Source organism: Thermococcus barophilus MP, from assembly GCF_000151105.2.
Taxonomy (GTDB): domain Archaea; phylum Methanobacteriota_B; class Thermococci; order Thermococcales; family Thermococcaceae; genus Thermococcus_B; species Thermococcus_B barophilus.
In genome coordinates, this window is sequence record NC_014804.1 from 776,317 (window position 1) to 889,697 (window position 113,381).

Consider the following 113,381-nt stretch of genomic DNA (forward strand, 5'->3'; position numbering starts at 1 on the left):
GGAGCTTAGTTAGAAGAAGAACAACAAGAATTGATGGTATCTTTAATGTGACAACAAAGGACGGCTACAAGCTTAGAGTTATGGGAATGGTCATTGCAATAAGAAGAATTCAGACAAGCCAAGAGAGGGCAATTAGAGAAATCATGAGAAACATCATATACAAGAAGGCTGAAGAGCTGCCGTTTACACAGTTTGTTCTTGAGGCTGTCACAGGTAAGATGGCTTCTGAGATTGCCAAGGAAGCAAAGAAGATATATCCGCTTAAGAGAGCAGAAATCAGAAAGATTAAGGTTCTTGCTGAACCGGAGATTTGATTTTTCTCCGCTTCCATTTCTCCTCTAAAGCGCTTCTGCTAAAGCTTTTAAGTTTATTCTCCAATTCCTATCAGGTGATAGCGATGAAATTTTTAATAAAAACTCAGAGGGGAATGGAAGCAGTTGCTGGTAATTACATCAAGGAAGCTTTGGAAGATTCTAAGGTCTGGATTTCCCCTCAAGGGTATTCCGGACTGATTTTAGTTGAAACCGATGATAAAAATGCAAAAGAGAAGATTTTAGAAATCCCAGAAGTTGAGAGAGTTATTGAGGTCTTACATGAGGTTCCCGCTAAAATTGAAGATATTTTAAATGTCGCCGAAGATCTTGCCAAGTTTATCAATGAGGGAGAGACATTTGCCGTTAAGACTAAGAGGAGAGGAAAGCACGACTTCACAAGTGTTGATGTTAATGTTCAGCTTGGGGCTAAAATAAAAGAGCTCACAAATGCTGAAGTTGATTTGAGCTTTCCAGATAAAGCAATTCTGGTTGAAATAATCGGAGATAAAGCTTACATCTCAGTTGTTGGAAAAGAGGAGTGGAAGAAGTACACTCCAGAGAAGACAGATGCAAGGAAGCTTTTCAAAAAAGTCAGCATAGTCCAGATGCCGTACTGGGGTGATTACAAAGCCTGCAGAAACTTCGGTGAGAAAATTGGCAGAGCTGCTCAGGCATTTGAAGTTAAAGAACTAATAATAGCACCAAAAGAAAAAATTGACGGCTATGAGCTCATGGAATTTTTGAGAGGAGTGAAGATTGGACAGGAGTCAAGGTATCAGATACAAAGGGAAGCTTACCCCTGGAAAATCGAGAAAGTTCCCGTATATGTTTGGGATTTATACCAAGTGATAAGAGACAAGAGAAGAAACAAGCGTTTGCTCATAATTACAGACCCCAAAGGGCATACTCTGGCTGAGGTTAAAGATGAACTGGCGAAAGACATGTATTACGCAAAGGAAGTTGTTGTGTTCATCGGTTCGCGAGAGGGTATTCCGAGGGGACTTTTCAGATTTGCGGATTACGTTGTTGACTTAGCACCTTACATGACATTTGCAACTGAACATGGAATCCCTGGTGCATTAATAGCACTGTGGACAATTTATGAAGAAGAGCTTAGGAGAAGGGAATAATCAGCCCCTAAGGTCGTCATCATCTCTCAGCAATCCGCCTTTTCATCACATTTTAAACTTTACACAAGGGATAAAAAGATTATCCCTCCAATGATCCCACCAACAACTGTTGCAATGAAATTCGTGCCGTTATTATCAACAATGCCCCTGTTTTCTAAGGTTGCCCCTACAATGCTATCAATGTTGCACCCAATGAATCCTCCAAGCAGTGTCGCCAAGAGCATCTGCCATTTGTACTGAGTTATCTCTGCTGCAATGAAAGCAATCACCAATGCACCAATGAATGCAAAGAGTTCACCCTGAAAAGAAACGGCTCCATTAGATCCAGGCGTTGCAGGCTTTAAATTTGTGATGATCCTTGGCTTTTTCCCCAAGATTTTTCCAAGCTCACTCGCCAGTGTGTCTGCATTTGCCGTAGCTATTGAGGCAAATGTAGCTGCCCACAGAAAATCCTGTTGAAAGGCATGCTCAAACATCACAAATATCCCTGCTGCCAATCCGTTTCCCAGAACATTCCTCCAACTTCTTATGCCTTTCTTTCCCTCGGCAATTCCGATTTTCAGCTTATCTGAATATCTATATCTTGTAGAAAGAACACCCATAACAACAAAGACAACCAGTGCCAGAAAAGGATACATCCCCCCAAAATACAGGATGAGCATTCCAAGAAAAACAGCTGAAACACTGCCCATTTTATCCAGTGCTTTAAAGACATAAGCCGCGAATCCAAATACAACGAGCATGATGAACTGAATCACTGAAATCCCTGTCATTTGTGCCACCATTTCAAAGGTTATTTTAAATCAAAGAAGGATAAATAAGAAGCTTTATTACATTTTCTCTCGCTTATTGACGAAAGAGGAATAGGAAAAGAGCTAAAGTATCTCAAACTTAACGATTTCGGTGATAAATGTTATGTCCATCTTGTCAATCCCGTCTATTTTCTTAGATATCTCATGTATCTTTTTCTCAATATCCTTCATATCCTTGGGGGCGACCAAATGGATCACAAGGTTGTGAGAACCAATAGCCCTTTCAATGATCTTAATGTCCTGATCATCCTTCAGCCTCTCAATTATCTCATCAACTGGGGCTGCGGGTTTAAGAGTAATGCCCAGTATAACATAAACGTACCCCAACCTGTCAAAATCTGGTATTATGGTATACTTCTTGATGACTCCCATCTTTTCAAGTTTATCCAATCTTCTGGAGATTCTCTGTCGTGTTGTTTTTAATTGCTCCGCCAATTCTTTGTATGTAAGTCTTGAATTCTTCGCCAAGAGGTTGATAAGCTGTATGTCGACCTTATCTATTTTAGCCCTCATCAGCAAACACCTCAATGTTATACTATACACAATTTATTAAAAATGTTTCGAATCTTATCCAATATACTAAATGTCCTCCAGAACATTGTGAAACAAGTTGTTACGTCAAACCCTCGTTACTTTGGAATATACAGGGCAATATAGTTACCAAAAGTTACATGAAAGTATTAGTGGTAATGATGGGATTAGGGGAGTAGTTTGGAATACACAATTCAAAGTAGTTACGAATTGTCATTGCCATCCAATTTATCGCGATTCCGATATTTTGATATGGATGCAAGAAGAGCATTTTCGACATCTATACCATAATAATTTGCTATGCATAATAAAGCGAACAGCACGTCTCCAATTTCCTCTTTCAGGTTCTCCATTTTTCCATTTCCCTTTACGTTCTCAAACTTGAGCATTTCGTCAGAAAGTTCCCCCAGTTCTTCCACGAGTGCTGCAAGCATCTCAAATGGTGCCCAGTACCCACCAAGCTCTCGAATTAACTTATCAACCTCTCTTTGCAGCTTGTTCATGATAGATCACCAAGAAAATATTGAAAATCAGCTAAACTCTGCCTCTAAGAGCTTAATGTATTTTCTAACTTCTTCTAAATTCGTTCTGTAGAACTTTAATTTTCCTTCCCTTCTCTCATAAACGAGGTTCATATCCTTAAGAGAGCGGAGGTGGTGGCTTATAAGAGTTTGGTCCTCCTCAAGAGCCTGGGAGATCAAACAAACACACATCCATCTGTTTTTAACCATTTTGAGAATCTTATATCGAATTGGGTTTGAAATGAGCTTCAGGAATCTTAAAAGCTTCTCGTTGGTTTCAATGCCAACCTCCTCGTCAAGATCTATTATTTCACAGCTTTGAAGACATCTTTTCACTGTTCTTTTCTGCTTTTCATTCAACTTTTCGATGAGATCCCGAATCTTCACATTGCATCACCCACATACAGGTTATTCTCACAACTCCTTTATAAAATTTCATGTGAAATTCTTTTTGCTTAATTTGTTTAGTTACCAAAATTATTAAAAACTTTTTGTTAGTATACTAAAATTAGAGTGGTCGTAAAACATGGGGAGGTGATAATTTGGACCCATTAAGCGGATTTTTGGGATCACTTATCTGGTGGCTGTTTTTCCTGTATCTACTACTCTGGCCCCAGATGCAGTACAGACAACTTCAGCTTATGAGAGCGAGGCTTCTTCAAAAACTATCCAGAAAGAGGAACTCAACTGTAATAACAATGATCCACAGACAAGAGAGCATTGGTCTTTTTGGAATACCCTTCTACAAGTTTATCAGCATTGAGGACAGTGAGGAAATTTTAAGGGCTATACGAATGGCTCCGAAAGATAAACCAATTGACCTAATTATTCACACTCCCGGAGGGTTAGTTTTAGCGGCAACACAAATAGCAAAAGCACTAAAGGATCATCCTGCAGAGACGAGAGTCATAATCCCTCACTACGCAATGAGCGGTGGAACTTTAATAGCCCTTGCAGCAGACAAGATAATAATGGATCCCCACGCGGTTCTTGGACCTGTTGATCCACAGCTCGGACAGTATCCAGCTCCAAGCATAGTTAGGGCAGTTGAAAAGAAAGGTCCAGAAAAAGTCGATGATCAAACCCTAATTTTGGCTGATGTTGCGGAAAAGGCTATCAACCAAGTTAGGAACTTTGTTTACGAATTGCTTAAAGACAAATATGGTGAAGAAAAAGCCAAAGAGCTTGCCCAAATCCTCACAGAAGGCAGATGGACTCATGATTATCCAATAACTGTTGAAGAGGCACAAAAACTTGGTCTTCATGTAAGCACTGACGTCCCAGAGGAAGTTTATGAGCTAATGCAGCTTTATCCCCAGCCAATGAAGCAGAGAGGAACAGTTGAGTTTATGCCATACCCGGTTAGACAGGAAAAGAAGTAACTAATCGACAATTTCTATTTTTACTTCCTTTCCGTCACTTGTGTATGCTTTTACGCTCCATTTTTCAAAAGGATATGCGATTATTATATGAATCCCACCAAATTTAGAAAAGAAATGCAAATCCGCTTTTGAAGGTCTCCCATAGGGAGTGGGATGTGAATGCACAGTTCCTTTTATGTTTTCGTCATGGGGCAAAAGCCATGGATCAAAGAATATCGAGCGCTTTCCGAAGTGTCCTTTGGGTATAATTAACACTTCCTCAAATATGCCATCTATTTCCCTCAAAAAGCCTCCAAATTCATTTGGATAGAAGTCTCTTGCAAGTTGGAGGAGATATTCAAAGAGCTCTCTTCTAATCTTTACTTTCATTTTTCTCCCTCAGCATGTCAAGAGGAGTGTACAAGGTAATCCCCTCTTTTCCTTTAACCAAATCGCACGCCTTGTCAACTTCTTTTATAATTCCTTTCCAGAGCTCCTCGTTCTGCATTTTAAAGCTCTCAAAAATAGCTTTTAGTTCTTCTTTTTTCTTGATCACCTCTGGATCCTCTCTAAGCTTCAGTTCATCTTGATCTTTAAGCTCTTTTCGTAGAATATAAGTCCCAAGAAATGCCGCGGGGAACCTTGATACAGGGAACGACAGAAACAAAGCTGACCTTAGGGGGACTGCTTTATATGCCTGCATGCTGTTTATCCCTTCCACAACAACACCGTATTTTTTGGGAATTGACTTTATTCTGGTTAAGAGGACTTTCCTACCAAGCAATCCTTTTCTAAGCTCCAGTTGGATGTAGCCATCTTTTATAAGCTTGGCCAATGTTGCTCCAACTATGGAGTAGGCAACGTCATAGGCATTGTATCTTTTCTGCCATTCAAAATATTTAACCCCTTTTCTTATCGAGTTTGTCTCTCTTGCAAAATCTTCAAGAAACAGCAAGACCAGCACACTTGGACTCAGCTCCATTTTAACCACAAAATAGAGATAATTAAAGAGGATTATAAGAATTTCTGCTTCACTCAAATATGGCAATTGCTTCAATTTCTACCTTCACACCCTTTGGAAGATTTGACACCTCAACGACAGCTCTTGCAGGCTTTGAATGTCCAAAATATTCCTCATAAACCTTATTGAACTCTTCAAAATCTCCCATATCTCTTAGATACACTGTGACTTTGACTACATCTTCAACCGTAGCCCCTGCTGCTTCAAGTACTGCAATGAGATTCTCAATTGCTTGCCTTGCTTGTTCCCTTATGTCTCCTCTTACAATCTGACCACTTTCTGGATCAATAGGGATCTGTCCAGAAATCGCCAAGAATTTGCCGGGATTTTCAACAAGGATAGCCTGACTGTACGGACCTATTGGTTTAGGTGCATTTTCAGTAAAGATCATAACTTTCTTCATCTCTCTCACCTCAGATTAATATAATAGCATTTTACTGCCAAAAATTTTGTGGTGGATAAAATATGGAGTCAGCGAAGCGAAGAGTCCTCATTGCCTCTGCTCGGGTGTCCTCGGCATCATCATCCACAGCTTCAACCTTTTTTCTCCAAATACTTTTCAAGAGGTTTTGCTGGAACATCAAGGCTAAGCCCAACCTTTTCAAGCATTTTTCTCAAGGCATAGATCCGGGCATGCTTTTCAAATTCTGAAGGTGCATATCTGTGGGCAGGGAAGTGGAGGTACTTGTCAACGAGGGTTTTTATCTCCACATCACTTTTTGCCTTTTTGACTCCAGCAAACCATTCATCAATGCCTTTTAAATCTATTTCCGCATAGATTGGCAGCTTTGATGTAATGGTTTCATTTATGCTTGCCAGAAGCCTTGCTACATCAGCCAGTTCGGTTTTTTCGTCTATAATAAGCCTTTTTACAACTATCCAGCTCCCATGTTTGGCTGTAAAGTTTATGTGATCCTCTTTATATGGCAGCATTATTTTAAGTTCCATTATTGGATCTTCGGGGTAATAAACGCTCAACATTCTTGAAAGAGTTTCCCTGACAAGTAATGCCTTTGCAACATCTACTAACTGTTTTTTGAGCTTTTTATCACTTTCAAACACCATTTTTCCAATCTTTCTTGAAGTTTTTGGAGATTTCAGAACCTTAACAACCTCCCACAACTCTCCTTCAGCAAGGTCTTCAGCAAGACTCATAACTGCAGCCACATCAATTACATCAATTAGATACTCCGAAATCTTCATATTTACAGTGTTGGAGATGCTTGCCAGAAAGTGTGCAATGTTTTCGTCTCTCATTACCAGAAGCTTGTCCCCAACCTTCCAATTTTTATGTTTGGCTGTAAACATTACGTGCTCCTCAATCTTCATTTCCACCACCTTCACTTTTTTGTAGTACCCTATATTTTAGCTTTTCCTAACCTCATAAAAAAAGTTTATAAGATTAGCACAGTTTAACCATTCATGAAAGCGAGAATTAGGGGTATTAAGAATGGGCGAGGGGGAAAAGAAAGAAGATAGAATTGAACCGTCTCAGGGGTATGGGGAGAGACTTGATCTTGGAATTGAGTTTCAAACTACTGAGGAGATTAAAGTTCCAGATAAGCTTATTGATCAGGTTATTGGTCAAGAGCATGCTGTCGAGGTTATAAAAACCGCAGCGAGACAGAAAAGGCACGTTCTTTTAATAGGTGAACCGGGAACCGGAAAGTCAATGCTTGGACAGGCAATGGCTGAGCTTTTGCCAACAGAAGAACTGGAGGATATCCTTGTATTTCCAAATCCTGAAGATGAAAACATGCCTCGCATTAAGACAGTCCCAGCGTGTCAAGGAAAAAGGATAGTGGAGAGATATAGGGAAAAAGCTAAGAGTCAAGAGAGCATTAAGTCCTATCTCCTGCTCTTTGTACTGTTTGTGGTTATGATAGCAGTCTTGATGGATCCCAGCCCCCAAACCCTCTTAATGGGTCTCTTTGTGGTAATAATTTCAATAATGGCGATTTCCAACCTGAGACTTAAGAATCAAGTTCTTGTGCCGAAGCTCCTTGTTGATAACTGCGGAAAGAGAAAGGCACCATTTGTAGATGCCACCGGTGCACATGCTGGTGCATTGCTTGGGGATGTTAGGCATGACCCTTTCCAGAGTGGTGGATTAGGAACACCAGCCCATGAAAGGGTAGAGCCAGGAATGATACACCGCGCTCATAAAGGAGTTCTGTTTATAGATGAGATTGCGACTCTCAGCATAAAGATGCAGCAGAGCCTTTTGACTGCAATGCAGGAGAAGAAATTCCCAATAACTGGTCAGAGTGAGCTTTCAAGCGGTGCAATGGTTAGAACTGAGCCAGTGCCATGTGATTTTGTACTGGTTGCCGCAGGAAATCTTGACACAGTCGAAAAAATGCATCCTGCATTGAGATCGAGAATTAGGGGTTACGGTTATGAGATATATATGAGGACCACAATGCCCGACACCTTAGAAAACAGGAAAAAATTAGTCCAGTTTGTAGCCCAAGAAGTGAAGAAAGATGGGAAAATTCCCCACTTTACCAAAGATGCTGTTGAGGAGATAGTCAGAGAAGCCCAGAAGAGAGCTGGAAGAAAAGGACATTTAACATTAAGGCTGAGGGATCTTGGTGGTGTTGTTAGAGCCGCAGGAGATATAGCAATTAGGGAAGGAGCAAAATATGTAACAAGGGAACATGTACTTAGGGCTCTCCAGCTTGCAAAACCTCTCGAAAAACAGCTTGCAGACTGGTATATTGAAAGAAAGAAGGAGTATCAGGTTATCAAAGTAGAAGGCGGCGAGATTGGTAGAGTGAACGGCTTAGCCGTCATCGGAGAACAGAGCGGTATTGTGCTTCCAATTGAAGCTGTTGTTGCCCCCGCAGCGAGCAGGGAGGAGGGTAAGATAATAGTTACCGGTAAGCTTGGTGAAATTGCAAAGGAAGCTGTTCAAAATGTCTCTGCTATCATAAAACGCTACAAAGGTGAGGACATAAGCAACTATGATATCCACGTTCAGTTCCTGCAAACTTATGAGGGGGTTGAGGGTGACTCTGCAAGCATAAGCGTTGCAACAGCGGTTATATCAGCCTTAGAAGAGGTTCCAGTTAAGCAGAGTGTAGCAATGACAGGGTCTTTAAGTGTTAGGGGTGAAGTGTTACCCGTTGGTGGTGTAACTCCAAAGATTGAGGCAGCAATTGAAGCGGGGATAAAGAAAGTGATAATTCCAAAGGCGAATGAGAAGGATGTCTTCCTAAGTCCAGATAAGGCTGAAAAGATAGAGATAATCCCAGTTGAGACAATAGACCAAGTTCTTGAAATAGCACTTGAAGAATCAGAGAAGAAAGAGAAGCTCATAAAGAGGATTAAAGAAGCCCTTCCGCTTTATCCATCCACACAATCATAAACAGTTTTGGCAATCTCTTCCCCCTTCTTTGTATCTGTAAGTTCTTTGATTATCACTTTCCCTCCGGGATATATGCTTGTCTCAAATCCGTTCATGACAGCTATCAGAAGCATGTTTGGAATCAGCTTCTTTATCTCTATTCCCTTCTTCTTGAGGCACTCTGAAACTTTATCCAAGTCGAGTTTTATCTCTTTGTCCCAAGAATAAAGCTGAACCACTACTCCCTTCATGGTCACACAGGGCTTTGCTATTATCATCGCTTACCACCAACAGAAGCTCCAAATTAAAAGTTAAAAACCTTTAAGCACAGTGGATATCATGCTGCTTGAAATTACCCTATTAATTATAGTGCTGTGGGACGCCTATTTTTTCTTTAACTACATAATTAGCTTATTGTGGACTTACAGAATTAAAGAATGGACTCCACTTGTGAGCATAATCATTCCAGCATATAATGAGGAGGGAAACATTAAAGAGTCAATAAAATCTGCACTTTCTCAGGATTATCCAGCCTTAGAAGTTATTGTGGTCGATGATGGAAGCGAGGATAAAACGTTCAAAACTGCAAGTTCCATAAAGGATGAGCGCCTAAAAGTTTTCAGAAAAAAACATGAGGGAAAAGCCAAAGCTTTAAATTTCGGATTAACCAAAGCCCAAGGAGAAATAATAGTAACAACAGATGCAGATACAGTATTGGACAATTCTGCGGTTAAAGAATTGGTAAAGCGATTCTATGATGAAAGCGTTTTAGGTGTTGGTGGACAAGTTAGAGTTTTAGCCGACTCCCTTTTAGAAAGAGCTCAAGATGCTGAACATCTGAGAATAGCAATGTTCAGAAGAGCCAAAGAGCTTGAAGACTTAAGCGTGGCTCCTGGTCCTATAAGTGCTTTTAGGAAGGAAGCTCTGGAGAAGATAGGTGGCTTTGTCAAGAGTAGAGTTGAAGATTATGCAACCACAAGGAAAATTAAAAAATTTGGTAAGGTAGTTTATGCCCCAAAAGCCAAAGCATACACAAAGATGCCAAATTCATTAAAAACGCTTTGGATTCAAAGAAGAAGATGGTTTTTGGGAGATTTGATGCACTTGGGGGGAGGATTATCGAAGGAATGGACATTTCTAATTCTAAGCGACATTATAGCCCTTTTTGATGTGCTTGTGCCCCTTCTCCTGATGATCCATAGAAATTGGGCCCTGCTTGCGGCATTCATAGCTTTTGAAATTATAACAATGTTGATCCCAACATTAATAGAAGGAGGAAGTATGGTAAATGCTCTCATGTTCCCCGTATTCCTATGGTTCTGGGCACTGTTCTACTTGACATTGCATATCTACGGATATTTATGTCTTTTAAAATCGAGAATCACATAACTCTTCCTTCTTTTCTCAGCCGTAAAGCTTAAAAACTCAACAACTTGTCTATATAGTCTATATAGAGCACTATAGAATATAGAGGTGATTGCATGGAGTTGGCAATAATTGCAGCAGGGCTCTTTATGGCATGGAGCATAGGAGCTAACGACAGTGCAAAAGCTGTTGGAATTGCTGTAGGATCAGAGATTTTAAACTTTAAAAGGGCAGTTTTTTTGATTGGAGTGTTTTCCCTCTTGGGAGCATTTCTCGGCAGTTCAAATGTTGCCCACACAGTGGGTAGCAATATTGTACCAGACTTTAACAGAAATTATCTTTCTTTTGCACTTTTAGCATCTGCTTTAGCTGTAACTTTTGCTTCACTTAAGGGATTGCCGATTTCAACTACCCAGTCTATTATAGGAGCGATCGTTGGGATTGGGATTTACCAGAAGACTTACGTGAATTGGGGCATTGTTTTAAAGATAGCTTTAGCCTGGGTAGTCTCCCCAATAGTATCAGCTATACTGTCCATTTTGATTTTTGCTGTGTATGGATGGATCATAAACCACATTTCAAAAATTTATGAGATTGAAATTCTGTACAGATGGATGATAATTTTAAGCTCTGCTTATGCATCTTTTAATCTTGGAGCAAACGAACTCTCAAACGTAGTTGGCCTCTTAACCTACTCAACAAATATTGAAGTCGGCACATTAAAGCTAATCCTTGCGCTGGCGTTATTCATTGGAGCCCTAACTTTCAGCTATGAGGTGCTGATGACTATTGGCAAAAATCTGACCCAACTCGGCCCTTTAGCTGGGTTTTCTGCTCAGTTTGGTGCAGCCCTTGCTGTAACCTCAGCAAACATAATAGGACTCCCCGTAAGCTCTGGCCAGGCAATCATTGGAGGAATTATTGGATTGGGAGTATTGAAAGGACACAAAATCAACAAGAAGTTGGCTTTTAATATTGTAAAAGGCTGGATTTTGGCGCCTTTGGTTTCTTGTTTATTGACTTTGTTGTTTATCAAAATTTTTTAGTGTTTTGCTAATGCCATTTTAAACACTCAGGATTACCAAAAACCATTGCAAGAAACACTTCAAGAGAGTGCTTCGGAATACCTTTTAAACCACCTCCCCTATTAGCTTTTGGTGTTGAGAAATGTTCAAGTTTGAGATAAAAGCGAGAGATGCTGCTGGCAGGATTGGAAGGCTTGAAGTTAATGGAAAGAAAATTGAAACTCCAGCCATCATGCCCGTGGTCAATCCAAAACAGCTCATAGTGACCCCAAAAGAGCTGAGAAAGATGGGATTCCACATAATAATCACAAACTCGTACATCATTTACAAGGATGAAGAGCTGAGACAAAAAGCTCTTGAAATGGGAATTCATAAGCTTTTGGACTACGACGGCATAATTGAAGTTGATTCCGGCTCATTCCAGCTCATGCGCTATGGGGGAGTTGAAGTCACGAACAGAGAGATCATTGAATTTCAGCATAAAATCGGCGTAGACATTGGAACCTTTCTTGATATTCCCACAGTTCCAGACGCTCCAAGAGAAAAAGCTGAGGAAGACCTGAGGATAACCTTAGAGAGAGCTAAGGAAGCTGAGGAAATAAAGCAGGTTCCGATGAACGCAACGGTTCAAGGCTCAACATATCTCGACTTAAGGACTTATGCTGCCAAGAAGCTCAGCGAGATGAACTTTGAGATTCATCCAATCGGAGCAGTTGTCCCATTGATGGAGTCCTACCGTTACAGGGAATTAGTCGATGTCGTTGTCGCTTCAAAGCTCGGCTTGAGACCTGACAGACCTGTTCATCTCTTCGGCGCTGGACATCCAATGATATTTGCATTAGCCGTTGCTATGGGAATTGACCTCTTTGATTCAGCATCATATGCCTTGTATGCAAAAGATGACCGCTACTTAACTCCAGAAGGAACTAAGCATTTGAGCGAGCTCGAATACTTCCCATGCTCCTGTCCAGTCTGCTCCCGCTATACGCCCCAGGAACTTAAAGAAATGCCGAAAGAGAAAAGGGTCAAGATGCTTGCACTCCACAACCTCTGGGTGATTAGAGAAGAAATCAACAGAGTAAAGCAAGCAATAAAAGAAGGAGAACTTTGGAGGTTAGTTGATGAGCGCTCAAGGTCTCATCCAAAGCTTTTCTCTGCGTACAAGAGGCTGCTTGAGTACAGAGATTACCTTGAAGAAAATGAGCCAATAACAAAAAGCTCGGCTTTCTTTAAAGTTAGCGAAGAAATAATGGGGACGCCCATAGTCTGGAGAGCTAAGCAGAGGGCTGAGAGGGTTAAGCAGAAGTTCTCTGAAACTATAAACCATCCAATCTTCGGTGAGATTCCAAAGTATTTGAGTTTGAGCTATCCTTTTGCCCAGAGTGAAGGAGAAGAGGACTTCACAATTGAGAAGCCAAAGAAAAACGAGGCAAAGCTCTACATCCAAGCTGTGGCAGAATACCAATTTGGCGAAGGAGCTGCCGAAGCTTTCAAAGATGCATTTGTTGAGCTGTCAAGGAAGACAGGAATGCCGAGGCAGATAAAAGCTAAGGGCAAGCATTTAGCAACATTTAGAGCTGAAGATGGATTGTTGACACTTGGAATTGAAGGGGCGAAGAGAGTTCACCAGATTTTACCTTATCCAAGGATGAGAGTCGTTGTCAATGAGGATGCAGAGCCTTTTGCAAGAAAAGGAAAGAACGTCTTTGCGAAGTTCGTGATTGATGCCGATGAGAACATAAGACCATATGATGAGGTTTTGGTTGTCAACAAAAACGATGAGCTTTTAGCTACTGGACAGACTCTGCTCAGTGGAAAAGAGCTTAAGATATTCCAGCAAGGGTTAGCTGTAAAGGTGAGGAGGGGAATTGAAAAATAATCACTCCAAAGGCGACCTTCCATATTTTATGAAAACTCTCAGCTCTTTGTTTTTTCTCTTTAAGTAGTTCATGAGTGCCTCAAGCTCCGCCTTGAACATCCTCTGCTCAATCTTTACTCCTTCATGCGCCCTCTGAAGAGGCCTTATATACCCGCTGCTCTCATGCCAGAGGAGCTTTCCTATGAGCTCATCGTCGATTGTGCGGTTAGATTGAAGCAGATATATGACTCCACCCTTCATTGTCCTGATGTAAGCTGACGGAACTCCTTTTTCTATGAACTCCTGAACAGTTGGGAAGTATTTTCTTAAAACCCTTGGAAGACGATGAGCTATTCTCTTTTTCTCCTCGGTTTTCTCCGGGTCGTAAATTACGTAATAACCTGGAAGTTCTTCCCCATAAACCTTGAGCAGGTAAGCATCAAGGAACGGAACATCAACAGCGCTGATGCCAAACTTTGAAGTAATTTTTCTGTTGTAAAAGCTCTTTGCTATGTATATAAGCTCCTTCTGGAGAAGCTTTTCGAGAGAGTAAAGATATTCAAGGTAACCCAAAACGACGTGGATGGTATTCTTGGCATCTTCAAGGGTTAGAGTTTTTGGCTCAGTATATTCTTCCAGCCTCTCTGCAATTTTTATGATTTCATCTTGAGGCATGTTGGTTCTCAGGGCATCTCTCAACTTCTTTAATGCCCCATCATAGTTGACAACTTCTTTACCTTCCATTGCTTTGTAAAATTCCGAATAATCCCCTATGACATCATCCGCTAATATAACTCCACTGTAAAGCTCCCTCTTTTCCTTTAAGCGCCTGGATAGATCATAATAGTGATAATCAAGCCTATCAATGAAGTCCTTAATAAGGTCTTCGAGCATCTTATCTCCTAATGTCTCCATTACAGTAGTTATACCCCTCACGCTCTCCGGATAAACTGGAGGTCTCGTTAAAGAACCTGTAAGGGTTCCGTCCATCAAAATCATGTGCTCTTCAGTCCCAACCAGAGCACCAAGCTTGTTCTCAAGGGTTTCCATCTGCAACCTGATTATCTGGTCAGAGATTCCATGATTGTAAATCATGGCATTGGTGTAAACCAAACGTGCGCTTTTGCCATTACCAAAGGCAAAGGATGCAACGGTATAGATTATCGTTCCGCTTAGCCTTGCCTTACCTTGACTGCCATCAACAGCATAAACTTTGCTCTCTTTCTTTTCTGGCAGAGGTTTCCACTCAATCTTCCCACTTAAAGCATTTTCAGCCTCTCTAAGCTCACTGATGAGCATGTTGAGAATTTTATCCGCCTGATCCTTTGAAATTAGGCGATACATTCAGCTCACCTCGACCTCTTCCACTCTTGAAACCCCATTCTCAAGTCTAACCCTAATGACCCTGTCTGCAGCGTCTTTCAGCTCCTCATCGTGAGAAACTATGATCACCTGCGGGATTTTTCTAAGGTAGCGCTCCATTATATCAACAAGCCTCCTCCTTCTCTCGTCATCAAGATAGGGCGTCGGTTCGTCCATTATAAGTAAGGGGATTTCTCCAGCAAGATACAAAGACAGAGCCAGTCTAAACGCCAGTCCAAGGGCTATCCTTTCACCACCACTTAAGAATGACAAATCCCTTTCTTTTCCATCGTAAATAACGCCAAGAACAACCTTACTCTCCTTAGCCTTCACAGTTATCCCTGAATACTTCTCCTCTGTCAGCTCCTCAAAGATTTCACTTGCATATTCTCCAACTTTTGCCAAAGCATCTTCCTTGAGAATATTCTTGAACATTCTGACTTTTTCTCTCAGCTTTTGAACTCTCTCACGGGCTTTCTTTAAGTCTTCAAGCTCCTTTCTCTTGATTTTAACGTTTTCCTTCTCATTCTTTAAGTTTTCTAAGTTTTTAATCAGCTCCTCTTTTCTTTTTTCAAGATTTTCAAGCTCAGTTTCTGCCTTTACAAGTGCCTCCCTCTTTTTAATGTGCTCTTTTCTAACTCTTTCATGTTCATCTTTGCTGTAATCCTTTTCAAGCTCTCCTAACCTTTCTTTTATCTCAGAAAGAGCTTTTTCCAGCCCAGCTTTTTTCTCTTTAAGTATCTCTAATTCGTTCTTGTCCCTTTGAAGACGTTCTTTTTCAGCCTTGAGTTCTTTCTGCGAGTTCAAGAGCTTTAGATATTTTTCATAAATCGGTTTCAACATTCCAATCTCGGCTTTTAGAGTGTCGATGTCCTCAAATCCGAGATTCTTAAGTTTAACTTCATACTCATACAAATTGGCTTTGATTTCAGAAATCTTTCTCTCCAGATAGATTTTCTTCTTCTCCAAGGCAGCTTTTTTCTTCAGTTCCTCTTGAATGCTCCTCAATCTCCCCTCAAGCTTGTTCTTCTCAGCAGAGAGGTTCTCATGCTTCTTAACTTTCTCCTCAAGCTCCTTGAGGTTAAATTTAGAAAGCCTCTTTTCATGTTCCTGCATTTGATTGAAAATCTCCTCGTTAGCTATAACCTCCTTCTCCTTTTTCAGTATTTTCTCAATCTTTACAAGCTCAGCCCTGAGTTCTTTTTCCCTCCTCATAAGCTGCTCCATTTCTTTTGCATAGCTCTCGATTTCCAGAGTATATTTTTTAATCAAATCCTCCCTGTGCTTCTCCGTTAGTTCAGCTCCACAAACTGGACATTTGCCCTTAGCTTTTCTGAGCTCCAAAATGGCTTTGTTCTTCTCACTTGTGGCGTTTTTTAGCTCTCCCTTTTTCTCTCCAATTTCTTCAATTTCCCTAAGGATTTCCTCTTTCCTCTGCTTGGCGTTTTCAATTTCAGCTTTGAGCTTTTTGAGTTCCTCTCCGCTTAAGCTGAGCCTTTTCCTTAGGGATTCAATCGTCTTTTTAATTCTTAAGGCTTCATCATACTGCTTGACATATTCTTCCAGTTCTCCAAGCTGTTCGTCAAGTTTTGATATCTTCTCTTGTAATTCCTCAAGTTCCTCCGCCCTTCCTTCCAGCTCCTCGAGTCTTTCCTTGATCTGAGATATCTGACCTTCATATCTCTCAACCTCTTTTTCTGCTTTGGCTTTTATCTCGCTGTACTCTTTGTAAAATTCTTCAAGCTCTTTGTACCTTTCTGCCTTGGGCTTAATTTTCTCAAGCTCTTTGACCTTTTCATCAAGTTCTTTAACTTTTAACTCCCTCTCAGCTATGGAAGCAGCAAGGGAGTTTATCTTTGCGTTTATTCCTTCAAGGGATTTCTCAATCCCAGACTTGCTTTCTTTTAACTTCTCAAGCTCCCTGGCAAGTTTGTCAAGCTCGTCTAATTTTTTCTCAAGCTCCTCAACTTCCCTTCTAAGTCTTGGAATTTGAGGAGAAAGCTCATTTATCTGCCTAATAGCACTGCTTAGTTCTTTCTCAGCCTCTTTAATCATATCATCTATGTTCTTCATTGCGTTCAGGTATTCTTCAATTCCTTTAATTTTGGAGTCTATCACTTTTCTGACCTCAAGAAGGTTTTTGTATGCGTTTTCGTATTTATCAAGCCCCAACACTTTCCTCACAACTTTCTCTCTGCTTTCATCACTCTCAAGTATTGCATCAATCTCTCCCTGTCTTATGTAAATTGCATTAACAAAAATGTCATAAGGAATAAGCTTTTCCATCCAGTCTCTCACAGCTTTTTGATTGGCATCGGTTACATAGTGCCAAGTGCCGTCATAGTACTTAGCAAAGGCGATGCCCCTCGTTATGTTGCGGTGAACTTGATATCTCACTCCATCTTTTTCGAAGAATATCGTTATCTCTGTGCTTTTTCCATTAACACGGAGGAAGCTGTCTTTTTTGAGGTCTTTAGGTTTTGCAGGCCAGTATAAGCCAATGAGTATCGCATCAAGCAGGGAGCTTTTTCCAGAACCATTTTGACCTATTATCAGGTTTATTCCAGACGTAAAAGTTACTTTAGTAAATTCATGAGAGCGGAAGTCCCTCACAATGATTTTTTCAATTCTCATATTCTCACCCCTTCAACCAAGCCAAAATATCAGATTTCTTCTTTGGGGGAGCTTTTTTCACTTTTTTCTCAGCTTTTTGCACCTTTATCTCCCTTTCCGCCCGTGGCTCTGTCTTTTGGAGCTTTTCTTCTGTCTCTTCCTTCTCAACGACTTTCTTGTCAGCATTGGTGGAATCTTCTATGCCCTCCAAGATGAGCTTTATTATCTCATCGAACTCCTCAAAGTCCTTCTCTCCAACTCTCTCAATTACCTTAAGCTCCATAGGTGTGAAAAACTCGCTTGCAGTTGTCCCTTTCGCCTTCAGGAGGGAAGCTTTGCCGAACTTCGTTCTTATGTGGAGATACCTAACCTTGAAAACATCATGGAGGAAGGAAACGTCAAAAGGCTTTTCCCATTCAATATGGACTCTCAAAAATGCCTCATTCGGTATCTTTGCCACCAACCTCTTCAGCTCCCTTCTTGCAACACTTTCATTTGCCTTTATCCTGATATCATAGAAAGGTCTGACGTCTAATTTAATGAACCGGGGCTTAAAGTCTTCAACTATCAAAAAGCCCTTATCCTCTCCAGCTTGAAGTGAGAACTTATTTCCATCCCATCTGTATCTGATCTCATAATCCCCAAAGTCCCACCTCTGCAGTGAACCAGGATAAGCTACGATGCCAAGACCCTTGCTCGTCTGCCACCTCTTGTGTATATGCCCCATTGCATAATAGAGAAATCCATCTGGCAGATCCTCAAGGGTTATCTCAAAGTAATCTCTCTGAGTTTCAAGATAAAGCTTGTCCATCATCTCCTTTATTCCCTGATGGAGCATCAGTATGGCATCTCCATCTGGCTTGAAATAATCGCTGAGCTTATTTCTCTCAAACCATGCGGCACTCATGAACTTCATTCCGTAAATCTCAATGCTCTTATTCCCTTTCTCAAAAACTCCCTTGACAATTAATTTTCCATTGACTTTTTCCGTAGTTTGGTATTCATTCTCCTTTTTCTCCTCGCTGAATCCGAGAAGATGAATCAACCCCAAAGACTCAAGGAGATGATAGGCGGAGATCTTCTTCTGGGTTCTGTCATGATTTCCTTCAACGGCAAAAACTGGAATGTTATCTTCTTTCGGAATCGACAAGATGTCAATAGCATCTTTAATGGTTTGGGGGCTTGGATTGCTCCTGTGGAATAAATCTCCGGCTATCAAAATAAAATCGACTTTCTCCTCAACTGCTTTTTTTATTGCAGTCTCAAATGCCTCTCTGAACTCTTCAGCTCTATAGGGCAAGCGGTACTGCTCAAATCCAAGATGGACGTCAGCAATGTGGGCAAATTTAAAGGTCATACTCTATCCCCTCATCCTCATAAATCTGCTGAATTTCCCTCTCCCTTTCTTCTTCCTCAGCCCTCTTGAGCCATCTTGAAACGACCCCTATATCCTCACCACCGTAATCTCCGCCTTTAGATTTAAAGTTGTGTATTTTGACCAAAGCGGGTAGAGCAATTGCTTGGCCAACTATTACAGCCTCACCTTTACCGAGAGAGGCGATATCTGAGAGCAAATCAGAGCTCAGCTGTTCACTCGCTTTGAGAACATAATCTTGGTCTTTTGGATTCACAATCCTCAAAATTATCTTCGTGTTTGTTTGACTCAAGACATCCTCATTCAGCTTATTTGGTCTTTGGGAGACTATCCCCAACCCTACACCGAATTTTCTACCTTCCCTTGCAATCCTGCTTAAAATTCTCACAGCATCATTGTGCTCTCCTTGCGGAGCAAAGATGTGAGCCTCCTCCACAATCAGAAGGATTGGTTCAGCAAGGGCTTTGCTCTTAGCCTCAATATCCTTCATAGTTTTTTCAAGCTCTTTCATTTCTTCATCAAGCTTTGAAGTTCTGGCAACTCTGCTTTCTCTCAACTCTTCCTTTATGCGTTCAAGCTTCTTCCTTGCTTTTTCATAATCAACTCTCGCCTCAAAAATAGCATGCAAAAGCTTACCAACTACAACTTTCATCTGCCCCTCATCCAAAGGACCTAAATCAATGACATTTGCTTTACCCGGCTCAATTTGGGAAATCAAATCCTCACTCGTCAATAACGCTCCATAGTTTCTCAGGAATCTTCTGATTCTCAGGACAACTCCCCTTAAAGTATCAACTCTCTCCGACTTGAGCTCCTCAGTGAGATAACTCTGCTTTGCTCCATCCCAGTATTTTGCCTCCTTGTGTCTTATCCAGTCGTTTATCGTTTCCATAAGCTTTTCGATAATCTCTCTGCCGCCAAGATTAGGGTAGTCATGCTTAACTGTTTCCCAAGCCTTAGCCAAGAACTCTCTCTGAATTGTCGCATTCTTTGCAACCTCGATCAAATCAGCCAATTCCTCACTGTCCATCTCCTCCGGTCTTATTTTAGCTTCAATTATCTTGACATACTCTTTTCCAGTATTTGGAAGCTTTAGCTTAATATAATCTCCATGAGGATCAAGAACAACAACTGTACCTCTAAGCTTTTCAACAATCTGGCTAATCATCACAGCCACAGTATTTGATTTACCAGCACCCGTAACAGCCAAAACTGCAAAATGCCTTGAAACGAGCTCATCAGCATTCAGATAAATTGGAACACTTTCTCTCAAAAGAAGATTTCCAACCTCTATATACCCAACTCCGGGATTGTATATTGCCCTGAGAACTTCGTCGCTTAGACGATACACCTTCCTACCATTAGGAATGGGCACCCTATTTGGCAAAACCTCAACTTTTCCTCCGTTAACTTTGATTTTACCAAGGATTCTTACAGTAGCTATAAGTTCTTCATTAGCTTCAATACTATCCCCATATTGTTCTAAATCCAGTTGAAGAGCATGATATGTGCTTTTTCCTCCGCTGAGAAGCCAGTTTATATTTTCAAGCTTTCTAATGTTGCCAATGACCCACTCACCCTCCCTATTTTGAGCAACAACAAATTCTCCGAATCGTAATTCGGCATCAGGCTGAGCAGAGAATGTGTAGTTTGTGACAGTTGCCTCTCCTCTGACTATACCAACGACCTCTTCTGTTACTCTCATGCTATCACCATCTCATAATTACTCCTGACGTGGATATAAATCTTTGTCCGATAAAAAGAGGAATCAGCCAGGAATCCGCTCATCATCTTTTCATCAGGATCAAGGGCACTCATCACTGAGCATAGCTCTTCATGGAATCTTTTAAATCTTGCTCCCAAAATGTTAAAAGTTCTTGGGGAGTAAATTAAAACATGAGTGCATCTTCAAGAGACCTGCCACAGATGAAAAGAATTCCGCTGAGCTTAGTTGTAATCAGACCTGCAAAGCTCTTTGATTTACCCGAGATAGTTAGGATTGAGCATCAATCGTTCAGAGAGCAGTACCCAAGGGGACTCTTTATGATGTTCTTAGAAAACAACCCAGACACTTTTTTGGTCGCTGAGTACAATGGAAAAGTTGTGGGCTATGTTATGGCATATCTAAAGCCAGATTTGGAAGGACACGTAATGAGCATAGCCGTTGATCCCCTTTACCGGGGAAACGGGATAGGTAAGGCTTTGATGATTTCAGTTATCAATAAGCTCATAGAAAGAGGAGCAAAGTATATAGGATTAGAGGTTAGGGTAAGCAATGAAAGGGCTATAAAGCTTTACGAAAGGCTTGGATTTAGAAAGGTGAAAAGGATCATCGGCTATTACTCAGATGGAGAAGACGCATACTACATGGTTTTGCCAGCGAACGAATGGAGGGAAGGAAATTGAAGGAACCAATAGCCTTTTATCTCAGCGGAGAAAGGGTTTTTAGTGAAAGGGAGAAGGCGATAAATCAGTTTTACAACAAGCGGTATTTTGGAGAAGTTGTTAATGGGAAGCTCTTCTTATCCTTAATTGAAGCTGCATACCTGATGGACAGAGGAAAGATTAAAGTGTTCGACGGGAACAAAGAGCTAAGCCTAAAAGAGCTTTTTGATTTGGGAAGGAAGAAAGACGAGCAGTTCGATCTGAAGTTTTTAGTGTACAAAGATTTAAGAGATAGAGGGTATGTTGTAAAAACTGCCCTTAAATACGGCTCTCACTTTAGAGTTTACCGCAAAGGCATGGAGGAGCATTCAGACTGGCTTGTTTGGGTTGTGAGTGAAAACCAAAAGATGTTTCCGAACGATCTAACGGCGAGGGTTAGAGTCGCACATGGAGTGAGGAAGAAAATGATCATGGCGGTTGTTGATGAAGACAACGACATTGTGTACTATCAAATTGAAAGGGTGAAGTTTTAAATCAGATGTTAAGCTCTCCAAACTCCCTTTTTAGAAGGCTGAGCTCTTTTTCATCAAAGGCATCCATCTTTATTGGGACCACAATGATCGTGTTGTTCATGACGGCATGATCTTTCAAAGCGGTCAAGAATTTAAAAACTGGTGTAAAACCATTCTCTAATACAAGGTATTCCAACCCGTCAAGCAGTATAATCTTTGATGTGCTGTCTCGTTTCATGAAGTCCACCAAGGTATGGAGCAGAAACTCCAGACGGTGCGGATGGACAGTCTTCCCACCTTCCACCTTTGTAAGCCACAGAATTGGAGTTTTTTCTAAGTTAAGTCTTTTCCGTAGGATCTCTGGAGGAACTCTTGATATTATAACCCCTGCACGGCCCTTCAGCAGATTCAGAAACGCTGAATACCCCTTATCAATATTGCAGATATAAAGCCCGGGGGAGACTTTAACTTGAACCCTGCCATTTCCAAGCTCGACCACAGGTGTGAGAATGTATTTTGTAGTCAGCGTCTTTATTAGGTGTGCCCATCCCAGAACAATGAAGAAAATACCGATTATAAAGAAGAAGTTTCCCAAAAGGTTCAACATAGATCTTTCAGAAGATGTAATTACAATTAGTCCCATGTCACCCAAATCCAAGGGGAGGAATACCAATTTTGCAAAAGTTGACACCATGAAACCTAAAAGGATATAATCATAAAACTTCTTCAGTCTGGGGTGGTGCCTTATGAATACTGGCCTGTACTTGATGCTGAACGCCAAAATAATTAGGAGGGCTACTTCAATCGCCACAGCAATAAGTGCTCCAAGTATCGTCATTTTTCTCACCTCCTGTATATAAAATCTCCCAGACAAAATATAAGATTTTATGCGGAAAAATAGACACTGTTACTCAGAAAAGTTCAGAAAAGTAGGAAAATATAGAGATGAAAGGTGCAGGAATTACTTCAAAAAGCCAGTCTTCTTTCCAAGGTCTTCAAAGGCATCAATAACGTACTGCAGGTCTTCTTTGCTGTGAGCTGCTGAAGGCTCAAGTCTGATACGGGCAGTTCCCAATGGAACCGTTGGATAAACGATTGCTTGTGCAAAGATGTTGTATTCCTCATACAGTCTCCTTGAGAACTCCTGAGCCAATTTCTCATCATAGAGCATAACCGGGGTAATCGGGTGCTTGGTGTTTCCAAGATCATAGCCTAAGTCTCTTAAACCTTTCTGGAGGAAGTGGGTGTTGTCCCAGAGCTTTTTGACAAGCTCATCACTGTGCTGAAGGATCTCAACGGCAGCTATTGCAGCAGCAACATCTGGTGGATTTAATGCACTTGAGAACAAGAACGGTCTTCCCCTCTGCTTCAGATACTCAATAGCCTCCTCAGAACCCGCAACATAGCCACCGATGACACCGAATGCTTTACTCAGCGTACCCATTTCAAAGTCAACTCTGTCGTGGAGCTTGTAGTGGTCAACGATACCCCTTCCGTGGTCTCCTAAAACACCTTCACCGTGAGCATCGTCAACGTAAACCATTGCATCATACTGCTCAGCTAATTCAACGATCTCCGGCAATGGTGCAAGGTCACCATCCATGCTGAATACCCCATCGGTAACAATAAGCTTCTTCTTGTAGTTCTTTGTCTCCTCAAGCTTCTTCTTTAAATCCTCCATATCAAGGTGCTTGTAGATAACCTTTGGAGCACCGCTCAAGCGCATGCCATCGATTATGCTCGCATGGTTGAGTTCCTCACTGATAAAGACGCCGTTATCCTTCTTAGTTATTAAGGCACTTATTGCGCCTAAGTTGGCATTGTAGCCGCTCTGGAATAGGATCGCAGCCTCTCTCTTTTTAAACTTTGCAAGTTTCTCTTCAAGTTCAACGTGGAGCTCCATTGTTCCGGCAATTGTTCTTACTGCTCCAGCACCAACACCATAGTCGAGAATAGCTCTTATTGCTGCCTCCTTAATCTTTGGATGTGCAGCTAAGCCAAGGTAGTTGTTTGAACACATGTTCAAAACCTTCTTTCCGTCAACGACAACCCATGGGCCTTGGGCACTTTGAAGGACTCTAATCCTGACGTAGAGACCTTTTTCTTTAAGCTCGTTTAATTCTTCGGTAATCCAGTCAAGCTTCCCCATAGAAACCACCAAAAGAAATTAAGTTTCATGGGTATAAAAGTTTTGCACCGCTCAGAAGTTGTCACAATGATGAAAATTTCAACCGGAACAGCAGAGCAATTAGCGCAACCAACGCTATTGCCAAACTTTCATTTGAAAATCCGACATAGCTTCCCCTTGATCTGGCGGGATACCCAACGAGGATTTCATATTTAACATTTATCTTTGGCAGGCTTTCAAAGACTATAACTCCAGAAACCTTTATCCCAAACCCTTTCTTCCTTAGAGGGTACAGAAACGGTATAACACCTGATAAAAAATCCAAAAAGAAGTGCATCCCAAGCCCAAAGACAAACAGCCAAAGATAATGGTTTTGGATGTAAAACGAAAGCGTAAAAATCGGCATAATAAACAGAAGGGAGTGAAAATAACCCCTATGCTCCTCAAAAAGGACATCGAAATCTGGAAAAACAGCACCGAATAGGAGAACAGCAACCGAAACTAAGCTTGGACTTTTGCTGACAGCCAAAAATGCAAGTAAAGGAATTGATGCATGTTTTAAGGGATCCATCTTATCTCCCAAAGTTTTTAATATCTCAAGGCATAATAAACCTTTAGCTCACGATGATGGGTGATAGCTATGAGCGAAGAGGTCAAAGAAGTTAAAATTCTGGAAAAACCATGGGTTGAAAAATATAGACCACAGAGATTAGATGACATTGTTGGACAAGATCATATAGTTAAGAGACTCAAGCACTACGTTAAAACAGGCTCGATGCCCCACCTTCTATTCGCTGGCCCTCCCGGTGTTGGAAAAACGACTGCAGCTTTGTGTTTAACAAGAGAACTCTTTGGAGAACACTGGAGACACAACTTCCTCGAACTGAACGCGAGTGATGAGAGAGGAATTAACGTTATTAGAGAAAAAGTCAAAGAATTCGCAAGAACAAAGCCAATTGGTGGAGCAAGCTTTAAGATAATCTTCCTCGATGAGGCAGATGCTTTAACACAAGACGCCCAGCAGGCATTGAGAAGAATGATGGAGATGTTCTCGAATAACGTTCGCTTTATATTAAGCTGTAATTATTCGTCAAAGATCATTGAGCCGATTCAGTCAAGATGTGCAATATTCAGGTTCAGACCCCTTAAGGATGAAGACATTGCAAAGAGAATCAGGTTTATAGCAGAGAACGAAGGACTGGAGCTAACGGAAGAAGGGCTCCAAGCGCTCCTGTACATAGCTGAGGGGGACTTAAGAAGGGCAATTAACGTTCTGCAAGCGGCAGCAGCACTTGACACAAAGATTACAGACGAGAATGTGTTCCTTGTTGCAAGCAGAGCAAGACCAGAAGATATTAGGGAAATGATGCTCATGGCATTGGAGGGTAATTTCCTCAAGGCAAGGGAGAAGCTCAGAGAAATTCTCCTTAAGCAGGGCCTAAGTGGAGAAGACGTTCTTATCCAAATGCATAAAGAAGTGTTCAACCTGCCAATAAGCGAGCCCAAGAAAGTTGCTTTAGCCGATAAGATTGGAGAGTACAACTTTAGACTGGTTGAGGGAGCAAATGAAATGATTCAGCTTGAGGCTCTGCTTGCCCAGTTTACTCTGCTGGGCAAATGATTAGGTGAGCACGATGGATATACCCTGGGTTGAGAAGTACCGTCCAAAAAGACTGAGAGAAATAGTTAATCAAAGGCAGGCTCTTGAAAAAGTCGAGGCATGGATTAAGCAGTGGGTTCATGGAACTCCAAAGAAAAAGGCTCTCCTCCTTGCAGGCCCACCGGGAAGTGGAAAGACCACCACGGTTTATGCCCTGGCTAATGAGTATAAGTTTGAGGTTATTGAGCTCAACGCAAGCGATGAAAGAACCTTCGAGAAAATAAGGAGATACCTTGATGCTGCATACACAATGGACATTTTTGGAAGGAGGAGAAAGCTGATATTTCTTGATGAGGCCGATAACATTGAGCCAAGCGGTGCTCACGAGATAGCAAAGCTCATAGACAGGGCAAGAAACCCCATAATCATGGCTGCCAATAAATACTGGGAAGTGCCCGCTGAGATAAGAAATAAAGCCGAGGTCGTTGAATACAAGCGCTTAACTCAGCGAGACATTATGCAGGCACTTTTCAGAATTATTAAGGCAGAGGGCATATTTGTTCCAAAGGAGATAGTGGCAGAGATAGCAAAAAGGGCAAGCGGAGATTTAAGAGCTGCAATAAATGATCTGCAAACTGTAGTTGCCGGCGGAATAGAGGACGCAAGGGAAGTGCTTGCTTACAGAGATGTGGAAAAAACAATCTTTCAAGCACTGGGACTGATCTTTGGAAGCGATAATGCAAAGAGGGCAAAAATGGCAACATGGAACTTGGACATGACACCCGACGAGCTCCTTCTCTGGGTTGATGAGAACATCCCCTATATCTACTATAAGCCGGAAGATATTGCTGAAGCTTACAACGCCATAAGCAGAGCTGATATCTATTTAGGAAGGGCTAAAAGAAGCGGAAACTACGGGCTGTGGAAGTATGCAATAGACATGATGACAGCAGGAGTTGCAGTTTCAGGAGTGAAAAAGAAGGGCTTCCTCAAATTCTATCCTCCGAAGACTCTTAGAATGCTTAAGGATACAAAGGAAGAAAGGGGAATCAGGGACTCAATTATCAAGAAAATCATGAAGCAGATGCACATGAGCAAGCTTGAAGCTATTGAGACAATGCAGATATTCAAAACGATCTTCGAAAACAACTTAGACGTTGCTGCCCATATAGCTGTTTTTTTGGACTTGGGAGACAAAGAGATAGAGTTCTTAGCTGGAGACAAAGAAAAAGCAACGAAGATTAAGGGCAAAACACTCTCAATTCACAGAAAGCTCAAGAAAGCTGGAATTGAGATAAAAGTTGAGATAGAAGGGGAACCCTCCAAAGAGATCGAAGAGGAAGAAATTGGAGAAGAACCTGAGGAAGAAACTGCAGAAGCAGAGGGTGAAGAAGTTTCTGAGGAAGAAAAAGAAAGCAAAGAAATCGAAAAGGAAATAGAAGAGGCAGAATGGGAGAAAGAAGAAAAACCTAAGAAGGAGGAGAAGATCGACAAAGCAAAGAAGAAAGGCAAGCAGGCGACGCTGTTTGACTTTCTAAAGAAATAAGCCCTCTTTTATTTCTACTTGACGGTGGAATTCATGAACAAGCTCCAAAAGGTTTTTCTCATTTGTGGAATCATCGAGGTTCTTCTGGGAGCTGTAGCTATTTATAGTGCTTATATCAATACAAGAGTGAATCCAGAGGATTTTGATGAGGCTGGAGGCACTTGGGGACAGATGATAGTCTTTTTAGGAGCTTTAACGCTGTTTTCTATACCAGCTTATGATAGCAAATTTGTTGTTTTTGTAATTCTCGGCACTGCAAGGCTAATTGGGGGCATGTTCTTTTATCTTATCATTCAGGAGTTGTTAAAGGAAGGGATCCCATATACACCTTTTGTAGCCCATGCACTGCTGTTTTTCCTTGCCATGTATGGCATCTTATTGAGCTTTAAAAAAGCATAACATCAGCGCAAACCTTGTAAACATGCGGTTTATAGTCCGCTATTTTCTTTATCCTCACTTCGCACTGCTTTCCAAGCTTTTGACATTCCTTCTCAATCCGTTTCTTAAACTCATTAAATCTATCTTCATGAACAAAGTCATAATAGTGAACCCACTTCTCAGCTTTACTTAAAGCCAAACTCAGGGCATCAATGCCCTTCGGAGTTGGACTTATCACCCTCTCAAAAGTCCCAAGCTTGGGAACAACTTCAAAAACATCCCCATGAATTACCTCAATTTTACCCCTAAGTTTGTCTTTATTGAGTTCAATATTTTCCAACCCGAGTTTTACTGCATCTTCGTTAAGCTCTATCGCGGTAATTTCAACGTTCTTAAAGCGGGCAATAACGAGTGCATAGGGCAGAGCTCCAGCAAACATTAAAAGGATTCTCTCACCATCTTGAACAAGCTGAGCTAAGCGGTATCGTTCGCCTTTCATTCGTGGGTTGAAAAAAACCCTGCTTAAGTCAACCTTAATTTTAACACCGTTTTCTTTATGAACTGTGGTCAGCCTTTTCTCACCCCAAATTATCTCATATTTCCTTACTCTGAACTTTCCTTCATGGACTCCTCTTTTGGCAATCACCTTTACAAATGGGTGAACGATCAGAAGAGCTTCAATAATATCTCTTTGTCTATGTTCGAGCTCTTTTGGAATTTGAACAACAGCTATGTCTCCTATTATATCGTATCTCCTTAAATATGCAAGCTCCTCTTTTGTAAGCTTCTCAGCCAGAACACTCTCAAGGTTTTTGTATATCTGTCTCTCAGGTCTAAATGGTAATTCCACATCTATGACCTCAAACCCAAGCTCCATAAGCTTTGGGGAGCTGATAACGGGTAAAAGAACAAAGTTCTCTTCACGTTTGGGCCTTCTTTTTCCATCATATAACCCAAGTTTCTTCAGAAGATTCTTAACTTTCTCTGCTTCATGCTTTTGAACTCTCACTGCTGGCATGTTCTTCCCTATCCTCTTTCTCATTTAAAGGCTTTTCAGTTGTTATCTTTTCAAACTCCTCTTTGGCGACAGCTCCAAATAATGCAGTTCCCATGATCTCTTCTAAGAACTTTTCTGGATTCAATACTTCAAGCTCCCTTCTCAGGATGTTATAGTGGGACTTTTCCAATACGCCGGGGGATATAAAAATCAGCAGAACTGACTTCTCAACAGTCGCATAATCTTTTAACGTGAAGAGAAATTTTGCCACAGACTTAAAGTCATTATAAAGTACCAGATATTCGATCCCTTCGATGTAAATAACACTGTTCTTCCTAATTCTCATAAACCTAACTGCCTCTTCTAAGATCACATGCAAATTGCTGGGACTTACAGAGTGCTTTTCCTCCACTCTACTCAGCCAAAGATACTTAGTGGGTTTTATCCCAAATTCTTCTTCCCACTCATCTCGTGGACGTCGGCTAATTACAAATAAACCGCCTGATTTTGAGGAGAGATATTTAAGGAGCGTCTTGATTCCTTCCAAACTTTCAATGATGAATCCTCCAACTGGAATGTGTTTTCTCTCCTCTCTTGAATTAATTTTAGAGCCGAACTCTTCATATAGCAGTCTTAAGTAGTGAAGGGAAGAGAATGCCAAAATTAAAAAGCCAGACATTGTAAAAAGTGCAATAAACGGCCACCATGTCCCTTCAAAAAATGCTGATCCCACTACAGCACCTCCCCCAAGAACCCCAAAGAGGATAAAGGCAACCATAACCTGCAGTGCAAACTTATCAGCAGGAGAATCAAGAAGAATGTAGAACCTCCAAGCTATGACAGTCCCATATATCCCAATAATAAGCAGGACGCTCCCAAAAATTAGTGATAAAGTGACACTTTCCATGCACATCACTCTATGTTATATGGATCCATTTATTATTAAAATTTCCTAACCGTGATCATATCCAATATGGCCGTCTTAACATTATTGCTTGCTTAAAGATTTCAATGAGCTCTTCATCTGTGGCCCCATTTCTGATAGGGGTTAGAATATCAACTAAATCGTCCCTCCTCAAAAGGCATGTCTTTAGGTACCCATCAGAAGTAAGTCTTATTCTTGTGCAATTTGCACAAAACACTGTGTTATGCATTGAGCGAACAACTTCAACTTCAGCAATTCCATTTTCGGTCGGAATAAAGTACTTCTTCCTTCTGTGCATTCTCCTTTCCCTTATCTCAACAGCTTTTTTTGAGAATTCATCTTCAAGAGGCTTTAATGGATAAAAGTACCGTTTAAAGAACCAAGATTCAGTCATTTCACGAGGAACTTCAATCTCTATGAGTTGGAGAACTGCACCAATTTTAGCTGCATAGTTTATCATATCCCATATCTCTTCATGATTTAAGTCCCTCATGACTACCATGTTGAGTTTAACCAGCTTAAACAGTTTGACAGATTTTTCAATACCTTTTAAGACCCAAGGGAGGACATCAAATCCAGTTATTTTTTTGTATTTTTCTCTATCAAGGGTATCAAGGCTTATGTTTACTCTATCTAAACCTGCTGCTCTGAGCTCCTCAGCAAGCCTATGCATGACAGTTCCATTGGTTGTCATAGACAGATCAACAACGTATGGCCGTATCCGCTTAACAATTTCTACAATGTCACTCCTTATTGTAGGTTCTCCACCAGTTAGTTTTACCTTCTTTATACCCAGATTGGAGGCAACTTTAACTATCCTTTCAATTTCTTGGGGTGTCATCTGCCTCTTCCCTTTCATCTGACCTTCCCTATGACAGTAGAAACAACTTAAGTTGCATTCTTCAGTTACAGATATTCTGAGGTTTGTCACTGGTCTCCCGAATCTGTCAACTAAAACCATGATTTCACCTTCGTTATTTGATTAATTCATCCACTTAAAAAAAGATTATGGGAAAACACTTCTATTTAACAACGAAAAGTAAAAGTATGATATATGAGCATAGATTATTAGGGGGGCAAATGTGGATGTGGAAAAATTAAAAGAGCTAATTTTAAAGGCAGAAGACATTCATAAGAACTTTGAAAAACTGTTCCTGAGGCTTTATGAGTACGCAGGCCAAAACCATCCTGAAAGAGTTGAGGAGATTATTCTCAAGCTTCATGAGCTGAGTGAGGAAAAATTTGAGATTGCATCTCAGATTTATAGAAAAACAGCCTCAATAGGAGGAGAGATTGAAAGAGTCGGAAAAGAACTGCAGAAAAACGAGCATCAAATGAAATTTAGACTTGAGGAAATAATGAGTCTCATAGGGCATGCAAAAGAGAGCTTTAGCGAAAAACTCAAAACAAAAGCCTCTCTTCAGAGATTATTCCAATTTCACAGGATTTATGATTATTCGGTGACTCAATCATTACAACGACTCAGTGCGGAAATTGAGGGACTGGTTCTTATAAGCGAAAAAGAGAAAAAGCCACCGACAAGTATAATTGAAAGACTCAAAAAAATTGAAGAACTTGAAGAAAGATTAACAACCCTAACAAATTTAGTCTTTCATCTTTACTCTCATCCTTCCTGGGTTTACAAAATTGAAGAATCCTTAAAAGAATGGCATTCCAAAGGATTACTGTGGGTCGAATCAAGAAACGTTGAGCAAAATACTGGGATTGATAGAGAACATGTCGCTCAAATTTTAGACGGTTTAACGCTGATCGGAGTTGTGGAAAAAAGAAAAAGAGGTGGTGAAAGTGTCTACAAACTCAGGGGTTTCGGTGAGGATTAGAGGGATATACAGCACAGCATTGACAAAGCTTCTGTTAGATAAAGGGTTTAAAATCAGCCAGCCCAGTCAGAAGATCGCAGAAAGATTAAAAATTGAAAAGACATACAGCGAATTCGATGTTGATATCTACGACAGAAAAGACGGTAGAGGCGTTATTTTAGTTGGAACCAAAGTTGATGATGTTAAAGATGTTTTTGAGGAGGAATTTATAGACGTATTTTTTAGAAAAATGCCATACCAACTCTATGGCATCTACAAAGGAATAGTGGTCAAAAGGGATGAGCAGTATCTATACGTTGACATAGGAAGTGCCATTGGGACTGTGCTTATAGAAGAAATGCCCGATGCTGTAGAAGGAGATGAAGTTTTAGTCCAAGTTAAAAAGCACAACCTGCTTCCTCATCTCAGTACATTATTGACAATCCCCGGGGATTATGCTGTGCTGATACCCAAACCAATTGGTGCTCAGAGGCATGTAAAAATCTCAAGAAAGATAAGAGATCCAGAAGAAAGAGAAAGACTCAGAATTCTGGGGTTGAGTGTTGACCTGGGTGAATGGGGAATACTCTGGAGAACTGCTGCCGCATACAAAGACTGGAATACTCTAAGAGACGAGCTCGTAAATCTGTCAAAAATTGCGGATAAGTTAAAGGATGCGGACAAATATTCGGCACCTGCAAGAATAATTGAGGGAAGGGACATATATGAAGTAGAGTTCGGAGGAGGCACAAGGAAAAAACTTGACAACATTAGAAATGAGGTTCTGCCAACAATAGAAGGGCATCACCAGTTTAAGGCATATGATCCAGAGTTCAGCTTTGCCGTTGAAATCGCCGAAGGAATACTCTCAAAAATGCCATCTCAAAGGCTTAAGGTCAGGGAAGGCTTCATGGAGGCATTGATCGATAATAAAGGACCAAAAATAGGATGGCTATTTACCTTAGAACACATAAAACCAGATGGGCAGAAGGTGAGAATAGGGCCAGGAGAGATCTTAGAAGTGTCAATAAATCCCCTGCGGATAAAGATAAAGAGGAGCCTCAAACCAGGAAAAGTGTACGATGGACTGGAGCTGCCAATTGAATATGGGGACTACGCAATAACTGAAATAGAGGAAGGTAAATGGTGGTACAAACACAGCTACTATGACAAAGACGGCAATCTAAAGGGCGAGTATTACAACATAAATACGCCAATTGAAATATATCCCGACAGGGCAAGATACATAGATCTTGAAGTTGATATTGTAAAGTGGCCTGACGGAAAGAAAGAGATAATTGACAAGGATGACCTACGCAGGCATTACGAAGAAGGCATAATAAGTGAGAAGCTGTATAAAGCAACACTGCGCATAACCCAAGAGGTCTTTGAGAAAATTTAATTCTCTCACTTTTCTATTTTGTTGGATTTGCATTTAGGACTTAGACATCTTCAATGCCCTTATCCGTGATTTTAAAGTAAACTATTCCACCTTCAGGTCTAAAACGATGTCTTTCTAAAACAGCTATTCTTATGCCTGGCTTGCTGAGCTTTTCAAGTCTAAGTATGTCCTTGCATTTGTAGCCCAAGGTATGTTCTGCAATTGGCTTTAATGAGCCGGAATTTGAATCAAAATAGACCTGATTAATAACTATGGCTGCAATATTGTACTTCCTTGCAAGCCACAAGAGAACTTGAAGTTGTTTTCCCAGCTCCACATTTAAACTTTGCCGATCTTTTTCTATCCTATAATGAGATGTTACAGAATCAACAACAATAAGGGCAAAGCGGTTATTTACAATAGTCTTAAGTTTTGATATGACCCTCTTCTGCTCTCTAAAATCATGAGGTTCAAAAATTATGAACTTTTGAAGGGTCTCTTCGGGATCAATACCTCTTTTCTCTGCCATCAGCTTAAGCCTTTCTGGTGAAAAACCCCCTTCTGTATCTATATATATCACTTTGCCCTTGTTCAGCATGCCGATCTGCATTGCCAGCGTAGTTTTTCCAGTGGCAAATGCACCATATATCTGAGTTAGCACCCCTCTTTCAATACCCCCTCCTAAAAGCTCATCCAAGCTCTTGCTGCCTGTTGTTAACTTTTCCATAGAACCACCGGTCATACATGAAAAGCTTCCCCGATATTCAAAGGTTTTACCAACACCCAGACTCTCCTCTTCCTAAGTTCCTGCTGAAGCTTTTCGACACTTCCCGACCCATAAACTCCATAGTGCATCGGTATGACTATCCTTGGTCTCACGGCTTCAATTATATCAGCAGCTTCCCGCTCACTGGCTGTGGAGCGACCGCTTATCGGGACAAGGAGTATATCTACCATCCCTCTAAGTTTATTAAAAAGCGGTGTATAGTAGGTGTCTCCAGTATGCCAGACCCTCTTATCCCCAAATATCAAATACCCAAGAGGGTACTGACTTGAGGGATGTTCGGCATATGTCCCCTTAATCTTGATCTCGTTTTTAAGCTGAAGCTCCTCTCCCTCCTCAATAGCTTGAACATCGGTTATTCCATCACTGATTGCCATTAAGTAGACAGTTTTTGGCCCAATAACCTTTGCCTTTCTCAGTCTTGCCAAAAGAGGTGTTTTTCCATAGTGATCACTGTGCTCATGAGTTACGAGGATGTAATCAACTTCCCCAATTTTATCATCGTCAACATCCGGATAGGGGTCTATCAGAATTCTCACTCCACGTGTCTCAATGAGAAAACATGCATGACCATACCACACAATTTTCATTGGCTCTGCCTCCAAAACAAGACTTCGTTATCCTTAAACTTAAATCTTTCCATTTGTTGCTTATCTCCCTAAACAATCCAGTAACACTCGATAGTAAATAGTTGAGTTTATAAATGATGTCCAGAAGTAAAAGTAATGAGGGAAATGAAGGGATTGATAGTAAAAGAACCATTTGCTTCATGGATCGTTGAAGGTAAAAAAGTTTGGGAGATCAGAAAGAGCAGAACAAAAATTAGAGGAGAGATTTTTATAATAAGCAAAAAGAAGGCAATAGGGAAAGTTAAGTTGGTTGATGTCCTTGGGCCATTTACACCAGAAGAACTGGCAGATCACAAAGATAAGCATTTGGCAGACTATGAATTTTTAAAGAAATATGCAAAGGGAAAGAAGCTTTATGCCTGGGTATTATCAAATCCCCAAAAATTTGAAGAGCCCAAGGAAGTCATTATGGCAAACGGTGCCCAGATATGGGTCAACATCAGGGGGTTTAAAACATGAAAAAGTTCTTCTTCCTTCCCGTAAGCTTGCCCTTCCTCATACTCCTACTGCTGCTGATACCTATATTGTTTTTGCTTTTTGCAGGAACTATAACACTCGCATTTCAAAAGCTTGGACTTCCTCTCCCAGTTGCTTATACCCTATTCTGGGCATCACTAATTGGCAGCTTTATAAACATCCCCATAGCCGAGACCAAGACATATGCACCAATTTTAAAGGTTAAAGAAGTCAGCTTCTTTGGCATCAGATATCCAGTTCCCTACATTGACTGGGGAGAGCAAAAAATGGTTATTGCAATAAACGTGGGAGGAGCCCTTGTTCCTTTGAGCATAGTCACTTATGAACTTCTTAGATTCGCCATTGCTGGGAACATGGAGTTAATTATTAGGATCCTTGTAGCAATATTGATAGCCACAATATTCAGCAATTTTTTCTCCAAGCCTGTAAAAGGACTTGGAATAGCAATTCCAACATTTATCCCGCCTTTAATAGCTGCATCCTTAGCTTTCCTTCTTGGAGGCCCTAACAAGCCAGCTATAGCATATGCAAGCGGCACCATGGGAGTTTTAATTGGGGCAGATCTACTTAACTGGAATAGAATCAAAGAACTTGGTGCTCCGATGGTGAGTATTGGCGGTGCCGGAACATTTGATGGCATTTTCCTTGCCGGTATAATTGCGGTATTGCTGGTTTAGGAGGTGATAACAATGAAAGTTGTTCTTGGTAGCGGGGCCCAGCATTTAAAAGAGGAAATCAGAAGAAAAGTTCAAAACTATGGGAAAGAACTTCTCGAAGTAGAGATCAAGAAATTTCCGGACGGAGAGAAATACGTCAGGGTGCCTGGGGAGGGAAATAGAGTTATTGTTGTCCAGTCCACCCACTTCCCTCAAGATGAGCATATAATCGAGCTTCTGCTATTGGGGGATGCGCTCAAAGAAAAAGGGTTTGAAAAGCTGATAGCAGTTGTTCCTTATCTCGCATATTCACGACAGGACAGAGTTACAAAGGATGGGGAACCAATAAGTGTTAGAGCTGTTATGAAGACGATGGGCATTTATTATGATGAACTTTACGTTTTTGACTTGCACAATCCAAAAACACTCGAATTTTTCCCAGGGAAGGCAGTTAACCTTAGTCCAGCAAGAGCAATAGCTGATTATTTCAAAGACAAGCTTGGAGAAGGAATAGTCCTGGCACCAGATAAAGGGGCTTTGGAGAGGGCAAAAGCTGTTGCTGAGATTTTAAATGTCGAATTTAGCCATTTTGAAAAGAAGAGGATTTCTCCAACTGAAGTCCAAATGACCCCAGTTGACATAGATGTAACTGGAAAAAATGTACTCATAGTAGATGACATCATAAGTACGGGAGGCACAATGATAAGAGCAGCAAATATATTGAGGAGAATGGGGGCAAAGAAAATATATGTTGTAGCAACCCACGGAGTCTTTGCTGAGGGTGCCATAGAGAGAGTCAGCAGAGCTGTTGATGAACTGGCAGTAACAAATACCATTCCAACCCCAGTTTCAAAAATCAGCATTGTTAAAGATATTTTGACGATTTAAATTTTAACATTTTTATGTTTATTTTTATGCCATATGATGTTATTATTTGACATTAATTTGGAAATTTTCCAACTATATAAGTGTTTTGCAAAAATTTTTTATTGGTGGTGTTGCTAAGTATTGGGTGGAGCCCCCGAATAAGGGGGCGCAAGCCCAGGCACAAGACGGCGGCGTCGGGGGGACTGGGTGCAAAGCACCCAACATGAACCCCGCCCTCCAGCCATGGGCACAACCAATGCACTCCCGAGGAAAACCCGAAAGGGGACCCCTCGGGGGTAAGGCAGGCCCAACACCCCGACTAAACCCCGGATGGGATTTTGGTACTCCCCTTTATGGGGAGTCCCACCGGCCGTACTCCTATAGCAATTCCGGTTGATCCTGCCGGAGGCCACTGCTATGGGGGTCCGACTAAGCCATGCGAGTCATGGGGGTGTCCCTTCTGGGACACCACCGGCGGACGGCTCAGTAACACGTCGGTAACCTACCCTCGGGAGGGGGATAACCCCGGGAAACTGGGGCTAATCCCCCATAGGTGTGGGGTACTGGAAGGTCCCCACACCGAAAGGGGCCTCGTGCCCGCCCGAGGATGGGCCGGCGGCCGATTAGGTAGTTGGTGGGGTAACGGCCCACCAAGCCGAAGATCGGTACGGGCCATGAGAGTGGGAGCCCGGAGATGGACACTGAGACACGGGTCCAGGCCCTACGGGGCGCAGCAGGCGCGAAACCTCCGCAATGCGGGAAACCGCGACGGGGGGACCCCCAGTGCCGTGGCAACGCCACGGCTTTTCCGGAGTGTAAAAAGCTCCGGGAATAAGGGCTGGGCAAGGCCGGTGGCAGCCGCCGCGGTAATACCGGCGGCCCGAGTGGTGGCCGCTATTATTGGGCCTAAAGCGTCCGTAGCCGGGCCCGTAAGTCCCTGGCGAAATCCCACGGCTCAACCGTGGGGCTTGCTGGGGATACTGCGGGCCTTGGGACCGGGAGAGGCGGGGGGTACCCCTGGGGTAGGGGTGAAATCCTATAATCCCAGGGGGACCGCCAGTGGCGAAGGCGCCCCGCTGGAACGGGTCCGACGGTGAGGGACGAAGGCCAGGGGAGCGAACCGGATTAGATACCCGGGTAGTCCTGGCTGTAAAGGATGCGGGCTAGGTGTCGGGCGAGCTCCGAGCTCGCCCGGTGCCGTAGGGAAGCCGTTAAGCCCGCCGCCTGGGGAGTACGGCCGCAAGGCTGAAACTTAAAGGAATTGGCGGGGGAGCACTACAAGGGGTGGAGCGTGCGGTTTAATTGGATTCAACGCCGGGAACCTCACCGGGGGCGACGGCAGGATGAAGGCCAGGCTGAAGGTCTTGCCGGACACGCCGAGAGGAGGTGCATGGCCGCCGTCAGCTCGTACCGTGAGGCGTCCACTTAAGTGTGGTAACGAGCGAGACCCGCGCCCCCAGTTGCCAGTCCCTCCCGATGGGAGGGAGGCACTCTGGGGGGACCGCCGGCGATAAGCCGGAGGAAGGAGCGGGCGACGGTAGGTCAGTATGCCCCGAAACCCCCGGGCTACACGCGCGCTACAATGGGCGGGACAATGGGATCCGACCCCGAAAGGGGAAGGGAATCCCCTAAACCCGCCCTCAGTTCGGATCGCGGGCTGCAACTCGCCCGCGTGAAGCTGGAATCCCTAGTACCCGCGTGTCATCATCGCGCGGCGAATACGTCCCTGCTCCTTGCACACACCGCCCGTCACTCCACCCGAGCGGGGTCCGGATGAGGCCCCGTCGCCGGCTCTGACCGGATGGCGGGGTCGAGTCCGGGCTCCGTGAGGGGGGAGAAGTCGTAACAAGGTAGCCGTAGGGGAACCTACGGCTCGATCACCTCCTATCGCCGGAAACCCATCCGGGGGGTTTAAGGGGTGTTGGGCCTGCCTAATGTGGGCCGGTAGCTCAGCCTGGGAGAGCGCCGGCTTTGCAAGCCGGAGGCCCCGGGTTCAAATCCCGGCCGGTCCACCACGAAGAGGTGCACATCCCGAGCAACGCTCGGGGTGGAAGGGCCCTAGACCCCGAACAGGGGTCACGATGAGGGCCGTGCATAGGCGGATTGGCCCAAAAAATGCCCAGCCCCTTGAGTAAGGGGCAAGAAACCTAAGCCGCCTGGTGGATGGCTCGGCTCGGGGCGCTGACGAAGGGCGTGGCAAGCTGCGATAAGCCCCGGTGAGGCGCAGGCAGCCGTCGAGCCGGGGATTCCCGAATGGGACCTCCCGCGGCTTTTGCCGCACTCCCGTCAGGGAGGGGGAACGCGGGGAATTGAAACATCTTAGTACCCGCAGGAAAAGAAAGCAAAAGCGATGCCGTGAGTAGGGGCGACCGAAAGCGGCACAGGGCAAACTGAACCCTGGGTGGAAACACCCAGGGGATGTGGTGTTGTAGGGCCCTGCGTTGGAGCCTCGGGGGTGAAGCCGAAGTCCGCTGGAACGCGGCGCCGGAGAGGGTGATAGCCCCGTAGGCGTAAGCCCCCAGGCTCCTGCAGGGTTCCTGAGTACCGTCGGTCGGATATCCGGCGGGAAGCTGGGAGGCATCGGCTCCCAACCCTAAATACGTCCCGAGACCGATAGCGAACTAGTACCGTGAGGGAAAGCTGAAAAGCACCCCGGGAGGGGGGTGAAAAGAGCCTGAAACCAGGCGGCGATAGGTGGGTGCGGCCCGAAAGGAGTGAGCCTTCCCGAAGGAAACCCCGGCGACGGGGGAGTACGAGGGAAGGGGACCGGGGTTGCACCGTCCGTCTTGAAACACGGGGCAGGGAGTTCACGGCCGTGGCGAGGTTAAGGGGGTAAAACCCCGAAGCCGTAGGGAAACCGACAGGTCCGCAGCCCGTAAGGGCGAGGGACGGGGTGTGAAAGCGCCCGGAGTCACGGCCGTGAGACCCGAAACCGGTCGATCTAGCCCGGGGCAGGGCGAAGTCCCTCAACAGAGGGATGGAGGCCCGCTAGGGGTGCTGACGTGCAATTCGCTCCCGTGACCCCGGGCTAGGGGTGAAAGGCCAATCGAGGCCGGAGATAGCTGGTTCCCGCCGAATTATCCCGCAGGATAGCCTCCCCGGAGGTAGGCGGTGGGGTAGAGCACTGATTGGAGGTTTAGGGGGAGAAATCCCCCGGCCTCCTGTCAAACTCCGAACCCACCGCCGCCGTAGATGGGGGGAGTAGGGCGACGGCGTAAGTCGTCGGCCGAGAGGGGAACAACCCAGACCGGGGTTAAGGCCCCAAAGTGCCGGCTAAGTGTTACTCCAAAGGGTGTCCCTGGCCTTAGACAGCGGGGAGGTAGGCTTAGAAGCAGCCATCCTTTAAAGAGTGCGTAACAGCTCACCCGTCGAGGTCAGGGGCCCCGAAAATGGACGGGGCTTAAGCCGGCCGCCGAGACCCCGGCGCACGGACCGATTGGTCCGTGATCGGGTAGGCGGGCGTCCCGGTGGGGTAGAAGCCGGGCCGTAAGGTCCGGTGGACCCGTCGGGATTGCGGATCCTGCCGGGAGTAGCAGCATAGCCGGGTGAGAATCCCGGCCGCCGAAGGGGCCAGGGTTCCACGGCAATGTTCGTCAGCCGTGGGTTAGTCGGTCCTAACTCGGCCCGTAACTCGGTGCCGAGGAAAGGGAAACGGGTTTATATTCCCGTACCGCGGAGGTAGGTGCGGCAACGCAAGCCCGGAGGGTGACGCCTCGGGGTAGGCGGACCGGTCGATAAGGCCGGCTAAGCGTATAAGCCCGGGGAGTACCGTAATGGTGAGAACCGGGTGAAAGCGCGAATGGCCTCCCGTAAGGGGGGTTCCGCCGATCCCTGGGGCCCGTGAAAAGCCCTCCGGGAACGATCCTCCGCGACCGTACCGAGAACCGACACTGGTGCCCCTGGGTGAGAAGCCTAAGGCGTGTCGGGGGAAACCCAGCCGAGGGAACTCGGCAAATTGGCCCCGTAACTTCGGGAGAAGGGGTGCCTGCGGGTGTGTAACCCGCAGGTCGCAGTGACTAGGGGGGCCCGACTGTTTAATAAAAACACAGGTCCCAGCTAGCCCGAAAGGGTTTGTACTGGGGCCGACGCCTGCCCAGTGCCGGTATGTGAAGCCCGGGTACAACCGGGTGAAGCACCGGTAAACGGCGGGGGTAACTATAACCCTCTTAAGGTAGCGAAATTCCTTGTCGGTTAAATGCCGACCTGCATGAATGGCGTAACGAGGTCCCCACTGTCCCCGGCTGGGGCCCGGCGAAACCACTGCCTGGCGCATATGCCAGGGACCCCCGGTGGGAAGCGAAGACCCCATGGAGCTTTACTGCAGCCTGCCGTTGCCGTACGGCAGGGGGTGCGCAGCGTAGGCGGGAGGCGTCGAAGCCCGGTCTCCGGGCCGGGTGGAGCCGTCCATGAGACACCGCCCACCTCCTGCCGTACGGCTAACCCCCGAATGGGGGGACAGCGGTAGGTGGGCAGTTTGGCTGGGGCGGCACGCCCCTGAAAAGGTATCAGGGGCGCCCTAAGGTCGGCTCAGGCGGGTCAGGAATCCGCCGTAGAGTGCAAGGGCAAAAGCCGGCCTGACTGGACCCGTAACAGAGGCGGGTCCAGCCCCGAAAGGGTGGCCTAGCGAACCCCAGTGCCTCCCCGGTGGGGGCCTGGGATGACAGAAAAGCTACCCTGGGGATAACAGAGTCGTCTCGGGCGAGAGCCCATATCGACCCCGAGGCTTGCTACCTCGCTGTCGGCTCTTCCCATCCTGGCCCTGCAGCAGGGGCCAAGGGTGGGGGTGTTCACCCATTAAAGGGGAACGTGAGCTGGGTTTAGACCGTCGTGAGACAGGTCGGATGCTATCTACCGGGGGTGTTGGCCGCCTGAGGGGAAGGTGCCCCCAGTACGAGAGGAACAGGGTGCCGCGGCCTCTGGTCTACCGGTTGTCCTACAGGGCATAGCCGGGCAGCTACGCCGCGTCCGATAAGGCCTGAAGGCATCTAAGGCCGAAGCGGTCCCCGAAAATAGGCGGCCACTCCCTGGCGCAGGGCCTGGGTGACCGGCCCATGCCAGGGACGAGGGCGCCCGCAGAAGACGGGTTTGATGGGGCGGGGATGTAAGCGGGAAGGGAAACCGACCCGTTTAGTCTGCCGCTCCCAACAGCCCGAGTTTCTTGCCCCTGAAAGAGGGGCTGGGCATTTGATAGGCCAATCCGCCTATGCGCGGCCCTCAAAAGTTTGACCTTTTCTGGGAAATTTTCTAATGACATTGGATTGAAAAATCTAAGCACTTGGGGAATGTCTTATAACCCCAAAGTCCATAAATCTGTTAGGGTGGTTAAATGAGGTTGCTGATTTTAGATTTGGATGGCACTTTATGGGATCACGAAGATGCTTCTCAGCTTGTACCACCTTTTGAGGTTCATGATGATACTGTAATTGATGCTTATGGCAATAAGCTTTCACTGTTTCCAGGCGTTAGAGAATTTTTAGAGTGGGCAAAAGACAGGTTTATCCTGAGTATAGCAAGTTGGAATATGGAAGAACTCGTCAGACCAATCCTTGAAGCTCTTGGGCTCTGGGATTACTTCATCTTTCCTAAAATTGAGAATCATCCAGACAAAGCAAGCATGATTTTAAGAACAGTGGAACAGCTCAAGAGTATAGGATATGAAGTTGACGAAATAATTTATATCGACGACAGAACACTCCACCTTCAAGACATAAAAAGGGAAATTCCAAATGTTAAATTCATTCAAATGTGGATTGATGTAAAAAGTTTTGAAGAGCTGAAAAAAGTCTTGGAGGGTTTATGATGGAACTCTTAGTTATTAAAGACAAAAGAATTGATTACGATGGCTCGGCAATAAGAAGCCATTGGGCTTATAGAAATTTTGGGATTCTTGGAAACTCCATAGTTGTGTTTAGGGGTAAGTGCAACGTTAAAGTCGAAGAGATGATTGACATTGAAGATGCGAGAGCTCAAAAGGAAATCAAAAGCGACGATATGATTCACTACATAATTGAGATTTTTGCCTTTCCTAACGTTCTACTTGCATCGGCATTGCAAAAGCTGTTCATAGCAAAGATCTGCGAGTTCTTATCTGAGTATGGTGTTAAAACCAAACGAAAAGGAGACGACATATATGTTGAAGATAAAAAGCTTAGCATCTCAATAGCAACAGTTTCTCCAGTTAGCATTAAAATCCACATAGGAATAAATGTTGAAGCCAAGGGAACACCCAAAGATGTCAACGCTATTGGCTTAAGAGAAATCGGAATTGGTGACATCGAAACATTTATGGAGAAGAGCGGAAAAGCTTTACAAGAAGAGTTCAATAAGGTGAAAAAGGACAGCTTAAAGGTTAGATGGGCTGAATAATTACAAGACTCCCTTTATTAAAATCCCAACAAGAGGAACTGCTAAGTTATCATCGAGAAACCTCTGATACTCCGCCAATGTAAGTATCCCAGCCCAGATAACCTTTGATACAATCGAAGACTGTGGGAAAATAATCGCTACTATTATGAGTGCAGAAATTAAGTATCCCAAACTACCAATCCAATGCTTTCTGAGCCTAACATCGAATCCCTTTGCCTTGAAGTAGAAAAATCTCAGTATTCCAGTGACACCATCACTTATTGCCATCACAAGAAGAATTACAACGGCGTATTCCTTCTCGATGAACCAAGCAACAGCCGCGGCTGAAAATGCAAAGAAAACTTCGCCATAATTACTTCTTATTTGATACCACGACAGCTCATCCTTCTTTATATGTGTGAACAGCTGAAAAGCTCCAAACAAAAATGCTGCAGCTGCAAAGAGTTCTCGGGCAATTAGCCCAGCATTGTAAAACAACACAGCTGGAACAATGCTGAAATGAATTATCTTCCTGTTTACCCATGCATATTCCTCTCCAAGATACCTCGTTATCCATATTGCAAAGAGGATAAATGCTGCCGCAACTCCAGCATAGATCATGATTCCACCAAATGAAAAGATTGAAAATGGGGCTAATATATTTTTCGTCTGACGCCTAACATTGAGTAGCTAAAAGCCGAAAGCACTTTTAGCATTCAGAAGAGCCCAATAGAAGTCATTGGAATGGACTATAATGAAATGGTCTTTTTCATTACTGAGCTCTCCTCTTGACTTTCCTTCCAGCTCCCCATAAAGCCCGATAATCTTAATTTTTGGATATGTTGTTGAAAGCTTAAGTGTTATTCTCCCTGCCTTTCCTTCCCTCCACACTATGCCAACTTTTAAGCCAGCTTTTGTTTCTGTCCTCTTTTTCAAGCCCAGCTTAAGATATGGCAAAACTTCCTTGTTTACTCTATTTTGTTCTGTCTTTTCGTTTAGGTACTCTTTAACCAGTTCAAACGACTCTAAGCTCAGATTGTAGCCAAAAACAGGGATACCAAGATTTTTGGCCTTCCGCCCCCTATAGGAATAAACCTCAATCTCTTTTCCATTGCTTTTTGATGCAAAATACATGCCTTTCGGTCTTTCATTAGCAAATCCTCCGAGTTTTTCAGTTATATCTCCAAAAGCATCAATAGGTAACGAAAAGCTGGCCCAGGTGCTCCAGATTCTTGGAGGGACTTTCACAAAACCCAAATCCTCAAGATGATAATTTTTAACTTCAAACTCCAATTTCAAGAACCCTTTCTCATTTATTAGCAGTTTCAATAGTGCTCTTTCTGGGCCTATTTCAGCAAAATTACCGTTCTCTTTAATTTTTCTACCCTTTAGCAGCTTATCTTTTCTGAGTTTTCTACCAGTTTTAAAGGCTGCCACAACTGGTATTGGAGTTGCAAAGCCCTTTTCTTTGTCGTAAGGCACTTTAAATCCTGCTTTTAGAAGCTCTTCTTGAATTTCCAAAGATGCTGGAAAGAACACTTGAAAACTTTCAAGCTCATAACTTCCTAATTCGTTCCAACCCATTTTCATCAACACCTTTGTTTTTATTTTTACTTTTCTCATTAGTTATACATCAACAACTTTATAAAGTTTTCGAAGAAAGAGCCAAAGCTTAAAAACTATCTCTCATATTTACCAGCAGGTGGTGAGAATGGTTCATTGGGCAGATTACATGGCTGAAAAAATAATACGAGAGAGAGGTGACAAAGAGGAGTACGTCGTTGAAAGCGGCATAACTCCGAGTGGATACGTCCATATTGGCAATTTTAGGGAGCTTTTCACCGCTTACATTGTCGGTCATGCATTAAAAGACAAAGGGAAAAAAGTTAGGCACATTCATATGTGGGATGATTACGATAGGTTCAGAAAAGTTCCAAAAAATGTCCCAGGCGAATGGAAAGAATACTTGACAATGCCGGTCAGTGAAGTACCCGATCCTTGGGGTTGCCATAACAGCTATGCAGAACATTTCATGGAGCTCTTTGAAAGTGAAGTTGAAAAACTCGGCATAGAAGTCGATTTCCTGAGAGCAAGCAGGCTTTACAAGACTGGAGAATATGCCAAAGATATAAGAAAAGCTCTTGAGAATAGAGAAAAGATAGTTGCAATTCTTAACAAATTCCGCGACATGGCGAAACAGCCTCATTTGGAGGAGAGTTGGCAGCCAGTTCAAATTTACTGTCCAAAGTGCAGAAAAGAAGCAGATTTTATCCAGTGGGATGGTGGATGGAAGGTAGAATACAAGTGTCCACATTGTGGAAGTGAAGGAAAGACGGACATAAGGGAAGGAAATGTAAAGCTGAGGTGGCGTGTGGATTGGCCCATGAGATGGGCGCACTTTGGAGTTGATTTTGAACCTGCAGGAAAAGATCACCTGGCAGCTGGTTCGAGCTTTGATACTGGGAGAGAAATTATCAAAACGGTTTATGGCAAAGAGCCTCCACTGACACTCATGTACGAGTTTGTTGGAATAAAAGGACAAAAAGGTAAAATGAGCGGCTCAAAAGGCAACGTAATCCTGCTCAGTGACCTCTATGAAGTTCTTGAGCCCGGAGTAATAAGGTTCCTCTATGCCAGACACAGACCAAATAAGGAAATTAAGATTGACCTCGGTTTGGGTTTGCTGAACCTCTACGATGAGTTCGATAAAGTCGAGCGCATATACTTTGGTCTTGAAAATGCAAAAAATAAGGAGGAAGAAATTGAGCTCAAAAGAACATATGAACTCTCAATGCCAAAGATTCCAGAGCGGTTAGTTGCCCAGGCACCATTTAGATTCCTCGTCGTCCTTGTGCAGATGCCACACTTGGATGAGGGCAAAATTATTGAAATCCTCAAAAAGCAAGGCCACATTCCCCAGGATCTTGCCGAAGAAGATACTGAAAGAATCAAACTCAGGATTATGCTCGCAAAGAACTGGGTAAGCAAATACGCTCCAGACACAGTGAAATTCTCACTCCTCCAAGAGCCTCCAAGAATTGAGATAAGCGAAGAAATTAAAGAAGCACTTAATGAAGTTGCTAACTGGTTGGAGAGTAGGGAGGAGTTCAGCGTTGATGAGCTTAACAACATAATCTTTGATGCTGCGAAGAAGCGCAACATTCCAAGCAAACAGTGGTTCAAGATTCTCTATCAGCTGTTCATCGGCAAAGACAGAGGACCGAGATTGGCAAGCTTCTTGGCTTCTCTTGACAAGGACTTTGTAACCAGAAGGCTTAGGCTTAAAGCTTAATTCCCTTAATTCCCTATTTTCGATTATATTTTGCCCAAAGAGAACCAAAATCTCAAAATTTTCAGAAAACCCCACATTTAGCTCTGCATTATCTTTTTAACATTTCATTCTCCAAAGTTCTATGGTGATAATGGTGGAGTTTAATCTCATCATCGCTGGAGTTGGAGGTCAAGGGGGATTAACTCTTTCAAGGATAATTGGAAATGCTGCAATGCATGAAGGCTACAAGGTCAGAATAGGAGAAACACTTGGCATGAGCCAGCGATATGGTAGTGTTCTCTCATATCTGCGCTTTGGTGAAGAGGTTTATTCTCCACTCATTGAAGAAGGTGAGGCTGATTTAATGTTCGCTTTAGAACCAGCAGAAGCCCTAAGAAATGCACGCTTTTTAAGCAGAAAGAGCCATGCAATTGTAAATGCCTATCCAATACACACAGCAACAACACTGGTAGGAAAGGAAAGGTATCCCAATTTAGATGAAATAAAAGAAGCACTCCTGAAGATTTGTCCTACTGATATGCTCAACTTCCAAGAGGTGGCAGATAAAATAAATCCAAGAACTTTGGGTGTCGTAATGCTTGGCTATGCCTATGGAAGAGGTCTCATTCCCCTTAAAAAAGACAGTTTAAGAGAAGGAATAAAAGAGACTCTTAAAGAAAAACTCTGGGAAATTAACTTTAGGGCTCTTGAAGAGGGTATAAAATTAGTTCGTTAACTTTGCCCTTCTCATAATCTTTATATATTCTGCGTAATCTATATAGGCATTGACCGTTAGTAATTTCAACACTGGTGAGAATTATGATGATATATACTGGAATAGATAAGAGGGAATGACCTTTGGCATTCTTGAGGTGGTAAAAGATGGAATTCAGAAAAATTCAGTTTACTGGTAGGAGCTCCTATATAATCTCCCTTCCAAAAAAATGGATTAAGGAGAATAATTTAAAACAAGGGGATGTTGTGCCGCTGGTCATTAACCCAGATGGCTCAATAACAATCCTTCCAAAAGAACCCAAAGAAATTAGCGAAAAGAAAGAGTTAATGATTTCAGAAGAATATTCACCAGACATGGCCATCAGGCTTATTATCTCGGCGTACATCCAGGGCTATGATGTTCTTGAGATTAAGTTCACAAAGGAGCTGCCCCATTACAAAGTCAAAATTAGAAAAGTGATTCAAAGCCTGCCGGGAGTTGAGATAATACTTGATGAACCCACAAGAATAGTCGGTAAAAGCCTGCTTGCTGATGAGGAAATAAACCTTAGAGAGATTTTAGAAAGAATAAATTCAATAATAGTGTCCATGCTTGAGGATCTATACTTCATGAAAAAATCCCAGACAAAAGAACTAATTAGAGACATCAACGACCTCGAAAACGAGCTTGACAGATTTTATTTCCTCACAATTAGGGCTGTCAACAAAATACTTTCTAAGAGGAGTTTAATCGAAGAAAGCGGAATCGTCAGGAGAAGCTTTGATCTAATTGGAATCTTGTTCATAGTCCGCAACATTGAAAGAATTGGGGATCACATCATCAGGATTGCCGAAAACTTTGACGATGACATTGAGATTGAATATATAAGGAAGATGTACACCGAGATGCTCAGCCAAATAACCAAGAGAGACTTAAAGAAAATAGATACCCTTATGCTTGCTCTGAAAGAAAAAATCAGACAGATAGACTACAAAAAGTCCATCGCAATGGATAGCTATCGCAGAATTCTCGAATACTTGGAAAACATAGGTGAAACGATAATTAACATGGCACTAAGCTAATCATCTTCTCGATTCCACAACTTTTTTAACATTCTCAAATTCATTAAATAAAGGTGGTCTCAATGGTCGCGATTATCGTTCATGGAGGAGCTGGGACTATCAAGAATGAGGAAAAAATTCCAAAAGCCATTAAAGGTGTAAGAGAGGCTGTTTTAGCAGGATGGAAAGAACTTAAGAGAGGCTCCGCATTGGACGCTGTGGAAGAGGCAGTTAAAGCTTTAGAAGACAATCCTATCTTTAACGCTGGGACGGGGAGTGTGCTAACTTTAGATGGTAGAATTGAAATGGATGCTGCCATCATGAGGGGAAAAACTCTTGAAGCAGGAGCCGTTGCCAGCATATGGGGCATTAAAAATCCAATAAGCGTCGCAAGGAAAGTCATGGAGAAAACTGATCATGTTCTTTTAGTGGGAGAGGGAGCACTTAAATTTGCCCGTATAATGGGTTTTGATGAGTATGATCCAATAACCGAAGAGAGAAGGGAACAATGGAAAAAGCTTAGAGAAAAACTGCTAAAAGAGGGTACAATTCCATACTGGAAAAAGATCAGCGAGCTGATCAAAGAACATCCCGAAGTTCTGAGGAGCACAGTAGGCGCTGTTGCATTCGATGGAGAAGAAGTTGTTGCTGGCACTTCAACTGGAGGAGTTTTCTTGAAAATGTTTGGCAGGGTCGGCGATACTCCAATAATAGGCGCTGGCACTTATGCAAATGAACTTGCCGGAGCATCTTGCACTGGGCTTGGGGAAGTTGCAATAAAGCTTTCCTTAGCAAAGACCGCAGTTGACTTTGTTAGACTTGGATTGAGTGCACAGAAAGCAAGTGAAGCTGCAATCGAGATGGCAACCAAATACTTCGGAAAAGATACCATGGGAATAATCATGGTTGACCGAGAGGGAAACGTTGGATTTGCGAAGAACACAAAGCACATGAGTGTTGCATATCTGAAAGATGGTATGAATGAACCATTCGCAGGGATATAACTATGAGAACAAAAGACTTTCCGGGAGATATCTGGATACTTCACCTTTCAACATTTTTCTTCTTCCTTGGTATTGCATTAGTTTCACCCCTGATATCCCCATTAGCAATTCTGTTAGGAGCGACTCCCCTCATAGTGGGTTCAATTGCTTCAGTTTCTTCAATTGTCTCATTTTTCTTAAAACCCCTCGGAGGATTTCTTGGGGACCGGGGCTGGAAGTTTCAAGTTATGATGCTTGGAAGTGGTTTAGGTGCACTTGCCGGAGTTTTTTACATAGCATCTATCCCATTTGGAAATTTGGCACTGTTTGCAGTTGGTAGGGGCATTCACGGCTTTGCTATGGCACTGTTTTTCCCCTCCTCGCTTGCAACGGCAATTGAACTCGCTCCAAGGGGCAGGGTGGGTGAGACCTTAGGCTGGCGTGGGATGATGTTTTCCTTCAGCAACTTAATTGGACCAGCGATTGGAGGCTTTGTTGCTGAATATTTAGGTTTTCAGGCAGCTTTTGCTTTTACAGTTATTGTTTCATTAGTTGCACTGCTCTTTGTCTTCATTGCATATAAAAGAGATAAAAACAGAATTAAAACAAAAAGAGAACATAAACATGAGCATGTCTCATACCGTCTATTGTTAAATTCATTCTTTGTTGCAGCTTGTTTCTCACTGCTTTTCATGTCTCTGGCATACAGTGGAACATTCACTTTCTTACCCGCATTGTACAAAGTTCTGGGGTTGGGTACAAGCGCCTTTGGAATATATGCCAGCATAATGGGTGGATTCAGCTTACTCACAAGAGTCTTTGGGGGAAGAGAAGCCGATAGGAGGGGCCCAATTCCTGTTGCAACTTTTGGGTTCCTGCTGCTCTTACTCGCATATATCATGCTTTCTTTGCATCCAACTCCTCCTCTGGCATATTTAAGTGCAATCCCTCTTGGAATGGGTTTTGGCTTTGCTGTTCCTTCCCTCCAGATGATGGCATTGGCTAAACTCCCGCAAAAAATCAGGACTTTCGGTTCGAGTATTTATACAATGTTCTTTGATCTCGGCTACTTGGCAGGACCTCTGGTATTTGGGTACATTGCTCAACTGAAAAACAGCTATGAAGCAGTTTTTCCAATGTTCCCACTGGTTACAATTTTATCATTAATCATTCTCCAACTCCCAAGATTTTTAAAGAGAGATAGCCAAAGCAAAAAGGGTGTGAGCTAATGCTCATTAGAGTTTCATATGGAACGGCCATCGCAATGGGGCTAATAAAGGCAAAGATGCTTGCAAGGCCAACTACAGCCTACTTGATGATCTATCATAATGGAAGGTGCATAAACAATTGTGCTTTCTGTCCACAGGCAAGAGAGAGCAGGGCAGATTTAAAAAAGCTCTCGCGGGTAACGTGGCCCGTCTTTGACCTCAAGACTGTTCTTGAAAAGTTAAAGAACGGAAAGTTTGCAAGGATATGCCTACAAACTGTTGATTATGAAGGTCTGGAAGAGGATGTATTGACCCTCCTTGGAGCTTTTTACAGTCTAAATTTGCCAATATCAGTCTCCATAACCCCAGTTGATAGAAGGTATCTTCAGAAGTTTAGAGAGCTCGGCGTTGATTATATCGGTGTTGGATTAGATGTTGCAAGTGAGAGGCTCTACAACGAGATCAAGGAATCTTTATACTCTTGGGATGAAATGTGGAGATTCACAAAAGATGTCATTGAAATCTTTGGTGAAAAGAAAGCATTTGTCCATTTGATAATTGGACTCGGTGAAACAGATAAAGAGGCACTTGAAGCCATTCAAAAAGCTTATGATATCGGTGCGGAGGTGTCACTTTTTGCCTTTACACCAATCAAGGGAACAAAGCTCGAAAATCTTAAACCGCCTGGCTTAAATAGGTACAGGAAAATCCAGATTGGGCATTATCTCATTAAAAATGAAATAAAACGTGTTGAAGAGTTTAAATTTGATGACAAAGGAAATGTACTTAGCTTTGGAATAAGCAAGGAAGATCTCATGAAAGTTCTTCAAGAAATTGCAGTAATGACCCATGGATGTCCGGGATGCAACAGGCCATATTACAATGAAAGGCCGAGCAATGAACCATATAACTTCCCTGTTAAACCAAAAGAGGAATACTTAATAAAGCTCATAGAGAAAATCTTTAGTGAGATTTAATCAACACTCCAAGAGCTTTTTTTAGCTCTGGAGTGCTGATGGATTCTAAATATTTTGTTATGTCCTTTTCCCCCTCTGCTATTGCTATTAATCCTCTCACAAATGCATATAACTCCTCATTACTCTCAAGATATCTGCACATTGATTCCATGTTCTCTTTAAACACTTCCAAATTTCCCCGTTCTTTCAAGATAAAGAGCATATCTCGGATTCTCTCAATACCAACTAAGTATAAATCTCTGTTCGGAGCATTATAAAGAGCTCTTAATGCACACTTTATACTTCCCCTGTAGTTGTCTTCCTCAAAAAAGACTTCAGCCAGCTTAAAGCATGCTTCAAAGTAAATTTCAGGAAAATAGTCTTTTGAAAGCTCTAATACTTTATCAAGCTTTTTCTTCGCTGTTTCAAACTCTCCCTTATTTTCAGCTTCCAATGCCTCTCTAAAAAGCTCAGCTATCTTACGTCTCCTCTCCCACATTTCAAACTCTTTTAAAAACCTCGGCTTCTTCTCCATTCTATTTCGCCACATTATTGATACCTACTTAATCCTTATTATCTTTTTCTCCTCTACTTTCTAACCAAGCTTCATAGAATTCATTCCAAACCTCACTAAAGTCCTTTTTAACTCGCCATCTTCTGTGAAAAGCATTCAGTAAAACTGATATATCTCTTCTTAGGTACTCCAAACTCTCTGGATATGCAGTTGGCAGGTATTGAGGCCAGTCAATAATCAAGATATCATCATCTTCTGTTAGAACTATGTTAAACTCACTCATATCAGAATGAACAATTCCAAAGCGCACTATCTTAAGGTATTCGTCTAAAACCTTATTGAGAATATCCTCAGCCTCCTCCCTTGTCAAATCATCATCCCTAAGTTCGCTCAGCTCAACACCCTCAATGAACTCCATCACTATGGCATGTCTGTTCCATGCTATCGGCTTCGGAACTTTGGCTATAGGAGAAAGCAACTGCAGAGCCTCATGCTCTCTCTCAGCAACTAAACGTGAGATGTAGAGCCAGCTTATATGATGTTTGTCAATAAAATCCCTTCTGTAGAGTTTAATTCTGGTAAAACTTGTCCTCCCAATACGGTTGAACTTGACTGCGACTTTTTCTCCTTGAGGGGTTATTCCAACATAAACATCAGCTTCTTTTCCAACACCAATCTGAGTTTGACTTATTGCCTCGATAACACCTTTCCTTGCAAAGGCTCTAATCGCTAAAACATCATATCCATGAATAGTGAGCTGATAGCCAATATAACCAATATCACTTCTCCTCCTTACGAGCATCCAGTTATCAAGTTTCCCTAAGCGATAAGAAGCAGTCTCAACATCGGTTCTCGCAAACTTGGCAATATCCTCTAACGGCACCCATTGATGATGGCGCATATTCAATTCTACCCCTCTCAATATCCGGAAATCTATGTCTTTGAGATTGTGATAAACTTCAAGTGCTATTAGTTTGCTGACCATTTTTACCCCAGTAAGAGTTTGAAGGTTCATTTTTAAACCCTTACCTAATCTAAGATAAATTTTTAAACGCTTAACTCTTTATCTAAAAGCATGCGGAAGAAACTATTACTGCTCCTCTCCCTCGGATGGATATTTAACTATGCCCATAGAATGGCTATCCCACCTCTCATCCCTATAATAAAGACAGAGCTTGGAATCAATAACGCCCAAGCAGGTCTTTTGATGACTTCCCTTCTCTTACCCTATGCTCTAATTCAGGTTCCCGCAGGATATTTGGGGGATAAACTTGGAAGAAAAAAGCTTGTTGTGATCAGTATTCTTGGTTATTCCCTTGCAAGCGCACTCATAATCTTTGCAAAAGAGTATTGGGAATTGTTAAGCATAAGAGCTCTTTACGGCATTTTTGCAGGTCTTTACTATGCTCCAGCGACAGCTCTAATCAGCGACATCTATAAAGGAAGGAAAGGCTCAGCTCTTGGTGTTTTTATGGTTGGCCCGCCAATAGGAAGTGGGATAGCCCCTCTGATTGTTGTTCCTATTGCATTGGCTCTGGAGTGGAAATACGCATTTTTGGTTCTTTCTGCTATGAGTGCGATAATTGGCATTACATTGCTTCTATCCATAAAAGGAGAACTTCATGAAGTTGAACATGCAAAGCTTAGAATCCCAAAGCATGTCATTAGGCTGAGCATTATGAATTTCATAAGTATGCTGGCATTCTTTGGCATGCTGACATTTCTTCCAGATTTCTTTGTAAACAGGGGGAGAAGCTTAGAGGAGGCTTCATTATATTTCTCTATCCTCTCAATAGTTGGGATTGCAGGCTCTCTGGTAGGTGGCACAATTTACGACAGGCTTAAAAAGAAGAGCCTAATTCTGTCCCTTGGATTTAACGCCTTTCTTTCATTCCTGTTAGCAAAAACAGCAATGCCCATAATAATGCCAATTCTGGGTTTGTTTTTCTACTCAGTTGGCCCAATAGTTACAGCGTATACTGCAGAACAGGCAACAAATGAAAATAAAGGGTCAGTAATGGGTTTTGTCAATATGATGGGATTCTTTGGAGCAACTCTCGGCCCATATCTCCTTGGAGTCCTAATTGACACCTTGGGTTATGGGGAGGCATTTTATTTTATTCCACTGATGTATATGGTTGCATTGATAATAATAGGGACACAAAAGAAAAGGATCAGCCATACATAACCTCATGCATAGCTATCTGCTGTGCCAATCTCTGTTCTGACCCAAATACCTTCTCCACAGCCTTCAGAAAATCCTCCTGTGTTACATACTCCCTTCTGTCTCTGATGGCGAACATTCCAGCCTCCGTTGCTATGGCTTTGAGATCTGCACCGCTTGCTCCTTCTGTCATCTCTGCAATAACTCTAAGATCCACGTTCCTGAGGTTCATCTTCCTTGTGTGAACCTTGAGGATTTCAAGTCTACCTGCAAAGTCAGGTAAAGGAACTTCAATCAATCTGTCAAATCTTCCTGGCCTAAGAAGTGCTGGATCTAAGATATCAGGTCTGTTAGTTGCTGCTATTACCTTAACGTTACCTCTTGGATCAAATCCGTCAAGCTCTGCTAAAAGTTGCATTAAGGTTCTGTTAACTTCTCTTTCTCCTCCAGTGGTTTCCTCTAATCTTTTAGCCCCTATGGCATCAATTTCATCTATGAAGATTATGGTGGGGGCTTTTTCTTTTGCCAGCTCAAACAGCTCATGCACCAATCGAGCACCTTCTCCAATGTATTTTCTTACAAGCTCACTGCCAACAACCCTGATGAATGTTGCATTAACTTCCCTTGCAAGAGCTTTGGCCATCAATGTTTTTCCACATCCCGGTGGACCATAAAGGAGGACACCCTTAGGTGGTTCAATTCCAACCTTTTCAAACAGTTCTGGATGTTTAAGCGGAAGCTCAACTGCCTCTCTGAGTTCTTGCAGCTGCTTCTTTAATCCCCCAATATCGTCATATGTCACGTTTGGTCTATCAATAACTTCAAACCCAAGGACAGAAGGATCCTTCGGTGATGGCAGTATTTCAACAACGGCCATTGTCCTCTGGTCAAGTGCTACTCTGCTCCCCGGTTTCAGCTTTTCCTTTTCAATCCATGGTGCTATTCTGACCACAAATCTTGGACCGTTGTAATTCTGAACTATCGCCCTGTCATCGTCGAGTATCTCAAGCAAAGTTCCAGCAAAAGCTGGTGGCTGTCTTAACCTTGACATCTCCATTCTTAAGCGTGAAAGCTCCCTTTCAAGTCTCTCCTTGTCTGCCTCAAGTGTTCTCACTTGAAGTTCAAGCTGTCTAATTCTTCTTTTTAGATAAATGATGTAATCATCATACTCATCATGAGATTTGACGACATCATTAATGTCACTCATAACCCATCCCTCCATAACTAATTTTGTGAGAAGAACTTTTAACTCTATTCCCGATTACCATTAGATTCGCCTAACCTTCACTTCTTAAGCTTCTTTATAAAGTTTTGGTACGATTTTTGATATGTACTAACTCAACTCGAAATTCTTATTAACGATGAATGCGTATATTTTAATGCTTAATCAGGAGGGTGGGTTTAATGAGAATAGAAATCAGGCTCAAACCCAGAGATGAAGGGACGATTCTCCCCTTTAACTACAACTATGATGTCTACACTCAAATTATTCAAAAAGTAGCCATAAACTCCCCCGAGCTTGCAAGATTGCTGGAAACTACCCACAAGGACTACTTTACATTCTCCAGAATAATGGTAAGAAAAAGAGAACTTATACCCGATAAGGGAATTAAAATTCTGTCCGATGAGGTATGCCTTTACATCTCTTCTTCAGTTGTTGATGTAATAAAATCCATAGTTGAGGGATTCATTGAAAATCCCGTGCTTCAAATTGAAAATTCAACATTCATCATGGATGGTGTTAAGGTTCTCCGAGAACCCAAGATAAAAGATGGTACTCTCTTCTCCACTCTGAGCCCTATAATAGTGCGGACGGTAAAGCTTGAAGGGAATAGAATGAAAATTTGGGATTTATACCCCAGTGAGGAAACATTTCACGATAAGCTCAGGAAGATAATGCTAATGCGCTTTTCTGAAATTGAGGAGAGAATGCCCGAGGACAAAGATTTTAGAATCGATGTTATAAAGTACAAACCTGTTAGGATTAAAGTCAAAGACACCTACTTCCGGGGTTCCCTTATGGTGTTCCGGTACTATGGATCCAAGGAAATAGCAAAATTTGCCTATGAAAATGGATTTGGTGAAAAAACGAAATATGGGTTTGGAATGGTCAAAGTGATTGATGAAGAAGAAGCACAACGAAGCCGAGAATAGCCTCAATTGCCCACACAATTGCAACAAGCTCATACTCCTTTACCCTTTTTGCCCTCATTATTAAACCCAAGAAGCTTAGATACGGTGGTGCTTTTAAGGTACCATCTTCTAAGATCTCTGTTCTGCCCAGCGGTCGCCCTTTGAACTTTATTTTCGTCTTTAGAAGAAAATCAATCATGTGAGGGACAAGGAGGATTGCCGCAAAGATCTCAACTTTGCCGAGTATCCCAACTAATCCTATAAGGGCTCCCAGACTAAGGGTTCCAGTATCTCCAGGGAAGACCTTTGCTGGATATTTGTTCCACCATAAGAACCCAAGAGCAACAGCAAATCCCACAAAAGCCAACGCTCGAGCATCCCCTGACGTTATCAATCCCAAAAAGAGCAAGGCTATTGCGGAAGTCCCAACTTCAAGCCCATTAAAACCTGCAAGCATATTAACAAGATTTGCAGAAGCTGTCACAAATAGGACAGCAAACAGATAGTATAGTGTCTTCAAATTAATCGTAAAGAGCAGAAGATTAAGACCACTGCTTACTTTTAAGCTCAATAGAGGTAAAGAGATCAGCAGAGAGAGCAGAACTTTGTGAGACTGCCTGAGATTCGTTAAATCATCAATTATCCCTACCACTCCAAAAAGGAGAAATACCAGCAACACTGTTGACAGATTACCAGTTAAAACAGGTGTCAAGACTACTGAAAGAGAGATTAAAATTGCAATTCCTCCCATTTCAGGAATTTCTGGCTTATCCAGCTTATGTATGTCCTTCCCAACTATTCCAGCTTTTTTCATTATATTGGCAGAGTAGAAGGTCAAAATCAGCGAGAGGGATAACCCTATAAATGCCAATACCCAAATCATCTCTGATCCCCAAAAGAATGAGACAGCATAAAAGATAAACCCTTCGGTGGTCTCAATGGACATAAGATTGGCAATATTTGATCTCGATGGAACTCTCATAGGTGCCCCCATGACTTTCACGGAGATCAAGGAGAAGCTGAGAGAAAAACTTCTTGAAATTGGTATTCCTCAAGAAATAATAGGCGATCTAACGCCTATGTATGAAAACCTTTTCAGGATTGCGGAAGAAACTGGAAAGGACGTCAATGGGTTAAAAAAACTGCTTGAAGAACTGGAAGTTAAAAGGGTGTATGAAAGCTTTCTGTTCGAGGGCACAAAAGAGATTCTGGAGTTCCTAAAGAGCCAGGGAATAAAATTGGCAATTATGACAAGAAACTGCAGAGATGCAACACTTAAAGCTTTAGAGATGCATGGGATAAAGGATTATTTCGAGCTTATCCTCACACGGGATGATGTCTCCTGGAGAGAAGTTAAGCCGAATGAAATGCACATTAAAAGAATCCTTGAACATTTCAAAGTTCCTTCCACAAAGACCGTTGTTATTGGTGACCACGGATACGATATTATTCCAGCAAAAAAAGTTGGGGCATTGAGCATTCTGATAACAGAACATGAAAGTGGAAGAATGAGCTTTTCCATTGAAGAAAAAGCAGATTTTGAAGTTCCAACTATGAGGGAACTCTTATCTCTCTTTCGCAGAATTTTAAATGCATATGTTGTTGTTCCAGCATACAATGAGGAGCATACAATTGGAAAAGTCCTTGATGACCTTTTAAGATACTTTAAATCGGAACATATAATTGTAGTTAACGATGGCAGCAGGGATAAAACAGAGGAAATAGCGAAAAACAGAGGTGTCAGGATTCTAACACATCTCGTTAACAGGGGACTTGGAGGGGCACTCGGGACGGGAATAAGGTATGCTCTCTTCAAAGGAGCAGAGCTTATAATAACCTTCGATGCAGATGGGCAGCACTTAGTCGAAGATGCACTAAGGGTCATGAAACCTGTAGCTGAGGGCAAAGCTGACTTAGCCATTGGTTCGAGACTTAGAGGAGATATAAGCCAAATGCCCTTTATAAAGCGCTTTGGAAACTTTGTTCTTGATGCAATAACTGCGGTCTTTGCTGGCAGATATGTCAGTGACTCCCAAAGTGGATTAAGGTGCTTTAACAGGAAGTGTGCTTCCAAAATTAAGATAACATGTGACCGCTATGCAGTATCAAGTGAAATAATAATTGAAGCAAGCAAAAACAAGTGCAGAATTGTGGAGGTTCCAATTAGAGCAATTTATACTGAGTATGCTATGAAGAAAGGGACAAATGTATTTGAAGGCATTAAAATAGCTTTAAATCTGCTTTTTGATAAATTGAGGTGAGCGGAAATGTTGGCGGTTCAGTATATAGCAATTGTAACAATCCTCGGTTTAATGATTTATGTTTTAAGCAAATATGGGAGAAGGGAACTGGAGTGGAAGGATTTTCTGTTCTGGGAAATCCTGCTTTTGATAATGCTGATAATTACCCTCAAACCAATTGAAATTTCACTTGAGATCAAGCGGGTTCTTGGACTCGGCAGGGGTTTAGATGCCCTCTTTGTTGTAGCAATTGGAATAAGCTACTTGATGATATTCAAGGTATATCTTGCAGTTGATAAGGCAGAAAGGGAGATAACAGAGCTTACAAGAAAGATTGCAATAGAGCTGAGGGAAATAAATGAGAAGTTAGAAGAGATAAAGAAAAAAAGTTAATCCTTATCACAGAATTCATTCGCAAACAGCTCCTCTAAGAAAGCCTTAACTCTTTCCTTAGGGAGCTTAAACTGCCTAATTTTTATCATACCTTTTTCCTGAGCTTCTTTAAGCAGAATCTCCGTAGCTTTGTTCGGATACATTTCCTCGTAAACAATCTCCTTTATCCCAGCATTTACCAAAAGCTTAAAGCAAGTATCACATGGAAAGTGGGTAACGTAAAGCGTTGCTCCCTCGAGGCTTATCCCTTTTCTTGCAGCCATTGCTATGACGTTCTGCTCAGCATGAACTGCTCTGTGACAATGCCCATCCACTATCAAACAACCAACATCAATGCAGTGATCCATGCCCCTTGGAGCTCCGTTATAACCTGTTGCAAGGATGTATCCATCTTTAACAGCAACAGCACCAACTCTTAACCTTGGACACGTTGCCCTAAGCGAAACAAGCTTTGCTATCAGCATGAAATATTCATCCTTTGTAGGGCGGATTTTTTTAATTCGCTCTGCTTTTTTCTCATCTAAAACAATCTCAACCTTCACACTCCCACCCAAAGAAGGATTAAGAAACAAATCTTAAAAGAATTTTTGAATCACTTAAGGGTGTCCCTAAACATAGCCCCTTCAATCTCTGCAAGTATTCTCCATATCCTCTCATCATAACTTGGGTGAGTGTCCATAAAACTTTTCTTTTGTTTTCTTTCAATATTGGGCTCTATCCCTGGCAGAGCTGAAGCTCTAACATTTATTCTCAGGTCTTCATAATACTTCAGCTCCTCAAGAGCTTCCTTAAGCGAAAAGGGTCTGTCTAATAGATATAACGCTGTTTCATCAGCCTTGAACTCCCTCTCTTTGAGGAATTTAAGCCTCTCAATTTCATAAAGCATATAAAGCCCCAGCGATGCAAGTACAGCAATTGTGCTATGCACAATTAATGAAATTGCCCCAGCCAAAAAAAGCATGAAATACCTACCATATGCTATAATAGGGAATATTAAGGTGTCACCATTTTTAATATGTCCGATTTCATGGGCGGCAACACCTAAGATCTGCTCTCTGTCCAATACTTCAAACAATCCCAAAGAAAGCACAATCGAATTGCCAAACGAATAGGCGTTTGGGATATAATCGTCAAGGATGTAAACATAGGGCATCCCAATTCCCGCTTTATTAGCCATTCTGGCAATACCATCATACAGCCAAGGCATGTCCTCCCACTTAAGCTTGGAGTGTTCCCTCTTAAGAGAGTGTCTGGTTACCCACAAATACATTAAGAGAAGCATAGAAGCGGAGCCAAATACAACAACTAACCCAAATTTGCCCAAATATAAGACAGTTATCAAAATCTGAGCCAAGATTATGAGTCTCAGCATCTAAATCACTTCTTTATTTTCGAAAGGTATGCAAATGTCGCCTCTTTGAAATTATTCATAAGCGCGTTTAGTATTGTCTCAACGATCCTCTTTTCAAATTCCTCTCTTGTCGTTGTTATGCTGTACACATACCTCATCCCGCCCCTGCCAGTTTCAACACTTCTCTTTAAAAGCCCGCGTTCACAAAGACGGTTCATAAGTATGCTGACCGTTGAGCGCCTCATTTCTGGATGTCTCTCCTTCATGTGCTCATAAACCTCTCCAGCTGTGGCTATCTTTACCTTCCACATATACTCCATAATCTCCGCCTCTAACGGTGGCAGAACTGCTCTCAGTCCCTCTTCATTTAGCTTAAATTCATGGGGCTCCATTCTTTATCACTCTCCCGAAAATTATTTCGTATAGAGGATAAATAAACTTTATGTTTATATAAGTGAGCCAAGAATCTTTGTCATTCTGACAATTTGACAAATTTAGGGCTAAGAAAAAGTTATAAAGCCTGCTGGATTAACTTCGTGAGGGTCGTCATGAGGATAGTCTTTGATATTGGAGGCTCTGTTCTTGTTCCTGATAAACCCGATATTGATTTTATCAAAAAGCTTGCTTACCAGCTCGTCAAGATAAGCGAAGATCATGAAGTTGCTGTTGTTGTTGGAGGTGGAAGGGTTTCAAGAGAATACATCAAAGCGGCAAAAACATTTACCCCAAACGAAACATTCAAAGATTACATAGGAATTCACATCACAAGGGCAAATGCCATGCTCCTTATAGCGGCTCTTGGAGAGAAGGCTTACCCTTTCGTTGTTCAAGACTTCAGAAAAGCCTGGGAGGTCATACAGCTCAAAAAGATACCAATCATGGGTGGAACCCATCCAGGACATACAACAGATGCCGTTGCTGCTCTTTTGGCTGAATATCTTCAGGCTGATTTGCTTGTCGTGATTACAAATGTTGACGGCGTTTATGACAGCGATCCAAGGGAGAATCCAAATGCCAAGAAGCTCAGGAAGATTACAACCGCTCAGCTCGTCGAAATTGCCATGCAGGGAGAGAGCAAAGCTGGAGGGAGCAGTGTGGTTGATGCTCTCGCTGCTAAGTTCATCCAAAGAGGGAAGATCAGGACATATGTTGTTGGCAAAAACGATGCGGTAAACCTCTTTGATGTCATCAGAGGGAAGCACAACGGAACAATTGTTGAGCCTGAACCTTAGATTTTTATACCCTCTTTTCAATTTTTCTTTGGTGATAGTGATGAGAATTGTTGTTATAGGTTCTGGAACAGCTGGGAGCAACTTCGCGCTTTTTGCAAGAAAACTTGACAGGAAGGCTGATATTATTGTCATCGGGAAGGAAAAGACCATGCAGTACTCACCATGTGCCCTGCCGTTTGTTCTCAGCGGAAAAATCCCAAAGCTTGAGGACATAGTTGTCTTTCCAAACAGCTTTTACGAGAAGCAGAAAATCCAGCTGATGCTTGAGACAGAGGCAAAAGAAATTGACAGAGAGAGAAAGGTTGTAATAACAGACAAAGGAGAGGTTCCCTACGATAAGCTCGTCTTGGCAACGGGTTCAAGAGCCTTCGTGCCTCCAATAAAAGGGGTTGAAAATGAGGGTGTCTTCACACTCAAAAGCATGGATGATGTGAGAAAAATCAAAGCCTACATCGAGGAGAGAAAGCCGAAGAAAGCTGTTGTTATCGGGGCTGGTCTTATAGGGCTGGAGGGAGCTGTAGCATTTAGGGAGCTCGGTATGGAGGTTCTGGTTGTAGAGCTTTTAGAGCATTTACTGCCAACCATGCTCGACAAGGATATGGCAAGGATTGTGCAACAACATTTAGAAGAAAAAGGCATAAGCTTTAAATTCGGTGTTGGAGTGAGCGAGATAATTGGAAGCCCAGTTAAAGCTGTCAAGATTGGAGACGAAGAAATCGAAGCTGATCTCGTTCTTGTAGCTACTGGGGTTAGAGCTAACATCGATTTAGCTAAAAAAGCAGGTCTCAAAGTCAACAAAGGAATAGTTGTAAATGAGTATCTACAAACCAGCGATCCAGATATTTATGCCATAGGAGACTGTGCAGAGGTCTTTGATGCAGTAACAGGTGAACGAACCCTCAGTCAGCTCGGCACAACTGCTGTGAGGATGGCAAAGGTTGCTGCTGAAAACGTCTTCGGCAAAAACGTGAGGTTCAAGCCCGTGTTCAACACAGCAATAACAGAGTTGTTCGACCTCGAAATTGGAACCTTTGGAATGACAGAAGAGAGAGCTAAGAGAGAAGGTATAAACGTTGTTGTTGGAAAGTTCAAAGGCTCAACTAAGCCAGAGTATTATCCCGGAGGAAAGCCAATCCACGTTAAGCTGATTTTCAGAAAAGAAGACAGAAAATTAATTGGAGCCCAGATAGTCGGTGGTGAGAGGGTTTGGGGCAGAATAATGACCCTCTCTGCTTTAGCGCAGAAAGGTGCAACGGTTGAGGACGTAGTTTACCTTGAAACTGCTTATGCTCCGCCGATAAGCCCGACGATTGATCCAATAACCGTCGCAGCAGAGATGGCATTAAGGAGATTTAAGTGATTTCCCTTCTTTTTACACTCTCTTCTGGTGAACCTTCAATGAGGGACATCTACATCCACAACGGCAAATTTACAGAAGAGCATAAAGGTGAGCTGTTCTTGAACGGTCGGAAAAGGGTAAAGTTAAGCAAGCTCATGACTTACATTTTGAGACACTCTCCGTGGGAGTTCGACCTCAATCCAGATGACTTCGGATTTATTGAGCTTGACGAGTTCATTAAAGCCCTTAAAAGTGTTTATCCCTGGGTTAAAGAAGAGCACGTCAGAGCTGTTGCTGAGCTTGATCCTAAGGGACGCTTTGAGATTAGGGAAGATAAAATCAGAGCACGCTATGGACACAGCTACGAAGTGTTTTTAGATCACGAGGAAGATACGGAAAGCAGAACCCTTTATCACGGAACACCACGGAAAAATCTGGACAGCATTCTGAAAGAAGGATTAAAGCCCATGAAGAGGAGGTTTGTTCACCTAACAAAGGATAAAACCGAAGCATACTACACAGGCTTAAGACACGGAAAAGATGTCGTAATTCTGGTCATTGATGCAGAATGCTTAAGGAGAAAGGGCTACAGGATATACAAAGCCGGTAAAAACGTTAGAATTGTTAAATACGTCCCACCCGAGTGCATAGTGCTGTGGGAATAATTATTACTGAAGTTTGAACGCCAAAATAAGAGCGAGACTGAGGGGAACCAAAGTCGAAAGGAACATCAGTTTAAAGTTAATTCCAGCTAAATATCCTCCAAGCATTGGTCCAATTGCCCATCCAAGGCTCATCATAGCATTTAAAAGCCCCATTGCCTGAGCCTTTTCACTTGTCTTGACCTTTAATGCCACATATGTCGAGGCAGAGCTGACGGTCATTGACCACTTGATTCCAGAGACCATACAAATCGCAACCATAAGCCAAAGGCTTGTAGCAAAGATATAGCCAACAAAAACGGCCATATACCCGGCAATTGACAAAACGTAGAAAAGCTTTGCCCCATACCGGTCTATTAGCCTTCCTATGAAGACAGCACTTACGGCAGCAGCTAACGAATCAATTCCAAAGAGTACCCCAACCCATTTTTCTCCAAAAAGCTCACCAAAGTAAACCGATAAAACTGAATACACCTCCCCCGACGCTATCATCACCAGAAGCATAGAGATATAGAAAGTCCTCAAGTTTCCACGCATAAACTTTCTAAAAGCTGCACCTTCAAAGATAACCTTATCGCTTTCCCTTCCCTCTTGAACTGCTATTATACCGAAGTCCCTCTTTTTAGGCCTCACCCTTTCGCTTATCATCAGAACAAACAGCGTTCCAAGGGTAGCAAATAAGAACGCAACAAAAAATGCTCCTTTAATTCCAAAATATTCTACAATAAAGCTCCCAAGAAAGTTCCCAAGCATGTATCCAGCGTTTTCAACTGAGCTAAAGAACCCAAAGGCTGAGCCAACTTTAGTTGAGAGCTCCGAGATTAGAGCCGAATGAGCAGGCATCATGGCTGAAGTCAAAGCTCCCTGAAAAGCTCTCAAAGTTAAAAGCAGGATTGGTGAAGAGACCAGAGCCATAAAAACATAAATCAAACCAGAGGAAAAGACTCCAAAAGCTATGAAAGGTTTTCTCTTTTGAGTTCTATCTGAGAGATATCCAAATGGGTACTGAAAGACTGTTGAGGTGATGTTGAACACCACACTTAAGAGACCAACGAAGAGCATTGTGCCCCCAATTATCCTCATATAGACGCTCAGGTAGGGAAAGGCCATGCCCCAAGAAACATTTGCAAGAAACATCCCGATAGCAAATAGGACAATGTTCTTCCTTCTCTTCTGCTTTGTGTTAAATTTGCCCACCCTTTCTCTTAGCGCCTGCATTACTGCCTTCTCCCTCTTCATCGCTCTCAACTTTTCAAAAACGTTTTATAAACCTTTATCTAAACATTCAAAGGGGAATCTTATGTGCGACATATTAGTTGCCACTCCAGATGCCACTAAAGAGGAAATAATGATTTTTGCCAAAAACAGCGATAGAGACCCAAATGAAGCCCAAATTCTGGAGTTTCTTCCAAGGCAGAAACATGAAGAAGAAAAGGTTAAGCTCACCTATGTTGAATTCCCGCAAGTTAAGGAAACCTACGCCGTAATCCTCTCGCGCCCCTGGTGGATGTGGGGAGCAGAGATGGGAGCCAATGAATTCGGTCTTGTAATTGGAAACACAGCTGTATTTACAAAGCTGAAAGTTCCCGAGAGAGGAATTTTAGGCATGGATATGATACGCTTAGCTTTAGAGAGAACAAAATCAAGCAGAGAAGCTTTGGATTTCATAATTTCACTAATTGAAAAGTATGGCCAAGGAGGAAACGGGAGCTACGAGCATAAACTTCTGTATCACAACTCCTTCATAATCGCTGATAAAAACGAAGCATGGGTTGTTGAAACCGCAGATAAGCACTGGGTTGCCAAGCAGATTAAAGATGTTTACTCCATCTCAAACGCCCTCACCATAGAGAATGAGTGGGATTTGGCATCGGAGAGCATTGAAAAGCTTGCAAAGGAAAGGCCAAACTTCAACTTTGCTAAATATTTTTCCGACAGATTTTACACCCACTTTGCTCACGGCAGGGAGAGGAGAAATTTCACATATAAAAAGCTCAGCGAGAAGAAAGGGGAAATAACCCTCGAATATATGATGCAGATTCTTCGCTCTCACCAAGCTGAAGACTTTGAGCCTGCCAAAGGTTCTATGAGGGATATATGCATGCACTTTGGAGGCTTAACGAGGCCGTCTCAGACAGCCTCATCTCAGATATCAGAGCTTTATGACGATTTACCTGTGCACTGGTTCACGGGGACTTCACTTCCATGTTTAAGCATCTTTAAGCCAATATACTTTGAAAGCGGAATCCCAGATTTGGGGGAGAAGCCGACGAACAGGTACAATCCAAACAGCTACTGGTGGAGATTTGAGCTCTTCCACAGAAAGTTTCAGATGAACTACAAAGCCTACATAGAGGAGTTTGCTAAAGAAAGGAAAGAACTGCAGAAGAAGATAATCGAGAGGGAAAGGCAAGTTAGAGAGAATCCATCTCCAGAGGAGCTCAGGACTTTAACAGAGTGGGCTTTCGAGGAGGAGAAGAAGTTGATTGATAAGTGGAACGCAAAGGTTAAGCCGGGGAAGCTGCCGTTTTTATACAGGAGGAACTGGAAGAAGGTGAATGTGAGGGCGGGGATTAAACTCTAAAACATCTCCCCTTAGCTTCAACTCTCTCCAGTATTTTCTTGCAGGCTTCTCTTAGCTTTTGAGCATTCTCCTCCTGAACTCCATCGTAGGTGAACTCCCAAGTGCCGAGCTCAATGCCTGCAGCATATTTCAGCTTATTTCTATCCCTTAGCATGGGATAAAACTCGATGTGAAGGTGATAAAAATCATAATGACCTTTAAACGGCGCCTGATAGACGTTCATCACGTAGGGCATCTGCCTTTCAAAGAGAGCGTTGAGCGTTGCCGTTGCAACCCTTAAAATGTCGGCTAAATCTTCAATCTCCTCACTATTCAATTGCGTCAGCCACTGCACGTGCTTCTTTGGATAGATATGAATTTCAAAGGGCCAGTTAGCGAAGAACGGCATGAATAACATAAAGCTTCCATTCTCATAAATAGCCCTCTCACTCTGCATTTCTTCTCTTAGAATTCTGCAGAAGAGACACTCACCAAAGCGCCTGTAATGCTTCCTTGAGTTCTCAATTTTCAGGCGGGCCTTTAGGGGGATAAACGGCAGAGCATAGAGCTGTCCATGTGGATGTGTTAAGCTAACACCGATCTCTTCACCCTTATTTCGAAAGATTGCAAGGTATGCAACGTGAGGATTATCCTTTAATTCCATAGTTACATTTTTCCATAATTCAACAACCTTAACCATCTGCTCCAGAGAAAGCTCGTCCAAATCCTTCAGATTATGCTCCGGAGTTTCCACTATAACGCTGCACTGCCCGATAGCTCTGGCTTTTTTGTAGAAATCTTCATTTTGAGGCTTTTCCGCTTTGAAATCAAGCATCGGAAACTTATTCGGCAAAAGAAGAACCTCCCAGCCAAAACCAGTTTCCTCACCCCCCGGACAGAAAGGACAGAAATTCTTAGGACGCCAGGGTCTCTTTTTTCTCACGGCAGAAACCATTATCCATTGACCCGTTAACGGATTGTAGCGGAGCTCCCTCATTCTCCCACCAGAGAAAAATGTCAGTTAAGCTTAATTTTTCTTTCGGTGGAAAAATAAAAAAGTCAGCCGAAGAGGTCTCCTATGACCTCCACCACCCTGTACACCTTTATGACCACCTTAAAGACAAAGACCCTCAAAGTCCTCCCAAACCCGACGCCGCTGTACCTTATCTCTCCCATTTTTAGGGCATTTGTAGCAGTGCTCATGGGGTCTTCCGAGCTTATGATCCTCCTCGCAACCTCCTCGTCTGTCCATGCCCTCATCGTGGGCTCCGAAATTCTGCCCTTTGAAAATTCCGTTATATAGCCTCCTTCCGTCACGATACCTACGTTGAGAACGCTACCGTTTTCAAGGGATATCTCAAGGTCTATCCTCTCATTTCCTGCTATTCTTTTAATGAATCCGGGAAGATTGTCGGCGTTTTCATTGTAAACCGGGACATATTCCTTTAAAAGCTCAAAGAGCGTTTGCTCCTCGACGGCTTCAACGGGTTCGGCTTCAAGCTCATTTATGCCGCCCGTGCTTATCATGAGCCCGAGTATGGTGTATTCAATGAACATTTCGGGATCTCCTGCCCATTCAACCTCAATGAGGTTTTCCTCTCCGAGAAGCTCCTCGTCCATGTAGTAAACGAGTTCGAAGGCATCAAGGTCGGGCTCTCCATCGTATGCAATGATGGGCTCCACCATTGTTAGCTCCAGCATTTGCCCATTCATATAGAGCACTATGTTCCTGAACATCTTTTCCCCGTACTCCACAACCTCCGGCGTCGCCTCAACGAGTATGCTCACGTAGGGCTGGTTGTCCGGGTCAAGCTTTACGACCTTCAAAAATTCCTCATCCAGGTCCCACGAGACCTGTTCCGGTCTTCTGGCCGTCCGCTTTGGAGGGACGGGCTGTCTTACGGGGTCAATGATGTCTTTGAGAATGGAGAGCTCTATCCTTTCCCTGTTCCCGTGGTCGGAAACCCAGAACACCAGCTGCTCGTTTTTGTTCATCTTTTTGCTGACGTTCACAATCGCCTCGTAGAGGGCCTTCTTCGTTCCGGGTCCGTCCACATAGCCGGGAACGTTTGTGCCGTCCGGCATCGTCTTCCCGTTTCCGGCAAGGACTATTATGTCGGTGTCCGTAAAGCCGTGCTTTTTGAGGGCTTTGTACGCCCTGTCGAGGTTGTTCCAGTGTCTTTTGCTGTCCGCATCCCCTGCAAAGAGAATGGCGTGCCTGCTCTTCACGTCTGAACCGTCCGCTTTCTTTCCAATCTTTATGCTGTCGCCCCTGCCAACGGAGGTATACTGCGGCCGCTCGATGTCTTTTTTCCACAGACCGTAAGGCCCCTTTATATCCTCCATTTCAGCCCTTCTGGCCAGCTCTTTTATTGTTGGGGCGTCCTTACCCGTCTTCGCAAGTTCCTCCCCAACTTCCTTTGGGTAGAACCCCTCAGGTTTTTCAAACCCCTTCCCCTTGACCTCCGGGAAGGCATCGGGATTGTAGTCATCGCCTAAACCCCACGCCGGTTCATCGTGCTTGGAAGCGCTCAAAAATGCCGCATCTCCAGTCCCCTTCAGCTTTTCTTTAAGGTCGTCAATCATTCCTCCGCCAAAGCACTGGTTGAAGATGAAGACCATGTTCGCGTAGCCCGTCCTGTTGGCTATCCACATGTGTATCATGTTTGCAAGCTGCCAGTCGTAGATGTAGCCGCCGGAGCTTGATACCAGACTGCTTGCGTAGCTGGGGGGCTGGTCGTAGAAGTAGGAGCATTTTTCGGAATACAGAACCGCCGGGGTCACCTTGACCTCTATGAGAGCCTTCCCCTTGTCCAGCTTTATCTCGTATATCCCGGGCTTCGTGACCGTTATGGAGCCCGAGCCGAGCTGGGTGTTTGAAAAAATGGTGTTGTGCTCCTCCATGCCCACCTCAACAGTTATCGGCTTTATCGGGGAGCACTCCTTGTGGCTGTAGAGCAGGCGCTTTTTTATGTAGCCGTTTTTGCCCTTCAGCGTGTCCCAGTCGTAGTAGAACATGTCGATCTTTCCGTCTTTGGTGCCGTGCCCGCTGTGCGTGACCTTATACGTGCCGATTATGTCCGCGTATCCGTTCGCACCGTCGTCCATATCCTCGCTCAGGGACATGCCTATAAAGTACACGTTTACCTGAACCGCAGGCTGACCGGGCGGGTCAAAATGGGCTCCTATTGGAGATGTAGCCATTGAAAATATGACCAGAATGGCAACCAGCAAGCTTTTTTTCAATATTACCACACACCCAAACAGTTTTCATTAGACAACTAAAGTTCCAAGTTCTTTCACCAAAATAGGAACTTTAGCTTAATATATGTCAAGATTGACATCAAAGTTTATTAACATACCGCCACATATTTGGGTAATGGGGAGTTGCAATGTTAAAATTTCCCGACCACTTCATATTTGGCACAGCCACGTCTTCTTACCAGATAGAAGGAGACAACATATGGAGCGACTGGTGGTACTGGGCAGAAAAAGGGAGGCTCCCTAAAGCCGGAAAAGCCTGCAACCATTGGGAGCTCTACAAAGAGGACATAGAACTGATGGCATCACTCAATTATCCCGCTTACAGGCTCTCAGTGGAGTGGGCAAGGATTTTCCCAGAAGAAGGAAAGCTCAATGAGTCTGCTCTTGAGAGATATCAAGATATTATAGACCTCCTCAACAAAAAAGGAATAACCCCAATGCTCACGGTTCACCACTTCACCCTTCCAATGTGGTTTGCCCTAAAGGGAGGTTTTGAAAAAGATGAGAACCTCAAGTACTGGGAAGAATACGTTAGCGTCATAGCTGAACTTAAGGGTGTTGAACTTGTAGCTACGTTTAATGAGCCGATGGTTTACGTTGTCGCTGGTTATCTTATGGGAATGTGGCCCCCTTTCAAAAAGAACCCCCCAAAGGCTGGAAAAGTCGCCGCCAATCTGATAAATGCCCATGCAATAGCTTACGAAATTCTCCACGGAAGGTTCAAGGTTGGGATTGTTAAGAATTATCAGCATTTCATTCCAGCTACGAACTCAAAGAGAGACAAGGAAGCGAGGGACAGGGTTGATTATCTCTTCAACTGGGCTTTCATTGACGGCATTTTCCACGGAAGCTACGAGAGCTTCATGAAAAAATACAAAGTAAACGAAAGCGATTTGGACTTCATAGGCATAAATTACTACAACATCCAGAAGGTCAAAAAGAGCTGGAATCCGCTGAATCCATTCATAGTTGAAGATGCCAGTGTGAGCAGAAAGACCGATATGGGATGGAGTGTCTATCCAAAGGGAATTTATGAGGGGATAAAAGCCTTTTCAAGATACGAAAGACCAATGTACATAACGGAAAACGGCATAGCAACGCTTGACGATGGGTGGAGGATAGAGTTCATAATCCAGCATCTGCAGTATGTCCACAAAGCTATTAGAGAGGATCTTGATATCAACGGCTACTTTTACTGGTCACTCATGGACAACTATGAGTGGGCTGAGGGATTCAGACCAAGGTTTGGACTCGTTGAGATTGATTATGAGACCTTTGAGAGAAAGCCAAGAAAAAGTGCATACGTTTATGGTGAAATTGCCAAGAGGAAGGAAATAAGTAATGAGCTGTTGGAGAAGTATGGTCTCAGAGAGCTTTAACTTTTTATCATTTTTCTGATCTCTTCTGCATCTTCTTTGCTGAACTGAGGAAGCATATCTAAATTGATCTCGATTAGCTCAGCTATAGCTTTTAAGCCACTCTCTGCATTATTTACAACAGGATCAAGGAGAACCGCTTGTACAACTTTTTCTATATTGCCTTCCGCTGCAGCCTCAGCTGAGAGCTTCTGGATCTCTGCTTGAGTTCTCAGCATCGGTATTACCTCCCTCGTAAGCTTAACCTTCAAAGGCTTGATTCCCTTGGGGGAAACTTCAGCCGGCACTTCTACTACAGTTCCATAGGGCAAATCAATGTAGCCTTTATTAGGAACATTTATAGCCTCCTGAAGCTTTTTGTTGCCTTCAAGCCCTTCAACGATATTCATTGCAATATCTGGGAACTTAATGAACTTGTTAAATGCGAACTTGGGCACGAAACCTTTTAGGAACAGCTGCAAAAGCTTCCTAACTTCCTCTCCCTCTTTTTTGGTCCGTTCTATCCACTTCAATCCTTTTTTCTCTTCGGGAATTAAGTCCCATGCAAAGCTGAGGTACTCTCCAATGTGATTGTCACTCGGAGAGGGGAACAAACCAAAAGCTCTGTATAAGAGCAGAGACAAAGGTTCAAACTTTGGATTCCTCTCTAACGCGGAATCAAGCTTTTCATAACTTTCTTCCCCATCAATGTAAAGCTCCGTGATCCATGTGAAGTGATTAAGACCAGCAGCAATGAAAGTTATTTGGTTTTCTTTAACCCTCAGTAAGGGGGCTAATGTTTCTTTCCTCTCAAGATAGCCCGTGCACAGTCCATAGGCATTCCTCAGCTTGGTGTAGTTTAAGACAGCATACGTAACTCTTGGCTCTGGATTTGAGTAGATGAAAACACGAGCATCACTGTTTATGTCTTCAATCTTTTTCGCAACATCCAAGACTATGGGAACAACCCTCAAAGTGTGGCTTAAACCACCGATGCCGCCGTTCTCCCCTAAGACCTGCTTTATGCCGTATTTATGGGGAACCTCAAAGTCCAGCCTCCAGCGCTTGTAGCGCTCTTTTTCAACCGATATAACTGCATAATCGATACCAAAATCCTCAAGCTCTCGGATGTCTTGGAAAGTCCAAATTTTCAGCTCCTTCTTAAAAACTCTGCCAATTTTTCTCCCTACAGCCTCAATAAATTCCAGACGCTCTTTGTCAATATCAACGAGGTAAATCTCTGCCTTACTCAAAATTTCGCTGTTCGCTATTGTATAGAGGGCTAAAGGAGTAAAGATGCTCCCAGCACCTATAAAGGCTATTCTCATCAAACCACCTCTGCAAAGGGGGTAACATGCAACAGCAGCCTTGGAAGAACTTTAATACCTTCTCCGTACATAGCTCCAATTTTCTTCCCATAGAACATCCCAACAATTCTAATAAAGAGCTCCCATTGTTGCCAGTTCTTTTCAAACTGGCTTCTATGCTCTTTTAGAGCTCTGAGTTTTACATCAAAAACATCTGTCACATCCTCGATGTAGTTGGGTCTTGCAGTGTAGTATAAGGCAACCAGTGGAACTTCGTAAGGTGTCAAGCCCTTCTCAAGATCACCTTTGTTTATATACGGAAATGGAGCAAAAAAGACAGCTTCCAAAGCCAGAAAGCCAGCGTTTCTATGATCCGGATGGGCCTCATATGGAAGCCAAGGATCAGGGGCAAAGACGATATCGGGCTTCTCTTTGCGGATCACGCTTATTATTCTGTTTCTTACTTCAGGAGAGTAAGGAAGCTCTGTGTCTTTATAATCAAACCATATCAGCTTTTTAACTCCAATAACTTTTGCAGCTTTTTCCTGCTCCTTTTTTCTAATCCCAGCGAGCTCCTGAGGAGAAATCATAGGATCCCTGGTTCCCATAGTCCCATCTGTCAGCGTTAAATACACAATTTCCTTTCCTTCCAGGAAAAGCTTAGCCAAAATTCCCCCAACTGCAAGCTCACAGTCGTCTGGATGTGGCTGGATGCACAGAACTTTCTCAACATTTTCAAAGGGATTGTCCAAATCAATCCTAAGTATGTTCTGAAGTAAAAACTTAACCGCTTTTTTCTGATCTAAGCTCCCGAGCATTTGATTCAACATTTCAAATGACATCATAATTACCCCTCCTCAAAATTTCTTCGGCTCTTTTCTTCAAAATCTCTTGGATCCTACTCCTATCTTCCGGGTATTGCTTTCTAATCCACAGCCAGACAAGAGCACATGGAATCCAAAAGAGCGAGCCGATTATGAGAGCATATTCATACGCCAAAGCATTTGAGTAGCCGGCATTTCTGAGCGTCTCTATCAGGAATCCCCCGAAAAGAGGGCCAAGGGCTTTTCCAACGTTGTCTATTATGTTGAAGACTCCGAAGACTGTGCCCCTGTCCTCGGGGAGGTTAACCTGAGAAATTATTGCCGTAACGTTCGGCCCAGCAAAGCTCACAAGCTGAAGAAAGAGAAGTGAATAAAGTGCAAGGACAATCCAGCCTTTAATACTGAGCTGACTTGGAAGGGGATATATAATAATTCCTATCGCCGCAAGCATACCTAAGAATATTGCCAAGCCCGTTACAATCGCTCTGCCCCCTCTCATCTTCCCTTCAAAGTAATCCCCAACAAAACCGCCGATAAGAGTCCCTATAACTGTCGCAATCCCTAAAATTAGCAGAACAAACGTCGCCGTGTCTTTTGCCATTCCTCTTGTGACGATAAGGAATGAAACCAGCCAGTACATTAAAACACCCCACGGAACAGTTCCACTTAATCCCTGAAGGAATATCAGGAGATTCGTCTTTGTTTGGAAGGATTTTTTAACAGCATCCCAGCTGAGTCTGTAGGTGTATTCGTAGCCCCTCTCAAGAACTTCTTTCAGGACTTTTTCCCCTCCTCCCCTCTTAGGTTCTTCTGCTATCAGATAAAACAGGGGTGCGAGAATAAAATTTGGAACAGATGCTATTATAAACGGCGGTCTCCAGCTCGCTATTAGTCCGGCGATTATCATTCCAAAGAGCGTTCCAAATCCAAAAGCCGTCTGAATATATGCATACCCCCGTCCTCTGTGCTCCTCCTCAAACATATCCGCTATCAGAGAATATCCTATCGGAATTATTGAACCAACTCCAATTCCAGTAAAAAGACGCATGAGCAAAAGCTGCCAATAGCTGTGAACAAATGCAGTTAAGAAACATGGAATTTCCCCGATTAGGACGCCAATTACAAGAAGCTTTTTCCTGCGTCCAATGTCTGAAAGGAACCCCCAGATGAGGGTTATTAATGCACTCGTTGCAACAAAGATCGTCGAAACTAATCCCATTTGGGTTTCGCTTATGCCGAACTCCTGCATAATCTGCTGGTAATTTGGGGGCAGAAGGTTTTGATCTGCCATCAAAAAAGCAGCCATCAAAATAAGGAGCACAATAGATATCCTGCGTCTAATGTTTCCCATAACCCTCCCTCCAGGCTTGATAAATAGCCTTAAACGCATCTAATCTTCTCTCAGCCAGAGGTTCCCAACCGCGAGCATCACTGTTTTCAGCTAAAAACGCATGTTCCCACTTCAACTCCCACGAAAGCATGTTCAATCTTCGATTCCCCCAATCTTTTGTCCAAATATCCAAACCTTTGTCCGGTGCCCAGCTTGAAGTTCTTAGATAAAGACTCCTTCCGCTGTGTTTCAGCCTGCTTGGAAGAACAATCTCATTGTTGAGCTCATTTATTAACTCTCTGAGCTTCTGGATGCTCAAAACATAACCTGCCAAATCCCTGTATCCGAAAAACTCCAGATCAGTACCATATAATATTATTTCATCCAGCCCTTTAATCCACTTCACAGCTTTCTTAACATTCATCAGCGGAAACCCGCCTATTCCGAGCATAACGGCAGTGTTAACCGCCACCCACACTGGGATGCCTGTTATTTCTTTTACCGCTTTGAGAGTAACCTTTCCACCAAATACAAGCTTTATTGCACTTTTTAGTTCTTTCAGACCGAGAAGATAATTCCAATAGACAAATCCCTCTCCTCTTTGTGCTTTAATTAAATGAGGATAAAGAGGTTTTATGGGCTTAATTGCTGAATTTAAGTGATTTGAGAAAAGCAGCGCTTCCCCATCAACAAAGACTTCATCATAGCCACAGTCTCTTAAGATAGCAGGTATTATAGGATCATAAGCCAATTCGGGAAGCCAAAAAGCCTTCGGTTTCACTTCAAAGGTTCTCTCTTTAACTGCTCTGTCTTTCATTATCTGGGCCTCTACCCTATCCAAGGGAAGGAGGGGCAGAATAGCATGAGTGTAAGCAGTGCCAGTAATCTCAATTAGATCGCTTTCCACACCCTCTTTTATAAGTGTTATCAGGTCTTTTGGGAGATACTTGAGGGAAAAACCCGTAATGTTTAAAGCAAATGGAATCTCGCTTTTTATTAGCTCTAAGATTGTTGGGATGTATGACTTTTCAACAACTTTTGGAATCTCACTCTTTGGAATCTCAGCATACTGAAGGTTTGCATGAAATACCAAGGCATTTGCCATTTCACTCACCTAAACCATCTTCACCCCATCAGAAGCTTCAACTAAAAAATACTGGGCTTTCCAGTTGAATGCCTTAGTGTATTCCCTCAAAATTTTCTCCCCAATTTTCTTAGATTCTTCTCTATCCACTACAGCTATCGCTGCTCCTCCAAACCCTGCCCCAGTTAGTCTTGCCCCATAGGCTCCAAGCTTGACAACTTTTCTTACAAAGAAATCAAGCTCTCCACAGCTCACGCCATAATTCTCAGCTATATCCCAGTGAGCCTTTGTCAGAATTCTTCCAAATTGTTCTATATCTCCTTCCTTGAGGGCTTCTTTTGCTTCTAAGACCCTTTCATTTTCCCTTATAATGTAGGCAAAGCGCTTTTTGTAAATTCCCGGCAATCCTCTTAAATCTCTCTCAGTTACTTCTTTTGAGGATTTCTTTCCTATGCGCTTGAGGATTGTTTCTGCCACTCTCCTTCTATCAGCATAGGCAGAAGCCGCCAACTTACGCCTAATGCCTGTGTAGAAAACCAAAATCTGCATATCTTTGGGAAGAGGTATGTACTCATAGTGAAGAGTTTCAGTATCAATGAACACTGCATGTCCCTTTTTTCCAAGGGCAATTATAAATTGATCCATTATACCACAAGGAATACCAACAAACTCATTCTCTGCCTTTTGTGCAAGGAGTGCCATATCTTCTCTTGAAATCTCCAAGTTGTAGACTTCATTCAGAAACTGCATTATTGCAAGTTCAAAACTCGCCGAGGAGCTTAATCCAGCTCCAATCGGCAAGTTACCGCTGATCCTCCCTCTAATTCCCCTAAGCTTGAAACCCGCCTCAAAGAGAACCTTGTAAATTCCTTTAACATAGTCAATCCATGAATTCTCCTTTTCAAGGTTATTTAACTCAAAAGTCCTTGTCTCTTTAAAGTGTTCCGAGTACAACTCCACAGATTCACTTTTCTCACCTTCAATAACTGTGTAAAGATTCACAGCCATTGGCATAACATAGCCAAAGGTATAATCTGTATGCTCACCAATCAAATTAACCCTTCCTGGAGAAATAACCTTATACATGGAACTACCCAAAGAGTAGTTTTGTATCTTGTTATATTTAAGCTTGCCTCAGAAACCTTTAAATATTGCAGGTAGCTGATAAAATTCGGGCGGGGGTTGCCGAGCCTGGTCAAAGGCGCGGGATTTAGGGTCCCGTCCCGCAGGGGTTCCCGGGTTCAAATCCCGGCCCCCGCACCAGAAACTTTTCTGAGAAAAGCTTGATCAAAGTTCGTTTATTATTTTCAAAGTGCTTTTTTGGAGTATATTCCTGCTTAGTTAGCAGTTTCTTAGGGGTTCACTCAAAAAAGCCCTACTGATGCAAAAAGAAACCACCCTAAAACGGAAACCAAAAAAGAAGAATCAAAAATCAACCAATCTGGAATGCTGCACTTCTCAATTCTCCACGCTCAAATCTGTGTGGATCATACCACTCCCAATCAAGTGGAACTTTGCTCTTTCCTTTCACTATCAGCTCTGCAATTGCCTCACCAACTCCTGGTGCCATCATGAAACCGTGCCCACTAAAGCCAGCAGCTATATAAAACTCATCCACATACTGAATCCTTCCTATTGCAGGATTGCTGTCTGGTGTTTTGGCATAAAATCCTGCCCACTGCCTAACGACGTGAACATACTTCAAAGCAGGAATAATTTTTGTTGCCCACTTAAGAACTTCCCTCATGAAGTCATATGTAGGTTGAACATCATCCAAATAAGTGAGCTTCTCAAGCCCAGTTCCGCAGATAACACCGCCGTCTTCACCATCTTGGATGACATAAGAGTCGTTCCATGCTGGGGGGCACGTCAATGGTTCAATCTGACCCGGAGCTATTGGCTCGGTTTTGACAAGTTGATGTTTGTACGGCTTTATTGGGATAAAATCCCTCTTCAGCCCAGCCATTTCATTTATTATTGGTGCCCAAGCATTTGCAGCGTTAATTACTATTCCAGTCTTTATTATGCCTTTTTCCGTTTTAACCCCTTTTATTTCGCTCTTTTCCACCAATATATCAACCGCCGGTGTATATTCGTAAATCTCAACACCAAACTCTTTTGCTTTCTTTGCAAACCCGTAAACAACGTGGAACGGACTTGCCTTGCCATCTTCAGGGTTCCATGCACCCGCTAAGAAAGGCTCTGTATTAAGGGGTGGGACAATTTCTTTTGCCTCATCCATGCTAATGAGCCTTGTAGGCACTCCAAACTTGTTCTGAAGCTTTATATTTTTCTTAAATACTTCAACTTCCTCCTCACTTGTTGCTAAGAATAGATATCCGCTCTGTTTGAAGTTTATATCATGCTCAAGCTCATCACTAAGCCTCCTCCATCTATCGATGTTGTACTTTTGAAGCTTTATATTTGCTTCATCGGTAAATTGTGCTCTGATTCCAGAGGCACATCTGAAGGTTGAACCTGAACCTATGTAGTTCTTCTCAAGGACAACAACGTCTTCAACACCAAGCTTTCCTAAATGGTAAGCTATTGAGAGTCCAATGACGCCTCCACCAATAATGACAACTTCAGCTCTACTCTTCATTTCCATCACTCTCCATCTCACCCACCAATACTCCGGCTGGAACGGGTCTCACGGGAATTCTTGTTGCAGGAAGCTTGATTTCGTTTGGTCTTCTACCAGTTTTTCTTGCAAGAATTGAGATCACCATCGGAAGGCAAGTCCTTCCTTGACACGGCCCCATGCCTATCCTTAAAAGCCTCTTTATCATCTCGATGTCAGTGACTCCCTGGTCTATTAGAGCCTCGATTTCCTCCTGAGTTACCTCATTACAGCGGCAGATTATGATGTTTTTCTTATTCCTCATTCTCTCACCACCTTGACAGCTCTGACATCCCAAGCGAGTTCAATCGGCATTTCAACCGTTATTATTGGCGTATCTCCCTTGCTCTTCCCTCTCGGCACCACTGTAATCACCTTCCCTCTTCCTACTTCTTCTCCGACTCTGTTGAGCAAAATCACTTCCTCTCCAACCTTTGGGACTGGTAGAAGCTCATGTGGCATAGTCACTCTGGCTTTATCACCAACGTAGTGAATCATGAAGAATGCCAAGCCGGGACAAATCTGCACACAGAGAGAACAGCCAATGCATTTTTCGTAATCAACGATCGGAGTTGCATTTGGATTTTCCATAAGAACAGCGTTTGTGGGGCAGATTTCCTTACACGGCGTGCACGGAATTTCCTGAGGACATTCAGGAATTGCAACAGGTCTTTTCCTCAAGCGCTCCTCGCTGGGAAGCTCTATGGCTTTCTTGAGCTCTTCAAGTGTTATGAATCCCTCTCTGAGGTAGTGTGGAATTTCACTCATTTTACCACCACCTTCTTAATACCCTCAAGAACTTTCCTACCAAATGGCCCGGCTCTAAACTCGTCAAGCTCTTTCTGGGCTTTTTCTATCTCTTTGAGCCATTCTGGTGGTGCAATGCCAATTTCCAGAGCGGCGGCAATTCCAGCTATCTTTCCTTCAAGCATTGCCGTCGTTGCCTCTTCAATTCCCGCCGAATCTCCAGCGACAAAGATTCCCTTAACTGTCGTTTCCATTCTGCTGTCTCTAATCACAACGTGCCCTCCAAGCTCTGGAACGTATTTAATTTGACAGCCGACCTGATGAAGGAGCTCTATGCTTGGCCTTAGTCCAACGGCTAAGGCAATAACATCAACATCAAATACTTTCTCGGTTCCCGGAATTGGTCTCCATTTTTCGTCAATTTGAGCAACAACTGCTCTCTCAACTTTTTCTTTTCCTTCAGCTCTAAGAATTGTATGTCTCGTCAGAATTGGAACACCCAATCTTCTAACCTTTGCTGCGTGGACGAAATAGCCTCCAATCTTTGGCATAGCCTCAACTATAGCTTTTACTTCAACACCAGCCTGGATCAGCTGGTAAGCTAAGATTAATCCAACGTTTCCGGCACCAACAATGAGAACTCTATCTCCAGGTTTGACTCCATATGTGTTCATTAATGTCTGAATGGCTCCCGCTCCGTAAACACCAGGCAGATCATTGCCCTCAAAGGGTATCATCTTTTCCATTGCTCCAGTTGCCACAATAACAGCTTTTCCTCTAAACTCAATCAGCTCTTTATTTTTCCTGACTCCAACTACGAGCTTTTCATCTCCATCCTGAAGAAGCATTATCGCTGAAGTTTCAAGGAAAATCTCAATGTTTTCTCTTTTTCTAACTTCTTCCTCTAAAATTTCCGCTATCTTGATCCCTCTAACTCCTGCAAACTGCTCTCTCTTTCCAAAGAACTTATGGGTCTGCTTTACCAGCTGGCCACCAAGCATTGGATTTTCATCAAGAAGAATGACCTTAGCTCCGGCATCAGCAGCATTTACTGCAGCCATAAGTCCAGCAGGTCCTCCACCAATAATCACTATATCACCAGAAACTTTTTCTGCCTCCTTCCATTCTGGAGGTTTTGCATCCCTGGGCAGTGTTGGCTTCTCCCATTGCATTCTTATATCCATGCCCTCTTCAACGAGTGTTATGCATGTTCTTACATTCGGAATTCCATTCACTGTCATCAAACATGAGGAGCACTTTCCAATTGCACAGAACAAGCCTCGAGGTCTATGTTTGTGAACACTGTATCCAAGAACTCTTATACCAGCAGCATGTAATGCCATGACTATTGTCTCTCCTTCATATGCCTCAACTGGTTGTCCCTCAAAATAGATTGTAATCTTTCTGCCACGCTTTTTTTGAAAATCAAGAACAGGGTGTTCAGTGAGCCTCATAAGTTTCACCAGCATGAAATATGTAAAACTTGTTTATGAGGATTTTCTGATAAAAAAGTTTTGCACCTTTGGTTGCCTTTCTTTTGTCTAATTAAGATTTCAGAATATAACAATGTCCAATTAATCTGAGAATAGACGAAAATCTTTCAATAAAAAGGATTATAAGATAAAAATCATCCCATCTGAAGTGCGGTTTCCCTTAACTCTCCACGCTCAAAGCGATATGGATCATACCATTCAACTGGCAAATCAGTTCTTCCTTTTGTTATCAAATCTGCAAGCATCTCAGCAACAGCTGGAGCCATCATAAAGCCATGTCCACTAAAGCCGGCAGCAATGTAGAATTCATCAATCTCTTCTATCCTGCCAATTGCTGGATTGCTGTCTGGTGTTTTGGCATAGAACCCAGCCCATGTTCTAAGGATTAAAAGCTCACCAAGAACTGGAATTATCTTTATAAATGCTTTACTAACTTCTCTTATAAACTCATAAGTGGGTGTTAAATCGTAGGTAGGGCCGTATTCAACCCCTACTCCCCCAATAATACCACCATGTTCTGTTTGAGTTAAATATGCATCGTTATACTTCAAGGATATCACCATTGGGTTGATCTGTCCTTCCTTAAGTGGCTGTGTAATAACTCCTTGATGTTTATATGGTTCAATCGGGATTTTAATTGGAATTTTAGCCATTGCATTAATCAGCTTAGCCCATGCATTTGCGGCATTTACAATAATCCCGGTTTCAATCATACCTTTATTTGTTTTAACTCCCTTTATCTCACCTTCTTCAACTATTATGTCCTTTGCCTCGGTATACTCTAAGATTTCAGCACCAAGTTTTTCTGCTTCCCTTGCAAACGCAGTTGTGGCAAAGAATGGGTCAGCTTTTCCATCAGTTGGATTCCATGATGCTGCAATAACTTCACTCGTATCCAAAACAGGGACGATCTCTTTAGCCTCTTCTGGGGTTATCAGCCTTGTAGGAACTCCAAGCCTGTTCTGGAGCTTTATATTTTTCTTAAACTCCTTCACTTCCTCATCGTCATAGAGAAGAAATAGATATCCCGTCTGCTTAAATGGAAAACCAAGTTCTTCACTGTATTTCTTCCACAGCTCAACTGAACGTTTCATAACCTTAATGTTGGCTTCATCAGTAAACTGCTGTCTTATTCCAGTTCCGCACCTAAAAGTTGAGCCCGAACCAATGTACTTCTTTTCCAGCACTGTAACCTGTTCTCCCCTTTTCGCAAGCTCATAGGCGAGTGTAACTCCAACAATCCCCCCGCCAATGATAACAATCTCACTCCTCATCTGCCATCACCTTCATTTTCACTGGTCTGACTGGCATTCTGGCAACCGGCAGCTTTATCTCCTTCAAATCCTTTCCTGTCTTCCACGCAATTATCTGAGCCACCGTGTCAATGCAGTATCTCCCCTGGCAGAAACCCATACCAACATGGGTCAACCGTTTAATTAATTGGATGTCCGTAATCCCCTGATCAATTAAGTCAAGAATGTCTTTCAGTGTAACATCACATCCGCATATAAAAACCTCTTCTGGATTAACCTTCTCTAAATCAAGATTGAACTTAATCATAAAATCACCTCCTCAAGAAGAGATGCTTTATTCCCAATTTTCTTGAGAAACTCCTCTTTTATTTGATCAACATTGCTTTTGAATCCAAATTCCTCAAGGATATAAGCTCCAACCAATCTACCCTCGAGATAGTTTTCGTAACTTCCTTTAATCCAAGAAGCGTTTCCAGCTATATAAACTCCGTCAACAATCTCATTTCTTTTGTTCCTAAGAGGAAGATAACCACCCAGATCTTCCACATACGTTATCTCAGCTCCCACCTGCTGTGCCAAATGAATATCAGGTCTGTATCCCTCGGCGATTATCAAAGCGTCTGTCTCATAAACATTCCCTTTTGCATCTACAACCCTCTCAACCTCGTTCTTTCCTTCTGCTCTTACTATCGGATTTTCAATGAGGATATAATTTAAACCATGATTCTCAAATTCTCTGGCAATATTTTGAGAATTGCTGCCGTAGAGTGTTATCTTGTTCCCAGGTTTGACACCCCAGATGTTTAACAATTCAAGAACAAAATCCTCTCTAAATACGCCAGGCATTTCGTTGTTCTCAAACAGTGCAAATTTTGCTATGCCTCCTGTTGAAACAACAACCCTCTTAGCTGTAACCTCTATTAGGTCTTTTTCCTTATTTGCAACTACAATAAAATAATCTCCGTCACGAAAGACACCAAGAACTGGCGTCCTTGTAAAGGCTTTAACCCTGAGCCGTTCAACAAGTTCCTTTCTAAATTCTTTCGGCTTTTTACTATTACTAAGAGGCACGCTCCTCTTCAGCAAGCCCCAGCCTAATCTTCCCTTTTCCTCAAAAATCATGACATCAAGACTGTCTTGCATTTCCAGAGCAGCCCCTAATCCCGCAGCACCGCTACCAACAATCACAACATCAGTATAATACCTTTCAACTTTGCCCATTTCTCCCAAATGTTCCGGTAGGGGTTCCATATAGCTCTGCATTTCAATTTTCATCCCATCCCAAACCTTAGTCTTCCTGCCATCATAGTTCCTGACACCATTAACAGTTACAAGAACTGGACCAAAAGTGAATGCCCCCCTTTTTCGTCCATGTCCGCTCAGTGTGATCCACTTTATCCCATTTGCAAGCAGTGCAACATGAATAGGCTCTCCTTCGTATGCTTCAAGAGATTTCCCCTCAAAATAAATTGTAACTTTCTTAGAGGAATCCTTCTCATACAGATCTAAAGGGCGCATGATATCACCTTCTTTAGCTTAATCCCATATTGTAGAACTCTTTGAGGCTTATAAACCTTAATGTTGAAACTAAAGGTTTTAAACAAAAAGTTAAAAACAGAATGAAGAATCAAGCAAACCCTCTGGCTTTGATGAACTCTGCGACATTTTCAATTTGGCTCTTTGCCCTTGCCTCCATAACTTTCTTGCTACCTTCCTGCACTGGAACCTTCTTGAAAATCTGCTCATGAAGCTTAACAACGTCTTCTGGTGGCTTCGTTAGCAAGCTGATAATAATTATTATAAACAGTGTGACAAAGAAGTTTATGAAGAACACTGGAACGCCATTGAAGATCGATCCAAGGGTTCCAAAGAATCCCGGGGCATTTGGATTGAATGCCCATCCATAAATCTTTGACTCAAGAATGACCTCAGAGATTAAACCGTATGCCATTCCTATAATTCCAGCCTCTTTTGTAACCCTCTTCCACCACAGACTCAGGGTTAATATTGGGCCAAATCCAACAGCCAAGCCGCCCCATGCAGTCGCAACCATACCATAAATGAACTTGCTTCCCGTCAGTGCTCCGTAGAGTGCAAAGATTGCAACGCCTAAGACAACTATTCTACCGATGTTGACTATCTGCTTCTTCCCAAGCTCCTTTCCAAGAACTTTGTGATACAGATCTCTCGTAACCGCTGAGGAAGCAACCAGCAATTGGGAGTCGGCAGTACTCATTATTGCTGAAATTATACCTGCGATGACGAATCCAGCCAGCCAGGAGGGCATGAGCTCAACAGCCATTGCAGGAATGACTCTCTCTGGATCACTAACTTGTAGAATCCCCGCCTTCACCATAGCATATCCAAGGAATCCAGCAAAGAATGCGCCCCAGAGGACGATAATTGTCCATATGCCGCTGATGAATATACCGGGTCTCCTGAGCTTCCTTGGATCTTCAACACTCATGTACCTTGTGACTATGTGAGGCTGACCAAGATATCCAACGATCCATGAAGCATAACCGATGGCAAAAATCAATGCAGCAAACCCGACAGCTCCTCCGAATGGATGTAGCTTTGCAGGCTCCATGTATTGGGTTGCCTTTTCAAGCCCGCCAATCTTTGCAAGGGCTAAGATGGGCACTATAATAAGTGTCAGCAGCATAAACAGCGCCTGCACTACATCTGTCCAAACAACTGCAAAGAATCCTCCCGTAATAACATAGGCAGTCAGTATAATCACTGTTATTAAGATACCAGTGTTTACACTGATATCAAACGCCTGGGCTAAGGCTTTTCCACCCGCTGCAAATTGTGCTGCTACATAAGCTGTCATGAAAACCAATATAATCGCAGCACCAAGGATTCTAATCAGCTTTGTATCATCCTTAAGCCTCGCCTCCAAGTAGTCTGGGACTGTAATTGCCCTGAATTTACCTGCATAAATTCTCAATCTTGGCCCAATTAGCACATAGTCTGCCAAGGTTCCAAAGAGACATCCAATTGCCGCCCAAAATGCACCCAAACCTGCTTTAAATGCACTCCCTGGATAACCAAGCATCAGCCAGCCAGAGAAGTCGCTTGCTTTATCACTGAGAGCGGCAGCAAGAATGTGGACTTTTCTTCCACCAACGAAATACTGATCTTCGGTTTTTGTAAACCTGTTTGCCCACCAGCCGATGTATGCCAAAAGGGCCAAGTATGCCAAAAAACCAATTAGTATGCCAGCGTTCATTTCTTACCCCCCTCAAGCTCTTTTAGCAGCTCCTCGTCGTATGCCAGTATTTCATCGTCTACATAGTATTCTTTGCCTGTTATTTTGTCCCAAAAGCCATACAGCACCATTACCAAAATCCCTAAAAGAGTAGGTACAATCAATGTTGCCCAAGCAGCACCACTAAGGCCCATTTTTTCACCTCCGACAACTTGGTGCAGCAACAATGTACTGCAATTTTCATTTATACACTTTACGTATATAAAACTAACGCCGCACAAAATTTGGATATGTGCAACAGATTTTTATGAATTATACTTCATCAATTAGTGTTATAAGCAAGGAGTATGTTAAACTGTTATGGGGATGGTCAAATGGGAATCGCAACGGTTAAAGTCATGAAGCCAGTATTTAAACCAAAAGATGAAAGGAATGCAAAATTTGTTCTCTATCCCTATAGAATATACCACATAAAACTCTTTTACAAACGTCTAAAAATGTCCGATAGAGTTATGGACTATTTTGCATACGTTGACTGCTACCGTTTTGGAGTTGAAAGGGGAGACGGTATTATAGACATCCAAGAGTGGAAAGTCCCAGAAGATGCAATTATGCCATCAAATATAACAAAGGAGGAAGCAAAACAAAAAGCAGTGGAGAGCGCATTTAATTGGGGAAACCTGATGGTCATAAGCTGGTGGACGCCAAAAGTGGAGGTAGTGAAAGAAGTGGAGGCATACAAAGTATTCTGGATATTTAAAGAAGACGAAGAGGTCTATGTGATGGATAGTCTAACCGGAGACAAGTTTAAGTTCAAAGACTTAATGTAACGATGTCACCGTGCATGAATCTCAACTATATCCCCATCCTCTAATACATGGTCAGCTCCGACCCTTTGTCCCGGGAATTTCACACTCTTACCCCATACCCTTGCATATTTGAATTTCTTGGCAAAATCCTTATGGATTCTCTTTGCAACATCCAAAACAGTTGCACCTTTCCTAAGAGCAATTGGAGGATAAGCCGGTTCCTCTCCCGGAGATTTTGTGAAAACCCTAATTATACCAGCCAGCTCATAAAGAGCATCTTTAACAACATCAATATTTATCCCCTTCTTTGCCGAAACGGGAACTATTTTAAAGCGATTCCCGTATTCTCTAACCAATTTTTCATAGTTTTCTCTGCTTCCAGGGGCATCTCCCTTATTTGCAATAATTATTGCTCTCCTCCATACTAAGCTCTCATCCAGAGCATCAGCAAACTCCTCAAGCGTTACCGGTTCTTTAACTGTTATCTCCGCAGAGTGGATTTTCTCCTCGCGGAGCATTTTCATGACTTCCTCAATATCGCCCTTAATGTTCTCCTGCCCGTTAATTACAATTCCTCCATATGGCATCTTTTTGATTTCAATTCTTGGTTTTCTCTTGTTGATTTTAATCCCTGCTCTTTCAAACTCTTTTAGAATTATCTCCATTTGCCTGATGGGATCCTGAGAGAGATCAATGACAATAGCAATTGCATCAGCATTCCTAATCACAGCCAAAAGCTGAGTTCCCATGCCTTTCCCCAATGACGCACCTTCAACTAAACCAGGAACTTCAACCAGCTGGATTTGAACGTCATTATGTTTCATCATTCCAGGAATCGGCTCAACAGTTGTGAATGGATAATCGGCAACATCAGTATCTACTCCAGTAAGCCGTCTTAAAAGAGAAGATTTACCTACATTCGGCAGACCAGCGAGAACTATTTGGGCTGCACCTTCTTTTTTGACACTGAAAGAATAACCTCCCCCTTTTCTCTGAGCTTGTTGCTTTTCAAGCTCCTTCCTAAGCTCTGCTAATCTTCGCTTTATTTGGAGTCTGAGCTTTTCTGTTCCCTTATGTTTTGGAACAGTTGCATACATTTTTTCAAGTGCTTTGATTTTTTCTGCGATTGTTTTTGCATTCCTATATTCCTCTTCTGCCGCAAGATACTCTGCTGTAACGTTGGTCGGCATAAAAGTCACCTCTTTAAAAACGCTACTCTCGCCATTAGATGTTAATGGAGTGATTTTATAAAGATATGGTTCCTATGTACCTCGTTCAAATATCATCAAATTTATATACTTTGCCGAAAAATTTTAGAAGGGTGGAAGATGGTGAGGGCTACTCTTGATGATACTGACAAAAAAATTTTGGGAATACTTCAGAAGAACAGCCGAACTCCCTTGAGGGAAATATCCAAAGCAGTTGGGCTGGCTGAATCGACGATTTACGAAAGGATAAAGAAGCTTAAAGAAAATGGCGTGATCAAAAAGTTTACTGTAATTCTTGACCCCGAGGCACTTGGATTCACAATGCTGTCGTTTATCCTAATTAAAGCAAAAGCTGGAAAATACGCTTATGTTGCCAAAGAACTTGTCAAATACCCTGAAATTGTGGAAATCTATGAGACTACCGGCGACTATGATATGATAGTTAAAATTAGAACAAGAGGAAGTGAAGAGCTTAATGAGTTCCTTGACAAAATTGGAGAGATTGATGGCGTTGAGGCAACACACACAATGGTAGTTCTGAAGGTACATAAAGAAACTACAGAACTTCCCCTCTAATTTAGGTTTTTACCCATTTTTGTCCATTTTTGAGTGAAAATGTTTATAAAGATGCAGTTCTAATCTTATCTGAACGTTATTATGGAGGTGTCAAAAATGAAAGTGCTGTTTCTGAGTGCAGATGACTTTGAGGATATTGAGCTAATTTACCCCCTTCACCGCATAAGGGAAGAAGGGCATGAAGTGATTATAGCAAGCAATAAGAAAGACTATATAACCGGGAAACATGGATACAGGGTTAAGGTTGATTTAACTTTCGATGAAGTCGATCCAGACGAGTTTGATGCCCTTGTTCTACCGGGAGGAAAAGCGCCGGAGAGAGTAAGAATCAATGAAAAGGCTGTGGCAATAGCGAGGAAGATGTTCAGCGATGGAAAACCAGTGGCAACAATCTGCCATGGGCCTCAAATTCTGATATCAGCGGGAGTTCTAAAAGGAAGAAAGGGAACATGTGTAATAACAATTAAAGACGATCTTATTAATGCTGGAGCGGAGTTCATAGACAAAGAAGTTGTAGTCGATGGAAATTGGGTAAGCTCAAGACATCCCGGCGATTTATATGCCTGGATGAGAGAATTTGTTAAGCTGTTAAAGTGATTCTTCCCCTGTTTCTTTGTTTCTTGTGATGATAATTTTTATATATCTCTTCTTGGACTTTAGTAACGGAAACACCATATGTGAGTACTAAATTTACATGAGGGGGTAGGAATGGAAAAGAGAAGGCTTTATCGTTCAAAGGATGAGAAAATATTTTTGGGAGTTTTGGGAGGGATAGCAAAGTATCTTGATGTCGATCCCACACTTGTGAGGATAATCTATGTCATCCTACTCTTTTTGGCTCCTGTAACTGCAATATTGATGTACTTCGCCTTGGCCCTCATAATGCCGGAAGAGCCTGAGGAAGAGATATCTTTTGATAAACTTCCTGAAAAAGCGGAAAAAATTGCAAAAGAGATTGATGAAACACTGACACAAGCATTTAGCTCTAAAAAGCCAGCCTCAACGGTTAAAGACCACAACAATGAAAAGCTCCTCGCAATAATTTTAATTGTTCTTGGTGGAGTCCTGATTTTAAGAAAGATAACTCCCTTCATGTGGTATCTTCAGGGTGATATTCTCTTAGCAGTCTTGCTGCTCCTATTTGGAATATACTTGCTGATTAGGGGGTGAAAACATGGGAAGAACACTTGGACTTTTCCTTTTGTTCCTTGGAGCACTAATACTCCTCAAAAAGTTCTACCCTGAGACGCTAACATATTTAGCTCCATATGCTCACTACATAAAGGCATCATTTTGGGGTGTTGCTCTTATCTGCCTTGGTTTATACTTGCTCTCAAAGAACAAAGCTTGGAGAACTACAATCAGTGCAATCTTTATTCTCTATGTTGCCCTTTACTTAGTGGTTCCTGACGTCGGCACAACTTCCTGGTACTCAATAGGGGAGTGGTTTGGGGAGAAAATTGAGGAAGAGATGCACACCGTTGGAGAATTCCAAGCCTCTGAGCTGATTATTCAGGACATTGTAGCTGAAACTAAAATAATAAGCACTGATGGAAACTCAATAAAAGTCACATCGAATCTTCCCATTCAGGGAGAAATAAGTGGAGATACACTTATTCTTAAATGTACTAAGATATGCAGCAAATATAAGAACGGCAAGCTGATTGTAGAGGCAGGTAAAGGACTCTTGAAAAGCCTTGAAATAAGCAATACTGTTGGGGATTACTACATAAACCTCGAAGATAACCTAAGCCAAATCATGATAAAAAATACCGTCGGAAGATTCAGCATCTCACAGATGAGAAGTGAAGAGCTTTATCTGAGCGACTTCGTTGGGGATTTCAACATAGAGATTGAGGAATGTTCTCAGATCACCATGGAAGATGGAATCGGCGATGTAACAATTGATGTACCATCGGAATACAAAGTTGTACCTATCATAAGGGACTCCGCAACAAAAATTGAGACTAACTCCAATGAAAGCGGTACAAAAACATTAAAGCTGATAGTTGACAGCGTAATAGGAAGAGTAAAGGTGAGCTGAGAGAAATGGAAAGGTGGAAGATAATAAAAGCCTTCACGCTTGGACCTTTGCTTGAGGTTATGATTCCAAAGCCTGGCAATGTGAACCGCTTTAAAGATTTCGAGGATTTGACCCTTTATCATTTTCTCTTTGGAAATGTTGCTGTTGTTGATATCCTCTATGAGGCAACGGAGGTCAGCAGATTAATTAAGCGAGGGGATTATCAGCTAAGTGAAGCCAATATCGGAGAAATGATCAAAAGGGCAGTCCAAAATGCAAAAGCTACACAAGATGCAAATCCCAATTTTGGCATAATAGCACTGGAGATTCCTCTTGTAATTGCTTTAACTATATCAAAAAACCTTTATGATGCCAGAGAACTTGTAAAAAGGTTAATTGAACATTCAACAGTTAGAGACGCAATGGAGTTCTACAAGGCAATAAGAATCGCCAACCCCAAAGGAATAAAGAGCGGAGTTAAATATGATGTTTATGATGAGAATGTTTTTGATGAGCTTTTCAGAGATAGAATCAACCTCAAACGCTTAGCTGAAATAAGCTGTGAAAGAGAGCTTATTTTTTGTGAATGGTTAAATGGGTATGAACTCAGCTACAAGACATTCCTGAGGCTCAAAGAATTAACCAAGAAATTCAGCCTTGAAGAAGCTGTTTTAAATGCGTTTATTGAGCTCTTAGCATCAACCCCAGACACCCTTATTATCAGAAAAGCTGGAAAGACTGAGGCTGAACTTGTAATGAGGAAGGCGAGAGAAACACTGGATGGAACTTTCAGTATCGATGAACTGGATAAATTCCTAAGGGAAAAAGGAGATCTAAGGAATCCCGGGAGTTTGGCAGATATAACGGCAATTGCTTTGAGTTTGCTGATCCTTGATGGCTACAAATTTAATCTTTAATTATTCTTATCCTTCTTGCTCCTCCCAGTCCAATTCCAAGCATCTTGGAATCTATAACGACAGCGTCCCTGCCAAGCTCTTCAAGGACTCTTACCTTTAATCCTGAAACTTCTGTGATCCTCTCATCCTCACCGAATTCTTCATCCACCTGAGCCTTTAAGAACTCATAGGCTTCCTTTCCAAAGAGAACAATATCGGGTTCAAAACCGTCCATTTTGAGCTCGTTGGCTTTTTCTTCAACTGCACTTAGGATTCTAATTAAATCCCCCCTCATTCAGTTCACCTTGGAATGAACTATGATGCCAATACATTTAAAGTTTTTCATACGTGTAAAACTTCATTCATTGATGATTTCAAATGTGTATGCAACTTCAGTTCCGCTGAGCTTCAAATGTGCCGAGGCTGAGCAATATTTGTTTTGGCTGAGTTCTATTGCCCGTTTAGCCTTTTCTGGCTTTACATCTCCATAAATCTTATAGTGGATATGAACCTTTTTGTAAATCCTCGGATGTTCCTCCCTCCTTTCCCCGCTTATCTCAATTTCGAGGTCTTTGATTGGTTCTCTCATTTTCTGCAGAATCATGACAACATCAATGGCTGTGCATCCGGCAACAGCTAAGAGGAGGGTTCTCATAGGAGAGATGCCCTTTTCTCCAAAGATTATTTTTCCTCCTTCTTCAACACTTGCCTCAAATTTTTCATTCCCAATCCATCTAACTTTCCCTGTTATCATTTTACCACCCGGATATCAATTAGGGGCAATTCTTTTTAAATAGCTTTGTAAACTTTATCTCATGTATATACGACCATTCGATCCATGGAAATCCAAGCTCTGCACATGTCCCTTTAAATATACACTAAACGTTTATACAGGCTGCGATCATGCTTGTATTTACTGCTACATAACGGCTTACATTCCCAAAGCCTTTAAGGTTAGAATTAAAGAGAATCTCCTTCTTAATCTTGAGAAAGAGCTTAGAAAATTTGATAAGAGGTTCATAATTTCGCTTTCCTACTCCTCTGATCCCTATCCAACAGTTGAGAGGCAGTTAGGCATTACACGAAAAGTTCTTCAGCTCTTCAAAAGATACAATGTAAGATGCACGATCTTAACAAAATCAGATATTTTTGAGCGTGATTTGGACATTCTAAGAGAACTTAAATGCGCCGTAGGGATAACAGTGACAACAATAGACGAAGAAAAAGCTAAGGCATTAGAACCAAACGCTCCCTCACCTAAAGACAGAATAAGAGCTCTAAGAAAAGCAAAAAAGAGCGGAATTCCAGTTTATGCGAGAATAGATCCAATCATACCTTTTTACACATGGGAAGAATTTGAGGAAACTGTCAATGCACTGAGCTTTGTTTCACATATAACAGTTTCGACTCTAAAGCTCAGACCAGATTCATGGAAAAGAATGAAAGCAAAATTCCCAGAGCTCATGAAAAAGCTCGAACCGCTGTATAAAAGAGGAGAGAGAATTGGTGGATACTATTATCTTCCCAGAGACTTCAGAATGAAAATCTTAAAGGAAGCAAAAAAGATCATTGAAGAGAGAAGGATTACATTCGGCTCATGTAGAGAGGGGTATTATTCCTACCCTACCTGTGATGGCTCTCACTTAGTTCCTCTATAATCTCTTCAACTATTTCTTCTGCCATTTTTCCTGTTTCACTTTCTTGTCTTATAATTTCCTCCTTTATTTCTTCCCTGATTTTGCCTTTCTTATACTCAAGGGCTTTTTCAACTAAGGCATCAAAGAGAGGCTGCATTTCATCCATGTATTCTGCAAGCCACTGAACCCCGATGGCAAACTTCTCCGGAATCTCAATACCTTCGATTATACCATCATCAGCATAGGCAACTGGCTTAATACCATCTCCAAGCTTTCTGATAGCCTGGTGATGGAAACTGTTAACGCCGATAAAAACTTCATTTGTCCCTTCAATGTTCAGCTTTTCCTTTAGAATCTCAAACAGCATTGAATTAGTTTTTATCCTGACTTCATGAACTTTACAGCTGGGATGAACTAAGAACCTCCCTCCACTTGTCCAGTCATGCTTTATAGCCTTTGGAATTTCACTAACGACATCCTGATACAAAGTGCCTCCAAGGGCAACGTTCAGGGCTTGAGCACCTCTCCCAATTCCCAAGATGGGAAGGTTCCTTTCAAGAGCTGCTCTAATTAAAGTAAGCTCAAACTCGTCTCTCTGAACATCCAAATTCCTTATTTTTGTCGTCAGCTCTCCCCCATAATACTTAGGATGAATATCTGGCCCTTCTGGAAAAATCAAACCATCCATTGCCTCAAGGACATCTGTTATTCCAACGAGAGGAGGGATTGCTACGGGTATTCCCCCGGCTTTTTTAATCCTTTTAACATACATATCATTTATTGTCAAAGCACCAGTTTCCCAGTCGAATTGTGCCACAATGCCTATAATGGGTTTCATAACAGCATCACCAGATGAGGATTACATAATTATGCTATAAAAACTCAACTGCATAAAATGTATTCAGAAAAGTGAAAAAAGCAAAGAGGATCACTCCTTCTTTTTAAGCTTCTCGCACTTCTCGACGAAATCCTTGAGGATGTCGTAGAGCTTTGGCTGCCCAATTTCCTCGAGCTCATACCTAACACGAACGGCCGGCTTGTTGATGTTGAGGATTCTCCTCAGGTCAATTGGTGTTCCGATAACAACGACATCAGCATCTGCTCTGTTTATTGTCTCCTCAAGCTCCTTAATCTGCTTCTTGCCGTATCCCATTGCTGGGAGGATAACATCTAAGTGTGGATACTTCTTGTAGGTCTCAACGATAGAGCCGACGGCATATGGTCTTGGATCAATGATCTCCTTAGCTCCAAACTTCTTGGCAGCAACGTAACCAGCTCCATACTTCATGCCGCCGTGTGTGAGTGTTGGTCCATCCTCAACAACAAGAACCCTCTTACCTTTGATCAATTCTGGCTTATCAACGAAGATTGGAGAAGCTGCTTCAATGACGATAGCGTTTGGATTAACCTTCTCGATGTTCTCTCTAACTTTCTGCACGTTCTCCGGATATGCTGTCTCAACCTTGTTGATGATTATGACATCAGCCGAGCGGAAATTCGTCTCGCCTGGGTGGTACTTGAGCTCGTGCCCAGGTCTGTGAGGATCAGCCACAACAATCCAGAGATCTGGTTCATAGAACGGGAAGTCGTTGTTTCCTCCATCCCAGAGGATTATATCAGCTTCTTTCTCTGCCTCTCTGAGAATCTTCTCGTAGTCAACACCTGCATAAACCACGTGACCATAATCAATGTGTGGCTCGTACTCCTCTCTCTCCTCGATTGTACATTCGTACTTGTCAAGGTCTTCATAGGTTGCAAACCTCTGGACAATCTGCTTTCTCAAGTCCCCATAGGGCATTGGGTGTCTTATGACAGCAACTTTATATCCAAGATCCTTCAAAATCTTAGCAACTTTTCTTGATGTCTGGCTCTTTCCTGAGCCAGTTCTGACAGCTGTAACAGCTATAACTGGTTTGCTTGACTTGAGCATTGTGCTCTTAGGTCCAAGAAGCCAGAAGTCGGCACCAGCGGCATGGGCTCTTGAGGCTAAGTGCATGACGTGTTCGTGTGATACATCGGAGTAAGCAAAAACTGCAATGTCAATGTCGTGCTCTTTGATGATTTTCTCTAAGTCATCTTCGCTCCAGATTGGGATACCGTTTGGATAGAGAGGACCAGCCAATTCTGGTGGGTAGATTCTACCCTCAATATCTGGGATCTGAGTGGCTGTAAATGCTACGACTTCATAATCGGGGTTGTTTCTAAAGAAGACGTTGAAGTTGTGGAAGTCTCTTCCAGCAGCTCCCAGAATAATAACTCTTTTTCTTTTCTTCTCGGCCATTTCAATCACCTCAAAAATTCCATACCAGCAAAAGGGTATCAATTTTGGCATTTATAACCATTTTCGTTGAATAATGAAAGAGTTTGACAAAAATTCTTTGGATGTGCATTTTTAAATTGGAAGAAGCTTCGAAAATCAGGTGGCAATCTTTGATTCACAATTACCGGCAAACTTAATAATCCCCAATGCCATCTAATTTTCGGTGTCTCTAAATGAACGAACTTGAAGTTAGAACCCACACTGCTCTCCATGTTGTTAAGGGTGCAGTTGTCAAAGTGCTTGGAGAAAAAGCAAAGTGGACTGCAAGCGTTTATGTCAACGGAAATCATGGAAGATTAACAGTCAAATTTGATCGAAAACCCACCCAAGAGGAAATTGCTAAAATTGAGAGGATGGCAAATGAGAAAGTTAAGGAAAATGTCCCCATTCATGTATATGAACTGCCGAGAGAAGAAGCTGAAAAGAGATTTGGTGAGGATATGTATGATCTATTTCCAATTCCCCCAGAGATTAAGACACTAAAAGTAGTTGTTATTGAAAACTGGAATGTAAATGCATGCAACAAACAGCACACAAAAACAACACGGGAAGTTGGAAAGATAAAAATCAAGAAGGTGAGGTTCAGAAAGAGCAAAGAGTTGCTCGAAATTAGCTTTGATGTTCTATGACTTAAGCCTGCGCCTCACTTCTCAGAGCTCATCATTTCATCTACCCATCCTGGCTTTGTGAAACCCTTTTTCACTCCACTGTAAGTAATTATATACATCAGTGGTTTTTCAACATTAGGCGTCTTATAGATGAGGTAATGCCTCACTGTATGGAGTTTACCATCCCTGTAAACAACTTCAACTTTGTACTGAAAGCTTTCCAGTTTCTTCATGTCCTCTTCTGTGATCTCAGTGCCCATGATTTTTGAAAGATCTTCCTTATTTGTGACATTCATTATAGCTGTGTACTCATTATTTCCAGTTTTCTTGAATGTAAGTTTTTTGAGGATGTCGCTGTTAATTATCCAGCCTTGGTCGTCCCTTGGAACTGTGAGTGTCACAAACGTACCAACTTTGTTCATGAACTCTTTTTCAGAAGTATATAAGGTTGCATTTCTTGGATCATCGATTGCAAAATACCCCCTAAAGGTGCTCTCATTCTCAAAGTATATATATCCGTGAGTTTTTAGGGTGAACATTGTTACTGTAAAGTTTATCGCCTCCCTCACAATCTTACCGTTTTTAGATTCAACGCTGACCCACATGTCAACCATGTCATAAACTCCAGCACTGTTAGGATCAAACATTTTGATTGAAAAACCTGTTGTTAAGCTATCCGCAGAGTTAAGCTCCATAAGATCAGCCTTTGGATTAGGCTCACTCATACAGCCCGCAGAGAATACAGCAAGCAACATTGCTATAACCAAAACGCTGCTGATTTTTCTCATAGCTACACCCCCTGACACTTAGATCTGCCCTACCAAACAATCTTTCAGCCTTTTCATTTCACATTCTCTAACTTCAAATCTCCCCAACTGATGCAGTGTTTTAAGCCCAGCTCCTGTTAGTATGCTCACAACTCTTTCATCTCCCTTAATTCTGCCTTCTTCTCTGAGCTTTTTCACAGCTGCTATACCAGTTGCAGAAGCTGGCTGGACAAATACACCCTCTTGAGCCAGCATCCTCTGAGCTTTAAGGATCTCCTCATCACTAACAGCAACACACATGCCGTTGAGCTTTCTCAAAAGCCTCAATACAGCGTTTCCGCTCGGCGGGTATGGATTTTCAATTGCATGCGCTATCGTGTGCTGATTTTCAAATCTTTCAATTTTTTCTTTCCCTTCAATGAAAGCTTTGTAAATCGGTGAGCAACCTTCAGCTTGGACACAAACAAACATTGGCAACTTATCAATAAGCTTACTCTTTTTGAGCTCAAGGAAGCCTTTTATGATCCCTCTAATCAGACCACCAGAGCTCGTTGGAACTACAACGTAATCTGGCATGACCTCTTCAACAATCTCAAAGCTGATACCCTTATATCCCTCTATACGGAATGGATCGTCAGAATTTATGAAGTAGATGCCAAGCTTCTGTCCAAGATTAAGGCTTTCATAGTAGAGTTTTCCGTAATCACCTCTAACTTTTATAACCTCAGCTCCATAAACAGCAATCTGCTTGAGCTTTTCCTCTGCTATGTATGAAGAAACGAGAATATAAGCTTTCAGCCCTGCTCTCGATGCATAAGCTGCAACACTTGCAGCCATATTGCCAGTTGAAACAGTTCCAACTTTGTCAAAGCCAAGCTGCAAAGCCCTGTGGATTCCCAAAAATGTTCCCCTATCCTTAAAGCTCCAAGTTGGATTAACAGTTTCGTTTTTTAAATAAAGCTGAATTCCGAGCTCTTTTGAGAGCTTCCTTGCTCTTATAAGTGGAGTATCCCCTTCCCCTAAGCTCAAATCCAAGTCAAGTTCAAAAGGAAAGAACTGAACAAAACGTTCCCAAACACTTTTTCCGATTCCAGCAAAGCCTTCAAAAAGCTTAAGCTCTAAAGGTTCTCCACACTCACACCTTTGATATGGCTTTCTCAGAGAATACTCTCTACCGCAAGCTGTACACCTAAGCATTCTTCAGCCTCCTAACCGCTGTAAACATAACATATCTCCCTTCCTGCTTAATTGTAAATGATAGTCCAAATTCTGGATGTGCCTTAATGTAGTTATCTCCAATTGTTTTGAGTGCAGCGTAGAACTTCTCAGCGCTGCTCTCATCTCTCCAAGCAGTTTTCCAAGCCAAGATTAAGCTTGTAGAGTTTTGAGCCAAAATTAACTTATCCCCCCTCCACCCATCTGCAATCTCCTTTGCTTCTTTTTCCTCATAATTATTAACAAGTAAGAGCAAATAAACATAGAATTCTCCCATCGTGTCTTCATGGAGTACCCCACCATTTCTAACGCTTAAACTCACATTTTCTGGCAATGTATAGCTCAGATACATTTCTGGGTTCATTACCTGCTGAGTCGTGACTGGCAACTTTGAGTATGCACTATTAACCAAACCCCAACCACCTTTCTCGTAGAGATACTGCACAAATTTATCGCCAAAAACGTAAGGGAAAGCGTTTAAGCTCCAAACGGGGTCTTCGAGGTATAGAGCCGTTATCTTCTCTATTGGGATGTAGTGCCTTTTGCAGTATAAATCAGCGACTAAGTCAGCATCCCCTTCAACCAAGGCCCTTATAGCGAGGGTTGAATCTAAAGTTGGCCCAGAATAAGGAGCGTTAAAATTCTGCTTCTGCAAAACATGAGTTAGCTCATGAGCAACAACTCTATAAGCAGTTTCCCCACTCTCCAAGAAGTTCTCTTCAATGATGTAGACCTTATTCCCTATGGTTGCAGCAATCCATGAAGCTGTTTGCTCTTTTTTCTCTTTTGTTAAATTATAGCTTGGAGGGACAAGAAAAGTCATCTTATAGATTGCCTCCCACATTCTAAGTTCATATATATTCTCCTCTGAAGGGCCCCATTTTTTTAGGGCTTCTTGTCTTGTAATCACAATTATTTTAGGCGATTCTTTGAATGAGAGATTTCTAATCTCCTGAACTTCACTCTCAATCTCCTGAACCTTTTGGAGTACTTGTTTTGCCCTCTCATCTATTGAACCAACTCTAATTTGATAAAATGATGCAATAAGAATAATGATTAATGTCAATGTTATTAACCCAGATTTCTTTCTCACATCTTCCACCTTCGAAAGGTTATTTAGTGAAATACGCTTATAATACATTTGGTGCCGCTACATGGGAAGGATTGTGGAGATAAACGAGGCAATTGATGAAATTCCAGACAATTCAATAATAGCTGTTTCAGGATTTAACTTACTTGTTGCCCCGGAGTATCTGCTTCTTAAACTGTTTGAGCACTACAAAGAGACAGGACACCCGAAGAATATTTTCCTGGAAGTCAATCCAATTCCAACAGCCCCAAACGGTGTTCTCGATAGTATAATGAAAGAAATTTACAATGATCCAGATCAAGATTTCCTCTCGGGAATCCTTGTTACATATCCAGGCTGGTCTCCCTATCTGCAAAAGCTGATTCAAGAAAATAAAATTGAAGGATACACATGGCCTATCGGAACGGCTTCGTGGTTTTTCAGAGAAATTGCGAGAGGTTTTCCAGGAGTTATAACCAAAGTTGGGATAGGGACGTTCCTTGATGGAAGGCAGGATGCAGGATATTTAAATGACCTCGCAAAAGAAAAGAAGAGATGTAAAGTTCAGCCGATCGAAATTAACGGAGATGAATATCTCCTATACACCGCTCCGAAGCCAAATGTTGCATTCATAAGGGGAACAACGAGCGATGAGATTGGGAACATAACAACAGAGAGAGAAGGAGCATTTACAGACATTTTAAATATGGCCCAGGCTGCTAAATCTCTGCCAAATTCAGGGATTGTGATTGCCCAAGTTGAAAGGATTGCAAGATTCGGCTCTCTTCACCCTCAAGATGTGAAAGTTCCGGCACCTCTAGTGGATTATGTAGTCATTGCTCCAAAGGAATACCACAAGCAGAGTGCAAACATTCAGTATGACCCAAGAATTTCCGGTGAGATTATTCCTCCAGCTAAGCCAAGAGTCCCAGAGATTCCACTAAATATTCGAAAAGTCATTGCAAGAAGAATTCTGCTTGAGATGGTTGGGATCATCAAAAAGCTCGGCAGACCAATCTTAGTCAACTTAGGAATCGGCGTCCCATCAGAGGTAGCGGCAATTGCAACCGAGGAAGGCATCCAAGATTACCTCTTCACCACAGTTGAATCAGGACCCTTTGGGGGTGTCGCATTAGGCGGACCAGATTTTGGAGCCTCAATAGGACCATTTGCTATAATTTCAATGGCAGATCAGTTTGCCAATTATGAAGGTGGTGTTATTGATGCTGCGAGCTTAGGATTCATGCAGGTGGATAGGCATGGAAATGTCAATCCTTCAATCTTGCCGGGCAGATTGCCCGGGCCTGGAGGTTTTCCAGTGATATCATTTGGTTCTCCGAGAATAATCTTTGCTGGAGGATTTACTGCAGGAAAGAGGGATATCAGGGTTGAAAATGGACAATTGAAAATCATTAAAGACGGTAGCATTATCAAATTCGTAAATCGAGTCTACAAAATAGTTTATAATGGTAAAGTTGGCTTAGAAAGAGGTCAAGAGGTCATATATGTAACGGAGAGAGCAGTATTTAAACTGACGAAAAAGGGATTAGTTCTTGAGGAAGTTGCTCCAAGTGTAGACGTAGAAAAAGACATCCTGGCAAAAATGGAATTTGAACCTAAAATAAGCCCCGTGATAAAAGAAATGGAGAAAAGATTATTCTTAGCGGGCAAAATGAGATTGGAAGAAGAAATCAAAGAAGCACTCAGATAAGTGCTTTTTGTTCTATCTTTATTCTTTGAATTCCACGAACTCCTCTTTCATCCCCTCTTTTGTAATTACAACCACTTGGATTTTTCTGTCTCCAGTGTAAACGTCTCTTTTTCCAGCTGTTCTAACAGCTCTAATTGCCAATTCTCTTGCCTCTTCAATGCTCATATCCTTCCTATAACCTTCTTCAAGAATCGCTATTGCAAAAGGCGAACCTGAACCCGTTGCTGTGTAGTCGTCAAATATCAAGCCCCCAAGTGGATCAAGATTTGCCAAAGTTGGTTCCTCGACGTATCCGCCGATAATTATCTGCACAAGGTAAGGGAACCATTTATTTTCATTTAAAATATTGCTCAAGAGATTTGCCATGGCTTTTGCAGTCATCGGCTTTCCCCATGTGAACTGATAATACCGAGCTTCTGCCTCAAGCATCCTCGCAAGCATTTGGACATCTCCAACGCTTCCTGCAGTCGTTATTGCAATCCTATCTGTGATTGGGAGGATCTTTTTGATGTTGAGGGTTTCGACCATATGGTCGAGAGAAGCCTGAGTATCAGCTGCCAAAACGACACCTTCCTTAACTTTAATTCCAACAGTTGTGGTTCCAGTCTTCTTTTCCATATTCTCACCTCCTAAGGTGAAAATAATCTGGAAACTTTTTAAAGTTTGGCTTAAACACAACACTCAAAAAGAAAAGCAACAGATCAACTAACCTTAAAGCAGTTAAAAATTAATAGTTTGAAATTTATTGCTCTATGGAGTCTTTACAGCTCTCACAGACCCATTTCTCCTGTCCACCAATGTATACCCTGTAAAGCGGCCCATACTGTCCGCAAACTTCACAGATACCGTAGACCTCAGTTTCGCTTTCCACCGATTCCACTTCCTGCTCTTCACTGTTGTACATTGCCAAGGCTGCAAGCAGGTCAGCTGCAGTTACAAATCCTATTGGCTTGCCCAATTTTGTAACAAGTATTCTCCTAACACCTTTGTCCATCATCAGTTCAATTGCATCTTGGATGTCATAGTCATATTCAATTCTGACCGGATTCTTAGTCATTATCTCCCTGACTTTAATATGTTTTGGATTCTTACCCTTGGCAACAATCTTATCCAAAATATCCCTGTCCGTCACTATCCCAATGATTTCATCATTCTCAACAATCACTGCACTGCTAACCTTATTTTTGGCCAGAATCTTCGCAACCTTATCAACGGTATCTTCCGGCTTAACTACCACTGCCTTTCTTTTAAGCACTTGCTCCACAGTTATCTTTGGCATCATTGCTATTCCCTCCTATTCATGTGGAGATATGAGGGGAAACTTAAAAATGTTTTGGGATTAGAGGTTTCTTCTTGCAAACCAGCGTGTGAACGCTAAGAAAAGTATTACGAACGTTATAATTCCAATTACGTGAGGGAGATGTGCCAGCTGCGGAGTTACAGCCTTCTGGAGTGTTGACACAGTGGTCGTTGTAGTTGTTGCTTCAGGAGCTCTCTGGATCGTCATTACTTGGGTAACATTTTCCGCTACAGTTTGAGTAACGTTTTTCATTATTTCTCCCTTTATAACCTTTGGAGCTTGTTCGGCAGGAGCAAACGCAGCTTTTGAAAGAGTATAGACCCCATAAGCAATTAAACCCGCAATACTTAAGCTGATTACCTGAATTTTCTCAAAAGTTCTTAATATCCTCTCTTTCACAGACATTTTTCTTGGAAGGAGGAGTATAGGTTTAGGGGATGCACGGTAAAGTTTGACTTCTTGTAACCTTTTTCCATACCTCTTGCCTGCAACTTCGACCAATCCAACTTTAAGCATCTTATCAATATGATACGAAACCGTTGAAAGAGGGAGATCCAACTCTCTGGCAATCTCAGAAAGAGAAAGTGTTTTCTCCTGAAGAAGCTTCAGAATGGCCAATGATTTCTCGTTCATAAGTATTTGAGCAAGCTCTTTAGCCTTCTCATCATCAACGCTGATCGTCTCAAATTCCACAAAACTCACCAATAGAACTAAGCAGGCAATAAATATTAAGATTTTCTTTTACTTCAAATAAGTCTGGAATTAAAACTTAGAAATCTGTAAAGTGATGAAAAGGAAAGAAAAGCTAAACTATTAACTTCATGGCTTCTCCAAAATGATCTCAATTGTTGAGGTGTTTGCTGTCCTTCCGTCTGCAGTTGGGAGCTCCTCTGTGCCTATCTTGATCTCCTTAACCCTAACCTCTGGCAAGAACCTGTTCCTGACGATTTCTGCAACGTCAACAGCTCTGCTTATAGCTCTCCCTCTTGCTTTAATTGAGACCTCCTTTGCACCCTCGTTGAACTGGGTTATAACGGCAAGGACGTAGTTCATAACAGGCTTCTTTCCGATGTAAACAACATGCTCTTCTGCCATCTTTGGCACCTCCGAAAGTTTTGTCATAGCCTTTTCGTGAGTTTTACGTTAAATACTTTTCGGTGGGTTGAATATTCAGCAAAAATGTACCATGGATTTCTCCATCGCTTAGACATAAAGATGTTCATGGCAAATGCTTTTAAGATAAAATTATTACATCAATTTGGTGATATCATGGCTGTTCATCCAATCGATTATCGCTATGGCAGCGAAGAAATGAGAAAAATCTGGGAAGAGGAAAACAAGTTACAGAAACTCCTTGATGTTGAGGCGGCTTTAGCGAGAGCACATGCGAAAGTCGGAAATATCCCCAAAAAAAGTGCAGAAGTAATAAGCGAAAAGGCCAATACAAAATACGTCAAGCTTGAACGAGTGAAAGAAATCGAGGCTGAAATCCACCATGATATTATGGCTGTTGTAAAAGCTTTAAGCGAAGTTTGCGGTGAGCATGGTAAATACGTTCACCTTGGGGCTACTTCAAATGATATAATTGATACTGCAAATGCTCTTCTTATTAAAGACTCCTTGGGGATAGTTCTTAAAGATCTGAGGGAACTGAGAACAATCCTAAAAGAACTCGCAAAAAAACACAAACACACCGCTTGTATTGGGAGAACCCACGGACAGCATGCCGTTCCCACAACATACGGGATGAAGTTTGCTATATGGCTCGATGAGATACAGAGACACATTGAAAGGATAGAGCAAGCAAAAGAAAGAATTTTAGTCGGACAGATGAGCGGTGCTGTTGGGACTATGGCATCTTTCGGAGAAAAAGGATTGCAAGTCCAACGTTTAGTTATGGAAGATTTAGGGCTAAAACCTGCAAGAATAAGCAATCAGATAATCCAAAGAGACATTTATGCTGAGCTCGTCATGATTTTAGCTTTGATCGCATCCACCCTTGACAAAATTGCCCTTGAGGTTAGAAACCTCCAAAGAACTGAAATTCTTGAAGTTAGCGAACCTTTTGGAAAGAAGCAGGTTGGTTCATCAACAATGCCTCACAAGAGGAATCCAATAAGGAGCGAAAAAATATGTGGACTTGCGAGGATTATATATTCTAATGTTATCCCGGCACTTCTAAACAACCCGCTATGGCACGAAAGAGACTTAACAAACTCTTCAGTGGAGAGAGTAATTCTTCCAGAAACATTCATGCTGTTGGATGAAATGCTAAAAAATATGAAAAAAGTGCTCTCTGGCTTGGAATTTTTCCCTGAAAACATAAAACGTAACCTCTACTTAACAAACAACCTTATAATGGCAGAACCATTGATGCTGAAGTTAACAGAGAAAGGAATGGGAAGACAAGAGGCTCATGAAGTTGTTAGACAAATCGCCATGAAAGCATTCTATGAAAAGAGAGACTTAATTGAGATTGCTAAGGAAAATGAAGTTGTGAGAGAATACTTAGATGATGAGGATTTTAAGGGGTTAAAGCCAGAGAACTACATTGGACTTGCTCCCCAGATAGTAGATGGTGTAATTCGGTATATAGAAGAAATTGAACAGAAAGAAGCTCAAAGATCTTAGGTCTTTGTTTTTTGCTATGTTTATTTTTATTAACTTTTTGTTATTTTATAAATCCATTATTGAGCATCTCTCAACATTTTCAGAGAATTTCTACTTATTATAGTTGTATAGCTTGTACATTTATAAATTTTAATTCAAAACCTTTATTTAGAGTATTTATTAATCTTTATTATTTATAAAAAATTAAACTTTGATAGATTATAATAGAATGTTAGATTTGAGATAGTAAAAAATCTAAAAAAATTACGACATAAAAGATTAAAATTAGCGAAAAGATTTAATAACATACCCCATAACCCAAAAAGGGGAGAATAGTATGGAAGAGATTTCAAACGCCATAATACAGCTCATTGAGAGAGAAAAAGAGGGAGAAAAGAAATTATCTATCCCTCCAAAAGGAGTTAGAGCTCTAATTGAGGCAGTTAGGTTAGCGGAGATTATAAAGCCCAGCCAATATGCAAAGAGAGAAGCATTCAAAAAACACCAAATTGATGAGTATTATTTAAACAGAATGCTCACAATGCTCTTTTATGACATTATGAAAAAACAAGGATTAATAGATAGGGTGATTAATGACATTGTTGGTGTTAATCCTCTAATTCTGGATCCCTGGTTAAGAGCAGCTCTAAGGGTTGTAGTAGATGTGTCACTCTTCCATCATTCTAAACCCGGTACGCTCAAGGCTCTAAAATGGAAAGGATCAGACTTCATATCCTCCAAGACACATCCCTACGTTGGCATGTATTACTGGGATATCTTTGATAAAGTCATTAGATATAAACCAAGACCCAAGAGTAGAGATGAATTCCTCGAATGGAAGTATATTGCACCCATTTGGCTTATAAGAAGGATTAAGAAGTTATTGGGTGAGGAAACGGAACAGTTCTTCCAAGCTGTGAACTCAAAACACAGCTGGACAAGCATTAGGGTGAATACCCTCAAAACCACTGTAGATGAAGTAGTAGAAGCTCTAAGAAGCGAAGGAAAGGAAGTAAAAGTAAGCGAAAGGGTTCCAACCATAGTGAAAATAAAGGGACCGTACGATTTTGATAGGAGCAAACTCTTCAGAGAAGGGAAGATTTTGGTACAAGAAGAGGCAAGTGCAGTAGCTTCCCTAATTCTCGACCCCAAGCCGGGAATGACTGTTGTAGATTTAGCCGCAGCTCCGGGAGGTAAAACAAGCCACATTGCAGAACTTATGAGGAATAAAGGAAAAATTTATGCTTTCGATATTGATGAATTCAGAATAAAGCGGATGAAAGAAATTCTAAAAAGAATGGGCGTAAACATAGTCAAAATAATCAGGAAAGACGGTAGAAAAGCTCCCAAAATTCTTGGAAGGGGAATTGCGGATAGAGTTCTATTAGATGCTCCATGCACGTCATCCGGAACCATAGGCAAGAACCCCGAGTTAAGGTGGAGATTAAGGGAAAATAAGATCTTAGAAATTGCCGAGCTGCAAAAAGACCTGCTTAAAGTCGCTGCTCAGCTCTTAAAGCCAGGAGGTAGGTTACTATATGCAACATGCAGCCTTTTTCCTGAAGAGAATGAAGAGAACATAGAATGGTTTTTAGGGACGTATGATAATTTCCGATTAATACCTCTAAACGGCCCATACGATGAATCTCCTCTGCTAAAAGGTACCATGAGGGCATATCCACATAGACATGGTACTATAGGATTTTTCTACGCCCTTTTAGAGAAATCGGAATAACTCATATGACAAAAGTTAAAAACACACCATACCATAAAATTTAAGGTGTACCAAAAAATGCTGGAGATATTGGGCTTCATATTTTATGCAGGAGCTGCTTTGGTGATTCTTTTCATTGGAGCCTTTTCCGGAGGGATATCAAGAATACTGGCGTTACCAGCAGCAATAGGGTACATGCTACTTGCTTTTTGGTCAATAGAACAAGTGGGGTCAGATATCGTCTCAAGGGGTCGGAATAGAGATAAAAGGCTAATGCTTGCATTAAACATAATCTCTTTTACCCTCGGAGCAGTGGCATTCTATATCTATATGGAGAGCATTGCAACACCAGCTTTACTCCTCGGCCCTGCATTTGTCATTGGGCTTTGGAAGAGCTATAAGGGTCATTGATCTGTTTCTTTTCTTTCAATGCATTGTTTATTTCATATCTCTCTGTATTCATCTGTTCAAGGATTTTAGATATAAGGCATATTATATGACAATTATGTATAGTGGTAAAATTAACAAAGTTTAAAAAGATGCAAAATAATCATGGTATGGAAGGGGATGAGTACCAGGTGAATACAATGACCAATACTGTAAAGTATACCTACCTAAACCCTCTTGCAATTGAGATAATCATGACAAAGCTCCAACAAGCGGTTCTCTACCGAAATATTACCCAACCATTTTTCAGAGAAAACCAAAAAAATGGATACCTCGAACTGGTGATCCCGGTTAATTGCCTCTCCCCATTGGAAAAGTACGTTTTGAAAGAGGCTGGTTATCCCAAAAAACCTGTGCGACTTGGAGATAGCATCATAAGAGCATTTGTAATAAATGTCCACCACATAGAACAGAACAACCCAGAACTATCGAAAGAGATAATTAATATTTATAACAAACGTCTGGGAGAGAGTTGTATCGGCCCATGTTACAAATATGAAAAATAACCACCATAAATCGTAACCAATTTTTGTGGTGTTAAAGCGGGGGTTAGAGAATAAAAATGCTACCCGAATAATGCAGCATGAAAGCATGCCCACTTACTGATGCTCCCATGCAGGAGACAACTGACATTGTCTAAAACCTCCAAAACATAAAAATATTATTATCCAAATTTGTAAAATTTCTATGGTTTCTACTATTTTAATAAATTTAATTTTGTAATTTGTTATAATCAATCAAATGTTACATATTTAGATATTAATTTAGCAGATACTATATATTATACAAAAAATTAAGATTATTACAAATGCTAAATATTACTTCCAATTAACGTCAAAATTCTCATAAAATTCTGAGAGATGGTTTCACAATTTTTGCATACGCACAAAATTTTTAAACTTTTAGGTTCCCCTAATTCAGGAGGTGTTGGGATGCAGATAGCAGTTAGCGGAGGAAAAGGGGGGACTGGAAAGTCAACAATAGCAATTAACTTGGCTATTGCTCTGAGGAATTACTTTGACCTGACTTTGGCGGATTTAGATGTGGAAGCCCCTAACGACCATATACTCTTAGGGATAGAACTTCAAAATGAAGAACCTGTTGAGCTTTTTATGCCACGTTTTGACTATTCCAAATGTATTAAGTGCAGAAGATGTGCTGAGGTTTGTGAAGAACATGCAATAATCACTATGAGAGATGGAACACCCTTTTTAATGCCTACACTATGTTCCGGTTGTGGTGCCTGTCGGATAGTCTGCCCCGTTGAAGGAGCAATTTTGGAAGGTAAAAAGCTGATGGGCCACACATATCTAACCGAAACTCCATATGGGTTCCAGTTGGTTACAGGCAAACTGTTGGAGGGTGAAGAGAGAGCGATGCCTATCGTCGTTGCAGCAAAGGAAAGGGCAAAGGCACTTAATAAAGAACTTTTGATAGTTGATACTGCGGCAGGAACGAGCAACACTGTTTCTAAAGCTTTAGAGGATTCCCAGCTTATTATCGCTGTCACCGAACCTACGCCGTTAGGTCTTCATGACTTAGAGCTAATCCTCAAGCTCGCAGATATTATGGGGATTGAGGCATGGGTTGTTATCAATAGAAGCGATTTAGGAAAGAAAGAAGACGTGAAAGAACTTGCAAGAAGATATAATGCCAGAATTACTGCTGAGATTCCCTATAGTGAAAACATAATCAAGAGCTACGTTGAAGGAAGACCAATTGTTTTGAGCGATTGTGGGGAAGCGGAAATTTTCAGAAAGCTTGCTGAAGAGGTTGTCAGCTATTTGAGGTGATTAAAATGCAGATTGTCATTGCAAGCGGTAAAGGTGGAGTTGGGAAATCAACAGTTGCGGCTTCACTCATATATCTGCTCAAGGACAGGTACAAGCTTATAGCAGTTGACGCCGATGCTGATGCTCCAAACCTCCACCTGCTCTTTGGAGTCAAAAAGTGGGAAGAAGAGAAAGAGCTAACAGGAGCCAAAGTTGCAAGGATAGATCAAGATACGTGCATTAGATGTGGTATTTGCTATGAGAGATGTCCCTATGAAAGCATAAAGCTTGTGGATGGGAAATATGTTGTGAATGAGCTCACATGTGAAGGCTGTGGAGTCTGTAAACTTGTGTGCCCAGTCAGGGGGACAATAACTCTTGAAGAAGTTCGCTCTGGAGTGATTAGAAAGACAACAACAGGGTATGGATTTCCATTGATTTCAGCTCAATTAGATGTGGGGAGACCAAACTCTGGAAAGCTCGTTACAGAGGAAAAAGAGTGGGCAAAGAAGATAATGTATGAGCAAGAACTGGATCACATGATAGTCGATTCAGCGGCAGGAATTGGATGTCAGGTTATTGCCAGCGTTGGCGGAGCAGATGTTGCCATTCTTGTTGCAGAGCCTACTCCAGCATCACTGAGTGATGTTAAAAGGGTTTACAAGGTTGTCCAGCACTTCAGGGAACCAGCTTATTTGATAATAAATAAAGCAGACATAAACCCTGGCTTTGAAGGACTTTATGAGTTTGCAGAGCAGGAGGGGATACCAATTTTGGGTGAAATACCCTACGATAGGGCAATTCCATACAGTATGACCATGCTTAAGCCATTTGTTGAAGCATTTCCGGAGTCAAAAGCCAGCAAAGCACTTAAGGAAATTGCAAAAGCTGTGGAGGATGAGATTTTGGAGTAGTTTTAAGTTCTATTTTTATCTTAAGTCTCAGTTGTTAAACACTACCGATAAACCTAAAGCCAAATACCAGTTAATATTTTTGAAATGGCAAAGTGCAAGTTGTGTGGTTATGAGTCCAAAGAGATAAGCAAATCAATTGGAGTATGTGTTAACTGCCTTAGAAAAGATGATCAAGCTTTGAAAACAGCAATGGAAAGTCACTTCAAGTGGCGTGAACTTATAGGGCTTCCTCCAGAGCCACCAAAGGATGGAGAGCTCCAATGCAAAATATGTGTTAATGAATGCAATATCCCAAGAGGTGGCTCAGGTTACTGCGGAATAATATGGAACAAAGGTGGAATGTTGACCACAATAACCGGGACATTTGACAAAGCTTACCTCCACTGGTATCTCGACCCTCATCCAACAAACTGCGTTGCTGAGCCCATCTGTCCTGAGAGAGAGCATTACGGCTTTTACAACTTAGCTGTATTTTATGCTGGATGCAACTTGGACTGCCTCTTCTGCCAGAATGTTCAGCACAAATACATGATAAAAGAGGGTAGAATTGACCTAAGGGAAGGCATTGTGTTAAGTACAGATGAGCTTGCAAATATCGCTATGCAGAGACGGGTTACTTGTGTCTGCTACTTCGGAGGTGATCCAACACCGCACAGCATTTATGCTCTGAAAGTCTCAAGAAAAATTCTAAAGCAGGCTGAAGAAAGTAAAGAAATGAAAAGAATCTGCTGGGAGACAAATGGCTTGGAAAATCCGAAGATTATGACGAAAATGGCAGAGCTCAGCCTTAAAAGCGGAGGGATTGTTAAGATCGACTGGAAGGCATACACATCAAGTGTTTATCAGGCTCTGACAGGGATAAATGGGGAAAAAGCCATCAAAAGGATAAAAGAGAACATCAAGCTTGTCTTAAAGATGAGTGAAGGAAGAGAGCTACCTCTTCTGGTTGTCAGCACTCTTGTGGTTCCCCACTACATTGATGAGCATGAGGTGTTTAATATTGCAAGGTATATAGCTGGAATAAATCCAGAAACCCCTTATGTGCTGTTGGCTTTTACCCCCCAACATTTAATGTATGATGTTCCAACAACAAGCAGGAGGCAAATGGAAAAGGTTTACAAAGCAGCTCAGGAGGCTGGGCTGAAAAACATTTACATCGGGAATCCATGGCTACTAAGATAATTTATTCCTCGTTATCCGAGCTTTGGGTTTTTGGCACCTCATTTCCCTGTGCCAAAATTATCAGCTCCCTTCCCTCAACGAGCATTTGTGCAACTTTCTTCCTTGCTGAGCTTAAAGCTCTCCAGACCGTTCCTCTCGAAACACCCATTCTCCTTCCTGCCTCTTCCTGGGTTAGTCCTTCATAATCCACCAATCTCAATGCCTCAAACTCCTCGTATGTCATGAAAATCGGCGGCTGAGGTGGTCCAATAGGTGGGCGCGCTGGATAGAAGTGCTTAATCTCTGGGATGAGGCCAATAAAGCGCATCTTCCTTCTTCGCCCTCTGCCTCTACCTCTTCCTGTTCCCCAAGGCATTTCAACACCAAGCAAGAATTTTTCATTCAGACTTTATAGGGATTTCCCTTCAATTCAACTTGAAACTGTCAAAGGGTTTTTTAGGAAAGTTCTGCAAAACTTAATTTCAGGTGGGAAAATGAAAAAGATGGTGACAATTATTGTTTTGCTTATTGTTGGTGGAGCAATAGCCACTTGGAGCCATATCAAAGAAGAGAAGAGAGTAGTGGTATTACAAGCAACGTTTAAAATGGGTGGCATAACTTATGAAGGGTATAAAATACAAGGAGATACCTTGATTTTTGAATTCAAGCGAACTGGGGATGTTTTTACTCAGGCAATAGTGAAGAAAGAGGTTAAGGTAGGAATTGAAGATTTCCCTGCCAGAGTTGTTGTGGAGGTCAACACCAACGGAAATGTTAAGAGATATGAGGCAGAATTAATTTTTGATGGGGATGATGAGAGAGTATATAAAGCCTCAGAGCTTTGAGTTTGTGTGTCCGTTCTGCGGGTACAGAGCAAGGAGCCTCGAAGAGCTTAAGCAGCATATCTTTGAAAAGCATACCTTTAACAGAGAGGACATCAGAGGTTCACGGTTCATCAGGATCTAAAAAGGTGAGGTGCTTAAGAAAGGTTAATAACTTGTCATAAAGAACTTTCTGTGGTGGGTGAGATGGAATTTAAAGTTGTAGAGAGAAAGATAGGATGGCACAAAGACTTTGACAGTTCGCATTTTTTGGCTCTGCCTTACGACAGCAAATGCTTGAGAATTCATGGGCATACCTACAACGTCGATGTTGAGATTTGGGGAGACTTAGATGAGAGGGGTATGATTTTTGATTTCAATCACTTAAGCAATCTCATTAAGGAAGTCGATCACCGCATTTTAACAAGTATCGAGTGGATCAAAGAGGAGGGGGATCACATAATCATAGTTCAGAATGACAAAGAGCTCAAACTTCCAAAAAAAGAAGTAGTTATAGTCGATGCTCCCAATGTTACTGCCGAGCTCATAGCGGAGTGGTTTGCAAAGAGGATAGCAGAAAAAGCCGGAGAAAATGTAAAGCGAATAAAAGTTAGGGTCTGGGAAGACCCGAGGAGCTATGCTGAGATAGTCTTAGAACGCTAACGTTGTTCCAAAAAGATTAAATTCTGTTCACCATATCTTTTTTGAGGTGAAGGAAGATGAGATTCTCAAGAGGAAGAAACTTTATGTTTAGAATTCCAGAAGGAGAAGAGTTCCTAACATTCATCAACAAATTCGCAGAAAAAAACAACGTTCTTATTGGAACAGTGGCAGCAATTGGGACACTAAGAAACCCAAAAATCGGATATTTTGAAGAGGAAAAGGGCAAATATAAGGTAATTGAGTTAAGCGGTACTTATGAGCTCCTTTCTGCGCTGGGCAACATAAGTCTGAAAGATGGGAAGCCTTTTGCCCATATCCATGTGGCTTTAGGAGACAAAGAGGGGAGGGTATTGGGGGGTCATTTAATTGAAGGAGAGGTATTTGTCGCTGAGGTCATCATTCACGAACTGCTTGGAGAACCCCTGGAAAGAAAGGTTCAGGAGAATGGATTAGCACTTTGGGATGCAGAAAAAATTTAAAGAGAGTGGAAAATCTCATATTTCCTTCTCTTTCCTTAAGATTTTTGCAAGTACCATGTAATGCCATGCAATTATTCCAAAGATGCCTATGAATTCTGAAACTGCCACTCCTCTAAAGACCTTCATTGCCCAAAGCCCAAGAATCCAGCTAAGAACGAATATTATGGCAGTTATAATCCCAAGTTGTTTCTCTCTTCCAAGATATAACCCAATTCCAGCCACCAGCATCCCAAAACTTGCCGTGATGAAGAAACCCCAGCTGACATAATAATGAGGGGAGGTTCCTTCAGGGAAAATCCCAATTCCCGCCAGAAACATCAAGCCAAGGATAAAAATCCAGATTCCAAGCTTCATTGTAGGGTGTTTTGCCTCCTTGAAAAGCCCCAAGGCATAATAGATACCCAAAATCGCCGCAACTACAAGTGAAACGTTCATCACCCAGTTATAGGGCAGGTTTACTTTTCCGAGGTCGCTTATAGCATTGTCTGTGAGGCTCCACCAAGAGCGATGTATGAATACTGCCATGAATATTCCACCTAACCCTATCAACGGTGCACAGAAACCAGCCACTTGTTGACTTCTTTTCATTGGCATCACTGGTTTAATACTCTCCTTCTACCTATAAACCCTAACGCCTATTAGAACTCCCGACAAAGGTTTATAAATCCATCATACCGAATGCCAAAGAAAGAGAAAAGCTTGTTTCACCAGTCGTCCACACCACGTCCCATCCCTTTTCCTCGACCTCTCCCCATGCCTCTTCTTGGACCAATTCCACTGCCTTCAGCTCCAAGAATTGGCTGTGTCAATTCTCCTCTGAGATAAGCCTGAACAGCTTGTTCGACTGTCATAGTTGGTGGTGCTGAGACAAACTTTATGCCCGCAGCTTGAAGAACTTGTGAGGAATTTGGACCAAACTGCCCAGCTATAACAACATCTGCACCTTCATTTATACAAAACTGGGCTGCCTGAATACCAGCAGCTCTTGGAGCACTGTAAGCGGGATTTTGAACCGCCTGAACGTTTATTATGTTCCCTTCCTCGTTAACATCAACAATCGTGAATGTTGGAGCTCTCCCAAAGGCTTGGCTTACAAAGTCATTCAGTCCGCCTTTTATGGTTGCTACAACAATTCTCATATTCTCACCTCCGCTCCAAATTAGGACAGCCTAACTTAAAAAGTTTTGCATATGCAAAAACAGATCAAAACCACATTCTCGGTCTTAAAAGATCCCTCAGCAGAAGCAGAACTACCAGGGCTATCACATACGGCGCTGCAACAAGGAACAGCTTAATTAAGACGTACAGTATTGCAACTATGAACAAAAGGTCTACGATTCCAAAGAATCCGCTAAATCTTCTAAAGCCCCAGAAGCTTCTTCTACGTCCCCTCTCATAGCCTCCGCTTATCCATCTCGGCATTTTATCACCTCAAAATGGAAAAATAGGAAATCACCACCAGCCATAAAGCCACCTAAGTGCTCTCCTGCTGGGCATTCCTGTCCACGGGCAGTATCCTAAGCGAGCACCCCAGCCTCTTCCTCTCCACCCTCCTCTGCTCCAACCTCTTCCTCTACCCCAACCGTAGCCAAAGCCATAAGCTGGAATTGGGTAAGCTGGTCCGTAGGTTAGTGCTGAGGGAACGGGGTATGGAGGCTGAACCGTCTGAAGAGCGCCCTTAATCACGCTCTCAACGGCTTCTCTAATTGGTATTCCTGGTGGGAACGTGTAAACCTTGATTCCCGCTGCTTGGATTGCCCCTAAAGCGTTTGGACCAAGCTGGGGAACAATAACTGCATCAACTCCCTCATTTATGAGCATTTGCACAGCCATTGGACCTGCTCCACTGGGAGCACTAACTGCTGGATTCTGAATCGTTTTTACGTTCTTGATTTCGTCATTTTCAACCTCAATTATGGTGAAAACTGGAGCTCTTGCAAAAACTGGTGCAATTGTGTCCTCTAATCCCCCATTAGCTGAGCTTGGAACTGCAATTTTCATACTCACCATGCTCACCACCTCCCAATTTTCTATTTTGTGCATATGCACAAAATCTTAAAAGCTTTTCGGTTGACCTAACATACTGGTTTATAAACACAGGAAGAGAAGATAATTGAGATAGCCATGTATTTACGGAGAGATTTAATCCAACCTCGTGTCTATCAGGAAGTCATCTATGCCAAGTGTAAGGATAAGAATAGCTTAATTGTTCTTCCAACTGGTTTAGGAAAAACACTCATTGCAATGATGATTGCTGATTATAGACTGTCAAAATACGGTGGAAAGGTTTTAATGCTCGCCCCTACAAAGCCTCTTGCTCTTCAGCACAGAGAAAGCTTCGTTAGGCTTTTTAACCTGCCACCCGAAAAAATCAACGTTTTAACTGGTGAGCTTCCACCGGAGCAACGAGCCAAAATCTGGGAGAGGAGCATAATAATCACGGCAACTCCCCAGACGACTGAAAATGATCTCCTTGTTGGGAGAATAAGCTTAGAAGATGTCGTTCTGCTTGTATTTGATGAAGCCCATAGGGCTGTTGGAAACTATGCATATGTTTACATTGCCAAAGAATACATGCAGCAGGCAAAGCATCCCCTCATTTTGGGTCTAACCGCCTCACCAGGTAATGATGAGGAAAAAATAAGACAAGTTCTAAAAAATTTGTACATTGAGCATGTCGAAGTGAGAACTGAAAGCTCTCCAGATGTTAGACCTTATGTCCAAGGTATCAGATTTGAGTGGATTAAAGTTGAACTGCCCGGGATTTACAAGGAAGTTCGAAAGCTCCTGAGGGAAATGCTTAAAGATACCCTAAAACCTTTGGCTGAAGCTGGCTTGGTTGATTCCTACTCTCCAGACATACCAAAGAAGGACGTCCTCAAAGCGGGGCAAATAATCAATGCTGAAGTTGCAAAAGGTAATTATGAAATTGGAAAGCTCATGCTACATCAAGCTAAAGCTATGAAACTCCACCATGCCATTGAGCTTTTGGAGACACAGGGATTAACAGCACTAAGGGCATATCTAAAAAGGCTTTACGAAGAGAGGCAGACAAAATCAAACAAAGAGCTCATGAGTGATCCGAGAATGAAGAAGGCAGTATCGCTTCTAATTCAAGCCAGAGATTTGGGGTTGGATCATCCAAAAATGGACAAGCTAAAAGAACTCATCAAAGAGCAGCTTGAGAAAAAACCAAACTCAAAAATAATCGTTTTCACGAACTATAGAGACACTGCAAAGAAAATAGTTAAAGAGTTAGTTGATATGGGGATTAAAGTTTCACGCTTCGTTGGACAAGCAAGCAGAGAGAATGACAGG

Annotated in this window: 119 protein-coding genes, 2 tRNA genes and 2 rRNA genes (2 of these 123 only partly in view); 59 read left to right on the forward strand and 64 right to left on the reverse strand. The window is 42.4% G+C overall.

From position 1 onward, the window contains the following. Both TERMP_RS04480 and TERMP_RS04485 read left to right on the forward strand, forming a co-directional pair. Window positions 1-314, forward strand: the 3' portion of a protein-coding gene (locus TERMP_RS04480; protein ID WP_013467173.1) for a 30S ribosomal protein S3ae. Its footprint begins 289 nt before the window's first position; 314 of the gene's 603 nt are visible here — the last part of the coding sequence; the start codon falls outside the window, past its left edge; the stop codon is at window positions 312-314. Between the two features lie 83 nt (window positions 315-397). Further along, on the forward strand, window positions 398-1,444 hold the full coding sequence (locus TERMP_RS04485; RefSeq protein WP_013467174.1) for an SPOUT family RNA methylase: 1,047 nt from the start codon (window positions 398-400) through the stop codon (window positions 1,442-1,444). A gap of 59 nt (window positions 1,445-1,503) precedes the next feature. Here the strand turns inward: TERMP_RS04485 and TERMP_RS04490 are convergent, their stop codons facing one another. The 4 genes from TERMP_RS04490 to TERMP_RS04505 form a co-directional block, all read right to left on the reverse strand. After that, entirely contained in the window at window positions 1,504-2,217 is a 714-nt protein-coding gene (locus tag TERMP_RS04490) for a DUF92 domain-containing protein (protein WP_013467175.1), read from the reverse strand. 102 nt (window positions 2,218-2,319) lie between these two features. Next, on the reverse strand, window positions 2,320-2,769 hold the full coding sequence (locus TERMP_RS04495; protein ID WP_013467176.1) for an Lrp/AsnC family transcriptional regulator: 450 nt from the start codon (window positions 2,767-2,769) through the stop codon (window positions 2,320-2,322). A 221-nt stretch (window positions 2,770-2,990) separates the two neighbouring features. Beyond that, on the reverse strand, window positions 2,991-3,290 hold the full coding sequence (locus TERMP_RS04500; protein WP_013467177.1) for a MazG nucleotide pyrophosphohydrolase domain-containing protein: 300 nt from the start codon (window positions 3,288-3,290) through the stop codon (window positions 2,991-2,993). A 27-nt stretch (window positions 3,291-3,317) separates the two neighbouring features. Beyond that, window positions 3,318-3,695, reverse strand: coding sequence for an ArsR/SmtB family transcription factor (locus TERMP_RS04505; protein ID WP_013467178.1), 378 nt, complete (start codon window positions 3,693-3,695; stop codon window positions 3,318-3,320). 155 nt (window positions 3,696-3,850) lie between these two features. On the opposite strand from TERMP_RS04505, the gene TERMP_RS04510 reads away from it, so the two are divergent. Next, the gene (locus TERMP_RS04510) at window positions 3,851-4,690 is read left to right on the forward strand and encodes an SDH family Clp fold serine proteinase (protein ID WP_013467179.1); all 840 of its coding nucleotides are present in this window, start codon (window positions 3,851-3,853) and stop codon (window positions 4,688-4,690) included. Here TERMP_RS04510 and TERMP_RS04515 read toward each other — a convergent pair whose 3' ends face one another. From TERMP_RS04515 to TERMP_RS04530, 4 genes are all read right to left on the reverse strand, one after another. Then, window positions 4,691-5,059, reverse strand: coding sequence for a Mov34/MPN/PAD-1 family protein (locus TERMP_RS04515; protein WP_013467180.1), 369 nt, complete (start codon window positions 5,057-5,059; stop codon window positions 4,691-4,693). Further along, the gene (locus TERMP_RS04520) at window positions 5,043-5,651 is read right to left on the reverse strand and encodes a hypothetical protein (RefSeq protein ID WP_013467181.1); all 609 of its coding nucleotides are present in this window, start codon (window positions 5,649-5,651) and stop codon (window positions 5,043-5,045) included. Before TERMP_RS04520 ends, TERMP_RS04515 begins: the two co-directional genes overlap by 17 nt. A gap of 49 nt (window positions 5,652-5,700) precedes the next feature. Next, complete coding sequence (locus TERMP_RS04525; protein ID WP_013467182.1) at window positions 5,701-6,093, reverse strand: RidA family protein; 393 nt, start codon at window positions 6,091-6,093, stop codon at window positions 5,701-5,703. Window positions 6,094-6,224: 131 nt separating this feature from the next. Then, complete coding sequence (locus tag TERMP_RS04530) at window positions 6,225-7,019, reverse strand: DUF2666 family protein (protein WP_013467183.1); 795 nt, start codon at window positions 7,017-7,019, stop codon at window positions 6,225-6,227. A 121-nt stretch (window positions 7,020-7,140) separates the two neighbouring features. Here TERMP_RS04530 and lonB point away from each other — a divergent pair, with 121 nt between their 5' ends. Further along, window positions 7,141-9,060, forward strand: a complete 1,920-nt coding sequence (lonB, locus tag TERMP_RS04535; RefSeq protein WP_013467184.1) for an ATP-dependent protease LonB — start codon at window positions 7,141-7,143, stop codon at window positions 9,058-9,060. Here lonB and TERMP_RS04540 read toward each other — a convergent pair. After that, entirely contained in the window at window positions 9,039-9,317 is a 279-nt protein-coding gene (locus tag TERMP_RS04540; protein ID WP_013467185.1) for a hypothetical protein, read from the reverse strand. The genes lonB and TERMP_RS04540 overlap by 22 nt on opposite strands. Window positions 9,318-9,378: 61 nt before the next feature. Here TERMP_RS04540 and TERMP_RS04545 point away from each other — a divergent pair, with 61 nt between their 5' ends. The 3 genes from TERMP_RS04545 (at window position 9,379) to tgtA (ending at window position 13,308) form a co-directional block, all read left to right on the forward strand. After that, complete coding sequence (locus TERMP_RS04545; protein WP_013467186.1) at window positions 9,379-10,428, forward strand: glycosyltransferase; 1,050 nt, start codon at window positions 9,379-9,381, stop codon at window positions 10,426-10,428. 92 nt (window positions 10,429-10,520) lie between these two features. Continuing rightward, a complete protein-coding gene (locus TERMP_RS04550) occupies window positions 10,521-11,450 on the forward strand; it encodes an inorganic phosphate transporter (protein ID WP_013467187.1) in 930 nt (309 codons plus the stop codon). 121 nt (window positions 11,451-11,571) lie between these two features. Beyond that, window positions 11,572-13,308 (forward strand): tRNA guanosine(15) transglycosylase TgtA, encoded by a 1,737-nt coding sequence (gene tgtA / locus TERMP_RS04555; RefSeq protein WP_013467188.1) that lies wholly within the window; start codon window positions 11,572-11,574, stop codon window positions 13,306-13,308. Here tgtA and nurA read toward each other — a convergent pair whose 3' ends face one another. The 4 genes from nurA to herA are packed head-to-tail and all read right to left on the reverse strand — an operon-like array spanning window position 13,309 to window position 20,342. Beyond that, window positions 13,309-14,631: a DNA double-strand break repair nuclease NurA gene (gene nurA, locus TERMP_RS04560; protein WP_013467189.1), complete on the reverse strand. Its 1,323-nt coding sequence runs from the start codon at window positions 14,629-14,631 to the stop codon at window positions 13,309-13,311. Continuing rightward, window positions 14,632-17,283 (reverse strand): DNA double-strand break repair ATPase Rad50, encoded by a 2,652-nt coding sequence (rad50, locus tag TERMP_RS04565; protein ID WP_013467190.1) that lies wholly within the window; start codon window positions 17,281-17,283, stop codon window positions 14,632-14,634. A gap of 4 nt (window positions 17,284-17,287) precedes the next feature. Beyond that, window positions 17,288-18,619: a DNA double-strand break repair protein Mre11 gene (mre11, locus tag TERMP_RS04570; protein WP_013467191.1), complete on the reverse strand. Its 1,332-nt coding sequence runs from the start codon at window positions 18,617-18,619 to the stop codon at window positions 17,288-17,290. Beyond that, a complete protein-coding gene (gene herA / locus TERMP_RS04575) occupies window positions 18,609-20,342 on the reverse strand; it encodes a DNA double-strand break repair helicase HerA (protein ID WP_013467192.1) in 1,734 nt (577 codons plus the stop codon). Before herA ends, mre11 begins: the two co-directional genes overlap by 11 nt. Window positions 20,343-20,533: 191 nt before the next feature. On the opposite strand from herA, the gene rimI reads away from it, so the two are divergent. Both rimI and endA read left to right on the forward strand, forming a co-directional pair. Beyond that, complete coding sequence (gene rimI / locus TERMP_RS04580) at window positions 20,534-21,043, forward strand: ribosomal protein S18-alanine N-acetyltransferase (RefSeq protein WP_013467194.1); 510 nt, start codon at window positions 20,534-20,536, stop codon at window positions 21,041-21,043. After that, complete coding sequence (endA, locus tag TERMP_RS04585; protein WP_013467195.1) at window positions 21,040-21,555, forward strand: tRNA-intron lyase; 516 nt, start codon at window positions 21,040-21,042, stop codon at window positions 21,553-21,555. Before rimI ends, endA begins: the two co-directional genes overlap by 4 nt. A gap of 1 nt (window position 21,556) precedes the next feature. On the opposite strand, the gene TERMP_RS11260 is transcribed toward endA, so the two are convergent. From TERMP_RS11260 to TERMP_RS04600, 3 genes are all read right to left on the reverse strand, one after another. Beyond that, window positions 21,557-22,372 carry a DUF835 domain-containing protein gene (locus tag TERMP_RS11260; protein WP_013467196.1) on the reverse strand — a complete coding sequence of 272 codons (816 nt, stop codon included), beginning with the start codon at window positions 22,370-22,372 and terminating at the stop codon, window positions 21,557-21,559. A gap of 123 nt (window positions 22,373-22,495) precedes the next feature. Then, the gene (locus TERMP_RS04595) at window positions 22,496-23,683 is read right to left on the reverse strand and encodes a glycine C-acetyltransferase (RefSeq protein ID WP_013467197.1); all 1,188 of its coding nucleotides are present in this window, start codon (window positions 23,681-23,683) and stop codon (window positions 22,496-22,498) included. 61 nt (window positions 23,684-23,744) lie between these two features. Then, window positions 23,745-24,233 carry a metal-dependent hydrolase gene (locus TERMP_RS04600; RefSeq protein ID WP_013467198.1) on the reverse strand — a complete coding sequence of 163 codons (489 nt, stop codon included), beginning with the start codon at window positions 24,231-24,233 and terminating at the stop codon, window positions 23,745-23,747. A gap of 69 nt (window positions 24,234-24,302) precedes the next feature. On the opposite strand from TERMP_RS04600, the gene TERMP_RS04605 reads away from it, so the two are divergent. The 3 genes from TERMP_RS04605 to TERMP_RS04615 are packed head-to-tail and all read left to right on the forward strand — an operon-like array spanning window position 24,303 to window position 27,207. Next, on the forward strand, window positions 24,303-25,283 hold the full coding sequence (locus TERMP_RS04605; protein WP_013467199.1) for a replication factor C small subunit: 981 nt from the start codon (window positions 24,303-24,305) through the stop codon (window positions 25,281-25,283). A gap of 13 nt (window positions 25,284-25,296) precedes the next feature. Further along, complete coding sequence (locus TERMP_RS04610) at window positions 25,297-26,808, forward strand: replication factor C large subunit (protein ID WP_013467200.1); 1,512 nt, start codon at window positions 25,297-25,299, stop codon at window positions 26,806-26,808. A gap of 33 nt (window positions 26,809-26,841) precedes the next feature. Continuing rightward, window positions 26,842-27,207: a hypothetical protein gene (locus TERMP_RS04615; RefSeq protein WP_013467201.1), complete on the forward strand. Its 366-nt coding sequence runs from the start codon at window positions 26,842-26,844 to the stop codon at window positions 27,205-27,207. Here TERMP_RS04615 and taw22 read toward each other — a convergent pair. The 3 genes from taw22 to moaA are packed head-to-tail and all read right to left on the reverse strand — an operon-like array spanning window position 27,194 to window position 30,069. Further along, a complete protein-coding gene (gene taw22 / locus TERMP_RS04620; protein WP_013467202.1) occupies window positions 27,194-28,204 on the reverse strand; it encodes a tRNA (guanine(37)-N1)/4-demethylwyosine(37)-methyltransferase Taw22 in 1,011 nt (336 codons plus the stop codon). The genes TERMP_RS04615 and taw22 overlap by 14 nt on opposite strands. After that, window positions 28,176-29,096: a DUF835 domain-containing protein gene (locus TERMP_RS04625; RefSeq protein ID WP_081452203.1), complete on the reverse strand. Its 921-nt coding sequence runs from the start codon at window positions 29,094-29,096 to the stop codon at window positions 28,176-28,178. The genes taw22 and TERMP_RS04625 overlap by 29 nt, the downstream gene beginning before the upstream one ends. Before the next feature lie 49 nt (window positions 29,097-29,145). Continuing rightward, window positions 29,146-30,069 (reverse strand): GTP 3',8-cyclase MoaA, encoded by a 924-nt coding sequence (moaA, locus tag TERMP_RS04630; protein ID WP_013467204.1) that lies wholly within the window; start codon window positions 30,067-30,069, stop codon window positions 29,146-29,148. Between the two features lie 121 nt (window positions 30,070-30,190). Here moaA and TERMP_RS04635 point away from each other — a divergent pair, with 121 nt between their 5' ends. Together TERMP_RS04635 and TERMP_RS04640 are read left to right on the forward strand one after the other, a co-directional pair. Beyond that, a complete protein-coding gene (locus TERMP_RS04635) occupies window positions 30,191-30,949 on the forward strand; it encodes a hypothetical protein (protein ID WP_013467205.1) in 759 nt (252 codons plus the stop codon). Continuing rightward, window positions 30,915-32,330 (forward strand): DUF402 domain-containing protein, encoded by a 1,416-nt coding sequence (locus TERMP_RS04640; protein ID WP_013467206.1) that lies wholly within the window; start codon window positions 30,915-30,917, stop codon window positions 32,328-32,330. The genes TERMP_RS04635 and TERMP_RS04640 overlap by 35 nt, the downstream gene beginning before the upstream one ends. Before the next feature lie 40 nt (window positions 32,331-32,370). On the opposite strand, the gene radB is transcribed toward TERMP_RS04640, so the two are convergent. After that, a complete protein-coding gene (gene radB, locus TERMP_RS04645) occupies window positions 32,371-33,036 on the reverse strand; it encodes a DNA repair and recombination protein RadB (protein WP_013467207.1) in 666 nt (221 codons plus the stop codon). 11 nt (window positions 33,037-33,047) lie between these two features. Then, window positions 33,048-33,683, reverse strand: a complete 636-nt coding sequence (locus tag TERMP_RS04650; protein ID WP_013467208.1) for an MBL fold metallo-hydrolase — start codon at window positions 33,681-33,683, stop codon at window positions 33,048-33,050. 144 nt (window positions 33,684-33,827) lie between these two features. Here TERMP_RS04650 and TERMP_RS04655 point away from each other — a divergent pair, with 144 nt between their 5' ends. From TERMP_RS04655 to TERMP_RS04690, 8 genes are all read left to right on the forward strand, one after another. Then, window positions 33,828-34,181 (forward strand): ASCH domain-containing protein, encoded by a 354-nt coding sequence (locus TERMP_RS04655; RefSeq protein ID WP_048159758.1) that lies wholly within the window; start codon window positions 33,828-33,830, stop codon window positions 34,179-34,181. Then, window positions 34,178-34,876 (forward strand): DUF1614 domain-containing protein, encoded by a 699-nt coding sequence (locus TERMP_RS04660; protein ID WP_013467210.1) that lies wholly within the window; start codon window positions 34,178-34,180, stop codon window positions 34,874-34,876. Before TERMP_RS04655 ends, TERMP_RS04660 begins: the two co-directional genes overlap by 4 nt. A gap of 12 nt (window positions 34,877-34,888) precedes the next feature. Continuing rightward, window positions 34,889-35,743: a ribose-phosphate diphosphokinase gene (locus TERMP_RS04665; protein WP_013467211.1), complete on the forward strand. Its 855-nt coding sequence runs from the start codon at window positions 34,889-34,891 to the stop codon at window positions 35,741-35,743. Between the two features lie 365 nt (window positions 35,744-36,108). Then, window positions 36,109-37,608, forward strand: a 16S ribosomal RNA gene (locus TERMP_RS04670). Window positions 37,609-37,660: 52 nt separating this feature from the next. Then, a tRNA-Ala gene (locus TERMP_RS04675) sits at window positions 37,661-37,737 on the forward strand. Window positions 37,738-37,857: 120 nt separating this feature from the next. Next, window positions 37,858-40,887 (forward strand): 23S ribosomal RNA (locus TERMP_RS04680). The 16S and 23S rRNA genes sit together here with 1 tRNA gene alongside, the layout of an rRNA operon. 161 nt (window positions 40,888-41,048) lie before the next feature. Next, on the forward strand, window positions 41,049-41,522 hold the full coding sequence (locus TERMP_RS04685) for a magnesium-dependent phosphatase-1 (protein ID WP_013467212.1): 474 nt from the start codon (window positions 41,049-41,051) through the stop codon (window positions 41,520-41,522). Then, window positions 41,522-42,088, forward strand: a complete 567-nt coding sequence (locus TERMP_RS04690; RefSeq protein ID WP_013467213.1) for a DUF366 family protein — start codon at window positions 41,522-41,524, stop codon at window positions 42,086-42,088. The genes TERMP_RS04685 and TERMP_RS04690 overlap by 1 nt, the downstream gene beginning before the upstream one ends. Here the strand turns inward: TERMP_RS04690 and TERMP_RS04695 are convergent, their stop codons facing one another. Then, window positions 42,089-42,688, reverse strand: a complete 600-nt coding sequence (locus TERMP_RS04695; protein WP_013467214.1) for a hypothetical protein — start codon at window positions 42,686-42,688, stop codon at window positions 42,089-42,091. 69 nt (window positions 42,689-42,757) lie between these two features. Beyond that, entirely contained in the window at window positions 42,758-43,690 is a 933-nt protein-coding gene (locus TERMP_RS04700) for a PhoI (RefSeq protein ID WP_237702877.1), read from the reverse strand. A gap of 88 nt (window positions 43,691-43,778) precedes the next feature. Here TERMP_RS04700 and lysS point away from each other — a divergent pair, with 88 nt between their 5' ends. From lysS to TERMP_RS04730, 6 genes are all read left to right on the forward strand, one after another. Continuing rightward, complete coding sequence (gene lysS, locus TERMP_RS04705) at window positions 43,779-45,359, forward strand: lysine--tRNA ligase (RefSeq protein WP_013467216.1); 1,581 nt, start codon at window positions 43,779-43,781, stop codon at window positions 45,357-45,359. A 133-nt stretch (window positions 45,360-45,492) separates the two neighbouring features. Further along, entirely contained in the window at window positions 45,493-46,074 is a 582-nt protein-coding gene (locus TERMP_RS04710) for an indolepyruvate oxidoreductase subunit beta (protein ID WP_048159759.1), read from the forward strand. 146 nt (window positions 46,075-46,220) lie between these two features. Beyond that, complete coding sequence (locus TERMP_RS04715) at window positions 46,221-47,135, forward strand: phosphate signaling complex PhoU family protein (RefSeq protein WP_013467218.1); 915 nt, start codon at window positions 46,221-46,223, stop codon at window positions 47,133-47,135. Between the two features lie 62 nt (window positions 47,136-47,197). After that, window positions 47,198-48,118, forward strand: a complete 921-nt coding sequence (locus TERMP_RS04720) for an isoaspartyl peptidase/L-asparaginase family protein (protein WP_013467219.1) — start codon at window positions 47,198-47,200, stop codon at window positions 48,116-48,118. Between the two features lie 2 nt (window positions 48,119-48,120). Continuing rightward, on the forward strand, window positions 48,121-49,326 hold the full coding sequence (locus TERMP_RS04725) for an MFS transporter (protein WP_013467220.1): 1,206 nt from the start codon (window positions 48,121-48,123) through the stop codon (window positions 49,324-49,326). Continuing rightward, the gene (locus TERMP_RS04730; protein ID WP_013467221.1) at window positions 49,326-50,282 is read left to right on the forward strand and encodes a radical SAM protein; all 957 of its coding nucleotides are present in this window, start codon (window positions 49,326-49,328) and stop codon (window positions 50,280-50,282) included. The genes TERMP_RS04725 and TERMP_RS04730 overlap by 1 nt, the downstream gene beginning before the upstream one ends. On the opposite strand, the gene TERMP_RS04735 is transcribed toward TERMP_RS04730, so the two are convergent. Continuing rightward, window positions 50,269-50,796 carry a hypothetical protein gene (locus tag TERMP_RS04735; protein WP_013467222.1) on the reverse strand — a complete coding sequence of 176 codons (528 nt, stop codon included), beginning with the start codon at window positions 50,794-50,796 and terminating at the stop codon, window positions 50,269-50,271. The genes TERMP_RS04730 and TERMP_RS04735 overlap by 14 nt on opposite strands. Before the next feature lie 28 nt (window positions 50,797-50,824). Beyond that, complete coding sequence (locus TERMP_RS04740) at window positions 50,825-51,760, reverse strand: serine/threonine-protein kinase RIO2 (protein ID WP_048159760.1); 936 nt, start codon at window positions 51,758-51,760, stop codon at window positions 50,825-50,827. Window positions 51,761-51,850: 90 nt separating this feature from the next. Here TERMP_RS04740 and TERMP_RS04745 point away from each other — a divergent pair, with 90 nt between their 5' ends. Next, window positions 51,851-52,963 (forward strand): MFS transporter, encoded by a 1,113-nt coding sequence (locus TERMP_RS04745; protein ID WP_013467224.1) that lies wholly within the window; start codon window positions 51,851-51,853, stop codon window positions 52,961-52,963. On the opposite strand, the gene TERMP_RS04750 is transcribed toward TERMP_RS04745, so the two are convergent. After that, a complete protein-coding gene (locus TERMP_RS04750; RefSeq protein WP_013467225.1) occupies window positions 52,950-54,146 on the reverse strand; it encodes a proteasome-activating nucleotidase in 1,197 nt (398 codons plus the stop codon). The genes TERMP_RS04745 and TERMP_RS04750 overlap by 14 nt on opposite strands. Before the next feature lie 197 nt (window positions 54,147-54,343). Here TERMP_RS04750 and cas6 point away from each other — a divergent pair, with 197 nt between their 5' ends. Then, entirely contained in the window at window positions 54,344-55,093 is a 750-nt protein-coding gene (cas6, locus tag TERMP_RS04755; protein ID WP_013467226.1) for a CRISPR-associated endoribonuclease Cas6, read from the forward strand. Here cas6 and TERMP_RS04760 read toward each other — a convergent pair. Then, entirely contained in the window at window positions 55,050-55,955 is a 906-nt protein-coding gene (locus tag TERMP_RS04760) for an MraY family glycosyltransferase (protein ID WP_013467227.1), read from the reverse strand. The genes cas6 and TERMP_RS04760 overlap by 44 nt on opposite strands. A gap of 55 nt (window positions 55,956-56,010) precedes the next feature. Between TERMP_RS04760 and TERMP_RS04765 the strand changes: the two genes are divergently transcribed. Both TERMP_RS04765 and TERMP_RS04770 read left to right on the forward strand, forming a co-directional pair. Then, the gene (locus tag TERMP_RS04765) at window positions 56,011-57,333 is read left to right on the forward strand and encodes an HAD-IA family hydrolase (protein WP_013467228.1); all 1,323 of its coding nucleotides are present in this window, start codon (window positions 56,011-56,013) and stop codon (window positions 57,331-57,333) included. Window positions 57,334-57,339: 6 nt separating this feature from the next. Further along, the gene (locus TERMP_RS04770; RefSeq protein ID WP_013467229.1) at window positions 57,340-57,705 is read left to right on the forward strand and encodes a DUF2304 domain-containing protein; all 366 of its coding nucleotides are present in this window, start codon (window positions 57,340-57,342) and stop codon (window positions 57,703-57,705) included. Here TERMP_RS04770 and TERMP_RS04775 read toward each other — a convergent pair. From TERMP_RS04775 to TERMP_RS04785, 3 genes are read right to left on the reverse strand one after another with little or no spacing between them, the layout of a single operon-like run. Continuing rightward, complete coding sequence (locus TERMP_RS04775; RefSeq protein WP_013467230.1) at window positions 57,702-58,247, reverse strand: deoxycytidylate deaminase; 546 nt, start codon at window positions 58,245-58,247, stop codon at window positions 57,702-57,704. The two genes, TERMP_RS04770 and TERMP_RS04775, sit on opposite strands and share 4 nt — an antisense overlap. Window positions 58,248-58,297: 50 nt before the next feature. Then, window positions 58,298-59,077, reverse strand: a complete 780-nt coding sequence (locus TERMP_RS04780) for a M48 family metallopeptidase (protein WP_013467231.1) — start codon at window positions 59,075-59,077, stop codon at window positions 58,298-58,300. A gap of 5 nt (window positions 59,078-59,082) precedes the next feature. Then, entirely contained in the window at window positions 59,083-59,448 is a 366-nt protein-coding gene (locus TERMP_RS04785) for a BlaI/MecI/CopY family transcriptional regulator (RefSeq protein WP_013467232.1), read from the reverse strand. A gap of 156 nt (window positions 59,449-59,604) precedes the next feature. Between TERMP_RS04785 and pyrH the strand changes: the two genes are divergently transcribed. Genes pyrH through TERMP_RS04800 form a run of 3 tightly spaced genes read left to right on the forward strand, consistent with a single transcriptional unit; the run spans window position 59,605 to window position 62,292 of the window. Then, window positions 59,605-60,288: a UMP kinase gene (gene pyrH / locus TERMP_RS04790; RefSeq protein ID WP_013467233.1), complete on the forward strand. Its 684-nt coding sequence runs from the start codon at window positions 59,605-59,607 to the stop codon at window positions 60,286-60,288. Window positions 60,289-60,328: 40 nt separating this feature from the next. Beyond that, window positions 60,329-61,648 carry an NAD(P)/FAD-dependent oxidoreductase gene (locus TERMP_RS04795; protein WP_013467234.1) on the forward strand — a complete coding sequence of 440 codons (1,320 nt, stop codon included), beginning with the start codon at window positions 60,329-60,331 and terminating at the stop codon, window positions 61,646-61,648. Next, window positions 61,645-62,292, forward strand: a complete 648-nt coding sequence (locus TERMP_RS04800) for an RNA 2'-phosphotransferase (RefSeq protein WP_013467235.1) — start codon at window positions 61,645-61,647, stop codon at window positions 62,290-62,292. Before TERMP_RS04795 ends, TERMP_RS04800 begins: the two co-directional genes overlap by 4 nt. 3 nt (window positions 62,293-62,295) lie before the next feature. Here TERMP_RS04800 and TERMP_RS04805 read toward each other — a convergent pair whose 3' ends face one another. Continuing rightward, a complete protein-coding gene (locus TERMP_RS04805) occupies window positions 62,296-63,528 on the reverse strand; it encodes an MFS transporter (RefSeq protein WP_013467236.1) in 1,233 nt (410 codons plus the stop codon). 61 nt (window positions 63,529-63,589) lie between these two features. On the opposite strand from TERMP_RS04805, the gene TERMP_RS04810 reads away from it, so the two are divergent. Beyond that, on the forward strand, window positions 63,590-64,873 hold the full coding sequence (locus TERMP_RS04810) for a C69 family dipeptidase (protein WP_013467237.1): 1,284 nt from the start codon (window positions 63,590-63,592) through the stop codon (window positions 64,871-64,873). On the opposite strand, the gene galT is transcribed toward TERMP_RS04810, so the two are convergent. Further along, window positions 64,863-65,849, reverse strand: a complete 987-nt coding sequence (gene galT, locus TERMP_RS04815) for a galactose-1-phosphate uridylyltransferase (protein ID WP_013467238.1) — start codon at window positions 65,847-65,849, stop codon at window positions 64,863-64,865. The two genes, TERMP_RS04810 and galT, sit on opposite strands and share 11 nt — an antisense overlap. 62 nt (window positions 65,850-65,911) lie before the next feature. Then, a complete protein-coding gene (locus tag TERMP_RS04820) occupies window positions 65,912-68,107 on the reverse strand; it encodes a hypothetical protein (RefSeq protein WP_148221067.1) in 2,196 nt (731 codons plus the stop codon). Window positions 68,108-68,244: 137 nt separating this feature from the next. Here TERMP_RS04820 and TERMP_RS04825 point away from each other — a divergent pair, with 137 nt between their 5' ends. Next, window positions 68,245-69,495, forward strand: coding sequence for a glycoside hydrolase family 1 protein (locus TERMP_RS04825; protein ID WP_013467240.1), 1,251 nt, complete (start codon window positions 68,245-68,247; stop codon window positions 69,493-69,495). On the opposite strand, the gene TERMP_RS04830 is transcribed toward TERMP_RS04825, so the two are convergent. Genes TERMP_RS04830 through TERMP_RS04850 form a run of 5 tightly spaced genes read right to left on the reverse strand, consistent with a single transcriptional unit; the run spans window position 69,492 to window position 75,102 of the window. Then, the gene (locus TERMP_RS04830; protein ID WP_013467241.1) at window positions 69,492-70,799 is read right to left on the reverse strand and encodes a family 4 glycosyl hydrolase; all 1,308 of its coding nucleotides are present in this window, start codon (window positions 70,797-70,799) and stop codon (window positions 69,492-69,494) included. The genes TERMP_RS04825 and TERMP_RS04830 overlap by 4 nt on opposite strands. After that, window positions 70,799-71,623: a PIG-L deacetylase family protein gene (locus TERMP_RS04835; RefSeq protein WP_237702879.1), complete on the reverse strand. Its 825-nt coding sequence runs from the start codon at window positions 71,621-71,623 to the stop codon at window positions 70,799-70,801. Before TERMP_RS04835 ends, TERMP_RS04830 begins: the two co-directional genes overlap by 1 nt. Next, window positions 71,610-72,953, reverse strand: coding sequence for an MFS transporter (locus TERMP_RS04840; RefSeq protein ID WP_048159761.1), 1,344 nt, complete (start codon window positions 72,951-72,953; stop codon window positions 71,610-71,612). The genes TERMP_RS04835 and TERMP_RS04840 overlap by 14 nt, the downstream gene beginning before the upstream one ends. Beyond that, entirely contained in the window at window positions 72,940-74,037 is a 1,098-nt protein-coding gene (locus TERMP_RS04845; RefSeq protein WP_013467244.1) for a glycoside hydrolase family 57 protein, read from the reverse strand. Before TERMP_RS04845 ends, TERMP_RS04840 begins: the two co-directional genes overlap by 14 nt. 9 nt (window positions 74,038-74,046) lie before the next feature. Then, a complete protein-coding gene (locus tag TERMP_RS04850; RefSeq protein WP_013467245.1) occupies window positions 74,047-75,102 on the reverse strand; it encodes a galactokinase in 1,056 nt (351 codons plus the stop codon). 89 nt (window positions 75,103-75,191) lie between these two features. Here TERMP_RS04850 and TERMP_RS04855 point away from each other — a divergent pair. Beyond that, window positions 75,192-75,279: transfer RNA gene (locus TERMP_RS04855), tRNA-Leu, on the forward strand. Window positions 75,280-75,448: 169 nt separating this feature from the next. On the opposite strand, the gene TERMP_RS04860 is transcribed toward TERMP_RS04855, so the two are convergent. The 9 genes from TERMP_RS04860 to TERMP_RS11580 form a co-directional block, all read right to left on the reverse strand. Continuing rightward, window positions 75,449-76,618: an NAD(P)/FAD-dependent oxidoreductase gene (locus tag TERMP_RS04860; protein ID WP_013467246.1), complete on the reverse strand. Its 1,170-nt coding sequence runs from the start codon at window positions 76,616-76,618 to the stop codon at window positions 75,449-75,451. After that, window positions 76,608-76,901, reverse strand: coding sequence for a (2Fe-2S)-binding protein (locus tag TERMP_RS04865; protein ID WP_013467247.1), 294 nt, complete (start codon window positions 76,899-76,901; stop codon window positions 76,608-76,610). Before TERMP_RS04865 ends, TERMP_RS04860 begins: the two co-directional genes overlap by 11 nt. Continuing rightward, window positions 76,898-77,404: a 4Fe-4S binding protein gene (locus TERMP_RS04870; RefSeq protein ID WP_013467248.1), complete on the reverse strand. Its 507-nt coding sequence runs from the start codon at window positions 77,402-77,404 to the stop codon at window positions 76,898-76,900. The genes TERMP_RS04865 and TERMP_RS04870 overlap by 4 nt, the downstream gene beginning before the upstream one ends. After that, the gene (locus TERMP_RS04875) at window positions 77,401-78,837 is read right to left on the reverse strand and encodes an FAD-dependent oxidoreductase (protein WP_013467249.1); all 1,437 of its coding nucleotides are present in this window, start codon (window positions 78,835-78,837) and stop codon (window positions 77,401-77,403) included. Before TERMP_RS04875 ends, TERMP_RS04870 begins: the two co-directional genes overlap by 4 nt. A 173-nt stretch (window positions 78,838-79,010) precedes the next feature. Then, window positions 79,011-80,150: an NAD(P)/FAD-dependent oxidoreductase gene (locus TERMP_RS04880; RefSeq protein WP_013467250.1), complete on the reverse strand. Its 1,140-nt coding sequence runs from the start codon at window positions 80,148-80,150 to the stop codon at window positions 79,011-79,013. Beyond that, window positions 80,140-80,436, reverse strand: coding sequence for a (2Fe-2S)-binding protein (locus TERMP_RS11675; protein WP_013467251.1), 297 nt, complete (start codon window positions 80,434-80,436; stop codon window positions 80,140-80,142). The genes TERMP_RS04880 and TERMP_RS11675 overlap by 11 nt, the downstream gene beginning before the upstream one ends. After that, entirely contained in the window at window positions 80,433-81,647 is a 1,215-nt protein-coding gene (locus TERMP_RS04885) for an FAD-dependent oxidoreductase (protein WP_013467252.1), read from the reverse strand. Before TERMP_RS04885 ends, TERMP_RS11675 begins: the two co-directional genes overlap by 4 nt. 109 nt (window positions 81,648-81,756) lie before the next feature. Continuing rightward, the gene (locus tag TERMP_RS04890; RefSeq protein ID WP_013467253.1) at window positions 81,757-83,364 is read right to left on the reverse strand and encodes a sodium/proline symporter; all 1,608 of its coding nucleotides are present in this window, start codon (window positions 83,362-83,364) and stop codon (window positions 81,757-81,759) included. Continuing rightward, window positions 83,361-83,537 carry a hypothetical protein gene (locus tag TERMP_RS11580; protein WP_013467254.1) on the reverse strand — a complete coding sequence of 59 codons (177 nt, stop codon included), beginning with the start codon at window positions 83,535-83,537 and terminating at the stop codon, window positions 83,361-83,363. The genes TERMP_RS04890 and TERMP_RS11580 overlap by 4 nt, the downstream gene beginning before the upstream one ends. Before the next feature lie 180 nt (window positions 83,538-83,717). Between TERMP_RS11580 and TERMP_RS04895 the strand changes: the two genes are divergently transcribed. After that, complete coding sequence (locus tag TERMP_RS04895) at window positions 83,718-84,173, forward strand: hypothetical protein (protein ID WP_013467255.1); 456 nt, start codon at window positions 83,718-83,720, stop codon at window positions 84,171-84,173. A gap of 5 nt (window positions 84,174-84,178) precedes the next feature. Here TERMP_RS04895 and TERMP_RS04900 read toward each other — a convergent pair whose 3' ends face one another. Next, window positions 84,179-85,342, reverse strand: coding sequence for an OBG GTPase family GTP-binding protein (locus TERMP_RS04900; protein WP_013467256.1), 1,164 nt, complete (start codon window positions 85,340-85,342; stop codon window positions 84,179-84,181). 141 nt (window positions 85,343-85,483) lie between these two features. On the opposite strand from TERMP_RS04900, the gene TERMP_RS04905 reads away from it, so the two are divergent. The 5 genes from TERMP_RS04905 (at window position 85,484) to TERMP_RS04925 (ending at window position 88,876) form a co-directional block, all read left to right on the forward strand. Beyond that, window positions 85,484-85,936, forward strand: coding sequence for an Lrp/AsnC family transcriptional regulator (locus TERMP_RS04905; protein ID WP_048159929.1), 453 nt, complete (start codon window positions 85,484-85,486; stop codon window positions 85,934-85,936). A 96-nt stretch (window positions 85,937-86,032) separates the two neighbouring features. After that, entirely contained in the window at window positions 86,033-86,533 is a 501-nt protein-coding gene (gene pfpI / locus TERMP_RS04910) for a deglycase PfpI (protein WP_013467258.1), read from the forward strand. Window positions 86,534-86,644: 111 nt separating this feature from the next. Further along, on the forward strand, window positions 86,645-87,106 hold the full coding sequence (locus tag TERMP_RS04915) for a PspC domain-containing protein (protein WP_013467259.1): 462 nt from the start codon (window positions 86,645-86,647) through the stop codon (window positions 87,104-87,106). Between the two features lie 4 nt (window positions 87,107-87,110). Next, window positions 87,111-87,980 carry a hypothetical protein gene (locus TERMP_RS11640; protein WP_013467260.1) on the forward strand — a complete coding sequence of 290 codons (870 nt, stop codon included), beginning with the start codon at window positions 87,111-87,113 and terminating at the stop codon, window positions 87,978-87,980. Window positions 87,981-87,985: 5 nt separating this feature from the next. Then, a complete protein-coding gene (locus TERMP_RS04925; protein WP_013467261.1) occupies window positions 87,986-88,876 on the forward strand; it encodes a triphosphoribosyl-dephospho-CoA synthase in 891 nt (296 codons plus the stop codon). Here TERMP_RS04925 and TERMP_RS04930 read toward each other — a convergent pair. Together TERMP_RS04930 and TERMP_RS04935 are read right to left on the reverse strand one after the other, a co-directional pair. Then, window positions 88,866-89,150 (reverse strand): family 4A encapsulin nanocompartment shell protein, encoded by a 285-nt coding sequence (locus tag TERMP_RS04930; protein ID WP_013467262.1) that lies wholly within the window; start codon window positions 89,148-89,150, stop codon window positions 88,866-88,868. The genes TERMP_RS04925 and TERMP_RS04930 overlap by 11 nt on opposite strands. A 63-nt stretch (window positions 89,151-89,213) precedes the next feature. Next, entirely contained in the window at window positions 89,214-89,609 is a 396-nt protein-coding gene (locus TERMP_RS04935; protein WP_013467263.1) for an OsmC family protein, read from the reverse strand. A gap of 61 nt (window positions 89,610-89,670) precedes the next feature. Here TERMP_RS04935 and TERMP_RS04940 point away from each other — a divergent pair, with 61 nt between their 5' ends. Further along, entirely contained in the window at window positions 89,671-90,513 is an 843-nt protein-coding gene (locus TERMP_RS04940; protein WP_013467264.1) for an SPL family radical SAM protein, read from the forward strand. On the opposite strand, the gene TERMP_RS04945 is transcribed toward TERMP_RS04940, so the two are convergent. Both TERMP_RS04945 and TERMP_RS04950 read right to left on the reverse strand, forming a co-directional pair. Continuing rightward, the gene (locus tag TERMP_RS04945; RefSeq protein WP_013467265.1) at window positions 90,479-91,330 is read right to left on the reverse strand and encodes a gamma-glutamyl-gamma-aminobutyrate hydrolase family protein; all 852 of its coding nucleotides are present in this window, start codon (window positions 91,328-91,330) and stop codon (window positions 90,479-90,481) included. The genes TERMP_RS04940 and TERMP_RS04945 overlap by 35 nt on opposite strands. Before the next feature lie 90 nt (window positions 91,331-91,420). Next, window positions 91,421-92,773 carry a cyclic 2,3-diphosphoglycerate synthase gene (locus tag TERMP_RS04950; RefSeq protein ID WP_013467266.1) on the reverse strand — a complete coding sequence of 451 codons (1,353 nt, stop codon included), beginning with the start codon at window positions 92,771-92,773 and terminating at the stop codon, window positions 91,421-91,423. Window positions 92,774-92,985: 212 nt separating this feature from the next. On the opposite strand from TERMP_RS04950, the gene TERMP_RS04955 reads away from it, so the two are divergent. Continuing rightward, the gene (locus TERMP_RS04955; protein ID WP_013467267.1) at window positions 92,986-93,441 is read left to right on the forward strand and encodes an alanyl-tRNA editing protein; all 456 of its coding nucleotides are present in this window, start codon (window positions 92,986-92,988) and stop codon (window positions 93,439-93,441) included. A 14-nt stretch (window positions 93,442-93,455) separates the two neighbouring features. Here the strand turns inward: TERMP_RS04955 and TERMP_RS04960 are convergent, their stop codons facing one another. From TERMP_RS04960 to TERMP_RS04970, 3 genes are read right to left on the reverse strand one after another with little or no spacing between them, the layout of a single operon-like run. Beyond that, entirely contained in the window at window positions 93,456-94,208 is a 753-nt protein-coding gene (locus TERMP_RS04960) for a hypothetical protein (RefSeq protein ID WP_013467268.1), read from the reverse strand. 18 nt (window positions 94,209-94,226) lie between these two features. Beyond that, window positions 94,227-95,384, reverse strand: coding sequence for a threonine synthase (thrC, locus tag TERMP_RS04965; protein WP_013467269.1), 1,158 nt, complete (start codon window positions 95,382-95,384; stop codon window positions 94,227-94,229). Beyond that, entirely contained in the window at window positions 95,377-96,495 is a 1,119-nt protein-coding gene (locus TERMP_RS04970) for an eCIS core domain-containing protein (protein WP_013467270.1), read from the reverse strand. Before TERMP_RS04970 ends, thrC begins: the two co-directional genes overlap by 8 nt. 61 nt (window positions 96,496-96,556) lie before the next feature. Between TERMP_RS04970 and TERMP_RS04975 the strand changes: the two genes are divergently transcribed. Continuing rightward, entirely contained in the window at window positions 96,557-98,182 is a 1,626-nt protein-coding gene (locus TERMP_RS04975; RefSeq protein ID WP_013467271.1) for an acyl CoA:acetate/3-ketoacid CoA transferase, read from the forward strand. 18 nt (window positions 98,183-98,200) lie between these two features. Here the strand turns inward: TERMP_RS04975 and psmB are convergent, their stop codons facing one another. The 4 genes from psmB to albA form a co-directional block, all read right to left on the reverse strand. Beyond that, entirely contained in the window at window positions 98,201-98,800 is a 600-nt protein-coding gene (gene psmB / locus TERMP_RS04980) for an archaeal proteasome endopeptidase complex subunit beta (RefSeq protein ID WP_013467272.1), read from the reverse strand. Window positions 98,801-98,924: 124 nt separating this feature from the next. Beyond that, complete coding sequence (locus TERMP_RS04985; RefSeq protein WP_013467273.1) at window positions 98,925-99,464, reverse strand: CBS domain-containing protein; 540 nt, start codon at window positions 99,462-99,464, stop codon at window positions 98,925-98,927. 57 nt (window positions 99,465-99,521) lie between these two features. Beyond that, on the reverse strand, window positions 99,522-100,184 hold the full coding sequence (locus tag TERMP_RS04990; RefSeq protein WP_308735333.1) for an ArsR/SmtB family transcription factor: 663 nt from the start codon (window positions 100,182-100,184) through the stop codon (window positions 99,522-99,524). A 117-nt stretch (window positions 100,185-100,301) separates the two neighbouring features. Then, the gene (albA, locus tag TERMP_RS04995; RefSeq protein WP_013467275.1) at window positions 100,302-100,577 is read right to left on the reverse strand and encodes a DNA-binding protein Alba; all 276 of its coding nucleotides are present in this window, start codon (window positions 100,575-100,577) and stop codon (window positions 100,302-100,304) included. A 174-nt stretch (window positions 100,578-100,751) separates the two neighbouring features. Here albA and purB point away from each other — a divergent pair, with 174 nt between their 5' ends. The 7 genes from purB to TERMP_RS05030 all read left to right on the forward strand — a co-directional run bounded on the left by purB (window position 100,752) and on the right by TERMP_RS05030 (window position 108,121). After that, window positions 100,752-102,113, forward strand: a complete 1,362-nt coding sequence (gene purB, locus TERMP_RS05000) for an adenylosuccinate lyase (protein ID WP_013467276.1) — start codon at window positions 100,752-100,754, stop codon at window positions 102,111-102,113. A gap of 316 nt (window positions 102,114-102,429) precedes the next feature. Continuing rightward, window positions 102,430-103,827: an RsmB/NOP family class I SAM-dependent RNA methyltransferase gene (locus TERMP_RS05005; protein WP_013467277.1), complete on the forward strand. Its 1,398-nt coding sequence runs from the start codon at window positions 102,430-102,432 to the stop codon at window positions 103,825-103,827. Window positions 103,828-103,872: 45 nt separating this feature from the next. Then, on the forward strand, window positions 103,873-104,217 hold the full coding sequence (locus tag TERMP_RS05010; RefSeq protein WP_235507179.1) for a hypothetical protein: 345 nt from the start codon (window positions 103,873-103,875) through the stop codon (window positions 104,215-104,217). 146 nt (window positions 104,218-104,363) lie between these two features. After that, window positions 104,364-104,759, forward strand: a complete 396-nt coding sequence (locus TERMP_RS05015; protein ID WP_148221069.1) for a hypothetical protein — start codon at window positions 104,364-104,366, stop codon at window positions 104,757-104,759. A 426-nt stretch (window positions 104,760-105,185) separates the two neighbouring features. Further along, window positions 105,186-106,046, forward strand: a complete 861-nt coding sequence (locus TERMP_RS05020) for a nucleotide-binding protein (protein ID WP_013467279.1) — start codon at window positions 105,186-105,188, stop codon at window positions 106,044-106,046. A 5-nt stretch (window positions 106,047-106,051) separates the two neighbouring features. Then, the gene (locus TERMP_RS05025; protein WP_013467280.1) at window positions 106,052-106,939 is read left to right on the forward strand and encodes a P-loop NTPase; all 888 of its coding nucleotides are present in this window, start codon (window positions 106,052-106,054) and stop codon (window positions 106,937-106,939) included. 84 nt (window positions 106,940-107,023) lie between these two features. Further along, a complete protein-coding gene (locus TERMP_RS05030) occupies window positions 107,024-108,121 on the forward strand; it encodes a radical SAM protein (protein ID WP_013467281.1) in 1,098 nt (365 codons plus the stop codon). Between the two features lies 1 nt (window position 108,122). On the opposite strand, the gene TERMP_RS05035 is transcribed toward TERMP_RS05030, so the two are convergent. Then, window positions 108,123-108,476: a DUF134 domain-containing protein gene (locus TERMP_RS05035; protein ID WP_048159763.1), complete on the reverse strand. Its 354-nt coding sequence runs from the start codon at window positions 108,474-108,476 to the stop codon at window positions 108,123-108,125. A 118-nt stretch (window positions 108,477-108,594) separates the two neighbouring features. Between TERMP_RS05035 and TERMP_RS05040 the strand changes: the two genes are divergently transcribed. From TERMP_RS05040 to TERMP_RS05050, 4 genes are all read left to right on the forward strand, one after another. Next, window positions 108,595-108,945 carry a hypothetical protein gene (locus TERMP_RS05040; RefSeq protein WP_013467283.1) on the forward strand — a complete coding sequence of 117 codons (351 nt, stop codon included), beginning with the start codon at window positions 108,595-108,597 and terminating at the stop codon, window positions 108,943-108,945. Beyond that, window positions 108,905-109,066 carry a hypothetical protein gene (locus tag TERMP_RS11585; RefSeq protein ID WP_164491878.1) on the forward strand — a complete coding sequence of 54 codons (162 nt, stop codon included), beginning with the start codon at window positions 108,905-108,907 and terminating at the stop codon, window positions 109,064-109,066. Before TERMP_RS05040 ends, TERMP_RS11585 begins: the two co-directional genes overlap by 41 nt. A 62-nt stretch (window positions 109,067-109,128) precedes the next feature. Beyond that, on the forward strand, window positions 109,129-109,584 hold the full coding sequence (locus tag TERMP_RS05045) for a 6-pyruvoyl trahydropterin synthase family protein (protein WP_013467285.1): 456 nt from the start codon (window positions 109,129-109,131) through the stop codon (window positions 109,582-109,584). A 56-nt stretch (window positions 109,585-109,640) separates the two neighbouring features. Then, complete coding sequence (locus TERMP_RS05050) at window positions 109,641-110,063, forward strand: PPC domain-containing DNA-binding protein (RefSeq protein WP_013467286.1); 423 nt, start codon at window positions 109,641-109,643, stop codon at window positions 110,061-110,063. A 15-nt stretch (window positions 110,064-110,078) separates the two neighbouring features. Here TERMP_RS05050 and TERMP_RS05055 read toward each other — a convergent pair whose 3' ends face one another. The 4 genes from TERMP_RS05055 to TERMP_RS05070 all read right to left on the reverse strand — a co-directional run bounded on the left by TERMP_RS05055 (window position 110,079) and on the right by TERMP_RS05070 (window position 112,064). Continuing rightward, a complete protein-coding gene (locus TERMP_RS05055; RefSeq protein WP_048159764.1) occupies window positions 110,079-110,651 on the reverse strand; it encodes a DUF998 domain-containing protein in 573 nt (190 codons plus the stop codon). 116 nt (window positions 110,652-110,767) lie between these two features. Then, a complete protein-coding gene (locus tag TERMP_RS05060; protein WP_013467288.1) occupies window positions 110,768-111,202 on the reverse strand; it encodes a NifB/NifX family molybdenum-iron cluster-binding protein in 435 nt (144 codons plus the stop codon). A gap of 64 nt (window positions 111,203-111,266) precedes the next feature. Further along, on the reverse strand, window positions 111,267-111,485 hold the full coding sequence (locus TERMP_RS05065; RefSeq protein WP_013467289.1) for a hypothetical protein: 219 nt from the start codon (window positions 111,483-111,485) through the stop codon (window positions 111,267-111,269). Between the two features lie 30 nt (window positions 111,486-111,515). Beyond that, complete coding sequence (locus TERMP_RS05070; protein ID WP_048159930.1) at window positions 111,516-112,064, reverse strand: NifB/NifX family molybdenum-iron cluster-binding protein; 549 nt, start codon at window positions 112,062-112,064, stop codon at window positions 111,516-111,518. Window positions 112,065-112,187: 123 nt separating this feature from the next. Between TERMP_RS05070 and TERMP_RS05075 the strand changes: the two genes are divergently transcribed. Beyond that, window positions 112,188-113,381: the 5' portion of a DEAD/DEAH box helicase gene (locus tag TERMP_RS05075; RefSeq protein WP_013467291.1), read on the forward strand. The gene runs 1,119 nt beyond the window's last position; only the first 1,194 of its 2,313 coding nucleotides appear in the window; the start codon lies at window positions 112,188-112,190; the stop codon falls past the right edge of the window.

Coding starts and splice junctions, on each gene's coding strand:
- moaA (WP_013467204.1), bottom strand. CDS start 30,069: ATGGTTTTAGTTGACAGATTCGGGAGACCAGTGACAAACCTCAGAATA.
- TERMP_RS04810 (WP_013467237.1), top strand. CDS start 63,590: ATGTGCGACATATTAGTTGCCACTCCAGATGCCACTAAAGAGGAAATA.
- TERMP_RS04950 (WP_013467266.1), bottom strand. CDS start 92,773: ATGGCCGAGAAGAAAAGAAAAAGAGTTATTATTCTGGGAGCTGCTGGA.
- TERMP_RS11260 (WP_013467196.1), bottom strand. CDS start 22,372: ATGACGATACTTGGAGCACTTATTGCTGTGGCGATTGAAGTAGCCCTC.
- TERMP_RS04540 (WP_013467185.1), bottom strand. CDS start 9,317: ATGATAATAGCAAAGCCCTGTGTGACCATGAAGGGAGTAGTGGTTCAG.
- TERMP_RS04745 (WP_013467224.1), top strand. CDS start 51,851: ATGCGGAAGAAACTATTACTGCTCCTCTCCCTCGGATGGATATTTAAC.
- TERMP_RS05025 (WP_013467280.1), top strand. CDS start 106,052: ATGCAGATTGTCATTGCAAGCGGTAAAGGTGGAGTTGGGAAATCAACA.
- TERMP_RS04770 (WP_013467229.1), top strand. CDS start 57,340: ATGTTGGCGGTTCAGTATATAGCAATTGTAACAATCCTCGGTTTAATG.
- TERMP_RS04615 (WP_013467201.1), top strand. CDS start 26,842: ATGAACAAGCTCCAAAAGGTTTTTCTCATTTGTGGAATCATCGAGGTT.
- TERMP_RS04915 (WP_013467259.1), top strand. CDS start 86,645: ATGGAAAAGAGAAGGCTTTATCGTTCAAAGGATGAGAAAATATTTTTG.
- TERMP_RS05005 (WP_013467277.1), top strand. CDS start 102,430: ATGGAAGAGATTTCAAACGCCATAATACAGCTCATTGAGAGAGAAAAA.
- TERMP_RS04765 (WP_013467228.1), top strand. CDS start 56,011: ATGGACATAAGATTGGCAATATTTGATCTCGATGGAACTCTCATAGGT.
- TERMP_RS04875 (WP_013467249.1), bottom strand. CDS start 78,837: ATGAGGCTCACTGAACACCCTGTTCTTGATTTTCAAAAAAAGCGTGGC.
- TERMP_RS04975 (WP_013467271.1), top strand. CDS start 96,557: ATGGGAAGGATTGTGGAGATAAACGAGGCAATTGATGAAATTCCAGAC.
- TERMP_RS11580 (WP_013467254.1), bottom strand. CDS start 83,537: ATGGGCCTTAGTGGTGCTGCTTGGGCAACATTGATTGTACCTACTCTT.
- TERMP_RS04725 (WP_013467220.1), top strand. CDS start 48,121: ATGAGAACAAAAGACTTTCCGGGAGATATCTGGATACTTCACCTTTCA.
- TERMP_RS04490 (WP_013467175.1), bottom strand. CDS start 2,217: ATGACAGGGATTTCAGTGATTCAGTTCATCATGCTCGTTGTATTTGGA.
- TERMP_RS04610 (WP_013467200.1), top strand. CDS start 25,297: ATGGATATACCCTGGGTTGAGAAGTACCGTCCAAAAAGACTGAGAGAA.
- lysS (WP_013467216.1), top strand. CDS start 43,779: ATGGTTCATTGGGCAGATTACATGGCTGAAAAAATAATACGAGAGAGA.
- nurA (WP_013467189.1), bottom strand. CDS start 14,631: ATGTATCGCCTAATTTCAAAGGATCAGGCGGATAAAATTCTCAACATG.
- psmB (WP_013467272.1), bottom strand. CDS start 98,800: ATGGAAAAGAAGACTGGAACCACAACTGTTGGAATTAAAGTTAAGGAA.
- TERMP_RS04955 (WP_013467267.1), top strand. CDS start 92,986: ATGAACGAACTTGAAGTTAGAACCCACACTGCTCTCCATGTTGTTAAG.
- TERMP_RS04715 (WP_013467218.1), top strand. CDS start 46,221: ATGGAATTCAGAAAAATTCAGTTTACTGGTAGGAGCTCCTATATAATC.
- thrC (WP_013467269.1), bottom strand. CDS start 95,384: ATGCTTAGGTGTACAGCTTGCGGTAGAGAGTATTCTCTGAGAAAGCCA.
- TERMP_RS04795 (WP_013467234.1), top strand. CDS start 60,329: ATGAGAATTGTTGTTATAGGTTCTGGAACAGCTGGGAGCAACTTCGCG.
- TERMP_RS04930 (WP_013467262.1), bottom strand. CDS start 89,150: ATGAGGGGGGATTTAATTAGAATCCTAAGTGCAGTTGAAGAAAAAGCC.
- TERMP_RS04900 (WP_013467256.1), bottom strand. CDS start 85,342: ATGCCGACCAACGTTACAGCAGAGTATCTTGCGGCAGAAGAGGAATAT.
- taw22 (WP_013467202.1), bottom strand. CDS start 28,204: ATGCCAGCAGTGAGAGTTCAAAAGCATGAAGCAGAGAAAGTTAAGAAT.
- TERMP_RS04685 (WP_013467212.1), top strand. CDS start 41,049: ATGAGGTTGCTGATTTTAGATTTGGATGGCACTTTATGGGATCACGAA.
- TERMP_RS04700 (WP_237702877.1), bottom strand. CDS start 43,690: ATGAGAAAAGTAAAAATAAAAACAAAGGTGTTGATGAAAATGGGTTGG.
- TERMP_RS04960 (WP_013467268.1), bottom strand. CDS start 94,208: ATGAGAAAAATCAGCAGCGTTTTGGTTATAGCAATGTTGCTTGCTGTA.
- TERMP_RS04730 (WP_013467221.1), top strand. CDS start 49,326: ATGCTCATTAGAGTTTCATATGGAACGGCCATCGCAATGGGGCTAATA.
- TERMP_RS04740 (WP_048159760.1), bottom strand. CDS start 51,760: ATGGTCAGCAAACTAATAGCACTTGAAGTTTATCACAATCTCAAAGAC.
- TERMP_RS04895 (WP_013467255.1), top strand. CDS start 83,718: ATGGGAATCGCAACGGTTAAAGTCATGAAGCCAGTATTTAAACCAAAA.
- TERMP_RS04845 (WP_013467244.1), bottom strand. CDS start 74,037: ATGGCAAATGCCTTGGTATTTCATGCAAACCTTCAGTATGCTGAGATT.
- TERMP_RS04550 (WP_013467187.1), top strand. CDS start 10,521: ATGGAGTTGGCAATAATTGCAGCAGGGCTCTTTATGGCATGGAGCATA.
- TERMP_RS04530 (WP_013467183.1), bottom strand. CDS start 7,019: ATGAAGATTGAGGAGCACGTAATGTTTACAGCCAAACATAAAAATTGG.
- TERMP_RS04785 (WP_013467232.1), bottom strand. CDS start 59,448: ATGGAGCCCCATGAATTTAAGCTAAATGAAGAGGGACTGAGAGCAGTT.
- TERMP_RS04605 (WP_013467199.1), top strand. CDS start 24,303: ATGAGCGAAGAGGTCAAAGAAGTTAAAATTCTGGAAAAACCATGGGTT.
- TERMP_RS04835 (WP_237702879.1), bottom strand. CDS start 71,623: ATGATGTCATTTGAAATGTTGAATCAAATGCTCGGGAGCTTAGATCAG.
- TERMP_RS04515 (WP_013467180.1), bottom strand. CDS start 5,059: ATGAAAGTAAAGATTAGAAGAGAGCTCTTTGAATATCTCCTCCAACTT.
- TERMP_RS04860 (WP_013467246.1), bottom strand. CDS start 76,618: ATGAAGAGTAGAGCTGAAGTTGTCATTATTGGTGGAGGCGTCATTGGA.
- TERMP_RS11675 (WP_013467251.1), bottom strand. CDS start 80,436: ATGATTAAGTTCAATCTTGATTTAGAGAAGGTTAATCCAGAAGAGGTT.
- TERMP_RS04735 (WP_013467222.1), bottom strand. CDS start 50,796: ATGGAGAAGAAGCCGAGGTTTTTAAAAGAGTTTGAAATGTGGGAGAGG.
- TERMP_RS05060 (WP_013467288.1), bottom strand. CDS start 111,202: ATGAGAATTGTTGTAGCAACCATAAAAGGCGGACTGAATGACTTTGTA.
- TERMP_RS11640 (WP_013467260.1), top strand. CDS start 87,111: ATGGGAAGAACACTTGGACTTTTCCTTTTGTTCCTTGGAGCACTAATA.
- TERMP_RS04495 (WP_013467176.1), bottom strand. CDS start 2,769: ATGAGGGCTAAAATAGATAAGGTCGACATACAGCTTATCAACCTCTTG.
- TERMP_RS04885 (WP_013467252.1), bottom strand. CDS start 81,647: ATGCGCCCTTTAGATCTGTATGAGAAGGATTCCTCTAAGAAAGTTACA.
- TERMP_RS05020 (WP_013467279.1), top strand. CDS start 105,186: ATGCAGATAGCAGTTAGCGGAGGAAAAGGGGGGACTGGAAAGTCAACA.
- TERMP_RS04655 (WP_048159758.1), top strand. CDS start 33,828: ATGAAGGGATTGATAGTAAAAGAACCATTTGCTTCATGGATCGTTGAA.
- TERMP_RS05035 (WP_048159763.1), bottom strand. CDS start 108,476: ATGCCTTGGGGAACAGGAAGAGGTAGAGGCAGAGGGCGAAGAAGGAAG.
- TERMP_RS04650 (WP_013467208.1), bottom strand. CDS start 33,683: ATGAAAATTGTGTGGTATGGTCATGCATGTTTTCTCATTGAGACACGT.
- TERMP_RS04660 (WP_013467210.1), top strand. CDS start 34,178: ATGAAAAAGTTCTTCTTCCTTCCCGTAAGCTTGCCCTTCCTCATACTC.
- tgtA (WP_013467188.1), top strand. CDS start 11,572: ATGTTCAAGTTTGAGATAAAAGCGAGAGATGCTGCTGGCAGGATTGGA.
- TERMP_RS04830 (WP_013467241.1), bottom strand. CDS start 70,799: ATGAGAATAGCCTTTATAGGTGCTGGGAGCATCTTTACTCCTTTAGCC.
- TERMP_RS04720 (WP_013467219.1), top strand. CDS start 47,198: ATGGTCGCGATTATCGTTCATGGAGGAGCTGGGACTATCAAGAATGAG.
- TERMP_RS04665 (WP_013467211.1), top strand. CDS start 34,889: ATGAAAGTTGTTCTTGGTAGCGGGGCCCAGCATTTAAAAGAGGAAATC.
- TERMP_RS04890 (WP_013467253.1), bottom strand. CDS start 83,364: ATGAACGCTGGCATACTAATTGGTTTTTTGGCATACTTGGCCCTTTTG.
- TERMP_RS04595 (WP_013467197.1), bottom strand. CDS start 23,683: ATGGGGAAGCTTGACTGGATTACCGAAGAATTAAACGAGCTTAAAGAA.
- TERMP_RS04935 (WP_013467263.1), bottom strand. CDS start 89,609: ATGATAACAGGGAAAGTTAGATGGATTGGGAATGAAAAATTTGAGGCA.
- TERMP_RS04870 (WP_013467248.1), bottom strand. CDS start 77,404: ATGAGTGAAATTCCACACTACCTCAGAGAGGGATTCATAACACTTGAA.
- TERMP_RS05045 (WP_013467285.1), top strand. CDS start 109,129: ATGGAATTTAAAGTTGTAGAGAGAAAGATAGGATGGCACAAAGACTTT.
- TERMP_RS05065 (WP_013467289.1), bottom strand. CDS start 111,485: ATGCCGAGATGGATAAGCGGAGGCTATGAGAGGGGACGTAGAAGAAGC.
- TERMP_RS04750 (WP_013467225.1), bottom strand. CDS start 54,146: ATGAGTGACATTAATGATGTCGTCAAATCTCATGATGAGTATGATGAT.
- radB (WP_013467207.1), bottom strand. CDS start 33,036: ATGGAAAAGTTAACAACAGGCAGCAAGAGCTTGGATGAGCTTTTAGGA.
- cas6 (WP_013467226.1), top strand. CDS start 54,344: ATGAGAATAGAAATCAGGCTCAAACCCAGAGATGAAGGGACGATTCTC.
- TERMP_RS05015 (WP_148221069.1), top strand. CDS start 104,364: ATGGAAGGGGATGAGTACCAGGTGAATACAATGACCAATACTGTAAAG.
- herA (WP_013467192.1), bottom strand. CDS start 20,342: ATGAGAGTAACAGAAGAGGTCGTTGGTATAGTCAGAGGAGAGGCAACT.
- TERMP_RS05070 (WP_048159930.1), bottom strand. CDS start 112,064: ATGAAAATTGCAGTTCCAAGCTCAGCTAATGGGGGATTAGAGGACACA.
- pyrH (WP_013467233.1), top strand. CDS start 59,605: ATGAGGATAGTCTTTGATATTGGAGGCTCTGTTCTTGTTCCTGATAAA.
- TERMP_RS04850 (WP_013467245.1), bottom strand. CDS start 75,102: ATGTATAAGGTTATTTCTCCAGGAAGGGTTAATTTGATTGGTGAGCAT.
- TERMP_RS04780 (WP_013467231.1), bottom strand. CDS start 59,077: ATGCTGAGACTCATAATCTTGGCTCAGATTTTGATAACTGTCTTATAT.
- TERMP_RS04500 (WP_013467177.1), bottom strand. CDS start 3,290: ATGAACAAGCTGCAAAGAGAGGTTGATAAGTTAATTCGAGAGCTTGGT.
- TERMP_RS04840 (WP_048159761.1), bottom strand. CDS start 72,953: ATGGGAAACATTAGACGCAGGATATCTATTGTGCTCCTTATTTTGATG.
- TERMP_RS04940 (WP_013467264.1), top strand. CDS start 89,671: ATGTATATACGACCATTCGATCCATGGAAATCCAAGCTCTGCACATGT.
- TERMP_RS04690 (WP_013467213.1), top strand. CDS start 41,522: ATGGAACTCTTAGTTATTAAAGACAAAAGAATTGATTACGATGGCTCG.
- rimI (WP_013467194.1), top strand. CDS start 20,534: ATGAGTGCATCTTCAAGAGACCTGCCACAGATGAAAAGAATTCCGCTG.
- TERMP_RS04825 (WP_013467240.1), top strand. CDS start 68,245: ATGTTAAAATTTCCCGACCACTTCATATTTGGCACAGCCACGTCTTCT.
- TERMP_RS04865 (WP_013467247.1), bottom strand. CDS start 76,901: ATGAGGAATAAGAAAAACATCATAATCTGCCGCTGTAATGAGGTAACT.
- TERMP_RS04520 (WP_013467181.1), bottom strand. CDS start 5,651: ATGGAGCTGAGTCCAAGTGTGCTGGTCTTGCTGTTTCTTGAAGATTTT.
- pfpI (WP_013467258.1), top strand. CDS start 86,033: ATGAAAGTGCTGTTTCTGAGTGCAGATGACTTTGAGGATATTGAGCTA.
- TERMP_RS04695 (WP_013467214.1), bottom strand. CDS start 42,688: ATGATCTATGCTGGAGTTGCGGCAGCATTTATCCTCTTTGCAATATGG.
- TERMP_RS05055 (WP_048159764.1), bottom strand. CDS start 110,651: ATGAAAAGAAGTCAACAAGTGGCTGGTTTCTGTGCACCGTTGATAGGG.
- galT (WP_013467238.1), bottom strand. CDS start 65,849: ATGAGGGAGCTCCGCTACAATCCGTTAACGGGTCAATGGATAATGGTT.
- rad50 (WP_013467190.1), bottom strand. CDS start 17,283: ATGAGAATTGAAAAAATCATTGTGAGGGACTTCCGCTCTCATGAATTT.
- TERMP_RS11585 (WP_164491878.1), top strand. CDS start 108,905: ATGGGGATGATGAGAGAGTATATAAAGCCTCAGAGCTTTGAGTTTGTG.
- lonB (WP_013467184.1), top strand. CDS start 7,141: ATGGGCGAGGGGGAAAAGAAAGAAGATAGAATTGAACCGTCTCAGGGG.
- TERMP_RS04805 (WP_013467236.1), bottom strand. CDS start 63,528: ATGAAGAGGGAGAAGGCAGTAATGCAGGCGCTAAGAGAAAGGGTGGGC.
- TERMP_RS05030 (WP_013467281.1), top strand. CDS start 107,024: ATGGCAAAGTGCAAGTTGTGTGGTTATGAGTCCAAAGAGATAAGCAAA.
- albA (WP_013467275.1), bottom strand. CDS start 100,577: ATGGCAGAAGAGCATGTTGTTTACATCGGAAAGAAGCCTGTTATGAAC.
- TERMP_RS05040 (WP_013467283.1), top strand. CDS start 108,595: ATGAAAAAGATGGTGACAATTATTGTTTTGCTTATTGTTGGTGGAGCA.
- TERMP_RS04880 (WP_013467250.1), bottom strand. CDS start 80,150: ATGAGGAGTGAGATTGTTATCATTGGCGGGGGGATTGTTGGAGTTACA.
- TERMP_RS04945 (WP_013467265.1), bottom strand. CDS start 91,330: ATGAAACCCATTATAGGCATTGTGGCACAATTCGACTGGGAAACTGGT.
- TERMP_RS04985 (WP_013467273.1), bottom strand. CDS start 99,464: ATGATGCCAAAGATAACTGTGGAGCAAGTGCTTAAAAGAAAGGCAGTG.
- TERMP_RS04600 (WP_013467198.1), bottom strand. CDS start 24,233: ATGGATCCCTTAAAACATGCATCAATTCCTTTACTTGCATTTTTGGCT.
- TERMP_RS04485 (WP_013467174.1), top strand. CDS start 398: ATGAAATTTTTAATAAAAACTCAGAGGGGAATGGAAGCAGTTGCTGGT.
- TERMP_RS05050 (WP_013467286.1), top strand. CDS start 109,641: ATGAGATTCTCAAGAGGAAGAAACTTTATGTTTAGAATTCCAGAAGGA.
- purB (WP_013467276.1), top strand. CDS start 100,752: ATGGCTGTTCATCCAATCGATTATCGCTATGGCAGCGAAGAAATGAGA.
- TERMP_RS04625 (WP_081452203.1), bottom strand. CDS start 29,096: ATGTGCATGGAAAGTGTCACTTTATCACTAATTTTTGGGAGCGTCCTG.
- TERMP_RS04525 (WP_013467182.1), bottom strand. CDS start 6,093: ATGAAGAAAGTTATGATCTTTACTGAAAATGCACCTAAACCAATAGGT.
- TERMP_RS04760 (WP_013467227.1), bottom strand. CDS start 55,955: ATGATTTGGGTATTGGCATTTATAGGGTTATCCCTCTCGCTGATTTTG.
- TERMP_RS04545 (WP_013467186.1), top strand. CDS start 9,379: ATGCTGCTTGAAATTACCCTATTAATTATAGTGCTGTGGGACGCCTAT.
- mre11 (WP_013467191.1), bottom strand. CDS start 18,619: ATGACCTTTAAATTTGCCCACATTGCTGACGTCCATCTTGGATTTGAG.
- TERMP_RS04925 (WP_013467261.1), top strand. CDS start 87,986: ATGGAAAGGTGGAAGATAATAAAAGCCTTCACGCTTGGACCTTTGCTT.